We start from the raw sequence: 111770 nt of genomic DNA, 5'->3' as shown, positions 1-111770 counted from the left end.
CCGCGCCGCGGCCGACGGCGTCACCCGCTTCCTGGAACTGGGCCCGGACACCACACTCACCGCGATGGCCGACGGCTGCCTCGACGAGCGGCCCGAAGGACTGGTGCTCGCTTCGTTGCTGCACAAGGAACAGGACGAGGCGGTGGCCGCGCTGACCGGCGTCGCGCAGCTGCACGTCAGCGGCGTCGACGTCGACTGGGCCGCGGTGTACGAGCCGACCGGCGCCCGTCCGGTCGGCCTGCCGACCTACCCGTTCCAGCGCAGCCGCTACTGGCTGGAGAGCACCGCGTCCGCGCCCGGCGAGGAGGACCACCCGCTGCTGGGCTCGGTCCTGGACCTGGCCGACGCCGACGGGCTGCTGTTCACCGGGCGGCTTTCGGTGGGCACGCACCCGTGGCTGGCCGACCACGTCGTCGGCGGCCAGATCCTGTTCCCCGGCACCGGGTTCGTCGAGATGGCGATCCGCGCCGGCGACGAGGCCGGCTGCCCGCGCCTGGAGGAGCTGACCCTGGAGTACCCGCTGGTCCTGCCCGAGCGCTCCGGCGTGCGGGTGCAGTTCGCGGTCAGTGCGCCCACCGCGGGCGGCGATCGGACGTTCAGCGTGCACTCACGTCCGGAAGGCGCGGCCGAGGGCGTCCCGTGGACACGGCACGCCACCGGACGGCTGGCGAAGGCCGGCAAGGCCGAGAAGTTCGACCTCACGGCCTGGCCGCCGGAGGGCGCGACGCCGGTCCAGCTCGAGGGCACGTACGAGGAGCTGGCCGCCGACGGTCTGGCGTACGGGGAAGCGTTCCGCGGTCTGGTCGCGGCCTGGAAGCGCGATGGTGAGGCCTTCGCCGAGATCCAGCTCCCGGGTTCGGTGTCCGATGTGGACCGTTACGGCATCCACCCGGCGGTGCTCGACGCGGCGCTGCACACCATCGGCGTCTCCGGCGCGGCCGGGGACGAGCCGGCGCTGCCGTTCGCCTGGGAGGGCGTCCGGCTGCACGCGGTGGGGGCGACGACCCTGCGGGTGCACGTCCGGCCGGTCGGCACCGGGGCGGTGTCCCTCGACATCGCGGACGGGGCCGGCGCGCCGGTCGCTTCGGTCGGCTCGTTGCTGCTGCGGCCGATGTCCGCGGTCCCACAGCCGGTCGCGGCGGGCGGCGGCGACTCGCTGTTCCGCGTGGCCTGGGAGCAGACCGACCTCGACGCCGTCGCGGAGGTCACCGACTGGACCGTTGTGGGTGCCGACCCGTTCGGCCTCACCGACGCGCTGGGCGCGAAGGCTTCGGCGGACTTCGCCGGGGCCACTGGCTTGCTCGTGCTGCCTTCGAGCGGCGACGGCGTGCACGCCGAGCTGCACCGGGTTTTGGGACTGCTGCAGGAATTCCTCGGCCGTGCCGACGGCTCGCTGCTCGTCGTGACCCGCGGTGCGGTGGCCGCGGAGGCGGGGGAGAACCCCGACCCGGTCGGTGCCGCGGTGGCCGGCCTGGTGCGCTCGGCGCAGGCCGAGCACCCGGGCCGCATCGCGCTCGTCGACCTCGGCGCGGGCACCCCGACCGGCCGCACGCTGGCCGCGGTGTCGGCGTCGGACGAGCCGCAGGTGGCCTTGCGCTCGGGCGCGGTCCTGGTGCCGCGCCTGGTGCGGGCGGCCGACGCGGCCGGTGCGCCGGTCTGGGACGCCGAGGGCACGGTGCTCATCACCGGGGCCACCGGTGCACTGGGCGGCGCCGTCGCCCGGCACCTGGTCACCGAGCACGGCGTGCGGCACCTGCTGCTCGCCAGCCGGCGCGGGGCCGAGGCCCCGGGTGCGGCGGAACTGCGCGACGAGCTGACCGGGCTGGGCGCGGAAGTCACCCTCGCCGCCTGCGACGTGGCCGACCGTGACGCGGCAACGGCTTTGCTGTCCCGGGTTTCGCCGGACGCGCCACTGCGCGGTGTCGTCCACGCCGCCGGTGTGCTCGACGACGGCGTGCTCGCGTCACTGACCCCCGATCGGCTGGACACCGTGCTCCGGCCCAAGGTCGACGCGGCGCTGACCCTGCACGAGCTGACCCGCGAAGCCGATCTCACGGCGTTTGTGCTGTTCTCCTCGGCCGCCGGGGTGCTCGGCGCGCCGGGCCAGGGCAGTTACGCCGCGGCGAATGCCTTCCTCGACGCGCTGGCGGCCCGCCGCCGGGCCGAAGGACTGACGGGCACCTCACTCGCCTGGGGCCTGTGGGCCGACGGCATGGGCAAGGCGCTGGAGGACACCGACACGCACCGGATCAACGAGACCGGCATCGCCGCATTGTCCACTGAGGACGGACTGCGGCTGCTGGACTCCGCGACGGGCTCGGCCGAGGCGCTCCTGGTCCCGATCGCGCTCGACACCCGGGTACTGGCGAGCACGGGCGACGACGACCTCCCGGCCGTCCTGCGCGGCCTGGCGGGCACCCCGGGCCGTCGCGCGGCCCAGGACGCGGTGGAGGAAACCGAGTCGCTCGCGCAGAAGCTAAGCGGGCTGCCGGTGAACAAGCGCGTCCCGACCGTGCTCACCCTGGTGCGGACGCATGCCGCCGCGCTGCTCGGGCACACCGGGCCGGAGGCGGTGGAGCCGGACCGCTCGTTCAACGAGGTCGGGTTCGACTCCCTGTCGGCGACCGGGTTCCGGAACAAGCTCAGCCTCGTCACCGGGCTGAAGCTCCCGGTCAGCCTGATCTTCGATTACCCGACCCCGCGGATCCTGGCCGGGCACCTGGTCGGCGAGCTGGCCCCGGAGGAGGTCGCCGAGCCGGCCGGAACCGTTACCGAGCAAGGAGTTCGCGACGCACTGGCGGGCCTCAGCCTGGAACAGCTGCGTTCGGCCGGGCTGCTGGACGGCTTGCTGGAGCTGGCCGGAGTGCGGCTGCCGGAGGAAGCCGAGACCACCGCGGTCGAGGCGGGCACCATCGACGGCTTGGACACCGACGCGTTGATCAGCCTGGCCATCGGCGGCGGTGACGATGACTAGTCGACCCCTAAACCCGTTCCACCCGGCCATTATTGCCGCGCCCGCGCGCGATGCGGTCCACTGGCACGGACAGTTTCCGGGCTCCTTGCCGGTTTCCCGACGCGAGAAGTTCGTTTTCGATCTTGACCCGAACGAGGAGAGGTAAACCGATGGTCACCGGCTATGCGATCGAAGCACGGGGACTGCGCAAGTCCTACGGGGACGTCCACGTCCTGGAGGGCGTCGACCTGAGCGTGGAGCGCGGCACGATGTTCGCGCTGCTCGGCCCCAACGGCGCCGGCAAGACCACGACGGTGCGGATTCTCAGCACCCTCCTGGACGCCGACGGCGGCACCGTGACCGTCAACGGCCACGACGTCGCCGGGCGCAAGCGCAAGGTGCGCGAGCAGATCGGGCTGACCGGCCAGGACACGGCCGTCGACGAGCTGCTCACCGCCCGCGAGAACCTGGAGATGATGGCGCGGCTGTTCCACCTGTCCGCGGCCGCGGCGAAGAGCAGGGCCGTCGAGCTGCTCGCGCAGTTCGATCTGGTGGACGCGGCGGACCGCCCGGTCAAGACCTACTCCGGCGGGATGCGCCGCCGGCTCGACCTGGCGATCAGCCTGATCACCTCGCCGCCGGTGCTGTTCCTGGACGAGCCCACCACGGGCCTCGACCCGCGCAGCCGCTCGGCGATGTGGGACGCGATCCGCGAGTTGCTCAGCAACGGCACCACGATCCTGCTCACCACGCAGTACCTCGACGAGGCCGACCAGCTGGCCGACCGGATCGCGGTGATCGACAAGGGCCGCGTGGTCGCCGAGGGCACGGCGGCGGAACTCAAGCGCAAGGTCGGCACCGAGCGGCTGAAGCTGGAGTTCGCGACGGCCGCCGAGGCCGCCAGGGCGCACCAGATCGTCGGCGGCGTGGTGCTCGACACCGCGGTCAGCGTCGGCATCGACCAGCCCGCCGAGGTCCGGCGGGTGCTCAACCAGGTCGCCGACGCCGGCCTGGAGACCACCGGGATCGAGCTGTCCGAGCCGACCCTGGACGACGTCTTCACCACCCTTACCGGAACCGCGGGAGAGAAGCGATGACCCAGACCCTGTCGAGGGAGACCGAGGGGAAGCAGATCCCCGACACCTCCACCCGATCCCCGATCGCACTGGCGCTGTCCGACTGCCGGGTGCTGATCGGCCGCAACGTCAAGCACATCAGCCGCAACCCGGAGATGCTGATCCAGGCGGTCTCGCTGCCGATCGTGCTGCTCCTGCTGTTCCGCTTCATGTTCGGCGGCGCGATCAACCTGCCCGGCATGGCCTATGTGGACTACCTGGTGCCGGGACTGGTCGTGGTCAGCATCGGCTTCAACTCCACCACCACCGTGGTCGGCGTCGCCTCCGACCTCACCAACGGCCTGGTGGAACGGTTCCGCTCGATGCCCATGGCGGGCCCGGCCGTGCTCGTCGGCCACGTCGTCGCCGGGGTGCTGCGCAGCCTGGTCTCGCTCGTGGTGATGGTCGTGATCGGCCTCGCGATCGGCTTCCGCCCCGGCGGCGGCGTGCTCGGCTGGCTCGGCGCGGTCGGCCTGCTGGCCCTGTTCGCCTCGGGCATCTTCTGGCTCGCCACGCTGCTGGGCTCGATCGCCAAGACGGTCGAGGGCGCGAGCGGCCTCGGCATGATCCTGGTCTTCGTCCCCTACGCCACCAGCGCGCTGGTGCCGACGGCGTCGATGCCGGGCGTGCTCCGGGTCATCGTCGACAACCAGCCGGTGACGGTCCTGATCGACGCGGTCCGCGCGCTGATGAACGGCACGGCGCTCGGCTCCACGGGCTGGCTCGCGCTGGCCTGGTGGGTGGCCATCACGGCGCTCGCCGCGTTCCTCGCGGTGCGCAAGTTCCACCAGCGTTCCCAGGGCTGAGCGCCGTAGTACTCGTCGCCGCGGAAGGGCGGCCCGCCACGAGCGGGCCGCCCTTTCCCGTGCGTGATCACTAGGTCCGCTTTAGGTCGCTGGAGCACGCTGGGTGACCAAGGGACTTCGTGAAGAGAAGACCAGTTCCGTGAAGTGAGGTGGCGTGATGCCGACCCGCATCGACGAGAAGCCGGCCGACGTGCTCGACGCGTGGCTGGCGCCGCTGGCCGACGACCCCGCGGGCACCGTGGCGTTCCTCGCCGAGCTGACCGACCGCGTGGCCCGCCACGGCCGGGTACTGGCGCTGGGCGGCGGCTCGGTCGCCGACGCGATGGCCGGTGAGGGCTACGCGGTCACCGCCGCCGACGTCGAGAGCTGCCTGCCGGTATCCCCCGCGGGCCGCGGGTCGCGGGCCGCGGCCCAGCTCGATCGCGGCGTGCGCTACGACGTCGTGTACCTCCCCGCTGACGCGCTCACGCGGTTTTCCGTGCAGCGCGAGCAACTTCGCCTCGTACGGCGCCTGAGCCGGCTGCTGCGGCCCGGCGGCGCGCTGGTGGTGCAGGGACTGCAGCCGGACCCCGAGCGCTGGGCCGCGGACGTGTGGGTGGCCGGCGTCGACAGCATCCGCCAGACGGTGCTGCTCACCGGCGCGAAGCTGCCCGCCCGCTACGTCTGGCCCGCCGAGCTGGACCTGATGGCGGAGCTGGCCGAGCTGGCGCTCGACAGCCGTTGGGGCGGCTGGTACGGCGAGCCGGTCCAGAGCGGCGGTCCGGTGGTTTCGGTATTCCGCAGCTGAGCACGACCCGCGCCGGATCCCTTGGTGTGCCGCGATAAGCCGCTGCGGGATCCGGCGCAGTGAACCCCTTCGGCCGCACAGCAGGAAACGGCCCGGCCTCCGCATGCTGCGGGAGGGCCGGGCCGTGGTGTGGCCGAGGGGTTCGGCTCAGACGGCGTCGGACAGTTCGCCGACGAGGATGCTGTGGTGGAGCTTCCGCAGGGAGCTGCCGGGCTCGATGCCCAGCTGCTGCACCAGGTTCTGCCGGGCGGAGGCGAACGTCTCCAGCGCTTCGGCCCGCCGGTTCGACCGCAGGAGCGCGGTCATCAGGTACTCGTAGAACGTCTCGCGCAGCGTGTGCTCCTTCGCGAGGGCGGAGAGCTGGCCGACCACCTCCCGGTGCCGCCCGATGAGCAGCTCGGTCTCCATCAGCAGTTCCAGGCACTCCAGCCGGCTCTCTTCGAGCAGCGAGGCGTAGGCCTGGAGGTCGGGCGAGTCGGTGAAGCCGCCGAAGGCGTCGCCCCGCCAGAGGTCCGCGGCCTGGCGCAGCACCGTGGCCGCCTGGCCGTAGCTGCGGTCCCAGTGCAGGGCGCGGCCTTCCTGGTACAGGCGGGTGAAGCGGTCGGCGTCGAGTTCGTCGATGCCGACGTGCAGCGAGTACCCGCGAGGGCTCGTGACCACCGGGCTCTCGTCGGCCTCTCCGGTGCCGCGCAACAGCTTCCGCAGCTGCGAGACGTAGACGTACAGCGCCGCGCTGGCCCGCGCCGGCGGGTGCTCGCCCCAGATCTCGCCGATCAGGTACTCGGTGGTCACCACCTGGTTGTTCTTGGCCAGCAGCACCGCCAGCAGCGTTTCGATCTTGCGGGCCCGTGGCGCGCTGACACCGGGACGGCCGCTGACTCTGATCTGCCCGAGTATTTCGTAGTTCATCATGAGTGACCTCCGGTGTCCGCGTCGGCGGGGACCTGGCCGGCGGCGCCCCCAGCGCCCCCGTCGGCCGGCCGTGTGACCGGTCCCACCGACGCAGCGTACCAAACCGACCTCCCGGTTTTCAATACAAAACCGGGAGGTCGGTCTGTTTACCTGCAGTTCGCCTCTAGTGAATGCCGGTTGTGGCCGGTTTTTCACAGTTGACCGCTTGTAAACCGGGCGGTTGGTATGTAATCATGGTAGGGCTGAGCCGGCCAGGGGCGTGCCCCGGACCGGCCCGAGGAGATGGGAACGACGGTGACCAAGCAGGCGCGCGCGGAGCAGACCCGGCTTCTCTTGCTGGACGCCGCGGCCGTGCTGCTGCACCGCGACGGCTACGCGGCCACCAGCATGGTGGACATCGCCCGCGAGGCCGGCGTCACCAAGGGTGGCCTGTACTTCCACTTCTCCGCGAAGGACGAGGTCTGCGACGAGGTGCAGCAGGCGGCCGTGACCGTCCTGCGCGAGCACGTCGAGCACCAGGTGCGCGCGGCCCAGCCCGCCCTGCGCCGGCTGGAGGCCCTCGGCCGCGCGCTGATGGGCTGGCTCGGGACCGACCCGAAGGTCGGCGCGAGTTTCCGCCTGGCCAGGGAGATGGGCTCGAAGGACGCGCGGTTCGTGGTGTTCTCACGGGCCTGGTTCGGCCAGGTCCGCCAGTGCGTGGCCGACGCGAACGCGGCGGGCGAGCTGGCCGGCGACCTCCCGCTCGACACCGTCGCCCTGCTGCTGGTCGTCACGTGCGTGGGCCTGGAGTCGGTGGTCGCCAGCGGGGCGATCGGCCCGGACGTCGACCTGGCCCGCACCCTGACCGAGCTGTGGCAGCTGATCGAACGGGCCCAGCCCCGGTCCGCCGGTCCGGCCGCTCGGAGTGCCCGCCGCTGACGGGCTGGGTTTTCCGGGCGTTCACGCGGTTGCCGGATGTCAGGCGCGCAACCGACCTCTTGATCCTTTATGGACACTCAGGCGGGGGCGGCCGTCTCGGCCGGGGCGCCCGCCGGGTCGAACTTGTGCAGCCGCCGCGGCGGCACGATCGCGGGCAGGAGCACGCTCCACATGAACGCGACCCGCTCCTGCAGGTCGGTCCGCCCGGTCAGCACCTGGGAACTCAGCTGGATGCCGGTGAACGACGAGACCACGAGCTGGGCCAGGTCGTGGGCGTTGACTTCCTTGCGGACGTCGCCGGCGGCCTTGGCGGCGAGCAGGCAGCCGTGGATCATGTCGATCCACTGCTTGTAGGCGTTGCTGGCCGGCGTGACGAACGAGCCCTGCTCGATGACGAGCCGGATGCTGGCGCGCACGCGGACGTCGGACTGCAGGCCCTGGGCCATGTCCTGGGACCAGTCGATCACGGTCCGCAGGCCGGGGGTGTCCAGCGCGGGCAGCGCCTCCAGCACGGAGAACTGCTCCTGGACCAGCGCGTCGGCCAGATCCTCTTTGGACTTGAAGTGGAAGTACAGCGCGCCCTTCGTGACGCCGGCCTCGGACAGGATGTCCGACAGGCTCGCGCCGAGGAAGCCGACCGCGTCGAACCGGGAGGCGGCCGCCTCGAGGATGGTCTTCCGCGTCTGCTCCGCGCGTTCCTGGCGAGCCACGCCAAGCTCCTCTCGTCGCCGGGTGGAGGGTCCGGACCGGACCGATGGACGGACGTCATGGACGCCAAGCCAGCAGCTTACCCCGCGCCGTGGCGTGAAGCCAGAGAAAAAAACCGGTAGGTAGGTATGGTTTTGTGGCCGCGATTCCGCTAGAAATTGAGAGGCGTACTGGGGAAACTGGGGAATACTTTCTGGGAGGACCGACATGGTCGGCACACTGCTTCAGAAGTCTGCGCAAGTTGCTTTCGAAAACACCGTCGAGGAGGCGCCGCCGGGAAGAGTGGTCGACTTCCAGCAGACGATCCCGCGCAGCCTCGTGCACCGCGCGGCCGTCTCGGAGGTTTTCGTGACGGATCTGAACATTCTGGGGTCGGACCGCTTCGAGGTCGGCGCGCAGTGGCCGCGCCGGCACAGCTTCTTCGGCCCCTGCACGCCGTCTTCGCACGATCCGATGCTGTACGCCGAGACCTGCCGTCAGGCCGGGCTGCTGATCGCGCACCGCGCCTACGGCGTTCCGCAGGGTCACAGCTTCCTTTCCGACAGCAAGACCTACGCGGTCGACGAGGCCGGGCTGGCCACGACGGGCCGGCCGATCGACGTGGTCCTGCAGGTCACGACGCACGACGTGAAGTACCGGGGCCGTAACGGGGGGATGCGGCTCGAGTTCGAGTGCTACCGGGACGGGCAGCTGGTCGGCACCGGCACGGACGACGCGCGCTGGGTCTGCTCGGCCGTCTACCGGCGGCTGCGGGGCCGTCACTTCGCGGCGACGCCGTTCCAGGCCATCGTGCTGCCCACCGTCGCGCCGGCGCTGGTCGGCCGCGACCGGGCGGAGGACGTGCTGGTGGCCGAGACGGCGGAGCCCGGCGTCTGGTCGCTGCAGTTCGACCCGGACCACGCGGTGCTCTTCGACCACGCGGTGGACCACGTGCCGGGGATGATGCTGGTCGAGGCCGCGCGGCAGGTGGCCCTGCTGAAGGTCGGCGACCCGCGCGCGCTGCCCGTGCGCGCGAGCTTCGAGTTCAAGTCGTACGTGGAGTTCGACGCCGACTGCCTGATGGTGGCCGAAGACGTCGAGACGGCCGGGGACGGGACCCGCGTGGTGCGGGTGGTGTTCGAGCAGGACGGTGTCGCCGCCGCCGTCGGCACCCTGGCGATGCGCTTGTCATGACTGCCGGCCTGGGGGCGGACAGTACGACGGACATCCTGGTCACGGGGGCGAACGGCTTCGTCGGTTCGGCGGTGGTGCGCGAGCTGGTCGCGCGCGGGGCGGGCGCGCGGGTGCGCGTGCTCGTCCGGCGCGCGATCCCGGAGTGGATGGCCGGCGCGGGTGTGGCCGAGTGGCGCGGTGACCTCACCGATGCCGCCGGCCTCGACGGCGTCTGCACCGGGGTGGGCACCCTGGTGCACCTGGCTTCCCACATCGGCGGGGACGCGCAGGTGTGCACGGCCGTCAACGAGGACGGCACGCGGAACCTGCTGGCCGAAGCCCGTCGTGCCGGCGTGCGGCGGCCGGTCTACCTGAGCACCTGCGCGGTCTACCGCGACGGCGACCACCGCGGCGCCGCGGAATCGGTGCGGCTGCCCGGCGACGGCCCGGTGGCCGGGAGCGGATCGGACCTGGTCCCCGGTCGCCCCGGCCCCGGGCCGGGATCACCGGGTGCCGGCTGCGCGCCGGCGGGGGCGTCACCGCTGGTCACGGACCCGGCGTCGGCCACCAGCCGGAGCAGGTTGGCGGCCGAGCGGCTGGTCCGGGGAGCGGGCGGGGTCGTCCTGCGGCCGCACCTGGTCTACGGCGCGGGGGACCGGCACGTGGTCCCAGCGCTGGCGCGCTGGCTGCGGGCGGTCCCGGCGTGGGCCGACGGGGGTTCGGCACGCACGTCGGTCGTCGCGGTGGGCGACCTGGCCCGGGTCGTCGCGGCGTTCGCGCTGGACCCGGGGCTGGGCCGGGCGGGCGAGGTGTTCCACGTGGCCGACCCGCGCCCGGTGCGGATGCGCAGCCTGGCCACCTCGGTCTGCGCGGCGCTCGACCTGCCGCTTCCCGTCGCTGACCTGCGGTTCGACGAGCACCACGCCCGCACGCGCGCCGCGCTGCCGTGGCTGAGCGACCACCAGTACTCCCTGCTCACGCGGGATCACTGGTACGAGAGCAGCCGCGTCTGGGCCCGTACCGGCGAGCCGGCGGGGCCGGGCCTGGCCGCGCGGCTGGCCGAAGCCGCGCAGTGGTATCGGGAACTACTGGGTATTAAGGAATCCGTAGCGCGAATTTAACGATAATTGCGCGGGCGGTCGCTTTTCGTATCCGTTCGTATTCGCACCGCTATTTCGATCATGACGGCCGCCCGGAATACAACCGGGCGGCCGTTTGCCTTCCCGGGGGAAATCGGAAGATCAATTCCGTGGCCGGCCGGGGCGCGCCCGGGGGAAGATGTCGGGATGTCACGGCGCGAGCTCGTGGTGCTCGGTTCGGCCAGCCAGACGCCGACGCGGCACCGCAACCACAACGGCTACCTCCTGCGGTTCGACGGCGAGGGGGTGCTGTTCGACCCCGGCGAGGGCACGCAGCGGCAGATGATCCACGCGGGCGTCGCCGCGAACGCGCTGACCAGGGTGTGCGTGACCCACTTCCACGGTGACCACAGCCTCGGCCTGGCCGGGGTCATCCAGCGCTTCTCGATGGACGCCGTCGCCCACCCGGTGCGCTGCCACTACCCGGCGTCCGGCCAGGTGTACTTCGACCGGCTGCGGCACTCGACGTCGTTCCACGAGCGCGCGGAGCTGGTCGAGCTGCCGGTGACCGGCGACGGCCCGCTGGACGGCCCGCTGTCCGCGTACGCCCTCGACCACCGCATCGACTGCTACGGCTACCGCTTCGCCGAGCCCGGCGGCGTCCGCATGCTGCCCGCCGCGCTGGCCGCGGCCGGGGTGCGCGGCCCGGACGTCTCCCGGCTCCAGCGCGAGGGTTCGCTCTCCGTGGACGGGCGCACGATCGGGCTCGCCGACGTCAGCGTGCCGCGGCCGGGCCAGGTCTTCGCGTTCGTGATGGACACCCGGCTGTGCCCGGGCGCGTTCGCCTGCGCGCGGGACGCGGACCTGCTGGTCGCCGAGTCCACGTTCCGCGAGGCCGACGCCGACCTCGCCGAGCGCTACGGCCACCTCACCGCGGGCGACGCCGGCCGCCTCGCCGCCGAGTCCGGCGCGCGCACGCTGGTGCTGAGCCACTTCTCGCAGCGCTACCCGTACGAGGAGGCCGACCAGTTCCGCGACGAGGCCGCCAAGGCGTTCGACGGTGAGATCCACGTGGCCCGCGACCTCGACGTGATCCCGCTGCCGCCACGCCGCTGAGCTTTGGCGGCGTTGCGGCGTGTCGGCATCCTGGTGGTCCGGGCCGGTCGGTGGCCGTGTCAGACTTCGCGGCGATGTACACGCCGTCCGATCTCGCCGACCTGCTCGAATGCGAGCACCGGAGTGTGCTCACCCAGGCGCTGGCGGCCGGCCTGCCCGGCGCGCCGCGGCCCGGCTCGGGGCCGGACCAGCTGGCCGTCAAGCACGGCCGCGCGCACGAGGCGGCCACGCTCGGGCGGCTGCGGAGCGAGAAGACCCAGGTCGTCGAGATCGAAGAGCGCGACCCCGTCGTGGCGGCGAAGGCCACCGCGGAGGCGTTGCGGGCCGGGGCGCCCGTCGTCTACCAGGCGGTGTTCCACGACGACGAGTTCACCGGCCGCGCCGACTTCCTGCTGCGCGACGACGACGGCCGTTACGAGGTCTACGACACCAAGCTCGCCCGGCACGCCAAGCCGGCCGCGGTGGTGCAGCTGACCGCGTACGCCGACGCCCTGCGGCGCGCGGGCTGGCCGTCCGGCCCGGACATGCACCTGCTGCTCGGTGACGGCACCACGCGCACCCTCCGTGTCGACGACTTCCTGCCGTTGCTCGACCGCCTTCGCTCGCGTCTGCGCTCACGGCCGCCGCGGCTGCCACTGAAGCTGTGGGCCGACGAGCGGCCCGCGTGCGGCGCCTGCGGTTACGCACAGCACTGTGCTTCGGCGCGCGAAGCCGATCGCGATCTCTCGCTGGTGGCCGGGATACGCAGCGAGCAGCGGCGCAAGCTGGCGACGGCCGGGCTCGGCACGATCGACTCGCTCGCGGTCGCCGAGCCGGCGGACCGGCCGCGTGACATGTCCGTCACCACGTTCGCCACGCTGCGTGCGCAGGCCGCGATCCAGGTGCGCCAGGACGAAACCGGCGAACTCGCGTACGAGGTGATCGGCCCGGACACGCTCGCCGAGCTGCCGGCGCCGAGCCCGGGCGACGTCTTCTTCGACATGGAGGGTGACCCGTACGCGCTCGCGGGCACCGGCCTGGAGTACCTCTTCGGCGCCGTCACCTCCGACGCCGACGGCCAGCGGTTCACGCCGTTCTGGGCGCACTCGCGCGCGCAGGAGAAGCGGGCCTTCGAAGACTTCGTGGACTTCGCGACGGCGCGGCTGGCGGAGTACCCCGACGCGCACGTCTACCACTACGCGCCGTACGAGGTGACGGCCGTGAAGCGGCTCGCCGCGGTGCACGGCACGCGCGAGGAGGCCGTGGACGAGCTGTTGCGCAGTGGCGCGATGGTGGATCTGTACGCGGTGGTGCGTAAGGCTTTGCGCGTCGGGCAGCGGTCGTACTCCATCAAGTACCTGGAGCCGCTGTACATGCCCGCCGCGCGCGAAGGCGACGTGAAGACGGCCGTGTCCAGCATCGAGGCGTACGAGGAGTACCTCACGCTCTCGCACGCCGGCGAGACCGAGCGTGCCGAAGAGGTGCTGCACGGCATCGGCGACTACAACGAGTACGACTGCGTTTCGACGTTGCGGCTGCTGGAGTTCCTGCACCAGGTACGGGAAGAAGCGGGCATCGAGCCGGTCCCGCCCGTCGTCGAGTCCGAAGAGGACGCTCTACTGAGGACGTCCGAAGAGGACGTCGCCGCCCAGCGTCGCGCGGAGCGGGCGGCCGCGATGGCGGCACTCGTGGACCCGCTGATCGAAGGGCTGCCCGAAGACCCGGCCGAGTTCACCCCGGACGACCACGCCCGCGCGCTGCTCGCCGCGTCCGTCGGCTACCACCGGCGGGAGACGAACCCGGCGTGGTGGGAGTTCTTCCGCCAGCTCGCGGCGCCGCTGGGTGACCTCGAGGTGGACACGACGTGCGCGGTGCCGGTGTCGATGAGCGTCGGGGAGTGGGTGCCGCCGTCCGGCCGGCTGCGCACGGCGAAGCGGACTCTGGTGCTCGCGTGCGACCCGGACCGGCCGCACCCGTTCGCGCCGGGCGACGACGTGCGGCTGCGGTACGGCGCGAATTCCCGTGATGCCAAGGTGATCGGCTCGTCGGCCGTCGAGCTGACGCTGGAGGAGAGCAGCGCGCCGGACGCGACGTCGCCGGACCGGCCCGCGGCGGTGCTGCCCGGCAGCCCCGTGCGGCCGTCGCCGAAGGACGAGGCGGTGGCCGAGCTGGCGCAGCTCGTCGTGGACGCGTTGCCGGTGCTGCCCGCGCACCCGGGCGTCGACCTGCTGCGACGCTCGTCGCCCCGGCTGCGCGGTGGCGCACCGCTGCCCGAGCCGGGTGAAGACCTGGTCGCGACCGTGATCAAGGCCGTCGACGCGCTCGACGCCTCGGTGCTCGCGGTGCAAGGCCCGCCGGGCGCGGGAAAGACGTACCTGGCGGGCAAGCTGATCGCGCACCTGGTGCGGTCCGGCCGGACCGTGGGCGTGACGTCGACCAGTCACAAGGCCGTGGAGAACGTGCTCGCGGCCGCGCTCGGCAACGCCGACCTGCCCGCCGCGAAACGCGCGAAGCGCACGCCGGACCCGGAGCTGCCGTGGGAGCAGCCGAAGTCCAACCCGGCGCTGGTCAAGTGGCGCGAAGAGCACGACGCCGGCCACCTCGTGGGCGGTACGGCGTGGACGTTCGCGAACGCGGCGGTGCGCGAAGAGCCGTTCGACGTGCTGGTGATCGACGAAGCGGGCCAGTTCGCGCTCGCGGACGCGCTGGCGGTGTCGACGTGCGCGAAGAACGTGGTGCTGCTGGGTGATCCGCAGCAGCTGCCGCAGGTGGTGCAGGGCACGCACCCGGCCGGCGCCGAGGCTTCGGCGCTCGGGCACCTCATCGGCGAGGCGGACATCATGCCGCCGCACCTCGGCTATTTCCTCGACCAGACGCGGCGCATGCACCCGGCCGTGTGCGAGCCGGTCTCGCGGCTTTCGTACGCGGGGCTGCTGCACGCGCACCCGTCGGCGTCGCGGTCGGTGGAAGGTTTCGCCTCGGGTCTGTACCTGGCGTCGGTCGACCATCACGGCAACACCACCCGTTCGGTGGAGGAGGCCGCGGAGGTCGTGGCGATCGTTGCCTCGCTGCACGGCCGCAACTGGCAGGGCCGTCCCTTGGCGGACGCGGATTTCCTGGTGGTGGCCCCGTACAACCTGCAGGCCCGGGTCGTCTCGCGGCACCTTTCGGACGCGGGCCACGGCGACGTGCGCGTGGGCACCGTGGACCGGTTCCAGGGCCAGGAGGCCCCGGTGGTGATCACGACCATGACGTCCTCGTCGGCCGTGGATCTCCCGCGGGGGCTGGACTTCCTGCTCTCGCGCAACCGGTTGAACGTGGCGCTCTCGCGCGCGCAGTCGGTCGCCGTCCTGGTCTGCTCCCCGCGCCTGCTGGAGGCGGACATCCGCACCGTCGACCAGATGCGGCTGGTGTCGGGCATGCTGGGCCTGCTCCAGACCGCGGCTCCGTGGCCCGGCTGAGCCGGCGAGCGGGTACGTGAGTGTGCTCCCGCCCCGTCGCTGCGAGGGGGGTCGCGCGGGCCGGGTGCGGGAGCACGGGCCCGCGCCCGCCACGCCGGTGGGGGGAACCGGCGGGTGGACGCGGGGGCTTGAGCGCCGATACGGGGGTCGCCTCTCGGCGGGTGGCGCGACCCGGCTCCGGCGGTGAGGCCGGTGGTCCGGGAGGGCAGTGGGTGAGGCCCGGGGGCCCGCCGTACCGACACTCTGTACAACGTCGGCGGGCCGCGGGTGTTCCCGCGCCGAGCTGTGACGCCCGTCGCCGCGGTCCGCGCATAGTCCACAGTGGACGGGAGGCTCCCGCTCCCGCCGCGGCAGTGGGTCCGGCGGCAGGAGCAGGAGCGGGAGCCCGCCCCGCGCGGCCGTCTGGGGGAGTTGGCGCGCTGGGGCGGGTGGTCGGTGGGTTGGGGTGCCGGTACGGGGGTCGCCTCTCGGCGGGTGGCGCGACCCGGCTCCGGCGGTGGGGCCGGTGGTCCGGGAGGGCAGTGGGTGAGGCCCGGGGGCCCGCCGTACCGACACTCTCTACAACGCCCCGGCGGCCCGTTTGTTCCCGCGCCGCGGCGGAGCGTCCTTTGTGGACGGGGGTGCTCCCACTCCCGTGGCTGCCGGCTGGGGGTCCGGCGGCCGGGAGCAGGAGCACTGGCGCCCGTCCTCGCGCGGCTGGGGGGAGTGCCGCTGCGGGGGCGGGTGGTCTGGCATCGGTACGGGGGTCGCCTCTCGGCGAGTGGCGCGACCCGGTCCGGGAAAACCCGGCGGTCCGGGAAGGCGGAAGGTGAAGCCCGGGGGCCCGCCGTACCGACACCCCTTACAACGCACCAAGCCCCGTTATGTTCCGCGACGCCGGGGTGACGTGCGTCGCCACTTGTGACCCAAGAGATCTTCAGGTAAAACTGGACAGTTTTACCTGAACAGTCTACTCTGAAGATATGGACGAGGGCACCGCATCGGATTCGGCCGTGTACGCAGCGCGAGAGATACGCGTGGTCTTCAGCCGTATCCGCCGGCGGCTGAAGGACGCTTCCGACAACCGTGAACTGACGCCGTCGCAGACTTCGGTGCTGAGCCGCCTGAGCAAGGAAGGCCCGGCGTCGATGAGCGCCCTGGCCGCGGCCGAGCGCGTGCGCCCGCAGTCCATGGCGGCCACTCTCGCCAACCTCGACGAGCGCGGCTTCACGCACCGCCGCCCCGACCCGGACGACGGCCGCCGCCAGCTCATCTCCCTCAGCGAAACCGGCCGTGAGTTCGTCGAGGGCAAGCGCCGAGCCGGGGAGGAATGGCTCGTGCGCGCCCTCGACGAACGGCTGTCCGAGCGGGAACGCCGGACGGTCATCGAAGCCATGGCCCTGATCGAAAGGCTCGACGCGCCATGAAGGCCCAACCCCGACCTCCCGATGTCGCCGCGCGATTCCGCTTGCGGCGTAAGCAAAAGAACCCCGAGGCGTTCGACCGGCGCCTGATCGCGCCGATGGTCATGGGCTCGATCCTGAACCCGGTCAACTCGTCGATCATCGCCGTGTCGCTGGTGCCGATCGGGGTGGCGCTCGGCGCGCCGCCGGCCCAGACGGCCTGGCTGGTTTCCGCGCTCTACCTCGCCACGGCGATCGGCCAGCCGGTGGTCGGACGGCTGGTGGACCTGTACGGGCCGCGGTCGCTGTTCCTCGTCGGCAGCGGGCTGGTCGGCGTCGCGGGGGTGCTGGGCCTGCTCGCGCCGAACCTGCCGGTGCTGATCGTCGCGCGGGTTCTGCTCGGGTTCGGCACCTGCGCCGGCTACCCGGCCGCGATGTCCTTGATCCACAGTGAATCCGAGCGCACCGGCCACGACCGGCCGGGCGGCGTGCTCACCCTGCTGTCCATCACCACGCAGACGATCGCCGTGATCGGCCCCACGCTCGGCGGCCTGCTGATCGGCCTGGGCGGCTGGCGCGCCACGATCGCGGTCAACATCCCGCTGGCCGTGGCCTGCCTCATGCTCGGCGCGCTGTATCTGCCGCGCCACCACCAGCGCCCGGACGGCCGCGTGCGCCTGGACTTCCCCGGCATCGGGTTGTTCGCCGCGACACTGGTGTCGCTCTTGCTGTTCCTGATGACCCCGAACGGCGCGCACTGGTACCTGCTCGTGATCGCCCTCGGCGCGGGCGCCGGCTTCGCCGTCCGCGAACTTCGCACCACGGCGCCGTTCCTCGACCTGCGGGTGCTCGGCGGGAACTTCCCGCTGCTGCTCACGTATGCCCGCAGCCTGCTCGCGTACGTCGTCTCGTACGCCTTCCTGTACGGCTACACGCAATGGCTCGAGGAGGGCCGCGGCTTGTCCGCCTCCCGTGCCGGGCTCCTGCTGCTGCCGGTGTTCCTGGTCGGGATCGGCCTCGCCGCGCTGACCGGGCGGCACAAGGAGCTGCGCGGCAAGCTGCTCGTCGGCGCGATCGGGCAGATCGCGGCGTGCGCGCTGCTGCTCACCCTCGGCGGGACCAGCCCGATCTGGCTGCTCGTGGTGGTCGCCGTGGTGCTCGGCGTGCCACAGGGGCTCAACGGCCTCGCGTTGCAGAACTCCGTGTACTACCAGGCGGATCCCGAGCGGATCGGCGCCTCGGCCGGGCTGCTGCGCACGTTCATGTACCTCGGCGCGATGGTCGCGTCGGCGGCCACCGGTGGCTTCTTCGGCCCGCGCGCCGACACCGGCGGCCTGCACCACCTCGCCTGGTTCGTGCTCGCCGTCGGCGGGCTGTTCCTGGTGGTCACCCTGTTCGACCGGACGCTGCGGCACGCCGCGGCGAAGTGAAAGGAAAACGCATGCCCGTCTCCACCATCGACGAGCGCGCCGCGCTGGTGCTCATCGACCTGCAGAACGGCATCGCCGCGGCGCCGACCCAGCCCCACGGCGGGCCGGAGGTCGTCGCGCGGGCCGTCGAGCTGGCGGACGCCTTCCGCGCCGCCGGGCAGGCTGTTGTCCACGTGCGTGTGACGATGGCCGCCGACGGCTCGGACTGGCCGTCCGGCCGCACCGAAGCCCCGCCGCGCGGCGGCACGCGCCCCGAAGGCTGGGACCGGATCGTCGACGAGCTGTCCGGGCATCCCGAGGACCTCGTGGTGACCAAGCGCAATGTCGGCGCCTTCCACGGCACGGACCTCGACGTGCAGCTGCGCCGCCGCGGCATCACGCAGATCGTGCTGGGCGGCATCGCCACCAGCATGGGTGTCGAGTCCACGGCCCGCGCGGCGCACGACCACGGCTACCACGTCACCCTCGTCACCGACGCGATGGCCGACATGGACGCGGACGTGCACCGCAACAGCGTCGAGCGGATCTTCCCGCGCCTCGGCGAAACGGGGACCACGGCGGAGATCCTGACCCTGCTGAAGTCCTGATCCGGTGCCACGCCTCGGGGTTTCGGGCCCGGGGCGTGGCGGCGGTTGAGGCGGCCCCCTGGGCGCGGAAGGGGTTACTACCAGGGGGCCTGGCCCGCCGCCTGGTCGGGGGAATGTCACGAGGCTGAGCGGGTTGGGGCAACACTAGCGGTAGAAGTCGATCGAGGATCAGTCCACGAACAGGTGAACCGAGGCCTTTCGATCTGACCTTCCGTAATCGGATCAGGTGGGCGCGGTGGCCGGATCGGCTGTCGCGCTCCGGTCATGTTCGCGACGAACTTGTTCCTAACGAACATGTTTGTTAACCTGTCGTCATGACCGCGTTGCGCAGCGGTCGGGCACACCCGGCCAAACCGACCCTGACCAGGGCGGGCGCCGTCGCGGACCTCATCTCGGGCGATCCGGGGGAGCGCGTGGCATGGTCGTGGCGAGCCTCGCTGTCCGGTATGGCCGCCACATCCGCACACCTCAGGGAGAAGCCATGACCATCACCATCGTCGGCGCCGGGCTCGGCGGCCTGACCCTCGCCCGCGTCCTGCACGCGAACGGCATCGAAGCCGCCGTCTACGACCTCGACGCCTCCCCGTCCGCCCGCGCGCAGGGCGGCATGCTCGACATCCACGAAGAGTCCGGCCAGACCGCGCTGCGCACCGCCGGGCTGTACGACGAATTCCGCGCGCTCGTCCATCCCGGCGGCGAGGCCGTGCGGGTCCTCGACCGGCACGGTGTCGTCCGTCTGTCCGAAGAGGATGATGGCGACGGCGGCCGGCCCGAGGTCGACCGCGGGCAGCTGCGCGACCTGCTGCTCGGCAGCCTGCCCGAGGGCACCGTCCGCTGGGGCGCGAAGGTCACCGGCGCGCGGCCGCTCGGCGACGGCAGGCACGAGGTGACGCTGGCCGACGGCACCGTCTTCACCACCGACGTGCTGGTCGGCGCGGACGGCGTGTGGTCCCGCGTCCGACCGCTGCTTTCGTCGGCCAAACCGGCCTACACCGGCGTGTCGTTCGTGGAGCTGGACCTGCTGGACGCCGACGCCCGGCATCCCGCCGAGGCGGCCGTCATCGGCGGGGGCATGTTCTTCGCGCTGGCCGGGGGCCGGGGCTTCCTCGCGCACCGCGAGACGGACGGCAGCCTGCACGTCTACGTCGCCATCGTGACGGCCGAGGGCTGGGGCTCCGACATCGACTTCACCGATCGGGAAGCCGCGAAAAAGGCGGTGCTGAGCCATTTCGAGGACTGGGACGAGAGCCTGCGCGCGCTCGTCGAGAACGCGGACAGCGAGCTGGTCCCGCGGCCCATCCACGCGCTGCCGGTCGGCCACCGCTGGGCGCGCGTCCCCGGCGTCACGCTCCTCGGCGACGCGGCGCACGTGATGTCGCCGTTCGCCGGAGAGGGCGCGAACCTGGCGATGCTGGACGGCGCCGAGCTGGGCCTGGCGCTGGCCGCGCACCCCGGCGACGTCGAGGCCGCGCTCCAGGAATACGAGCGGGCGCTGTTCCCCCGCAGCGAGGAATCCGCCCAGGAGTCGGCGGACGGCCTGATCATGTGCTTCGAGGAGAGCGCCCCGCAGCGCCTGCTGGAGATGTTCACCGCGCCCCGCCCCTGAAGTCCTAAGTGGACTTCAGGAATCCGGTCGACTCGCCCTCGGCCCGCCGGTAAGCTCCCGCCCTCCGGCGGACGCGAGGATGTTCCTGCCGCTTTCGCTGCTCTTCTTCGCCCGGCTCACCGACGTGCCAACTGTCGTTGATCGGCCTGGCCAGTGTGCTCGCGCTGCCGCTGGTAGTCGGCGCACAGCCGGCGCAGGGCATCGGACTCCTGCCGGCCGGACTGGGCGCGGTCGGCGTGCGGTTCTTCTGGCTGTCGGCGGGCTCGTCACCGCGGTGGCGGTGACGAGCGACGGCCACCGCGCCGTCGCGTACGGCTCGGCCGCGTGCCTCCTGCTGGCGGGCGCCGCGATCGCGTTCGGGGTGCGCGCGCCCCGAAGGTCTCCCGATCCCGACGTGGACGTCGGCTACCGCACGATGCGGCGGGACCGGCCGTTCCTTTCCCTCGCCGGGCTCATGACGCTGGCGCTCGGACCGGCCGCCCGGCCTGGGTGATCCCGGTGCTGCTGGCCGGAACGGCGCTGACCACCGCCGAGCGGCCCCACACGCCGGTCTCGATGGCATTCGCCACGGCACTTTCGCCGCCCGCCGCGCGCGGCCGTTACCTGGCTTCGTTCCAGTACTCGTTCACCGTGGCGGGCCTACGACTTTCGGCTTAGCCGGTACGAGCCATCGAGCCGATCCGCGCCGGGCCACGGTCAGCCACACTGGGCTCATCGCGACACCCGTTGTCCGATGTGGACCCGACACCCAGGAGACAGAATGACGACCATGCCGCTCGCTTTGGCTTCCTCCCCCGACATCGCGCACCTCGCGGGCGGCATCGCACTCGTGGCCGTGATCCTGCTGCCGGTGATTTTCTTCATCACCGCACTGGTCGGCATCCTCGGCAGCGGCCTCACGGGGGGCATGAAGCTGGTCTGGGTGGTGTTCGCCTTCTGCGCCCCGTTCCTCGGGCCGCTGCTGTGGTTCTTGGTGGGACGCAAGCAGAACACCTTCATCCGGACGTGAGCCGGTGCGCGGACTCCCGGTCCGCGCACCGGCCGCCGGTCAGCTCACCTGCAGGTCGATGCAGGAGTAGAACGCGTTGGCGGTGTCGGCGATGTTCCAGACGGCCAGCACGGTCTGCCGCCCGGTGTGGTTGCCCAGGTTCACCGAGTGCGAGACGGCGGCGGGCGGCTGCTGGTTGTTGCCGCTGAAGCTGGCGATCTGGGTGTTGCCGATGTAGTACACGTAGTCGGTGGTCTTGTGCCGGGCGGTGAACGTCCAGTTGAACGTCACCGTGCGGCCCACCGGGGCGGCGTGCCAGCCCTTGTTGTTGTCGTTCAGCTCGGCGAAGCGGGCGACGCCGCCGTTGCAGCTTCTCAGGCCTTTCGGGCCTTCGACGCTCTGCGGCTCGTACTTGATTTCGCCGCAGGAAACGACGTTCTGCGCGCATTGGGCCTGCCGGCTGGCGGGCGCGTTGACGTAACCGTGCGCGCTCGCGGTGCCGACCGGGCCGACCAGGACGATCACCGGGGCGATCGCCGCGCCGGCCAGTGCGGCGACGAGCTTGCGGTGGGTTTTCATGCCGGGCTCCTTCATACAGGCGGGCCCGCTCCCGTGACGGCCGGTCGCGGCAGGCGCGATCGACCGGCCGCGGCGAGTGAAGCGCGGGCGGAGGGGGAGGGAAAGTGTGGTCTAGACCATACGGCAGATTCGGGCTTTTCGGTCAAGACGTCGCCTGAATGGACGCCGACAGTAGTCGTTGGCGATCCCATATTGTATGCAGTAGACTGTGTGGGTCCAGTCGCACGTGCTCTTGAAGCCACGGAGGACCCACGCCGCCATGTACACAGTCACCAACCCGGCGACGGGTGAACGGATCGAGGAAATCGGGAACGCGACCGACGAGGAGGTCCGCGCGGCGATCGAGCGCGTCCACCGGGGTTACGGCTCGTGGCGGCTCCGGCCGGTCACCGAACGCGCGGCGATCGTGGCGCGCGCGGCGGAGCTGTTCGCGGAACGGTCCGACGAACTCGCCGAGATCATGACGCTGGAGATGGGCAAGCGGATCAACGAGGGCCGCGGCGAGGTCGGCATCGTGGTGGACATCTTCCGCTACTACGCCGAGCACGGCCCGGAGCTGGTGGCCGACGAGCCGCTGGTGCTCCGCAACGGCGCCGCGGTGATCCGCAAGGAGCCGATCGGCGCGCTGCTCGGCGTGATGCCGTGGAACTTCCCGTGTTACCAGGTGGCGCGGTTCGTGGCCCCGAACCTGGTGCTGGGCAACACGATCCTGCTCAAGCACGCGTCGATCTGCCCGCGCTCGGCCGCGGCGATCGAGCGGATCCTGCACGACGCGGGCGTGCCGGAAGACGCGTACGTGAACGTCTTCGCGTCCAGCCGCCAGGTGCCGTGGATGCTCGAGGACCCGCGTATCCAAGGCGTTTCGCTGACCGGCAGCGAGCAGGCGGGCATCTCCGTCGCGGCGGAGGCGGGGCGGAACCTCAAGCGCTGCGTGCTGGAGCTGGGCGGGTCCGATCCGCTGATCGTGCTGGACACCGAAGACCTCGAGACGACCGTGAACACCGTTGCCACCGCGCGGATGCGCAACTGCGGCCAGTCGTGCAACGCGCCGAAGCGGATGATCGTGCTGTCGGAGCTGTACGACGAGTTCGTGGACCGGCTGGCCAAGCGCGTCGCGGACTTCTACCAGCCCGGCGACCCGGCCGACCCGGCGACGAAGCTGCCGCCGCTCGCGTCCGTGGCCGCCGCGGACGAGGTCGCCGCCCAGATCGAGACCGCCATCCGCCAGGGCGCCACCCTCCGCGCCGGCGGCCACCGCGTCGACGGCCCGGGCGCGTACCTGGAGGCCACCGTCCTCACCGACGTCACCCCGGAGATGAACGCCTACCGCGAGGAGATCTTCGGCCCCGTCGTGCTGGTTTTCCGTGCCACCACGGAGGAAGAGGCCATCGCCATCGCCAACGACTCCCCCTTCGGCCTCGGCGCCAGCGTCTTCGGCACCGACCCGGCCCGCCTCCGCCGCGTAGCCGACCGAATCGAAGCGGGAATGGTCTACTTCAACAAATCCGGCGGCTCAGAGGCGGACCTGCCCTTCGGCGGCATCAAGCGGTCGGGCATGGGACGCGAGCTGGGGGCGTTGGGGATCGAGGAGTTCATGAACAAGAAATCCATCCGCCTCTGAACTGGCGTGATCGCGCCCCGGCTACGCATCGTGGCGGCGGGTGTTGAGGACGGCTTGGAGTTGCCGCCAGGCCGGGCTGGTCGTGGTCGCGGTGAACGGGGTTGCCAGGTCGTTTGGTGCCCACTCGCGGGTTCCGTCGGTCATGACGAGCTGGTCCCACAGAGCGTCATCGTCGGGAACCTCGGACACGGCGTCCACAAAAGCTGTGACGGCGTCTCGCATCGCACCACGGTCCGGCGTCGCGCTCGCAGCGTCAGTGCGCACTGAGACGAGGGCCAGCTCCCCAGCCCCGCCGGCGACGACGAGGTCACCACTGCTGAGCGCGCACAGCCCGGTCACCGGGGAGTCTCCCAGCACGTCATGCTCCACGACCCGCTGATCGTCCACGCCGATTTCCAGGACGGTCCCGGACGGGGTGCCAAGCCACAGCACACCCGGTTCGGCTCCGAATGCCGCATTTTGACGCGACCAGGCGCGATATTGTTCGAGCCACTCGGATGAGTAGGGATATCCCGGGTTGGGATCACCGAGCGTCGTTCTGAGAACGCGCCGAAGCGTCGGAAATTCGAACACCTCGAGCAAGTTTTCGTAGGCGTTACCGCGGATCGCCAGGTGACGTCCGTCAACGCTGAAGACCGGCGCCTGGTAGCCGTCCCCCTCCAGGATCAGGGCCCGACGCAACAGGCGCATCGGAGTGGGCGTGATCTCCCGGTCGATGCGGGCGAACAGCCCGAGCGTCGCACCTTGATCGCTCTGCAGCGTGACCACCAGCCCGCCGGCCGGATGCGCCGCCACTCCGGTGTCCCACTGCCATCCGGCGCTGACGCTTCCGGTGGCCAGGTCCACGACATCAGAGGAACGCCACCCATCGTCCCCGCCACGTGATGACGGGTGCGCCCACACTGTCTGCCCGTCCGGGCTGAACGCGATACTGCGGTAGCAAGCCGTTGAGGGCAGCGCGTCGTCGTCGGCAAGGCCATCAGCACTCCAGCGCACCACCCCGGTCTCACCCGCGATCAAGAGGAACGGCTGCTCTGGATGCCATGCGAGAGCGGGCGTCCGGTCCATCCGCTCGTGAAAAAGCGCCTTCCCACCGGCCCGTGATTCAGGCCCGACGACCCCGAGTTCCCGCAGGGTCCCGCCTCCGCAGTGCCAGATGTGGACCGCAGGGCGCTCGGAGTCCACCACGGCGACCATCGGCAGCTGCGAGTGACACACCAACCCCTCAGCAGAGATCCGATCACGGAGCAATGCCTTCGCCACGGTCTCAACAGCAGTCACACCGATACCGTACTTCCCGAACAATCATCTTCGCGCCCAAATGGACAAAAGGCGAGACACCCAAGCGGTTCCATCCGGACGCGACCGAAGCAGCCTCTGACCCGGTTCACCAAGGCACAACCTCGCCATAAAGGTCCAGGAATTGAAGCCCAGGCGCGCCCGCCTGCTTCTCCAAGACATCGACGACCGCGGGGAGGCTTTCCTCGGCCGTGAGGGGCGCGTCCGGGCCACCCAGGGCGGTTTTGTTGTGGCCGGGGTCGATGAGCAGCTTGGTGTGGCCGTCGTTGGCGTGGCGGGTGGTGTAGCTGCGCATCAGTTGGTTGAGGGCGGCCTTGCTGGCCTTGTACAGCTCGTAGCCGGGCTCGGTGTTGCGTGAGATGCTGCCCTGGTCCGATGACATGATCGCGACGGTTCCGCCGGGTACGACCAGGTCGCGCAGGGTTTCCAGGGTGCGCAGCGGGCTGAGGGCGTTGGTGATCATCACTTCGGTGAACATGTCGGCCGGGACCTCGCCGATGGGCAGGTTGCCCCGGTTGATCGCGGCGTTGACGAAAAGCAGGTCGAAACGGTGGCCGGACAGGCGCTCGCGCAGGGCGGACAACTGCTCGGGGCTGGTCATCTCCAGGGATTCGACCTGCAGGCTCGCGGAGGGGCGCAGGTCGCCGCCGCTGTTGCGCGTCGTGGCGGTGACTTGCCAGCCGCGGCGGGTGAGCTCGTTGGCGAGGGCGAGTCCCAGGCCGCGCGAGGCTCCGATGACGAGGGCATGGGATGTGTCGGACACGGTGACTCCTTGGCTGGGGTGGAAAACTCAGCATAGACGAGACGTTGCGTCTCGACAATGCTGGTAGTGTTCCCCGCATGCCCACTGCCAGTTCCCAGCCCCGCCGGACGCGGTCCGGCAACCGGCGTGACGAGGCCGCGCGCCTGGCCGTGCTGCACGCCGCCGACGATCTCCTGGTCGAGCACGGGTTCGGCGCGTTGACCGTGGAGGCGATCGCGCGCCGGGCCGGGGTCGGGAAGCAGACGATCTACCGGTGGTGGCCGTCGAAGGTCGAAGTCCTCCTCGACACGCTCATCGAGGACAGCGACAAGCGTTCCGCCGTCCCGACGGAGCAGCCCACCGCGGAAAGCATCCAGGCCTACCTGCGCGGCTTCGCGCGGTTCCTCACCCGCGACCCGGCCGGCAAGGTCCTGCTCGCGCTCATGGCCGAGGCGCAGCATGATCCCGCGACGGCTCAGAGCTTTCACCAGCGTTACCTCGGCCCACGCCGTGAGCAGGAACGCGAGATGCTCGCGCGCGCGATCGACGCCGGCGAGATCTCGCCCCGCCTCGGCCCCGACGCCACCCTCGACGCACTCGTCGGGCCGATCGTCTACTGCGCGCTGACCGGGGCGAGCGTGCCCCGCGGGCTGGTGAGCACCCTGGTCGAGGACCTGCTCCGGCCCCGCCCGAAGTGAGTGCTCAGGGCCGGACGACGATCTTGCCCACGTGGTTGTGGCGCAGGAACTGTTGCTGTGCCTCGGAAAGTGACGTCAACGGGTGAGTGGCCGCGACCGGCGGACGGACCGTGCCGGCCAGCGCGGCGCGGACGAGTTCGGCGAAGTGCGGGCGGGTGTGCATCGACGAGCCGATCAGCCGGATGTTGTGCAGGTACAGCCGGCGCAGGTCCAGCTGCACCAGCGCGCCCGCGACGGCACCGGCGATCACCCAGCGGCCGTCGTCGCGGAGCAAGGGGAGGAGGTCGGCCAGCAGAGGGCCGCCGGCGACGTCCGCGACCGCGTCCAAGGGGCCCAGCTCACGGGCTTGCGCGGCGACAGCGGCACCGGCATCACGCAGGATCACGCCCGAAGCACCCAGTTCCATGACTGCTGAAGCCTTCGCAGCGCTCGTCACGGCGTACGCCCGAGCCCCGCGGGCGGCGGCGAGCTGCACCAGCGCCGCTCCGACACCGCCGGAAGCGCCAGTGACCAGCACGGTCTCGCCGGCTTTGAGACCGGCTCGTTCCAGCATGCCCATCGCCGTCCCGTAAGCGACGGGCAGACAAGCCAGTTCCTCGTCGCTCAGCGGCGAAGCGGTGACGTCGTGGACCTGGTCCGCGGGTGCCACGACGTACTCGGCGAAACCACCGTCCGCCTCGCTGCCCAGCAGGCCGATCGGCGGCGCGTCCCGGCTGCCGTCCTGGTAGATCGCCGGGTCGACGAGCACGCGGCGGCCGCTCTCGACGGCCACGCCGGCGATGTCGCCGCCCTGGATCCGCGGGAAGGCGATGGGGCCGCGCCACCCGCTGAGCGCGTGCGGGTCCGCGGCCGTGCCGTACGCGCCCTCGCGCGTCCACACATCGGTGTTGTTCAGCGCCGCGGCGGTCACGCGCACGAGCACCTGGCCGGGCCCGGGCCGGGGCACCGGCCAGTCCCGGTGGAGTTCGAGCGCCTCGATACCTCCGTGCCGCGCCAGGACCACGGCGGTCATCACCTCGTCCACCACCCCACCGTGCCACAGGGCGATCGGCAGTTCAGCCCGCGGGACGCAGCAGGCTCCCGAGCCAGCCGGCGAACACCTGCTCGGCCTCGGCGCGGACGCGGGCCGGGTCGTCGGCCGCGGCGATCATGCGCGCGGCCTCCATCACCGCGCTGAGCACCAGCTGCGCCAGTGTCCGCAGCGGCAAGTCGACGAGCAGGCCTTCGGAGTGGGCGCCGGCCAGTGCGTCGACCAGCAGCTTCAGGCCGTACTCGGCCTCCAGCTCCCGCCAGGCTTCCCAGCCCAGCACGGCGGGTGCGTCGGTCAGCGAAATGCGCCGGACGTCTTCGCGCAGGCAGATGTCGAGGAACACGCTGAGCGCGGACGCCATGCCGGTGAGCGTGTCCGGCGCCTGCTCCAGCGCGGACTCGACTTCGGCGGTGATCTCGCGCTCCACCTCTTCGACGACCGCGCGGAACAGGCCCTGCTTGTCACCGAAGTGGTGGTAGAGCGCGCCCCGGGTGACGCCCGCGGTGCGGGTGATCTCCTCGGCGGGCACGGCCTGGTAGCCGCGGGTGGTGAACAGCTCGCGCGCGGCCGTGGTCAGGGCGGTCCTGGTGCCGGCGGAGCGGTCCTGCTGGGTACGTCGCACCCGCTTAATCTGCCATGGCGCCCGCGAACTCGACGACGTGACGGGCCAGCTCCGCCGGCTGGTCCTCGGAGACGAACGTGTAGGAGTCGGCCACCTCGACCAGTTCGGCGTCCGGCAGCAGCTCGGCCAGCCGGTGCGCGAGACGGATCGGGAACAGCTTGTCCTCGCTCGCCCACACCAGCAGCACCGGCCGCTCGAAGTGCCGCAGCTTCTCCGCCGCGGCCAGCGTGTGTCGCGAATGGACGGTGCGCAGCAGCTTGCGCAGGTCCCGGCGCAGACCGGCGGACTTGTGCAGCCGGGTGAGGTAGTCGTCGGCGATCTCGGGCGCCAGGGGGTGCTTGGTCACCCAGCCGAACAGCAGGGGCAGCCCGTACAGCGCCCGGATCCGCAGCAGCTGCCCGAGCACCGCCATCGACCCCGGGACCCGCGCGATCGCCGGCAGGATCCGGAAGATCGGCGGGAAGAAGTACTCGAAGCTGTCCGACGGCGTCAGCACGACCCGGCCGACGCGCTCGGGGTACCGCGCGAGCAGCACCTGCGTCAGCGCGCCACCGGTGTCGTTCGCGACCAGCATGACGTCCCGCAGGTCCAGCGCTTCGAGAAAGTCGCCGATCAGCGTCGCGACACCCGGCACGCTCAGGTCCGCGTCCGCCCGCATCGGCGCGGCGTGCGCGCCCAGCGGCAGATCCGGCGCCAGGCAGCGGAACCCGGCCGCCGCGACGGTGGGCACGACCTTCCGCCACAACAGCGCGTTGGTCAGCACCCCGTGCAGGAACACCACCGGCCGGCCCTCGCCGCGTTCGAAGTAGCGCAGTTCGCCCTGCGGCAGCCGGACGATGCGCTCCTGTCCCAGTTCTTCGCCTCGTGTCATGGCTGTCAAAGTACATACATACAGTCTGTATGTAAATTACCCGGGAGGTAATGAGGCTGCGGCGTTGCCGGGAAAAGCCGAGGCAGCGCAACGTCCAGTCGCTCGCCGACGTGCACTGGGGGGCGCGGTCAGGGACTTCTTCCTCGGGATGCCGGCTCGGCCGTCGCGACCAAAGTCGCCGGGCTGCTGTCCGACAGGATGGCGAAATTACATAGGCTCGTGATATAAATAAGTCATGAAGCGCAGCACGGGGGACGACCTCGCGGGGGCGTTCGACGAGGTTTTCCGCCTGGTGATCCGGCATCTGACCGAGCACGGGGGCCTGACGTTCACCGCGGTCATGTGCCTGGGCCGGCTCGAACGGGAGGGGCCGGTCCGGCTGACCGCGCTGGGCGCGGCGGAGGGCGTCAGCCAGCCTTCGATGAGCCAGCTGGTGCAGCGCCTGGAGCGGCAGGGATTGGTGGCCCGGATCAGGGATCCCGAAGACGGGCGGGCGTCGCTGATCGAGATCAGCGACGCCGGTCGCGCGCTGGTGGCGAGCCGTCTGCGCGATCGTCATGACCGTCTGGCCGAGCTGCTGGCCACGCTCGCGCCGGAAGACGAGGCGTCGCTGCGGTCGGCGATGCGGGTTGCCGGGCCGATTGTCCGGCGGCTGATCGAGACCGCCCGTGCGGCCGGTGCGGGAGAGTCTGTTTAGGACGGAGATGTCATGGCCAGATCACGAGCCGCCTTCGATTACGACGTGGTGGTCGCCGGGGGTGGGCCCGCGGGGCTGATGCTGGCCGGCGAGCTGCGGACCGGCGGGGTCTCGGTGGTCGTCCTCGAACGGCTGACCGGGATCGCCCCGATTCTCAAGGCGGGGACCGTGAACCGGCCCAGCGTCGAGGCGCTCTACCGGCGCGGCCTGCTGTCTCGCCTGCGGCAGGCCCAGCAGGAGGACGAGTGGTCCGTCTCGTTCATGTCCGCCCGGCGCCCGGACGGCACGGGTGCGCTGCCGAGGTTCGCGGGGCACTTCGCGGCGATCATGCTCGGCGACGGGATGCTGGACGAGTCCGACCCCGAGCTGTCCGGGCTCCACCCGCCGGACCTGGTCGACCTGGTCCACCAGAAGCAGGTCGAGGCGCTGCTCGCCGACCACGCCGCCGGGCTCGGCGTGGAAGTACGCCGCGGGATCGCGTTGACCGGCTTCGAGGAGGACGCCGACGGGGTGACGGTCGCGACCGGCCGGGAGCCGATCCGGTGCCGGTGGCTCGTCGGCTGCGACGGCGGCCGGAGCGCGGTGCGCAAACTCGCCGGATTCGACTTTCCCGGCACCGACCCGGAGATCACCGCCTACCACGCCGTCGCCGACCTGGAAGGCTTACAGGACTTGGAAGTCGGCTGGCACACGACCGCCACCGGCGTCTACGTCAACGACCCGCCGCGCCGTCGGATCACCACCATCGCGTTCGGCGGCGCGCCGGCCGACCGCGACACTCCCGCGACGGCCGAGGAACTGGCGGCGTCGATCCGCCAGGTGACCGGCGCCGACGTGACGGTCACCGGGGTGACGAGCCTGACCCGGTTCACCGACAATGCCCGTCAGGCCACCACTTACCGGCGGGGCCGGGTGCTGCTGGCGGGCGACGCGGCCCACGTGCACTCGCCGTTCGGCGGGCAGGGACTCAACCTGAGCCTGGGCGACGCGATGAACCTGGGCTGGAAACTGGCGGCGACTGTCCGCGGGACGGCCCCGGACGGACTGCTCGACACCTACACCGCCGAGCGGCATCCCCTCGGCGCCTGGGTGCTGGACTGGACGCGGGCCCAGATCGCGCTGATGCGCCCGGACCCGTACGCGCGGGCGCTGCGCGAGGTGGTGGTCGACCTCGCGCGGACCGTCGACGGGGCAACGTACTTCGCGAAGAAGATCTCCGGTGTTGGGCAGCGCTACGAAATCCCCGGCGATCATCCGCTGATCGGGGCCAGCGCGCCCGACTACGAGCTGACCGACGGATCCCGGCTCGCCGAACACCTGCACGACGGCCGGGCACTCCTGCTGGCCCCGTCCGGCCCCTCGGGAGACGCCGGGTATCGCGACCGCCTGCGGACGATCACCGCTGCGCCATTGGACGACAGCGCTCCAACCGTCCTTTTCGTACGGCCCGACGGTTACGTCGCCTGGGCGGGAGAACCGGGCGACGACGCGCTGGCACAGGCGCTGAAAACCTGGCTCGGCACACCCTCGGACTCGGCCGGCTAGTGCTCTGACCGGGGCCGCATGGTTCGCGGGAATCCGTTTCCAGCGCTGCCTTGATGCCTTTACTGTGGCGCGGTGGAGACTCAGGTGATCGTTTTCAACGGTGGTTCCAGCTCGGGGAAATCCGGGATCATTCGGTGCCTGCAGGCTGTTCTGCCGGTCCCGTGGCTGGCCCTCGGGACGGACACGATGGTCGAGGCGATGCCCGCGTCCATGTCGGCCTCGGCTGGCGGGATCGAGTTCGCCCCCGACGGGGAGGTGATCGTCGGGCCGGAGTTCCGAACGCTGGAGGCGGCCTGGATCGAGGGGGTTGCCGCGATGGCCCGTGCGGGTGCCCGGGTCATCGTCGACGAGGTCTTCCTCGGTGGAGCGGACTCACAGCAGCGATGGCAGAGGGCCCTGGGCGAACTGCGTGTGCTGTGGGTCGGCGTCCGGTGTGATGGCGCGGTTGCCGCAGGTCGTGAGGTCGCACGAGGCGATCGGACCATCGGGATGGCCGCCTCCCAGGCCGAGGCGGTCCACCATGGCGTGACTTATGACCTGGAGGTGGACACCGCGCATGCCGAGTCCATGGAGTGCGCACGGACCATCGCAACACACGTCAGGTGATCGACGGCTTGGGTGGAACGCGGAGGTGCCCAGCGGGCTGCCCCAGGTCGGCCGTGCGGGTGGCCGGACAGCTTGAGCACGTTCGACTTGTGCACCACCAACATGGCCGCAGCTCGCGAACAGCTCGAACCGCGTGCGCAGCACGTCCGACGGCAGCGGTTCCGCGGTGGTCAGGCGAGCTGCTGCCACATTTCGTAGTTCCCGCATTCCGCCGTGATCTCGGCTGTCGCCTGGGCTGCGGTGAAGAAGTCGTCGACCGTTGGTGAGGTGCGTGCTGTCGGCGCCGCGAGGCATACCTGGTCGGGTGTCAGGTCCGGGATGGGCACGTAGGTGACTTCCGGATGCGAGTAGAACACGGTTGCCGAGCGGGCCAGGAACGAGATGCCCCGGCCGGCCGCGACGTGCTCGAGCGTCTCGTCCACTCCGCGCGCCAGGTATCCGGCGTTGGGGTGCGGGCGCAGGGTGGGCTGCGTGTCCCCATTCCAGACCAGTGGCTCGCCGGCCAGGTCCGCCTCGGTGATCTGGTCCTTGCCCGCCAAACGGTGGCCGGCGGGCAGCACCGCCACGCGCGGCTCGGCGTACAGCGGGGCGACGCGCAGACCGGCCTCGTTGATGGGCAGCCGCACGAACGCGACGTCGATGCGGCCGTCGAGCAGCATCGTGGCCTGGTCGTCCCCTTCGATCCGCTGCACGTCGACCACGACGTCCGGGTGCCGGGTGGCGAACTGCCGTACCGCCGCGGTGACCGCGATGCCCGCCCGGAAGCCGACCATCAGCCGCCGGCCGCCGCGTGCGGCCACGGTCACGCGGCGGCGGACGGCGTGGGCGGAGGCCAGCAGCGGACCGGCGTCGTCCAGCAGTTGCCGGCCCGCGTCGGTCAGCGCGACGCCGTGGCTGTCCCGGGTCAGCAGCGGGGTGCCGAGATCCTGTTCCAGCGCGCGGATCTGCCGGCTGAGCGCCGGCTGCGCGATGTGCAGCTCCTCGGCGGCGCGGCCGAAGTGCAGCTTTTCGGCGACGGCGGCGAAGTAGCGCAACTTGCGCAGGTCCAGATCCATGGTGCCTCCCGGTCCGGCGATGCCTTCAGGGTATCGCAACGGCCGAAAGAAGTCTTGGACGCTCATCCGGGCCGGTGGCATCGTTCATGGGGCCCGAATGAATTCGACATCGGGAATTCGGAATCGGGAATTGCGTCCTCTTCGGGAAAGCAGGAATTCCATGATCAGCATCATCGGCCTCGGCACCATGGCCGGCGCCCTCGCCGGCCGGGCGCTCGCGAGTGGCCACGCCGTCGAGATCATCGGCCGGGACCCGGCCAAAGCCAAGGAATTGGCCGCCACGCTGGGCGGCGCCACCGTGGGGACGGCGCCGGCCGGGGACATCGTGATCCTCGCCGTGCCGTACGCCAGTGCGGCGGCGGTGGTCAGCGAGTACGGGGACGCCCTGCGCGGCAAGGTGATCATCGACATCACCAACCCCGTCAACGCCGATCTCACCGGTTTCGTCACCCCCGAGGGCAGTTCCGGCGCGCAGGAGATCGCCAAGGCCGCCCCCGCCGGCGCGCAGGTCGTCAAGGCGTTCAACACGCTGTACTCCCAGGTCCTCGCCGCCGGCCGCCCACTGGACGTGTTCATCGCCGGCGACGACGAGCAGGCGAAAGCAAGCGTGTCGGCATTCATCGAGAGCCTCGGACTACGGCCGATGGACACCGGGTCGCTGCCTATGGCGCGGACACTGGAGAACGCCGCCCTGTTGATGCTGGGCCTCGTCGCCCATTCCGTCAAGCACACCGATTTCTTCCTCGGCGTCACCATTCTCGGCTGAGCGCACTCGCCGAAGAACAGCCCTTTCGCCCATTCTCCCAAGGACAGTCGCATGCGCGTTTTCGTCACTGGCGGGACCGGCCATTCCGGTTCATACCTCATTCCCGAGCTCATCGCCGCCGGGCACGACGTCACCGGTCTGGCCCGGTCGGACGCTTCTGCGGCGGCGCTGTCCGCGCAGGGCGCGAAGGTGCGTCGCGGCGACCTTCAGGACCTCGACGGCCTCAAGGAGGCGGCCGCGGACTCCGACGGCGTCATCCACCTCGCGCACCGGCAAGACCTGCTGCCCTCCGGCGGGATCGACGCCGTGGCCGCCGCGGAGCTTCCGGCCGTGCTCGCGCTCGGCGAGGCACTCGCGGGAACCGGAAAGCCGCTGGTCGCGGCGGGGAGCATCGGCTCGCCCGGGTGGGAGGGCCTGGGCCGGCCGGCCACCGAGGAGGACCGGGCCCTTCCCGGCGGCGATGCGTACCGGGGCACCCTGCGGGTTCGCAACGTCGTGGAGACCACCGTCGCCGGCCTCGCCGAGCGGGGAGTGCGGTCTTCGATCGTGCGGATTCCGCCCATCGCGCACGGCACGACCGACCGCGCTGGATTCCTACCCCTGCTGATCGCGCTCGCGAAGGAGAAGGGTGTCGCCGGCTATCCCGGAGACGGCGCGAACCGGTGGCCCGCCGTGCACGTCCGCGATGTCGCGTCCTTGTTCCGCCTGGCGCTGGAGAAGAGCCCGGCCGGCCGATCGTGGCACGCGATCGAGGACGGGGGCCGCCCGGTGCGCGAGATCGCCGAGGCCATCGGCCGCCGGCTGGGCCTGCCCGCGGTGAGCATTCCCGCGGACGTGCTGATGCTGCCGGGCTACTTCGGGTTCCTCGCGAACCTGGTCACGCTGGACCTCCCGGCGGCCAACCTCGTCACCCGCCGGACCCTCGGCTGGGAACCCGCCCAGCCCGGCGTGCTCGCCGATCTGGACAACGGCCACTACTTCCCCGCCGGCTGACGGAGCCCTAAGCGCCGGCGAGGGTGATCGTGCGGTCGGCGTGCTGGGTGAGGAGCGGGTCGTGGCTGGCGACGAGGACCGTCGTGCCGGCGTCGGCCGCCGCTCGCAGCCGGATGAGGACCAGCTCGGCGTGGGCGCGGTCCTGGTGCGAGGTCGGCTCGTCGGCGAGCACCAGCGTGGGGTTGGTGACGAGCGCGCGGGCGACGGCGGCGCGCTGCTGCTCACCCCGCGAGATCTGCGCCGGACGGCGGTGCGCGAACTTGGCCAGGTCCAAGGTTTCCAGCAGTTTCTCCCGGTCGGCGGTGTCTTCGCGGGCACGGGCGGGGAAGGCGAGATTGTCCGTAATGGACAGTTCGTCGAACAGGCCGATCGACTGCGGCACGAACCCGACGTGGTCCCACTGCAGCTCCGCCATGGGGAGATCCGGTAACGGCGGATGCGGCGTCACCGTGCCCGTGTCGGGGGTTTCCCAGCCGCCGGTGATCATCAGCAGGGTGCTCTTGCCGGAGCCGGACGGGCCGGCGAGCGCGACGAGTTCCCCCGGTTCCAGTTCGAGGCTCACCGGCCGCAGGGCGAGAGTGCGCCGGTAGCTCTTGCTGACGTCGGTCAGCGTCACCAGGCTCACGCGATCCTCCCGTCGACGAGTTCGTGCACGTCATCGGCGACGGCGGTGAGCTCGGGATCGTGGGTGGCGACGACCACGGCGTGCCCGAGCGAAGCGAGACGGTGCAGCGCCTCGCCGACGAGGTGAGCCGACGCCCGGTCGAGCTGGGCAGTGGGCTCGTCGGCGAGCAGCGCGGCCGGATCACCGGCGGCGGCGAAGGCGAGGGCGACGCGCTGCTGTTCGCCGCCGGAAAGCTGCCGGGGGTAATGGGCGCGACGGCCGGCGAGACCGAGCGCGTCGAGGAGTTCGCCACCGGCGGGGCCGGTGCGGCGCAGACGGGCAGCGAGGCCGAGATGCTCCTCGACGGTGAGATAGCCCAGCAGGTTGTCGATGGGATTCTGGAAGACGTAGCCCAGTTGGTGGCGGCGCAGCTGACGGCGGCGGCGGGCGGACAACGCGGTGGCGTCGACACCGTTGACCTCGACGGTGCCGTGGGTGGGCCGGTCCAGGCAGGCCAGGATCCGCAGCAGGGTCGACTTCCCGGATCCGGACGGGCCGACGAGCGCGGTCACGCGGCCACGGGCGGCGGACAGCGCGACGTCGTGCAGCGCGGGGACGTCGTGGTCCGAAGCCGGGTAGTGGTGGGTGAGCCCCGCGCAGCGCAGGGCCGGTGAACTGCCTGGCGCCGGTGGGCTATTCGGTGTCACGCAGCACCTCCGCGGGGCGGGCGCGGGAGACCGCGCGCTGCGCGGCGAGGGTGGCCAGCACCGCCGCGAGCAGGGTCGCGGCCGCCAGGCGCAGGGCCAGCGACCACGGCGCCGAGATCAGGGTGCCCGGCGCGATGCCGGGATCGAGGTCGTAACCGGGGCTGGTCACCGCGACGGCGACCGCGGCGAACACCAGGCCGAAGGCGAACCCCGCGATCAGCAGCCCGCCCACCTCGTACAGCAGGGCCCGCCAGTGCGCCGGCGGCCCGATCCCCATCCGCCGCAACAGCACGTACGCGCTGCGTCGCGCCCGGGCCCGCGCGTTCAGGTACAACAGCAAGCCCACCAGCACGATCGCGCCCGCGAGCACCGAAACCGCGGTCAGGAAGACAAAGGTGTAAGTGATGGCCGCGTAGACGCCGTTGGCGGTCACCTCCTGGGCCTGGCTGATCGTCCCGATCTGCGTGCCGGTGCCGCTCAGCGCCGCGAGGTTCCGCGCCGGGTCGCCGCGCATCCACAGCTGGCTGTGCGCGTTCTCCCCGGCCAGCCGGTCGAGCAGGTCCTTGCGCACCAGCAGTTGCGGGAAGCCGGAGTTCTTCCCGGGCAGCTGGGCGACGGTGGTGATGGACAGCCTCGTGGTCTGCCCGTTGATGCGCACGTCCGCCGAGGCCGGGGTGGCGGGCAGCCCGGCCAAGATCCCGGCCGGCGCACCGGGCGCGGCGAGCTTGCCCATCAGCTCGGCGAGCGTCGGGCCGGGCAGGGCGTCGTCCCAGAACGCCGTGGTGGCAAAGGTTTCCGGGTCGACGCCGAGCACGTTGACGGTGGTGCTGCCGACGTGACCGGAGTCGTACCGGTCCACGAGACTGGTCCGGCCGGCGAGGTCCGGCGGCACGTGCGCGGGGCCCGTCAGACCGAGGACCACGTCGGAGCCGACGATCAGCTGCGATTCCGCGTGCAGGGTGCGGTCCACCGAACCGGTCACTGTGGTCGCGTACACCGACAGTGCCACCGGGATCGCCGTCGCCGCGATCAGCACCGCGGCCGCGGCTGGACCGGACGCGATCCGTTGCCAGGAAAGGAAAGAGACCGGCCTGGTCACCTTCACCGGGTTGGCGCGCACCACCGACCAGCGCACGATCCGCGCCGCGAACAGCGCCAGCCCGATCACCAGCAGCAGCGGCACCACGACCAGCCGCGGCGGGATCCCCGCCACCGAGCCCGCCGTGCCGAGGCCCGAGACGGTGCCGTCGCCGAGCACGAAGTAGCAGACGACCGCCGCGACCAGGGGAATCAGCTCCCACGGCCACAGCCGCGCCCGCGTCGCGCGGGTGTCGAAGTGCGCGGTGATCCGGCGCCCGCTCGCCACCGCGATGGCGCCCAGCGTCACCAGCAAGGCGCCGGCTCCGGCGAGTACCGAACCGGTCACCGCGCCCGGCGTCACCAGCGGGCTCGGGCCGACGGCCGCCACCAGGTACCGCGCCGCGAACCAGCCCGCGACGGAACCGAGGGCCACCACCGCGCCGGTTTCCAGCACGGCCTTGCCCACCAGCGCCCACGGCCCGACGCCGCGCGCCGACAGCACCGCCAGCTCGGCCCGCCGCCGGTCCACCCAGAACGACCCGGCCGCGGCCGCGATCACCAGTCCCGCCAGCGCGCCCACGGCACCCATCGGCACGACGGTGGTCACCAGCGCCGAGGTCACCTCGTCGGCCCGTTCGGACATCCCGCGCAGCGAGGTCGTGTACTGCGCGTGGCTGAACGCGAGGCCCAGCGGGTCCTGCGGATCGGCGGTGCGCGCCCGGAGCCGTTCCAGGCCGTCGATCACCGGGGCGGCGCTCGCCGTGGTCAGGCCCGTGGTGCCGACCGAGCTTTCGACGAGGGAACCCGCACCGGAATCCGGGTCGGTGGCCTTGAACAGGTCGTCGCTCGAGAGCAGGGCCATGGGGTAGACGCCGGCGTTGCTCAGCGGGCTGCCGCGGTAGAGGTTCTTGAGGCTGCACCAGTACTGCTCGTCCGGCAGGGAGCGCAGGTCACGGTAAACGGCCGCGACCCGCAGGGTGACCAGCGGGGTGTCCCCGCCGGCCGCTCCCAAGCCGGTGGTCGAGCCCCTGGTCAGCGAAACGCGGTCGCCCACCTTCAGCTGCTGGAGGTTCGCGAACTGGTCCGGCAGCCAGATGCCCGGGCCGGTGCCGCCGGACAGCACCTGGACGTGATCGGCGAAACCGTCGCGGGCCACCAGGTTCATCAGCCGTTGCTCGGGGTGCACCGGGGTCCCGGTCGCGGCCGTCACGTTCGCGCCGGAGATCAGCGTGCTCACGGGCGGCGAAAGATCCGGGATGCCCACTTCGGCCTGCCGGACCGCCGTGAGCCGCGCGTCCAGCAGCGGTTTGCCCACCTTTTCGGGCACCTGCGGGTTTCTCGGCACCACCGGCAGCTGTCCCCGCCATTGCGCGCCGACGGCCCATTCGCACGCGGCGTCCGCCTGCTTCTGCAGCGTCGCGGTGCCCGCGGAGGAAAGAAAAAGGGAGATCGACGCGGCCGGCAGCGCCACCAGCACCGCGGCGGCCAGCACGGCCAGCACCACCGTCGGCTGCCGCCAGATCATCAACGGCGCACGCGCCCATGGTGCGGGCAGCCCCCTCTTCGGCATGCAGCCGAGTTTTGCACACCGGACCGGGGCCTGGCGGCGAAAGCGAGATAACGATTTCCCGGCCGTGACGGACGGTGCGGGAATGACCGCATCGCGTGTGCTACAAGGGTTTCAGAGCCGGACCGCGGCCTCGTGGAAAGCGCGGCGGAGCGTTTCGATGCCCGGCGTGGTGCGAGAGGGATGGACCCGGTTGGTGAGCAGCACGTAGTAACGGCCGCGGTCCGGCTCCACCCACAGGCTGGTGCCGGTGAACCCGGTGTGCCCGTACGCCCGCGGGGAAAGATCCGTGCCGACCGGCGAGCCGGGCACGTCCAAGCACTGCCACGCCAGGCCACGGCGAAGGCCTTCGGTCTGGCACCGGATCATCTCGGCGTGAGTGGCGGGTTTCAGCAGCGGTGCGGCGCCGCCGGCCAGGACCCGGCCGAGGTGTTCGACGTCCGGCAGCGGGGCGAACAGGCCGGCGTGACCGCAGATTCCGCCCAGTACCACGGCGTTCTCGTCGTGCACCTGGCCGCGCACCACATGCCCGCGCCACGGGCAGTCCTCCGTGGCGACCGCGCGCGCCGCGTCCGCCGGGCCGAACCCGGTGCCGGTCAGCCCGGCCGGGGTGCTGACGAACTGCGCGACCAGCTCGTCCAGCGGATGGCCGCCGGCGGCCTCGGCGATGAGGCCCAGCAGGATGAATCCCTGCGAGGAGTACTCGACCCGGTCGCCCGGCGCCGCGCGCAGCGGGCCGGTGCGGATGGCTTCGAGCAGCGCCTCGCGTGTCGGGTGCTCGCGATAGAGCGGCGTGCCGCCGGGTAGCCCGGACGTGTGCGTGAGCAGCTGCCGCACGGTGATGTCGGCCTTGTCGCCGCCCGCGTACGCCGGCAGGTGGCGGGCGAGCGGGTCTTCGAAGGTGAGCAGACCGCGATCGGCCAGCGCCGCGATCACCAGTCCCACCAACGGCTTTGTCACCGACGCGAGGTCCCACCGGCTGTCCTCGGCCGCGTCCGGCCCGCCGTGCCAACGGGTGCCGAGCACGCCGCGGTCGAGGGCCCCGTCGGCGGTGCCGACCGACCAGGCGGCAGCGGAGAACACCCGGTTTTCTCGCCCGGCGTCGAGGATCTTCCCGAGTTCAGTCCGCATCGGACACCACCCGCATCCCCTGGCCGAGCGTGGCCGAAAGCCGGTTCGCGGCCTCGGCGACCAGCGGGCCGAGGGTGGGCACGCTGTCGGGCGGCAGGGTGAACGTCAGCCCGGAGACGCTGAGCGCGCCGACCACGTGCCCCAGCCCGTCCACCACCGGCGCGGCGACACACCGGACGTGCGGCTCGTTCTGCTCGTCGTCGACCACGTAGCCCAGAGTGTCCACAGTGGCCAGTTCGCGGCGGATCGCGGCCGGGTCGGTCAGCGTTTTGGGGGTGCGCGCTTCGAGCGGTGCCGCGTCGAGCACCGCGGCCACCTCGGCCGCGGAAAGCCGGGACAGGATCGCGCGGCCCACCCCCGTGCAGTACAGCGGCACCTCGCCGCCGACCTGCGAGTTCATCCGGTACGCCTGGTCCGGCTCCACCTTCTCGACGTACACCGCGCGGTCGGCGTGATGCACCGCGTAGTGCACGGTGTGCCCGGTTCGGCGGCGCAGCTCCGTCAGCACTGGCCGGGTGAAGCGCGTGGCCCGGCTGCCGGCGAGCACGGCCGCCGAAAGGCCGAGCAGCCGCGGCCCCACGTCGTACTGGCCGCCGCCGGCGCCGGCCGCGAAACCGGCTTCGGCGAACGTCTGCAGCATCCGGTGCGCGGTGGGTTTCGGCAGGTCGCAGACCTTGGCCAGGTCGGCGAGCCGGTGCGGGCCGCCCGGCCGCGCCAACGCCGTGAGCACCTCCAGCGCCTTCCCCACCGCGCCCCGGGGCTCACCGCGCGCCCCGGACTTGTCGTTGACAGCCCTCTCCATGCGGCCTACCTTAGCGCAATCGCGTTCCATGTGACGGAACGAGATATCACTCAATGGAATTCTGGCGAAAGGCGACCCGTGGCTCCTCCGCGTTCCCGTCTGACCCGCCGTGACGCGCTCCGGCTCGGCGGCCTCGCCCTGCCCGCACTGGCCCTGCCCGGCCTGCTCGCCGGCTGCGGCACCGCGGACGGCAGTGTCGGCAACGTGCTGCGCGTCGCCCAGACCTCGGACCCGAAAACCCTGGATCCGCAGAAACAGGGCGATCTGACCTCGATGAACGTCCTGATCAACCTGTTCGACACCCTCACCACGCGCGGTCCGGACAACCAGCTCGCGCCCGGGCTCGCCTTGTCCTGGACCTCGCCGGACCCGCTGACCTGGCGGTTCCGGCTGCGGCCCGGCGTGCGGTTCCACAACGGCGAGCCGTGTGACGCCAAGGCGGTCGCCTTCAGCATCAACCGGCTGCTCGACCCGGCCACCAAGTCGCCGATCGTCGAGCTGCGCTACGTGAAACAGGCCGTGGTCGTCGACGAGCTGACGGTGGACCTGCGGTGCAGCCAGCCGGACCCGATCATCCCGGCGAAGGTGTCGCTGTTCGGCGGGGTCGCGGTGCCGCCGGGGTACCTCAAGCAGGTCGGCTCGGCCGGGTTCGCCAAGCACCCGGTCGGCACCGGGCCGTTCACCTTCGTCGAGTTCCAGCGCGACCACCAGCTGCGGATGCGCGCCAACCCGGGCTACTGGGGCGGCCGGCCGTCGTTCGACGAGCTGGTGTTCCTGCCGATGCCGGACCCGTCCTCGGCGCTGGCCTCGCTGCAGAGCGACGAGGTCGACATCGTCGCGAGCCTGACCCCCGACGCGGCGCTGCAGATCCAGGGCTACACCGGGGTCGCGATCCGCAACTACCCGGGCATCCGCACCTCGTACCTGTCGCTGGACACCACGGCCGGGCCGCTGCGCGACGTACGCGTGCGGCAGGCGCTCAACCACGCTGTCGACGTGCCGCTGCTGATCAAGGCGGTGCTCGACGGCAAGGCGCGCGAGGTGCCGACGATGTTCCCGCGCGAATCGTTCGGCTTCGACCCCTCGATCACGCCGTACTCGCGTGACCTCGGGCTGGCCAAGCGGCTGCTCGCCGATGCCGGGTTCCCCAACGGCTTCGACACCTCCCTGACCGCGCAGACCGGTGACTCCAACATCGCCGAGGCGATTTCCGGGCTGCTGGCCAAGGCCGGGGTCCGCGCGCGGGTCGACCTGGTCGACACCGGCACGTACACCAGCCGGCTGACATCGAACAACCGCAGCGCGCTCGGCCCGATCTACCTGGCCGCGAGCACCGGCTGGACGCTCGACGCGGAAAGCCTGGTGCAGTCCAACGTCCGCCACGACCGGCGGCAGAGCCGGTGGTCCAGCCCGGAGGCCGATCGCCTGATCGACGCGGAGGAGCTGACCGTCGACCCGCCCGGCCGGCAGCGGGCCTTCACCGCGCTCCAGTCCCTTCTCAAGCAGGAGGCGCCGTTCGTGTTCCTCTACCAGATCGACAACATCTACGCGGTCAACACCCGGCCGCGCTGGCAGCCCGGCGTCGTCGGCGTGCTCGGCATGGCCAAGGCGCAGGTGACCTCGTGACGGCGCCGGCGGTCTCGGTCGCGAAGCCGCCCGCGGCCGGTGCCGGGGTGCTGCGGGTGGTCGTCACCAAGGTGCTGACCGCGATCGTCGTCCTGTTTTTCGTTGCCACCGCGGCGTTCTTCCTGGTCCGCCTGTCCGGCGACCCGGTGAAGCTGATCCTGCCGCCCGACGCGAGCGCGGCCCAGGAGGCGACGCTGCGCGCCAGCCTCGGCCTGGACCGGCCGCTGCTCACGCAGTACCTCGACTACCTCGGCGGCCTGCCGCGGCTGCACTTCGGCAACTCGCTCGTCTACGACCAGCCGGTGTCGGAGGTGCTGCTCGCGCGGGTGCCCGCGACACTGGAGCTGGCCGCCGCCGCGTTGGTCATCGCGCTGGTGCTGGCGATCCCCGCGGGCGCCTTCGCGGCGTTGCGCCGCGGCCGGGCCGGCGACTCCGGCGTGATGGCGGGTGTCCTGATCGGACAGTCCACTCCGGCGTTCTGGGTGGGCATCGTGCTGATCCTGATCTTCGCCGTGCAGCTGCAAGTGCTGCCCGCGTCCGGATACGGCGGCTTCACCCACCTCATCCTGCCCGCGGTGACGCTCGCGGTGTACTCGGTCGCGGTGATCGCGCGGCTGCTGCGCTCGTCGATGATCGACGTGCTCGGCTCGGACTACATCCGCACGGCGCGGGCGAAGGGGCTGAGCACCGGCGGAATCGTGGTGTCCCATGGGATGCGCAACGCCGCCCTGCCGGTGGTCACGGTGATCGGCCTGGAGGTGGGCACGCTGCTCGGCGGCGCGATCCTGACCGAGCAGGTGTTCTCCTGGCCGGGCATCGGCCGGCTGACCGTCGAGGCCATCCAGAACCGCGACTTCCCGCTGGTGCAGGCGTCGGTGCTGTTCTTCGCCGCCACCTTCGTGGTGGTCAACCTGCTGGTGGACCTGTCCTACACGGTGCTCGATCCGAGGGTGCGGGTGACCTCATGACTGCTGTAACCGCAACAGTCCCGACGGCCCGGGCCCGGCGCGGCGCGGTGCGCGCGGTGCTGCGCAACCGGCTCGGCCTCGTCGCCGTGATCGTGCTGGCGGTGATGGTGCTGGTCGCGGTGTTCGCGCCGCTGATCGCGCCGTACGACCCGGGGGCGCAGGACCTGCTGGTCCGGCTCCGTCCACCCGCGTGGACGGCGGCCGGCGACTCGAGCCACCTGCTCGGCACGGACCAGCTCGGCCGCGACATCCTGTCGAGACTGTTCTACGGCGCTCGGATCTCGCTGCTGGTCGGGGCCTGCGCGGCGTTGCTGGCCGGGATCGTCGGCTCGGTGATCGGTCTGGTCGCCGGGTTCCTCGGCGGCTGGTTCGACCGGATCCTGATGCGTCTGGCCGACATCCAGCTCGCGTTCCCGTCGATCCTGCTGGCGCTCGCGATCGTCGGCTTCCTCGGCTCCGGGCTCTGGTACGTGGTGCTGGTGCTCGGCTTCACCGGCTGGGTCTCCTACGCCCGGGTGATCCGGTCCGAGGTGCTTTCCCTGCGCACCAGGGATTACGTCACCGAGGCGCGGGCCATCGGCGTCGGTGACCTGACCATCATGCGCCGCCACCTGCTGCCCAACGTGATGGCGCCGCTGGCCACCATCGGCACCCTGCACGTCGCCGCGGCGATCGTCGCCGAGGCCTCGCTGAGCTACCTCGGGCTCGGCGTGCCGAAGCAGACCGTCACCTGGGGCGGCATGCTCAGCGACGGCCAGCTGTACCTCGGCACCTCGTGGTGGGTGGCGGTGTTCCCCGGGCTGGCGCTGATGATCACCGCGCTGGCCGTCAACATCACCGGCGACGTGCTGCGCGACGTCGCGGACCCGAAGGCGTACCGCTCATGACGTCGTTGCTGGAGATCAAGGACCTGCACGTCGAGTTCCGGCTGGGCACCGGGACCGTGCACGCGGTCGAGGGGGTGGGCTTCGCCGTCGAGGCCGGTGAGACGCTGGCGGTGGTCGGCGAGTCGGGCAGCGGCAAGACCGCCACCGCGCTTTCGGCGCTGCGGCTCAACCCGGAGCCGCCGTGCGTCTACCCCGCCGGCGAGGTGCTGCTGAACGGGCGCGACCTGCTTCGGCTGTCCGAAAAGGACTTGCGAAGGATCCGCGGCAACGAGGTCGCGATGGTCTTCCAGGACCCGATGACCAGCCTGAACCCGCTCAAGCGCGTCGGCGCGCAGGTCGCGGAAGTGCTGCGACGGCACCAGAACGCGTCTCGTGGGCAGGCGCGTGAAGGAGCGGTGGCCGCGTTGCGCGAGGCCGGCATCCCGGACCCGGAGCGGCGCGCGGACCAATACCCGCATCAGCTTTCCGGTGGCCTGCGCCAGCGCGTGATGATCGCGATGGCGCTGGTCGGCCGGCCGCGGGTGCTGATCGCCGACGAGCCGACCACCGCGCTGGACGTGACGGTGCAGGCCCAGATCCTCGAGCTGCTGGTGGACCTGCAACGCCGGCACGGGATGGCGATCGTGCTCATCACCCACGACCTCGGGGTGGTGGCGGAGGTCGCCGACCGGGTGGTGGTGATGCGCCGCGGCCGGGTGGTCGAGACCGGCGATGTGACGGCGGTTTTCGAGGCGCCACAAGAGGATTACACCCGCGAGCTGCTGCGGGCGACGCCGAAACTGGAGCGCGCATGACAAACCTGGTCGAGATCCGCGGCCTGCGCAAGGACTACGGCTCGCTGGCCGCGGTCGACGGCGTGGACCTGGACGTGACGGCGGGGGAGACGCTCGCCGTGGTCGGCGAGTCCGGCTCCGGCAAGACCACGCTCACCCGGCTGCTGCTGCGGCTGGCCGAGCCCACCGCGGGCACCGTGCGCTTCGACGGCGCGGACCTGTTCGCCCTGCCCGCCGCGCGGCTGCGGAAGGTGCGCCGCGAGATGCAGGTGGTGCTGCAGGACCCGTACTCCAGCATGAACCCGCGGATGCGCGTGACGGACATCGTCGCCGAACCGCTGGTGACGCACGACCGCTCGGCGCGCGGCCGTCGAGGACGCGCGAAGGTGCGCGCCCGCGTCGGCGAGCTGCTGGAAGCGGTGGGGCTGCCGCCGGACGTCCAGGATCGTTACCCGCACGAGTTCTCCGGCGGCCAGCGCCAGCGCGTCTCGATCGCCCGGGCGCTCGCGCTGCGCCCGCGGCTGGTGGTGCTGGACGAGCCGACCAGCGCGCTCGACGTCTCGGTCCAGGCCCAGGTACTCGACCTGCTGACCGAGCTCCAGGCCCGGCTGGGGCTGACGTACGTGTTCGTCTCGCACAACCTCGCGGTGGTGCAGCAGATCGCCGACCGGGTGGCGGTGATGCGCGCCGGGCAGATCGTGGAACTGGCCGACGCCGCGACGCTGTTTTCCGCGCCTGGCCACGAATACACGCGCAACCTGCTGGACGCGGTGCCGAACCCGGACCCGCGCCTGGCGCGTCGCCGTCGGGCGGTGTCATGAGGTCAGTTGTGGGAGAGCACCAGCCCGGCGCCGCCGAGCAACGCGATGTCGTCGGCCGCGCCGGTGTTGACCAGCACCCGCGGCGGCTCCGCGCCGGTGGCCCACGAGGAGTCCTCGCGCAGCCGCCGTTCGATGGCCGCGCGGAAGCGTTCGCCGCCTTCGGCCGCCTCGCCGTGCAGCACGAACAGTCCCGGGGCGAACAGCTGCTGGATGTTCACCAGGCCCAGCGCGATATTGCCGGCGTAATCCTCCAGCAGCGGGTCGCCGGTTTCGGCCAGCTCGCGCACCGTTCGCGCGCCGAGGCCGCGCCGCTCGGCTTCGGCGCGCAGCCACGGCGTGGTCGCGACCGTCTTCCAGCAGCCGCGCGCCCCGCAGGTGCACGGCTGTCCACTGGCGGCCACCGTCATATGCGCGCCGCTGCGGCCGCCGGGCGGGGCGAGCACCTCGCCGTCGTAGAGGATGCCGACGCCCAGCACCTCCCCGGTCGAGACGGAGGCGAACGTGCTGCGCCCGCGGCCGGGCCCGAACCAGCGGTCGCCGAGCACCTGCAGCCGCGCGCGGTGCTCGACGTGCACCGGCGCGCCGGCCAGCCCCGTCAGCACCGCGGCGATCGGGTACCCGTGCAAGGCGGGCACCTCGTTGACCTCGATGATGACCCCCGCCGCGGCGTCGACCAGCCCAGCGGCCGCGACGCCGACCCCCATCGGCTGCACCGGGAACCGGACCACCTCGGCCAGCGCCGCGTCGATTTCGCCCCGGTCGGCCGCGCCCCGCGGATAGGCGGCCTCGGCGCGCCACAGGAGTTCGCCGGCCAGGTCGACCAACGCGGCTCGCACCCGCCCCGGCAGCAACTCGACCGCGCCCAGCACCGGCGCGGCCGGCTCGACAGCCGGCGCCGGAACCAGCCGCAGGGCCGGGCGTTCGCCGGTGCTCATGCGGCCACGATGCCACGACCGGACCTTCGAGGGGAGCCCGCATGCCCGAACTGACCCGGATGACCTGGCGCGAAGTACGCGCCGCGGCTGGTGGTTCGGCAGTTGCCGGCACTGCGCCGCAGCTCGCCGCCGACCGGTCGACGGGTGCTAGCGATTCGGCGGTTGCTGGTTCTGGGCCGCAGCTCGCCGCCGACCGGCCTATGGGCGGCAGCGGCGCGGTGCCCGCCGGTTCGCAAGGGAAGTCTGCTGCCGACCGGCCGATGGGCGGCAGCGGTTCGGTGCCCACCAGTCCGCAATCGCAGCCCGCCACCCACCCGTCCACCGGCGCTATCGCCCTGCTCCCGATCGGCTCGCAAGAACAGCATGCCGCGCATCTGCCCATGGGTACCGACACGATGCTGGCCGAGGCTGTCGTCGACGGGGCGCTGGCGCGGCTGGGCGGCGAGCCCGCCGTGGTGCGGCTGCCGAGCCTGCCGTTCGGGCACAGCCCGCACCACCTGTTCGCCGCCGCGGTCTCGCTTTCCGCGGCGACGCTCTCGGCCGTGCTCGCCGACGTGCTCGATTCGCTGGTGGTGAGCGGTTTCCGGCGCGTACTGGTGGTGAACGGCCACGGCGGCAACGACGAGATCATGCGGCTCGCGGTGAAGCAGCACGCGCTGCGCGCCGACGTCGCGCTGGCCGCTTGCTCGTACTGGTCGCTCGGCGAGGGCGGCTCGCCCGGGCACGCCGGCGCCTTCGAAACGTCGCTGATGCTCGCGGCCCGGCCGGAGCTGGTGCGCGAACGCGTGCCGCACCCGGCCGTCACGCCGCCACCGCTGTTCGACCAGCCGCCGTATCCCGGCCTGACCGTCGAGCGGCACGGCGAGTGGGCCCGCGTCGGCGGCTCGACCGACGACGCGACGGCGGCCACCGCCGAGCGCGGACAAGACCTGCTGGCGGCACGCGTGACGGCACTCGCCGAAGCCGTGCGCGCGTTCGACGCCGCCACCCGGGAAAGCCACGGACACCGAACCCACGGGGAGCCATGAAGATCACCGACGTCGACGTGCAAGTGGTGAACCTGCCGTTGACCAATCCGTTCACCAGCTCGTTCGAGACCAAGACGGGCGAGACCCGCACAGTGGTGCGGCTGCGCACCGACACCGGCATCGAGGGCTGGGGCGAGACGATGTGGGGCCGCCCGGTCGCGGAGCTGGCGCGGAAGCTGGCCACGGAGCTGGTCGGCACCAGCCCGTTCGCGCTGGAGGCCTTCCACCGGCGCCACCACATGGTGCCGTTTTTCCACGGCTACCTCGGTTACGCGGCGCTCGCGGCGCTGGACGTCGCCTGCTGGGACGTGATGGGCAAGGCCACCGGCCAGTCCGTCACCGATCTGCTGGGCGGCCCGGTGCGGGACGAGGTGCCGATCACCGCGCTGATCACGCGGGCCGACGCGCCCGGCGCGCGGGGCCGTGAGCTGGCGCAGGGCCTGGCCGAGTACGCCGCGAAGGTGGTCGGCGAGGGCGGGTTCTCCGCGGTGAAGCTCAAGGGCACCAACGATGTGCGCGGAGACGTCGAGATCATGCGCGAGTTGCGGCGCGCGCTGCCGGACGTCGAACTGCGCGTGGACCCCAACGCCGCCTGGTCGGTGCCGGACTCGATCCGCGCCGGGCTGGCGCTGGAGGAGCTGGACCTGGAGTACCTGGAAGACCCGTGCACCGGCATCGAGGGCATGAGCCAGGTCCGTGCGAAGATCCGGATTCCGTTGTGCACCAACATGTGCGTGGTCCGGTTCGAGGAGTTCGCGCCGGCTGTGCGGCTCGGCGCGGTGGACGTGATCCACGGTGACGTCTACAAGTGGGGCGGCATCTCGGCGACCAAGGCGCTGGCCGCGCACTGCGAGACGTTCGGCCTCGGCATGAACCTGCACAGCGGCGGCGAACTCGGCATCGCGACGGCGGCGCACCTCGCCGTCGTCGCCAGCACGCCGGTGCTGTCCCGCGCGATCGACAGCATGTACTACCTGCACGCCGACGACATCGTGCAACCGCTGACCCTCGAAGGCGGCCGCCTGCGCGTGCCGACCGGGCCGGGGCTCGGCGTGCAGGTGGACGAGGAGAAGCTCGCCTTCTACGCGGCCGCCAACGAGCGGGACGGCGACCTCACCGGCTGAGGCGCGACGGGCGTCAACCCGCTTGACGCCCGTGGCCCGGCGCGGTGGTGAGCATCCAGTGGCTGAAGGCGGCGTAGCGCTCCGCGAATTCGGCCGGCCCGGTGGCGTGTTCGACGTCCGCGGAGAACTGCCGCACCCGTTCGAACCGTTCGATGCGCGGGCGCTCGTAGGCCTTCAGCGCCTCGGTCAGGTTCGGCGCGGTTTCCAAGGCCGCGCGGAGCACTCCGGCGTCCTCGATCCCGAGGGTTCCGCCCGCGGCGATGTGCGGCGAAAGCCCGTGGGCGGCGTCGCCGATGAGCGCGACGCGGCGGCCGGTCCACCGCGGCAACGGCGGCACGAGCATGATCCGGTTCTCCAGGATCGCGTCCTCGGGGGTGTCGGCGATCATGCGCAGGAGCTCGCCGTGCCAGCCCGCGTCGGCGAGGCGGCGGGCGCGCGCGAGCGCCCGGTCGCGTTTGCTGCCGGTGCGGGGGCCGGCCTCGAACTGGTTGACCATCCACATCGTCCGCCCTTCGGCGACGCGGGTGTAACCGCCGCGCGTGCGCTCGGGACCGATGGTCACCACGGTTCCCTCGGGCCGCTCGTCGGCGCTCGGGACGATCGCGCGCCAGGCGTAGTGGTCGGCGTGCGGTTCGGCTTCGCTTCCCGGCAGCAGTTGCGCGCGGACCTGGGAGTACACGCCGTCGGAGCCGATCAGAAGGTCGGCGTGCAGGCTCTCGCCGTCGCCGAAGTGGACGACGACCTCGTTCTCGCGCTCCTCGTACCCGGCCAGCCGGGCGGAGAGCCGGATCCGGTCCCGGCCGATGAAGCCGGCCAGCAGGGTGTTCAGGGCGGGGCGGGGGACCAGCAGGAAGTGGTAGTCGCTGTCGCCGTACCCGTTGGCGCGCAACGACATCCCGGCCGGGTCGAAGAACCACGTGTCGATCTGCTGCCCCAGCCCGCGCACCTCGGCGCCGATCCCGGCGTCGTCGAACACGCGCAACGCGTTCTCCCACAGGCCGATCCCAGCCCCGGCCGCGCGGATCTCCGGCGCCTGCTCCAGGACGGTGACCTCGTGCCCGATCCGCCGCAGCGACGCCGCTGTGGTGAGTCCGACCAGGCCGCCGCCCGCGATCACGATGTGCATTTCCCGCTCCTTCCGCTGTGTCTCCAGTGAAGAAGCCCGCCGTTATGATTGCAAATGCATACTCCTGATCCATAGCATTACCGTCATGCATCTGGATCTGAACCTGCTGGTCGCGCTCGACGCCTTGCTCGACGAGCGCAGCGTCGGCGCCGCCGCGGACCGGCTCCACCTGTCCCAGCCCGCGATGAGCCGGACGCTCGGGCGCATCCGGCGCGCGACCGGAGACGCGATCCTCGTCCGCTCCGGCCGCGTGATGCTGACGACGCCGTACGCCGAGCAGATCCGCGACGAGGTGCACCAGCTGGTCGTGCGCGCACAGACGATCTTCACCGCGGACCGGGACCTCGATCCGGCCACTGTGGACCGCACGTTCACCTTGCTGTGCAACGACGTCCTGGCCGGCGCCCTGGTTCCCCGGCTCACCGCGTACCTCGCGGCGGCCGCGCCGGGAGTGAACCTGCGCGTGCTCGGCGAAACCGCCACGAGCGTCGACGAGCTGCGCCGCGGCAACGCCGACATCCGGCTGAGCGACGAGACCGTGCACCCCGCCGACGTCCGCTCGACCACCGTGATGACCGACCACCTGGTCGCCGTCTCCCGCCGGGTCCTGGCGGTGGACGGGACTCTGGCCGGGTTCACCGCGCTGCCACACGTGGTCGTCTCCCGGCGGGGCCGGCGGCGCGATCGCGTCGACGACCTGCTGGAAGCGCGGGGTGCCGGCCGGCGCGTCGTGCTCACCGTGCCCACCCTGGCCATGGCGCTGCAAGCTGTCACCGCGGCCGGTTTGATCACCGTCGTCCCGGCGAAACTGGCCGGGGACCAGCTCGGCCCGGCCCTGCGGACGCACCCGCTGCCGGTGCCCACCCCGGAGATCCCCGCGGTGCTGGCCTGGCACACCCGCCACGATCGGGACGGCGCCCACCGCTGGCTGCGGGCGGCCATCGGCGAAATCCTCACGTCGGCGGAGTGACCGGAGAACCGACTTTCGGGGGTATGGCCGGTTTGTCCCGGGCGGCCACACTGTGCGCGGCAGTGCGTCACCACGCGAACGCGGTCCGTGCTGCTCTTCGCCCGCGGCCACGAGGAGTACCGATGACGTCCAGGCGCCTGTTCCGGATCGCGCTCGCCGCCGGTCTGCTGCTGAGCGGAGTGCTCGCCGGCGCCGCCTCCGCTTCCGCCGGCACCCCGGTGTACTGGCGGGTGCCCGCCACCGGCGCGCGGGCGGCGGAACTGGCCAAGGCGGGTTTCGACGTCGGGGAGTCCGATTCCGGTGCCGCCTACGTGATCGGTGACGAGGGCGTCGCCGGGAAGCTGCGGGCGCTCGGCTACCGGCCGGAGTTCTTCGACACCGTCTACAAGGATCTGCCCGCCGCGTCCCCTTCCCTTGCCGCGGACACCTTTTACGGCGGCTATCGCACGGTCGCCGCGCACGAAGCGCACCTCGCGCAAGTCGCCGCCGCGCACCCTGATCTCGCCACGGAGTACACCATCGGCCAGTCGTGGAAGAAGGCCCAGGGCCAGGGCGGGCACGACGTGCAGGCCATCTGCCTGACCAAGAAGCAGGCCGGCGACTGCACGCTGAGCACCACCTCACCGAAGCCGAAGTTCGTGCTGATGGCGCAGATCCACGCCCGTGAGCTGTCCACCGGCGAGCTGGCCTGGCGCTGGATCGACTACCTCGCCGACGGTTACGCCACCGACGCCACCGCCAAGTCCATCTTGGACACCACCGAGGTGTGGGTGGTCCCGATGGCCAACCCGGACGGCGTGGACATCGTGGCCTCGGGCGGCAACTCGCCGAAGCTCCAGCGCAAGAACGCCGACAACTCGCGCGGCGGCTGCTCCGGCACGGACATCGGCATCGACGTGAACCGCAATTCCACCTTCCGCTGGGGCGGCGACTCCGACTCGCCGTGCGACGAGACCTACCAGGGCGCGAGCGCGGGCTCCGAACCCGAGGCGAAGGCGCTCGAAGGCCTGTTCCGCAAGATCTACCCGGTACAGCGCGGCACCGGCGACAACGACCCCGCGCCGGCCACCGCGCGAGGCACGATGATCACCCTGCACAGCTACGGCAACGACATCATCATCCCGTGGGGCTTCACGCAGTCGAAGTCGCCGAACGACGCGCAGTACCGCAAGCTGGGCGCGAAGTACGCGGCGTCCAACGGATACCTGGTCGGCACCAACGCGGAAACCGTCGGCTACGACACCAGCGGCACCACCGACGACTTCACCTACGGCGCGCTGGGCGTCGCCAGCGTGACCTTCGAGGTCGGCCCGTCGAGCGGTACCTGCGGCGGCTTCCTGCCGAAGTACACCTGCGTCGACAGCACCTTCTGGCCGGAGACCAAGGACTCCTTCATCGCCGCGGCCAAGGCGGCCGCGGCGCCGTATCAGCAGTAACGTATGTCCACTATGGACTTTTCCGGGCGGGGCTAGGATGGGCGGATGACCATTCCGGCCAGTACGACCGTCGGCCTGCTGCATCCCGGCGACATGGGCGCGGCCGTCGGCGCGCTGCTCGCCGCGCGGGGAGTGCGGACGCTGTGGGTGTCCGAGGGCCGCGGCCCCGCAACCCGGCGCCGCGGGCAGGAGGCCGGGCTGGTCGAAGTGCCGCGCCTGGCGGACCTCGCCGAGTGCGGGGTGATGCTGAGCGTCTGCCCGCCCGCCTTCGCCGCCGAGGTCGCCGCGGCCGTCGCGAAGACCCCGTTCCAGGGCGTTTACCTGGACGCGAACGCGATCAGCCCGCGCCACACCCAGCAGACCGAGGAGCTGTTCCGGCACCGCGGCGGGGTGACGGTCGTCGACGGCGGCATCGTCGGCCCGCCACCACACCGTGCCGGCACGACCCGGCTGTACCTGTCGGGCGCCGAAGCCCCGCGGCTGGAAGCGTTGTTCTCGGAGACGTTCCTGCAACCGATCGTGCTCGACGGCCCGGTCGGCCGGGCCTCCGCGCTGAAGCTGGCGTTCGCCTCGTACAACAAGCTCACTTTCGCGCTCGCCGCCCAGTCCTACGCACTGGCCGCGCACCACGGTGTGGCCGACGACCTGCGCGAACTGGCGGCCGCGAAGCTCGCGAACACCCCGCTCGGGCAGCCCGCCGGAATCGTCTCCGCGGGCCGGCGGGCCTGGCGCTGGGAGGGCGAGATGGCGGAAATCGCCGCCGCCTGCACCGACAGCGCTCTACCCCCCGACCTCCTCACCGCGGCGGAGACGCTGTTCGCCCGCTGGCAGCAGTACCGCGACGATCCGGAGGTTACGGTCGAGCAGCTGCTCGCTTCGCTGACGGACTCCTAAGCAACCGCCCCGGCTGCACCCACCGGAGACGGCTGGGTCTGTCCGGTTCGGACGTGGTTGGGCTGGTGCCCGCTGGGCATGGCTGTGCTGGTGCGGGTCCGGGTGTGGTTGGTGCCGGGGTTCATCGGAGGTGGCGCACGTTGGTCCGGTTCGGACTTGGTTGCTGGGGGACTCACCGGGTGTGGGTGTGCTGGTGTGGTTGGGCTGGGGTTCATCGGAGGTGGCGCACGTTGGTCCGGTTCGGACCTGGTTGCTGGGCGACTCACCGGGTGTGGGTGTGCTGGCGTGGTTCGGGCGCGGTTGCTCCGGGACTCACCGGATGTAGCTCCGTTGGTGCTGCTCGGATGTGGTTGGGCTGCTGCTCGCCGGGCATGTCGGGCGTGGCCCGTACCTGGTTGCGGTTGTGCTCAGCGGAAATGGCTGTATTGGTCCGGTTCGGACCTTCACAAACCCTTCGCCACCGGTACCTCCGCCCACACCGTCTTCCGCCCATCTCTGGTCGCCGCTCCCCATCCGGCGCTGAGGGCGTCGACCAGCAGCAGACCGCGGCCCCGGTACGAGTCCGGCGAGGCGGTGGCCGTCGTGGGCAGGAGATTGGGGGCGCAGTCCTCGACCTCCAGCCGGATGACCGTGTGGTCGTCCGGCAGCTCGAGCCGTAACGCCATCGGCCCGCCTGCGTGCTCGAAGGCGTTGGTGACCAGCTCGGTGGCCAGCAGCTCGGCGTCCTGCACGGTCTCCCGCGGCAGCCCCGTGAGCCGCGCGCGAACCCACTTCCGCAACGGCGCCAGCGACGACAGCTCGCGGGTCCCGGCGAAATCGTAGATATATGGCGCACTGGTGATGCCCATGGTTCTCCTCAGCGGGTCTCCCAGCCGGATTTCAGAGCGTGGGCTTGCCAGGTTGGTACCCCGCGACCGCGCCATTCACACCCTGCCTCGGCACCCGGTCAGGGCGCGCGGAATTCCCGCGCATGCACGACAGCTCCTCGCCCGGTGCGTTCGCCGGCCACGTTGCTGCGCCCCCGGCTCCTCACTTTTCCAGCGGCCACCCGACCTTTACCGGCGACGACGCTGACCGCGACGCACCATTGCCGACGCCGAGCCGCCTGGCTGCAGCGGCAACGCGCTCGACGCTCCGAGACCAGCGAGCGGCACTGAATCGTCACGGCAACGGGGTCCGCGGCTCGAACCCTGGGCACGCTGGGCCCCGGTCGGGTGTCGGGCTGCGGCTCGAACGTCGGACTCTGGGCAGGCCGTGCCCCAGTCGAGTGTTGGGCTGCGGTTCGAGTGTTGGGTCGTGGGTGGGCGACCTCGGTCGGGTGCTGGGCCGGGGCGTGAGTGTCTTGCGGTGGGTAGGCGTCGGGCCTCGGTCGAGTGCTGGGCTGCGGCGCGAGTGTCGGGCCTTGCGTAGACCGGGCCCGGTCGGGTGCTGGGCCGCGGCATCGGTGTCAGGCCCCGGCTGGACGGCAGGCCTCAGCCGAATGGTGGGCTGTGGCTCGGGTGCCGAGGCCCCGGGCAAGGCGCCGGGCCGTGGCCGGATGCGGGCGCTGCGGCTCGCGTACCGGGTCCGGGCCCAGGTGTCAGCCAGGTGTGGCCAAGCTTCAGCTCGGCGCCGGGCCCTGGGCCGGGCGCTGGGCGCAGTGCTGGGCGCGGCCGATGGCCTCGGCGGCGGCCGTCGCGAGGCGGGCGATTTCTTCGCTCCACCGGCGGGCCTCGGCGAGAGCTCGGGCGCCCTCGCCGGCCTGTTCGAGCTCGCGCCAGCCGGTGACGGCGACTGAGCGGCGGCCGGCGAGGGCTTCGTCCAGGACGGCGCGCATGCGGCCGGTCAGTTCGCCAAGGGCGTCGTAAGCACGCCAGACCGCTGTTCGGTCCGCATCGGGCGTCGGGTCGGGCATGGTGACCTCCTCGGTAACCGGGCCGCTGCGGCAGGTCCCGGCGACGCGAAGGCCGCCGGACGATCCGGCACCGCCCGCCGTGAGCAAGGGGACGGAGGTCCGAGTCAGCCGCGGGCACCGTCGTGACGCCGATGCCCTGGAGCATACCGAGCACGCCCGCCTCGAACCAGGCGCCGCCCGCCGTCTCTACGGTTTGCCTGCTGCTGTTCACGAGGCGGCCGCGACACCGCCGGAGGAGAGCGCCGCACTGCCACCGAACGGGTCCAGCTCAGCCGGGGTCGCGTCGTCGTGATCGGTCGAGCGGCTGAAGCCGGCCAGGGCGGCGTCGCTGCGGGACTGCGCGTCCGCGGCGGCTTTGGCGATGGCCAGCGCGTCGGAGCCGAGCAGGACGCGCACCGGCGGTGAGTCCATCTCGACGAGCCGGCGGATCGCGTCCGCGACCTTCGCCGGATCGCTCGCCGCCCGCGTTCCACCCTGTCCGAGCAGCGCCGCCATCGCGCCGACGGTCGGCGCGTAAGCCTCGGAGACCGGCGGGACGCGCATCGAGCTGCCCGCCCAGTCCGTGCGGATCCCGCCGGGCTCGATGGCGGTGACCTTGATCCCGAGCGGGCCCACCTCCTGCGCGAGGACCTCGGTGAAGCCACTGACCGCCCACTTGGACAGCTGATACGGCGCGAGCCCCGCCGCCGCGGTGCGGCCGCCGAGCGACGACACGTTGACGATCCGGCCCGCACCCTGACGTCGCAGCACCGGCAGCACCGCCTTGGTCACGTTGACCACGCCGAACAGGTTCGTCTCGACCTGGGCGCGGAAGTCTTCGTCGGGCGTGTCTTCGAACGACGCGAGATTGGCGTACCCCGCGTTGTTCACGACGACGTCGATGCGCCCGAAGACGCGCACGGCCTCGTCGACCGCGTCGCGGGCAGCCGCCGCATCGGTGACGTCAAGGGTGATCGGGACGACGGCGTCCACGCCGTAGGCCCGCACCAGTTCGTCCAGGCGCCGGCGATCCCGGGCAGTCGCCGCCACGCGATCGCCGGCGGCCAGCGCCGCCTCCGTGAGGTCACGGCCGAGGCCGCGGGCGCTGCCGGTGATGAACCACACCTTGCTGGTCATGTCTGCCATCCCTGGTTAGAGAACGTCGGTCTGTTACGAGTTCGAAGCTAACAGACCGACGTTCTATTCGCAACAGACCACGGGTCTGTAGACTTCGGGAATGACGTCGTTCCAGCGCGCGCACAGTGAGGAGCAGCGAGAGGTCCGCCGCCGGGCGATCCTCGCCGCGGCCGCCGAGATGCTCGCGGAGATGCCGGTCGCACAGGTCACCTTGAGCGAGCTGAGCCGGCGGGCCGGGCTGGCGAAGTCGAACGTGCTGCGGTACTTCGAATCCCGCGAGGCCGTGCTGCTGGAGATGCTGAACGCCGAGTCACGCCACTGGCTCGACGGCCTGGACACGGAACTGGCGGCCGTCGACACCGACACTGACACCGCCGCCGCGATGGCAGGGCGCGAGGCTCGGCTCCCCGAGACCGACGCGGCGGTGACCGAGGAAAGGGATGGGTCGGTCCATTCCGACCCGGCGAGCGGGGGCAGGGACCGTTCCGCCCATGCCGAGGCGGCGGCGGTTGGGCACAGCGACCGGTCTGCTCATGCCGACCCTGCGGTGGCGGGCCGCGGGAAGGGGGCGACTGATACCGCTGCGGCAGGGGCCCGGTCTGCCCATGCCGACTCGGCGGCGGCGGGGCTTGGGGAGGGGTCGGTCCATGCCCGCGCGGCGAGCGTCGGAGGCAGGGACGGGTCGGTCCATGCCGACGCGGTGGTGCCGGGGCGTGGGAAGGGGTCGGCTGATGCGACTGGAGGCAGCGGCCGGTCTGCTGATGCCGACTCGGTGGTGGTTGTGCGTGGGAGGGGGGCGACTGATGCCGATGCGGCGGGGGCAGAGAGCAGGGACGGGGCGGTCCATGCCGACGCGGTGGTCCCGGGGCGTGGGAAGGGGTCGGCTGATGCCGACGCGGTGGTGCCTGGGCGCGGGAGGGGGGCAGCTGATGCCGACGCGGCGGTGGCCGTGGGCAGCGGCCGGTCTGCTGATGCCGGCGTGGCGGTGGCGGGACGCGAGAAGGGGGCGGCCGATGGTGATGTGGCGTTGGCGCTCAGGGGGGACCGGCTGGCCGATGCCCTTGCGAGGTCGCTCGCGGCGCGGCCTGTGTTGTGTGATCTGAGTAGTGCTCAGGCGGCGGTTTTGGAGCACAACGTCTCACCCGAGGCGGCTGCGCGGTACAAACATGCTGCGGTCTCGCAGGTTTCGGAGTTGGGTGGGCTGCTGCGCAAGCGTTTGCCTGAGCTGTCCGAGCACGCGGGCACCCGTCTCGCCGCCCTGACGATCATGGTGGCGGGCGCGGTGTGGACCCACTCGCACCCGGGCGCCGCCGTGCGGGCCGTCTATGAAACTGACCCTGTTCTGGCCCAGTGGCGGATGGACTTCACCTCGGGCCTGCGCGACGCACTCGAGGTGCTGATCGCGGGGGTGCTCAGCCGTCGGGATCGGACGCCGTCCTCCTCGTGAGGACGGCGTCCGACCGTCGGGTTCAGCGCTGCCGGGTCGGCCGGACGATCAGCTCGTTCACGTCGACCTCGGGTGGCTGGCCGAGTGCGAACGCGATGGCGTCGGCGATCGCGCTCGGCTGGATGGCCGAGGCACGATAGGTGCGCATGGCCTCCTTCGCGCCCGGGTCGGTGATCGTCGAGGCCAGCTCGGATTCGACGACGCCGGGGGAGACCGTGGTGACGCGGATGCTCGGGTCGGCTTCCAGGCGCAGGCCCTCGGTGATCGCCCATGCCGCGTACTTCGTGGCGCAGTAGACCGCGCCGGTGGGCACGACCTCGTGCGCGCCGGTGGACGCGATGGTCACGAAGTGCCCGCTGCCCTGCTCCCGGAAGATCGGGAGCGTGGCGGCGATGCCGTTCAGCAGCCCGCGGATGTTGACGTCGATCATCCGGTCCCACTCGTCGACGAGCAGGGATTCCAGGCGGGACAACGGCATCACGCCCGCGTTGTTGACGAGCACGTCCACGCGGCCGTGTTCGCGCCGGGCGCGGGCGGCGAACTCGGCGACGTCCGCGCGGTCGGTGACGTCAAGGCGGCGGACATCGATGCTGCCGCCGTCCGCGCGGATCTTCGCCGCCAGCTCTGTCAGGCGGTCTTCGCGCCGCGCGCCGGCGACGACGTGGTGGCCGTCGGCCGCGAGGCGCAGCGCGGCTGCCTCCCCGATGCCGCTGCTCGCCCCGGTCACCAGGATCACCTTGCGGGCGTCGGTGGTCATGCTTGCTCCTTCGGGTAGTCGGCGCTCAGCGTGAGTTCGCGCCAGGTGTCGAAAGTGGACTTGAGTGCGCCGAGCCGGGCCGACGCGATGTCGTAGGCGGCCTGGCCCAGCAGCAGCCGCAACGGTGGTTCGTCGGCCTCGATCGCGCTGATGACCGCCGCGGCCGCCCGGTCCGGGTCGCCCGGCTGGTGGCCGTAGGTGGACGTGGTGGCGGCGCGGCGTTTTCCGGCCGTCTCGGCGTAGTCGTCGATGCTGGTCGCGGACTGCCGCATGGACGGGCCCGACCAGTTGGTGCGGAACGCGGCGGGCTCCACGATCGTCACCTTGATCCCCAGCGGCGCGACCTCGGCCGCGAGCGATTCGGAAATCCCCTCCACGGCGAACTTCGTCGCGTGGTAGTAACCGGTGGCGCCGAACGCGGCGAGACCGCCCAGCGACGAGACGTTGACGACATGCCCGCTGCGCCGTGCGCGCATGCCCGGCAGCACGGCGCGAGTCAGCGCCATCAAGCCGAAGACGTTCGTTTCGAAAAGGGTGCGGATTTCGGCGTCCTCGCCTTCCTCGACGGCGGCGAGGTAGCCGTAACCCGCGTTGTTGACGAGGACGTCGACCCGTCCGAAGGTCGCTTCTGCCAGCTTGACGACTTCGGTGATGCGGGCGGGATCGGTGACGTCCAGCGCCACCGCGAGCGCTCGGTCACCGTGTGCTTCGACGAGATCGGCCACCTGCCGCGGATCGCGGGCGGTGACGACGGCGCGCCACCCCCGGCCGAGCACGGCGGTGGCCAGGGCCCGGCCGAGACCGGTGGAGCAGCCCGTGATGAGCCACACGGGAGAGGTGTTTTCAGGCATGGTTCTTCCCCGGTAGGAATAGGAATTGTCGGTATTACGCGGAAATCAGTTCTCGGTGGGAATGCGCTTCCCGGTTTCGCGAGGGTTCTCCACGGCGGTGAGGCTGCCGAGCAGCGCGAGCGCCTCCTCGGATGGACTGCCCGGGTCGGCCTGGTACACCACCAGCTGCTGGCCCGGTGCGCTGTTCACGGTCAGGGATTCGTAGTGCAGGGTCAGGCCGCCGACGAGGCGGTGGTGGAATCGTTTTGTCTCCTTGGTTTTCTGGCGGATGTCGTGGCGCGCCCAAAGCCGGCGGAACTCCGGGCTCTTCACCGACAGCTCGCCCACGGTCTCGATCAGCAGCGGGTCGTCGGGATCGAGGCCGGCCGTCGCGCGCAGGCCGCCGACCGTGTTGATCGCGACCCGCTCCCAGTCCGGGTAGAACTCGCGCGCCTCCGGGTCGAGGAACACCAGCCGGACGAGGTCGTCGCTGTGCTGGTGGCCGCCGAACAGCGCCTTGCCGAGGGCGTTGCCGGCCAGCACGGCCAGGCAGCGCCCCAGCACCAGCGCCGGGGTCTGCGGCCAGGCGTCCATCAGCTGCACCAGCTGACGGCTGACCCGCTCCCGCTGCGGGGCGCGCCTTCGCCGAGCCGGACCGGGCTGGGCGAGCTTGTGCAGGTGCGCGACCGCTTCTTCGTCCAGCTGGAGGGCCCGCGCCAGCGCGTCCACCACCTGGGCCGACGGGTTCCGCTCGCGCCCCTGCTCCAGCCGCACGTAATAGTCGGTGCTGACCCCGGCCAGCAGCGCGACCTCTTCACGCCGCAACCCCGAGACCCGTCGCCGCGGCCCGACCTCCAGGCCCAGCTCGCCGGGGTCCACGAGGGCGCGGCGGGCCCGGAGGAACTGCCCGATGAGGTTCTCGCTGTCCATGGCGTCCAGACTAAAACGGCGGGACGGGCCATGGGCTGCGCAAGGTGGCCGCCGCACTCCTACCCTTCCACTGCCGCCCCGCGGCCCGGACCCGCATCCGGTCGCGAGAACAAGGGCCGGGACGAGCGCCGCGGACGAGCGCTGCCGAAATGGCCGCGGCGACTATGCTGGGGGCAGACCTCCAGGACCCCGGGGCAGGCAGAAGACGATCTGCGGTCGGGGAGCGGCCATGGGAGAACACGACACGAAACCAGCGGTCGATCGTGAATTCACCGAGCGGGCCGCGAGCGCCTGGATCCGCGCGGCCGACGCGGGAGTCATCGACGCCGGTGAACTCGCCTGGCTGCTGGCCCATCTGGACGCCGGGCCGGTGGCCGAGATCGTCGGCATCCGCGGCTGACGGTCTTCGCCACTTGTCGGAGGCGAAGTCGCGGATCGCCAGAAAAGCGTTGCGCGCCAACGACCTGAGTCGAAGGATCACGCCACGACGAGCGCTGACGTCCAGCGATCGCCGGTCCGCTTGTGGTGTCGCGCCTGCGATCCGGACCGTGACCGAGAGGGCTCTGTTCTGTCGTCTGACCATGCGGAAGATCATGACAGCAACCACCGACAAAAACGGGCGGCTCCGCGTCAGGCTAGGACCGCCGCCGGGGTTTCCCGCGCTTGGCGGAGCCCGTTCCGCGCGGCCCGCCGCGGCCGCCAGCCGGCTTCTTTCCGTTGGCCTCACTGCGTTTTCGAGCAGCGGGAGCCGGAGCCGCCGGCCGCCCGCGGGTGCTGTTCACGGTCCGTCCGCGGACGATCCCGATGAACAATTCCATCAGGTCGCTCGTCTCCTCGTCGGGCCACGACAGCGCGACGCGCGACTCCGGCGCGTCGATGAGCGTCCGGTAGGTCAGGTCCTTGCGGTGGTGCAGCCGTGCGAGCGACTGCGGCACGACGAGCAGCCCCACACCCGCGGCCACCAGCTCGATGGCGTCCGCGGTGGTGGCCGGACGTTCCAGCGCCGGGAGGCCGGGCGGCTGCGCCCAATCGAGCGTGTCGTCGAGAGGGTGCAGCACGATGTCTTCGGCCAGGTCCTCGGCGGACACTTCGTCGGCCGCGGCCAGGAAGTGATCCTTCGGGGCGACGACCACCGTCGTTTCGGTGTACAGCGGGATCGCGTGCAGACCGGTCCGGTCGACCGGCAGGCGCAGCAGGACCGCGTCGGCGTCGCCTTCGCGCACCAGGGCCGCGGCCTCGGCGGCGGGCGTCGCGACGAGGACCAGGGGGACCCCGGGCGAGCGCTCCTGCCAGGTCCGCACCCACTTCGCCGGCGTCACCCCGGGGACGTAGCCGAGCTTGAACGACGGGGGTTCCTCCGAGCCTGTCACGAGGCCAGATTACCGGGCGTGATCAGGGGCGGCGCACGCGCTCGTTACCCTGGACGCCATGACGTCGCCCAAGTCCCCCCAGACGATGAAGCCCGCGACCGCGGCGAAGAAGCTGGGCGTGTACCTCGAAGCCACCCCCGCCCGGTTCCAGGAGGGTGTCGTTTCGCGCGACGAGCTGAACGCCCTGCAGGCCGACCCGCCCGAATGGCTGCGCGAGCTGCGGCGCAACGGTCCGCACCCGCGCTCGGTCATCGCGGCCAAGCTGGGCGTTTCCATCGGCGGCCTGGCCCGCGGCGGGATCACCGAGGCCCTCACCACCGAGCAGATCGACGAGATCAAGTCGGCGGATCCGGACTGGCTGCGGCGCGAACGCGACACCCAGGCCGAGGTCCGCAAGGAAGCCGTGCGCGTCAAGGAGCAGGGCGGCCCGCGCCGTCCGCGTTCCTGAGCGGGTCCGGAATACGATTTCCCGGCGGAATCGGTGTCGGCCGAGACGCCGGCCCGCGGTTGATCATGATCACACTCTCGCTGACCAGGACATTGGAAATTTTTTCCAATTCCGGTCCTGTGCCCGGTGAGCTGAACCGTCCGATTTCCCGGTTCAGCTCACCGGGGCGGGAAGAAATCCCGGGCGCGCACGCCGGGCTTCAGGATTTCGCGCCGGCTTTCTTCGCGCGGCCACGCTTGCGCGGGGCGGCCGCTTCGCGTTCGCTCTCTTCAAAGGCGGCGATGACCTCGCTGGGAATGCGCCCCCGCTCGGAGACCGACCAGCCGTTTTCGATCGCCCAGGCGCGGATCTGGCGCGAGCGCTCGCGGTCGGCCGGCGTCACGGTCGGCGAGATCCCGGCCGCCACGCGGACCTTCCGGCCGCCGGTGCGCCGGGAAGCGGCGATGTAGCGGGCGAACTCGTCACGCAGGGAGACCGCGTTCTCGTCGGAGAGATCGATCTCGTACTGAATGCCGTCGAGGCCGAACGGCACGGTCTGGTGAGCCACGCCACCGTCGATGTCGTCCACCATCTGGACGAGGACCTTCTGAGCCATACCGGGTTTTTCCTCCTCGGTGGATCTCCAGAGGCGCGGATCCGCGCGACTTGCGCGAACAATAACAGAAATCCACTGTGGAGGGCCGCCTGGCGGTGTCCGCCCGGAAAGCCGATATGCGGGAAACCGCCGGATTCGGCCGGCGGTGAAGAAACGTGGTCGTAATACAGTCAGGCGTCGAGGAGCGGCCGGCCGACGAGTGCGCTCGCGAGTTGGGTCAGCTGAGCGCGCTGAGTGGCGGTGAGCGGTTCGGTCAGCTCGGTGATCTGGCGGCCGATCACGGCGGCGCACCGCTGCATGAGCTGACGGCCGAGCGGGGTCAGCGAGACCAGCACGGCGCGGCCGTCGTGGGGTGAGGGCGTGCGCTGGACCAGGCCGCGTTTCTCCGCGCGGCCGACCAGCCCGGTCATGGAGGACTTGTCCAGGCCGAGGTGGCTGCCCAGCTCGAGCATCCCGGGACGGCGGTCGCGCAGGACGCCGAGCAGCCGGATCTGGACGATCGACAGGTCGTGCTCGGCGCCGGTTTCGGACAGCACCCGCTGGATCAGGAAGGACAGCTGGACGAGGGCGTCCACGGTGGTCAGGGGCCGGTCCGGCTCGGTGCGCATGGGCTGACCCTAGTTGACTTAGTACGTGGCGCAAACTACCTTGGCGAAGTAGTACGTGCCACAAACTAAGTTCCGGCAGGGAGAACCCCATGCACGCCGCAGTCGTCCGCTCCTTCAGCGCGCCGCCCCGTTACGGCACCTTTCCGGCACCGGTCGCCTCGGGCGATCGGGAGGTGCTGGTGGACGTCCTGGCCGCGGGCCTGCACCCGCGGGTCCGCTCCGCCGCGAACGGCAGCCACTACACCTCCGACGGCACCCTGCCGATGGTCCCGGGCGTGGACGCGGTCGGCCGCACGCCGTCCGGGGAGCTGCTGTACTTCGTCGCCGACGACGGCGCGTCGGGCACCATGGCCGAGCAGGCCGTCGTCGACCGGCGCCGGGCCGTCACGCTGCCGCCCGGCACGGACCCGGCCGCGGTGGCGGCGGCGATGAACCCCGGCATGTCGTCGTGGATCGCGCTGCGCCGCCGCGTCGCGTTCCGGCCGGGCGGTTCCGTGCTGGTGCTGGGCGCCACCGGCAACGCGGGTCAGCTCGCGGTGCAGATCGCGAAGCACCTCGGGGCCGCCCGCGTGGTCGGCGCAGGCCGCGACCCGGACCGCCTCGACCTGCTGAAGACCCTCGGCGCCGACGACGTGGTGCGCCTCGGCACCGACGAGCCGGACGCCCTCGCCCGCGCGGCCGCGGACGTCGACGTGGTCATCGACTACCTGTGGGGACGGCCCGCCGAGCAGGCCATGCGCGCGCTGATGACCGCGCGCGCCGACCGGGCGAAGGCGCTGTCCTGGGTGCAGATCGGCGCCGTGGCCGGCGGGGACATCACGCTGCCCTCTGCACTGTTGCGCGCCGGGAACCTGACCGTCCTCGGCAGCGGCCAGGGCTCGGTGACGGCAGCCGGCATCGTCGCCGAGCTGCCGTCACTGGCCGCGGAGATCACGGCCGGCACGTTCGCCGTGGACGCCGTGCCGATGCCGCTGGCGCAGGTCGAGCGGGCGTGGTCCGTGCCGACCGCGCCGGGACAGCGCATCGTGCTGACTCCCTGACCGCGTCTGTGCACTGTGGACGAACGGCTCACTCGGGCGCGGCCGTCTCCCGCAAATGCCCGCCGTCGAGCCGGAGCCACCGGGCGACGCCGATCTCGGCCAGGAAACGCTCGTCGTGGCTGATCACGATGAACGCGCCCTGGTAAGCGTTCAGCGCGCTCTCCAGCTGCCCGGCGCTGACCAGGTCGAGGTTGTTCGTCGGCTCGTCCAGCAGGAGGAGTTGCGGCGCCGGCTCGGCGAACAGGATGCAGGCCAGCGTCGCCCGCAGGCGCTCGCCGCCGGAGAGGACGCCGACCGGCAGGTGCACCCGGGAGCCGCGGAACAGGAAGCGCGCCAACAGGTTCATCCGTTCGGCGGGCGGCATCGCGGGCGCGGCGGCGGCCAGGTTCTCCGCGATGGTGCGGTTTTCGTCCAGCAGGTCGAGGCGCTGGGACAGGTAGGCGATCCGTCCCTCCGCCCGTTTCAGGTCCCCGCTGTCCGGGGCCAGGTCGCCGTGGACCAGGCGCAACAGGGTGGACTTCCCGGCGCCGTTGGGGCCGGTCAGCGCGATCCGCTCGGGGCCGCGGACGGCCAGGTCCGCGCCGTCGCCGGTGAACAGCTCGCGGTCGCCGTAATTCACCCGGAGGCGCTCGCCGAGGAACAGCGTCCGGCCGGCCGGGACCGCGGTCTGCGGCAGTTCCAGTGCGATCTTCTGGTCGTCGCGCAGCGTTCGCTCGGCCTGGTCGAGCCGGGCCTTGGCCGCGGTGACCCTGGCCGAGTGCGTCCCGTCCGCCTTCGCCGCCGACTCCTGCGCGTTGCGCTTCATGGTGCCCGCGAAGATCTTGGGCAGACCGGCGTTGGCGACATTGCGCTGAGCGTTGCTCGCCCGGCGGGCCGCGCGCTCGCGAGCCTGCTGCATCTCGCGCTTCTCGCGTTTGACGTCCTGCTCGGCGTTGCGGATGTTCTTCTCCGCGACTTCGCGCGCGGCCTCGACCGCCTGCTCGTACTGGGTGAAATTCCCGCCGTGGAAACGGATTCCGCCGCCGTCCAGCTCGGCGATGCGGTCCATCCGGTCGAGCAGGGCCCGGTCGTGGCTGACCAGGAGCAGGCAGCCGTGCCAGTCGTCGAGCGCGCCGTAAAGCCGGTGGCGCGCTTCGAGGTCCAGGTTGTTGGTGGGCTCGTCGAGCAGCAGCACGTCCGGGTTCTTGAGGAGCTGGGCCGCGAGTCCCAAGGAGACGATCCGGCCGCCGCTGAGTGTGTTCAGGCGGCGGTCGAGGGCGACCTCGCCGAGGCCCAGCCGGTCCAGCTGGGCGCGGGTGCGCTCCTCGATGTCCCAGTCGGTGCCGATGACGGTGAAGTGCTCCTCGGCGACGTCACCGGATTCGACGGCCGCCAGCGCGCGCAGGATCGGGGCGGCCCCCATCACCTCGGCGACGGTCAGCCCACCGCTCAGCGGCAGGCTCTGCGGGAGGTAGCCGAGCACGCCTTCGGTGGTGACGCTGCCATCGGCGGGCCGCAGCTCGCCCGCGATGAGTTTGAGCAGGGTGGACTTGCCGGCGCCGTTCGGGGCGACGAGCCCGGTGCGGCCGCCGGGGACGGTGCAGGACAGCCGGTCGAAGACCGGGGTGTCGTCGGGCCAGGAAAAGGACAGGCCGGACACGACGATGCAGGCTTCGGACATGGAAGAGACCTCGGGTTCGTGATGCGCTGCGGAACCTCGGCCCCGCAGCGAAAGGAGTGGACGACTGCCTGGCCACGGCGGATGTCCGCCGGTGGCCCGCTACCTCCGGGGCTCACCCGGAGATGTCGTCTTCACCTGCCACGTCGAATCCCCTCTGCACGGCTCTTCCCTTTCACGGTAGCAGAGAGTGTGCGCCGGCTCAGGTGGATAAATCGTCGCGGAATCCCTGCCGGCAACCAGAACCCGCGCGCGACCGGTGATCTTGTCGGTGGTGCGTGGCAGGCTGGGGACCAGGCGCGCAGGACTGCGGGCCGAGGAGAGGAGGACTCCGGTGGCGGAGCAGCTGGCGGTCGGGGCGTGGCTGAGCCCCGGGTGGTCGACCGAGGACGTGCTCGCGGTGGCGGGTGAGGTCGAGCAGGCGGGGTACGACAGCGTCTGGGCGGCGGACCACTTCATGATGAACTCCGGGACCGAAGCGGTCGCGGAGCCGGCGCTGAACGAGTGCTTCAGCGTGCTGGCCGCGCTGGCGGCGGCGGTGCCGAGGGTGCGGCTGGGCAGCCTGGTCGCCGGCATGACCTACCGGCACCCGGCCGTGCTGGCGAACATGGCGGCGACCATCGACAACGTCAGCGGCGGCCGCCTGGTGCTCGGGGTGGGCGCGGGCTGGCAGCTCAACGAGCACGCCGCGTACGGCATCCGGCTCGGCACGGTCCGCGAGCGCATCGACCGGTTCGAGGAAGGCCTGAAGGTGATCCGCGGCCTGCTGACCGAGCCGCGGACCACGGTCGAGGGCGAGTACTACCAGGTCACCGACGCGCCGCGCACGCCCGTCGTCCGCCCCCGCGTCCCGATCCTGATCGGCGCCTCCGGCGAGCGCCGCATGCTCGGCCTGGTCGCCGAGCACGCCGACGAGTGGAACTGCTGGTCCGATCCCGAGGTCTTCGCCCAGAAGTCCGCGATCCTCGACCAGCACTGCGAACGCCTCGGCCGCGACCCGCGGTCCATCCGCCGCACCACGCAGGCGGTGCTGACGTTCGGCGAGGTCGACTCCCAGGCGGGGCGCTTCACCTTCGGCGGGTCCGTGGCCCAGATCGTGGACACCATCGGCCGCTGGCGCGAGGCCGGGCTGGACGAGCTGATCATTCCGACGTTCGGCTCGCCGGCCGAGGCTCGGGAGACGTATTCGTTGCTGCAGAAGGAGGTTCTGCCTCAGGTGAGGTGAGCGCGGCGGCGGTGGGCACCGGACGGGGGCGGCGGTGAGCCGTCTCGTCGGCCGTAGGGATGGGGCTTTCGTCCGGGTCGGTCGCGCACGCTGAAAACTAACCCCTCGAAACGTGTTGACAGGTTAGAGGCAAGCCTGCTTTGCTCTAACCATCAACCTGCGTCGAAGGGGTTAGAAATGACTGCCGTTCACCATCGTTACGCGACCGTCCGGGGACAGGAGCTGTTCTACCGGGAGGCCGGGCCCGCCGGTGCGCCGGTGATCGTGCTCCTGCACGGGTTTCCGACCAGTTCGTTCATGTTCCGGAAGCTGATTCCGGAGCTGGCCGTCCGCTATCGCGTGATCGCGCCGGATCACTTGGGGTTCGGGTTGTCGGCGGCGCCGTCGGCCGAGGAGTTCGGCTACACCTTCGACGCGCTGACCGAGCTGACCGCTGGGCTGCTCCAGCAGCTGGGCGTGACGCGGTACGCCATTTACGTCCAGGACTACGGCGCCCCGATCGGCTGGCGGCTCGCGCTGGCCGACCCGGCGGCGGTCACGGCGATCGTCACGCAGAACGGCAATGGTTACGACGCCGGGTTCGTCGAGGGGTTCTGGAAGACCGTCTGGGATTACCAGCGCGAGCAGAACCCCGAGACCGAGGCGAACATCCGCGGCGCGCTGACCCTGGAGAGCACCCGGTGGCAGTACCTGGCCGGCGAGCCCGACGAGGGCCTGGTCAGCCCCGACACCTGGCATCACGACTTCGCGCTGCTTTCGCGACCCGGCAACGACGCCGTCCAGCTCGCGCTCTTCCGCGACTACGCGACCAATCCGCCGCTGTACCCGGCGTTGCACGAGTACCTGCGCACCACGCGCCCGCCGGTGCTGGCGGTCTGGGGAAAGGGCGACCCGATCTTCGGGCCCGAGGGTGCCCGCGCGTTCGCCGACGACGTCCCGGACGCCGAGATCCACCTGCTCGACGGCGGGCACTTCCTGCTGGAAAGCGCGGGTGACGAGGTCGCCGGGCTCATCCTCGGCTTCCTCGACCGCGTTTCGGCGGAACGCTAGAACGGGGCCACGACAATGGGGCTGGCTTGGCAACAGGGACCGCTGTCGACGCGGTCCGTGGGACGGTTCCTCACTCCGGAGCCGCTGCCGGAGCGGCTGCTCTTCGCGGAGCCGCTGCGCCGGCGGATGCGAGTCCGGTTCGGCGGCGAATGGATCGCCGACAGCGAGGACGTGGTGCTGCTGCACGAGCCGGGGCGCTACCCGGTCGCGTTCTTCCGGCGGGAGGACGTGCGGGACGGGGTTCTCGAAGCCACGGGCCGGGTCACCGCGCACCGGGAACTCGGCGAGACCACGTGGTTCGCCGTCGCGGGCGGCGGGAAGCGTGCGGAGCGGGCGGCGTGGCAGTACACCGGGCTTCCCGATTACGCCGCCGAGCTGCGGGGCCGGGTCGCGTTCGCGTGGCGGGCGATGGACGCGTTCTTCGAGGAGGACGAGTGGATCGTCGGCCACGCCGCGGATCCCTACCACCGCAACGACATCCGCGGCACCTCCCGGCACCTCGTGGTGCGGGACGGCGACCGCGTCGTCGCCGATACGAAGCGGCCGGTGGTGCTGTACGAGTCCGGGTTCGCGCCGCGGTGGTACGTGCCGCGCGAGGACGTGGACGAGACCGCGCTGGCCCCGGTCGACGGGCAGACCTTCTGCCCGTACAAGGGGCTCGCCAGCTATTACGACATCGGCTCACGCGCCAGGGCCGCTTGGTCCTACCTCGAGGCGTGGGCCGAGGTGGCGCGGGTGTCCGGGCTGGTTTCGTTCGAGCCGGACAAGGTCGAGGTCTTCCTCGACGGCGAGCGGCTGGTGCTCGAGCCCGGCCAGACGGTGGTGGCCCACGGCGTCGATCGCGGTCTGACCGCCGGCGAAGTTCTGTCCTAAGGAGACAAAAGCATGTCCGGATCCATTGAAGGAACCAAAGTCCTGATCGTCGGACGGGGCAGCGGCATCGCCAGGGCGACCGTGCTCGCGGTCCGCGCCGCCGGGGCCGAGGTGGTCGTCGCCGGTCGCGACGGCGAAAAGCTCGCGGCGGCGTACGACGATCCCGGCGTCTCCGCCGAGACCGTCGACCTGACCGACGAAGCGAGCGTGGCGGCATTGGGCGAACGGCTGGGCCGGATCGACCACGTCGTGTCCACGGCGTCCGCACGCGCTCGCGGCGCGATCGGGGACCTCGCGCCGGAGACCGTCCTGCTTTCCTTCAGCACCAAGGTCGTCGGCCCGATGCTGCTGGCGAAGCACCTGGCCCCGCGGATGCCCGTGGACGGCTCGTTCGTGCTCTTCTCCGGCTCCTCGGCCCAGAAGCCCTCGATCGGCATGCTTGCGGTCGCGGCGACCAACGGCGCGGTCGACGTCCTCACCCGCTCGCTCGCCGTGGAGCTGGCGCCGATCCGCGTCAACGCCGTCTCGCCGGGCACGATCGACACCGGCGCGTACGACGCCCTCGGCGAGGACAAGAAGGCCGCGCTCTTCGCGCAACGGTCCGCCACCAGCCCCGCCCGCCGCATCGGCACGCCCGACGACATCGCCGGCGCCGTGGTGTTCGCCCTGACCAGCCCCTTCCTGACCGGTGTGTCGCTGAGCGTCGACGGCGGCGAGCCGCTGGTGTGACCGGCCCGAGCTGTTACGGCCGGATGAGCGACGCGTCGCTGATGTGCAGCACCGCGTCGGCGCCGTTCAGGGTCGCCTCGGTGAGGGGGAAGTAGCCCTGTTCCACCTTGATGTCGGTGCGGGTGCGGGCATCCGGGACAGCGGTGGCGTTCGTCAGGGACCAGGCGGCGCCGGTCTGCAGAGCGCCCTCGTAGGTGTCCGCGGCGGGTGGCTCGAGGCCGAGGGCCGCGCTGCGGCCCAGGCTGCTCGCGATGAAGGTGTATCGATCGTCCACAAGGGACGCGAGGATGGCCCCGGCGCCGAACCAGTTGAGCTTCAGCTCGGACAGGCCCCAATAGCTCGGCCTCCGCTGCAGGTGGAGGTTGTGGGCGAAAACCAGCGTCGGGCCTCGCCGCGCCTCGATCTCGCGGATCTCGAGGAGGTTCTGGGCCATCAGCGCGTCCCGCACCGCGGCCAGGAGGGAGATCCGCTCGTTCAGCTCCAGCGGTTCGGCCGACTGCTTGTGGTAGCGCAGGAGGCCGAGCCCGCCGGTCAAGTGGGTCCGCGCCCGGAGCCATTCGGCGCGTGAGGTTGCCAGGACCAGCTCCGGTGCGCGGGCGTAAAGCCTGGTCATCAGGTCGTCGGCGATGGTGCGCAGCCGCTCGGCCTCGGGAGTGTCGCCGGGCGACATCGCCGGGTCCAGCACCGCCTCCGTGCGGCTCCACTGCTCGTCTTCGCCGGTCAGGCCTGCGATGTCGAGATCGAGGCCGAGGTAGTCGCGGGCGTGTTCGAGGTACGGCCGTGGGCTCGGGGCGCTCATTGTCTCGGTCGACGCGTCGAAGCCGTGGAACGCCAGCTTTTCTTCCGCTGGGCGGGTTTTGTTGTACTCGCGAATCCAGGCGACCAGCGCCCGATTGGTTTCGAGGGCGCCGAAATCGTGGGAGAAACCCTTGCTCAACACGGTTTCGAGGGTGTCGGCGCCGTCCTGGACGAAATCGTTCACGGCGAGCGCGGCCACCCGGTCGGTCTCCAGCGCGATCGAGCGGAAGCCGTCGCCGGCGAGCTGCTCGAACAGTTCGTTGCGGACCCAGCCGAATGCCGGCTCCGGGTGGGCCGGCTCGCCCAGGGCCAGCAGGTCGCAGGACGCGGGAATGAAGGCTCGAATGTCTTGACTCATGAGACTCAAGCGTATCTTTGAAAGCTCGGTTGATACTTTCACGGTGCGGACCACGCGACCGGTGAGTAAAGTCTCAAACCGGTGATAACCTTCAAGCCCGCCGCCCTCGCGCGTGAGCACGGCATCTCGGCCCAGGCGGTCCGCAACTACGAGCGTGACGGCTTCCTCCCGCCCGCCGAGCGCACTCCCAGCGGCTACCGGATCTACACCGAGGTGCACGCGGCGGCGTTGCGCGCCTATCTCGCGCTCATCCCGGCGTGCGGGCACGCGACCGCTGGCCGGATCATGGGTGCGCTCGCCGCGGGTGATCTCGACGGCGCCCTCACGACCGTCGACCGTGGTCACCAGCAGCTGCTCCGCGACCGGGAAACCCTCGACGCGGTGCGCCGGGCCGTGGACCACCTGACGGCGGAGCCCGGCGCCGTCCCGGAACGGGCGGCCCGGACCATCGGCGAGCTCGCGCGACGGCTCCGGGTCACCCCGGCGACCGTGCGCAACTGGGAAGGCGCCGGGATCCTCGTGCCCGCGCGGGATCCGGCCACCGGATACCGCGTCTACCGCGCCGCCGACGTCCGCGACGCCGAACTCGCGCACCTCCTGCGGCGCGGCGGCTACCCGCTGGAGCACATCGCCACCGTGGTCCGGCAGGTGCGCACGGCCGGCGGCACCGGCAGCCTGTCCCGCGCGCTGGACGACTGGCAGCGCAAGCTCACCGCGCAGGGCCGCGCCATGCTCGACGCGGCCGCCCGGCTCAGCGCCTACCTGGGCCTGCTCGACCACGGCGGAAATCCCTCCGCCATGTCCGGACCCCCGGACCGGCTCCGACCCGGCGGTGAAGTCAACCCCTGAACCCGAGGAGTCCCGATGCCGGAAACCACCGAGTCCGCCCGTGTCGTCGCCGTCGCCGCCGGAGTCGAGCAGACCGACCGCGCCGTGCCTGTCCGCGACGGCCGCCACCAGGCGCTCGAAGTCCTGATCGGCAAGTGGGTCAACGAGGGCCGCACGATCGGCACCGCCGAGGTCCCGTCCGTGGCGATCCTGACCAGCGACGTCTACGAGTGGGCGCCCGGCGGGTTTTTCGTCCTGCACTCGGCTTTCGGGCGGATCGGCGAAACGGCCGTCGGCGGCGTCGAGATGATCGGCGTGCACGGCGACGCCTACCGTTCGACGTTTCTACGACAGCTTCGGCAACGTCCACCACTCCCGCCTGGAGATCGACGGCGACGTGCTCAGGTGGACCGGCGAGCGGACCCGCTCGACCGTGACGCTGACCGACGGCGGGCGGACCCAGGTCGTACGCCACGAAGCCAGCCCGGACGGGGTGAGCTGGGCCCCTTCGATGGACGTGACCCTGCGCAAGGTGGCGTGAACGGCGCTCAGGCGCCAGTGAGGTAGGCCAGCCCGTGCGCGCCGGGCTCGCCGGCCCGCGCGACGTCGAGGGTGTCGACGACGGTGGGACGCGCCGGGTCGGCCAGATCGACCACGCCGACGGTCGAGGCCCCGACGGCGGCGAGGTAGGCCCGTCCGCCGTCGGGGGACGAAGTGAGCGTCAGCGGCATCGAGCCGACCTCCGCGGTGCCCACGCGCTCCACCTCCGCCGCCGACGGGCCCGCCCACACGACCAGCCGTCCGTGGGGCACCCGTGGCCCGAAGACGTCCCCGGTGCCGGCCGCGATCCGCACCTCACCGGCCAGCAGCACACCGTCGGCCGTCCAGTGCACGGGGACGACGGAGTGCTCGGTCGGCAGGGTCCGGACGATCGCACCGGTGCGGGTGTCGATCAGCACGAGGGACGGGTCGACGGCCGGGCGCGTGAAATCGGCCTTCTGCGCGGCCACCGCCACGGTCGAACCGTCCGGGCTGACCGCGATGCCCTCGCTCCCGGACACGGGGATCTTGCCGATCAGCTCGCCGGTGGCCAGCTCGACCACGGTCACGAACGGCGCCTCCTTGTTGGCCGCGTAGCCGAGCCGCCCGTCCGGGTCGATCACGAACCAGTGCGGGCCCGGGGCGAGAGTGTTGATGCGGCGCAAGACTTCGCGGGTGGTGGTGTCGAGCACGACCACGCCGCCGGGGCCCGCGGGACCGGCCTCGACGCTGACGTAGAGCAGTCGCCGGGCCGGGTCGAGGGCCATCCCGTGCGGGCCGTGCTCCGGGGACAGGTCGATCACCTCCACGATCCGGCCGTCGTCCGGGGCGATGACGGTGAGCAGGTGGTTTCGGCCGGCGTTGTGGCCGTAGTAGCCGCTGGTGTAGCTGCTGGTGCAGTAGAGCAGGCGGTGCTCGGCGTCGAAGCACAGCTCGTGCGGCTCGGCCGGCAGGGTCAGCACCGTCTCGGCGCGGTGGCCGACGGCGTCGAACAGGGTGACGGTCGGCCCGCTCTGGCTGACCACGGCGAGCCGGTCGCCGACGCGAGGATGGGACATCGGAGTGCCTCCTGGCAGTTGGGGGGTTGTTCGGACTCGCCCCCACCGTCGCCGGGGATTTGGTGTTGCCACAATGGGAATGTCGGCACGGGGTAGTTGCTCAGAACGGAAGAATGCTGGTGAACAGGCAGATCATCGACGCGAACCTGGTCGTCGCGCTGGACGCGTTGCTGGCCGAGCACAGCGTCACCCGCGCCGCCGAGCGGCTGCACACCTCCCCGGCGGCGATGAGCCGCACCCTCGGCCGGCTGCGGCGGCTGCTGGGCGACCCGCTGCTGGTGCGGGCCGGGCAGGCGATGGTGCCGACGCCGCGGGCGGAGGCGATGCGCGAGGAGGTGGCGGCGGTCGTGCGCCGGTGCGGGGCGCTGCTCGCCCCCGGCGCGGACGTCGATCCGGGCACGCTCAGCCGGACGTTCACCCTGCAGGCCGCCGACCTGGTCGCCGCCGCCGTGGCGCCGCGGCTGCTGGCGATCGCGGCGCAGGAGGCGCCCGGGGTGGCGCTGCGGTTCCGCGCCGAGGAGTTCGAAGGCGGGCCGGCGTTGCGGGAAGGACAGATCGACCTGGAGGTCGGCGCGCTCGACCACGTCGACCCGGAGATCCGCACGGAACAGCTGCTCACCCTGCGGATGGTGGCCGGGGTGCGCGCGGGCCACCCGCTGGCCGAGGGGCTGCTGACCGCTGCCCGGTTCGCGGCGGCCGAGCACGTGGTGGTGAGCCGCCGCGGCCGGTTCACCGGCCCGGCCGACACCGCGCTGGCCGAACTCGGCCTCGACCGGCGGGTGGTGGCCGTGCTGCCCAGCCACCTGGCCGCGATGACCCTGGCCGTCCGGACCGACGTCGTCTGCCTGGTCCCGGCGACCGACCCCGGTACCGCGCCGAACCCGATGACCGAGGTCGCCCGGGCACTGGGCCTGCGGCTGCTCGACATCCCGTTTCCGTTGCCGCCACTGGCCATCGGCATGGCCTGGCACCCGCGGCAGGCCGCCGACGGCGGTCACGGCTGGCTGCGTTCGGCGGTTCGGCGCGCGATGTCGGGCGCGCTCAGCCTTCCTGGTGCGGAACGGTGATGGTCAGCTCCTCCAGCGGCTCGCCCGGCTGGTAGCTGCCGCCGAACAGGTCGACGGACTCGGGGGCCAGCCGCACGTCGGTGGCGCTCCAGCGGTCCACGCCGTCCTCGGTCTCCGGGCCGGTGAGGGTGAAGGTGGCCAGCCGGATCCGCTTGGGCTCCTTGGATTCCGAGTCCACGACGGTCAGCTCGGCCTCGCCTTCGCGCACGTACACCCGCGGCTGCGCGATCTGCACGAACAGCAGCCCGTAATGCCCGCTGAACCGGACATCGCCGCCGAACGCGAACTTCAGGCCGTCCTCGGCGGCCGCCTCGGCGTCGAGCGGGAAGAGCAGCTCGTTGCGGTCGTTCACGGCGGCGCCGCTGCCCAGGTAGGCGCGGCCGTCCGGCATGCGCGCGACGTAGCCGAGGAAGCTGCTCTTGACCCCCCAGCGCAGGCAGTACGTCGGGAGAACGACTTCTTGGGGCTCGTCACCGGGTGCGTCGGTCATGAGGGAATCCTTCTGCAGCAAGGGTGTGCTGTCCAGTAGCGGTGATCACTTCGCCGGGACGGGTTGCTCGGCACTGCACCACCAGGTGGTGCGACCGCCGACTTTGCCACGCGACATGGGCGCGTGATCGCGGGGACAGCGGGCGCCGGGCCGGCGGAACGGGATCACCGTGAGCGTGTGCACGCCGCCGTGCGCCAAGGCCGCGGCCACGGACCTGCGGGTCGCGCGCAGCAGCCGGTCGATCTCGGACGGCGTGAGCTCGTCGACGGGGCGGGCCGGGTTGATCCGGGCGCGCCACAGGATCTCGTCGGCCAGCAGGTTCCCGATCCCGGCAATGGCGTGCTGGTCGAGCAGCCGCGCCTTGACCGCCACGGTCCCGGTGGCGACCGCCGCCCGGAACGCGGCGGGGGTGACCGTCGCGGCGTCCGGGCCGAGCCGGTCGATCTCCGGGTCCAGCCCGATGCGGCCGAGCCGGCGCGGGTCGACGAGCATCAGCCGGCTGCCGTCGTCGAAGGTGAGGGCGAACCGCGACCACCGGTAGTCGCCCTTGACCCGGCGGCCCTCCCAGTAGTCGCCGCCGTCGACCTCGGAGCCGTCGGCGCCGGCGATCACGATCTTGCCGGACATGCCGAGGTGCAGGCCGAGCACCGGCGCGTCCCCGGCGCCGTTGTCCCCAGTGTCGTTGTCCCCGGTGTCGCACCAGAGCGTCTTCCCCCGGCGGTGCGCCGCCACCAGCAGCCGGCCGGTCAGCGCGCTCCGGATCTCGCCGGGGCGGTGCGGACGGCACACATAGGTGTCGGAATCGTCCACTTCGACGATGCGCCGCCCGAGCGCGGCCCGTTCGATCACCGATCGGGCCGACTCGACCTCTGGCAATTCGGGCATGATCCCGAGTTTAGGGCGCGCGCGGATTGCCCCCGATGCACAGGCCCGCCGGGTCTTTGGGGCAGGGACCGGGCACGCGTGGGCATCACCGGACCGGCGTGGATAGCTTGGCAGGACAGGTCCCCGCCGAGGCGCAGGTCGTTGAGGGTGATTGTCCGTAATGAGTAATCCGTTGGTAGCGCCCACTCAAGACTCCACCAAGTCGTATTCCGGCGTGCCGCTGCTCGAAGACGCCATCGGCCTGAAGTCGGCGATCGAGAGCAAGGACTGGGCTTCGGTGGCGATGGGCGCGGTGGGCACCGCGCTGGACGCGCTGTCCATGGTGATGGACCCGTTCGGCTCGATCCTGGCCGCGGGCGTGGGCTGGCTGATGGAGCACGTCGGCCCGCTCAAAGAAGCCCTCAACGCCTTGACCGGCAACGCGGACGAGATCGCGGCCCAGTCGCAGACCTGGGCGAACATCGCCAAAGAGCTGGAAAGCGTCGGCCAGGACCTCGACGCCATGGTCAAGGCCGACCTCCAGTCCTGGACCGGGCCCGCGGGCGACGCCTACCGGCAGCGCACCCAGGACACCGTGGCGCTGCTGACCAGCGCGCAAAAAGGCTGCGAAGGCGCGTCTTCCGGGGTGAAGACCGCGGGCGAGGTCGTCGGCGCGGTGCGCTCGATGGTGCGCGACATCATCGCGCAGCTGGTCGGGCACATGATCAGCTGGGCGTTGCAGGTGCTGTTCACGCTCGGCATCGGCATGGTCTGGGTGGTCCCGGAGGTCGTCGGGGCGGTGGCGAAGACGGCGTCGCAGATCGCGAGCATCACCAAGAAGCTGGTCTCCGCGCTCAAGGAGCTCGTGCCGCTGCTGAAGAAGGCCGGCACGCTGTTCGAGGACGCGGCCAAGGGCCTGAAGGGCCTCAAGGGCGGGAAGGTCGACGCGCCGCCGAAACCGGGGAAGATCGACGGCACGCCGAAAGCGCCGGACCCCAAGGGCGGCGACGGCGGCGGCACGCCGAGGGGCGGTGACTCGACCACGACCTCGGGCGATCACTCGTCGGGTGGCGGTGACTCGACTACGACTTCGGGTGACCACTCGTCGGGTGGCGGCGATTCGACCACGACCTCGGGTGACCACTCTTCGTCGGGCGGCGGTGACTCGAAGGCCGGGGGCGGCGGGGACGCCACCACGTCCTCGGGCGACAAGGGGTCGGACGGGGCCGGGGGCGAGGGCTCGAAGAGCGGCGAAGGCAACGACCCGAAAGCGCCGGAGGACGATCCGGGCAAGGACTCCTCGGGCAAGGACAACTGGGTCTGCAAGACCGACCCGGTGGACGTCGCGCGCGGGAACGTGGTGGTGGACCAGATCGACCTGGAGCTGCCGTCACCGCTGCGGCTGGAGCGGCTGCACGTCTCCTCCTACCGCGACGGCCGCTGGTTCGGCCCGACCTGGATGTCCACTGTGGACCAACGGCTGGAGGCGGACGCCGAGCACCTCCGGTGTTTCTCCCCGGACGGCACGATCCTGTTCTACCCGCACCCGGCGCCGGGGGAATCGGTGCTGCCGCTGGAAGGCCCGCGCCGCCCGCTGACCCGTCTCGACGACGGCACCTACACACAGACGGATCCGTTGCTGGGCCGGGAACTGCGCTTCGGCGCGCTGCCGGGCCGGGGGTCGGCGGAGTTCGCCCTGCTGGCCATCACCGACGCCGACGGCGCGAGCGTCGAATTCGACTACGACCCGCTGGGCGCGCCGCGGACCCTGCGCCACTCCGCCGGGTACCGGGTGGAGCTGGAGACCGACGGCGGCCGGGTCACCGCCGTCCACGTGACCGACCCCGAACACGACCTCCGCGTCCTGGCCCGGCGTTTCGGCTACAGCCGGCAGGGCCATCTGACCAGCGTGGTCAACTCCTCGGGCCGGCCGGAGCACTACGACTACGACGCCGACGGCCGGATCACCGGCTGGGAAGACCGCAACGGCACCTGGTACCGCTACATCTACGACGCCGAAGGCCGCTGCGTGCGCACGGTCGGCGACCGCGGTTTCTACGACGGCGCGTTTGTCTACGACACCGCGCGGCGGGTCACCGTCTTCACCGATTCCTTGGGCCACCCCAGCGAATTCCACTTCAACGAGGCCAACCAGCTCTTGCGCGAGGTCGACCAGCTGGGCCACGCCACCACTTCCGAGTGGGACCGCTACGACCGGCTGCTCTCGCGCACCGACCCGCTCGGCCGCACCACCCGTTACGAATACACCGACGAAGGCGCGCTCACGGCTGTCATCCGCCCGGACGGCAGCCGTGCGCGAGTGGCCTCCGACCCGGACGGCTCGCTCACCGTCACCGTCGAGAGTGCCGGGCGGGAGTGGCAGCGGGTGTACCCGGCGGGCACCGCGCCGGACCCGCTCACCGCGCAGGCCGGGATCGCCACCCGGTTCCAGCAGGACCGCCAGTGGACCGCGGGTGAGCCCGTGGAGCCGGCCGCCGATCCGGTGGAACGCGACTTGTTCGGCCGCCGACGTGTGGTCACCGACGCGACCGGTGCGCGCACCCGGCTCGGCTGGACCGTCGAAGGGTTGCCTGCCACCAGGATCGGCCAGTCCGGACGGGCCGAGGAATGGCATCACGACGCCGAAGGCAACCTCGTCGAGCACGCCGGTGTGCGGTACGAGTACGGGCCGTTCGACCTTCCGACGGCGACGATAGACGCGGCGGGGGCCCGCACGTCCTATGTCTACGACACGGAGCTGCGGCTCACCCGCGTCACCAATCCGGCCGGGCTGACCTGGAGCTACACCTACGATTCGGCCGGCCGCCTGGTCGAGGAGACCGACTTCGACGGCCGGGTCGTGCGCTTCGCCTACGACGCCGCCGGGCAGCTCGTGCAGTCGGTCGACGGCCTCGGCGCGGTGACCGTGTACAGCTATGACGCGCTCGGCAACGTCATCGAACGACGGACCCCGAGCGCCACCACCACCTACGCCTACGACCCGGTCGGCTACCTGGTCCGCGCCACCGAGGCCGGCTGTGTGCTGGAGATCGACCGCGACGAGTCCGGCCGGGTCGTCCGGGAATCCGTCGACGGGCACGCGGTCACCTACGCCTACGACGGCAGCGGGGTCCAGCGGCGCACACCGTCCGGAGTGGACAGTGCGTGGAGCTTCGACGACGCGGGCAGCACGGCGGTGCTCAGCGTCGGCGAGCACGTGACGAGCTTCCGGTACGACGAAGCCGGCCGCGAGGTCGGACGGCGGATCGGCGCCGGGGCCGAGCTTTCGCAGACCTTCGACGCCGAAAACCAGCTGACCGGCCAGACGGTCACCGCCGGCCCGGGCCAGGTCGTGCAGCAACGGCAGTACACCTACCGGCTCGACGGCAGCCTGATCGGCATCGACGACGCGCTCTCGGGCCCGGCGCGGTTCCGGCTGGACCCGGCCGGCCGGGTGGTGGGCGTCGAAACCCCGGCCGGCGAGGAGTCCTACCACTACGATCCGGCAGGTTCCATCGTCGGCGCCGAAGGCCCCGTGGCCGTGCCCGACGCCGGTCCCCGCAGCTACTCCGGGAACCGGGTGACCGCGGCGGGCGCGGTCCGCTACGTCCACGACGGCCAGGGCCGGCTGGTCGCCCGGCACGAGACCGGGCCGGGCGGCCGTTCCTTCTTCTACGCCTGGGATCCGCTCGACCGGCTCGTCGGCGTGCGCACCCCCGACGGCGCGGAATGGCGGTACGGCTATGACCCGCTCGGCCGCCGGATCGCCAAGCAGCGGCTGGTGCCCGGCCCGGACGGTCCGGCGGTGGCCGAGGAGACCCGGTTCGCCTGGAGCGGGCAGCTGCTGGTCGAGCAGGTGCGCCGCGGGCCCGACGGGAACCCGCTGGTGCTCACCTGGGACCACCGTCCCGGCACGGCGCAGCCGGTCGCCCAGACCGAGCACCTCGGCCCGGGGGTCCGGTACTTCTCCTTCCTCACCGACCAGATCGGCACCCCGGTCGACCTGATCGACGAGCACGGCGCGGTGGCCTGGCACGGATCGGCCTCGTTGTGGGGCCGCGCGCGGCCGGCGCCCGCGTCGACCGGGTCCACCCCGCTGCGCTTCCCCGGCCAGTACGCCGACGATGAGACGGGCTTGCACTACAACGTCTTCCGCTACTACGACCCGGGCACCGGCCGCTACCTCAGCCAGGACCCGCTCGGCCTGGCCCCGGCGCCGAACCCCGTCGCCTACGTGGCCAACCCGTTGCGGGAGAGCGACCCGCTGGGCCTCGGCTGCATGCAGAGCAAGCCGGACCCCGGCGACGTCACCCCGAACCGGCCCGCCGGCAGCGGCGGCGGCGACGCCGGGCACGTGCAGGACGCCAACCCGCACGACCCGGCCTCCGACCACGGCGGTTCGGATCACGGCGGTTCGGATCACGGTGGCGACAACGCCAGCAGCGATCACGGTGGCGGCGGCAGTGAGCACGGCGGCAGTGAAAACGGCAGTGACAACGGCGGCGGCTGGGGCGACGAGGACGACCCGTTCGGCGGCTTCGGCATGGACGACGCGAGTTCGACCCACTCCGACGCCGGGCCCCACCACGCCGAGGACCCCAACCCGGACCTGCCCGACCGCCCGCAGGACCACGGCCAGCCGAACCCGGCGCTGAGCGACGCGGACAAACAAGCCCTCGACAACCGCTGGGACGGCCTCAAGGAGGACCCGCGGTTCAACGACCTGGCCAAGGACGAGGACCACGGCGGCCAGGTCACCGACACCTCGAGGGACGAGGCGCTGATCGGCCTCGACCTGAACAAGCAGGGCATCGGGCCGTTCAAGGACGGGGTCGGCCGGCCGGACTCCCTCGGCGGCGGTGACCTGATCGACGGCAACGGCAAGTCCTGGGACGTGAAGTCCATGCACTCCGACTGGCCGCCCGGCTCGAACCACGCGCCGGGCCAGCAGTTCACGCACGGGTACTCGGACCAGATGTTCTCCGACAAGGTCGACGGCCAGATCGGCCGGGGCCGTAACGTCATCATCGACACCCGCAACATGAGCGCGGCGGACGTCCAATCCATGACCAACATCCGAAACGGGAGGCCGGACTGGGATGGCAAGATCATCTTCTACCCGTAGGACGTGGGTCCCGAATACCTGGCCCGCCGACCCGGCGGCGGCCGGCGCGTTGCGTGCCTGGCTGGCCGACCCCGAGCGGGGCGGGTTCGTCGGCAACGGCCTGGACTTCTCCGGCGCGGACTTCACCGGCGGCGATTTCGTCGAGTGCTGGTTCGGCGAGGCGGTCCTGCGCAAGACGACGTTGCGGGGCGCCGAGCTGATGCACGCCCACGTCGACGGCGCCGACCTGGCCGAGGCCGACTTGACGGAGGCGAACCTCGCCGGGGCTTCGGGCAGCAGGACGAACCTCCACGGGGCCGTCCTGCACGCCGCGAACCTCCGTTCCGCCGAGTTCTTCGACGCCGACTTCTCCGGTGCCGACCTCTCGAACGCGGTGCTGGGCGACGCGTCGTTGCACCGGTGCACCCTGACCGGGGCGAACCTCGCCGGGGCGAGCGCGGACCAGCTGCTGCTGCGGGAGTGCCGGCTGGAGGAGACCGACCTGACCGGGTTCACCGGCACGGTGCTCGGCCCGATTTCGGTGGTGCTGCGCGGGCAGCGCACCCTGCTCGACGGGGACGACCTCGAACAGTGGTTCGCCGCCCGCGGCGCCCGGGTGTCCCGGTTCCGCCCGGAGCCGTGACGCCGGGCTTCAGGCAGTCGTGACGGCCGGCGCGGTCCGGTGGGCCGGGTCGAGGGTGATCTGGCCGGCGTCGGTGTCGTAGTCGAACAGCTCGCCGTAGCGGCCCCAGTCGATGGCGGTGTCGAGTTGCTGGCGGGCGTCGTCGGTGGAGAAGCCGCGGCGGAGCAGGTCGAGGAAGAACGCGGCCCGCAGGGTGCCGTCGGCGCTGGCGGCCAGTGCCTTGTAGATGGTCCGCACCAGCGGCGCGCGGTGGCGGGCCTGCTCGGCGAAGATCTTCTTGCTGTCCTGGATGTCGGCGGTGGTGAACGCGGTGCCCATCGGCGTGAGGTTGAGGTCGGCGCCGGCGACGAACAGGAAGTCGAGCATGGCGGCCGCGTCGACCAGGGGCAGCAGGTCGTCGATCTCGAAGCTCAGCTCGGCGGCGATGTCGGGCAGGTCGACGCGCCCGCCCTGGGCGTAGACGATCTCGACCAGCCCGGCCAGCCCGCCGACGGACGCGATCGGCAGCGGCCGCGCGGTGGGCGTGGCCTCGGTGGGCTCGGGCACGACGTGGTCGGGCTCGCGGCCGGTGAGCAGGTCGTAGAGCCGGTCGACCAGCGCCGCGAACGCCGGGGCGCGCCGGTCGCGCGGGCGCGCCAGGCCGACCTCGACCTCGGCGCTGATGTGGCCGGGGTTGGCGCCGAGCACGATCACCCGGTCGGCGAGCAGCACGGCCTCTTCGATGTTGTGCGTGACGATGCAGATTCCCTTGGTGGGGAAGCGTTCGCCGTCCCACAGGCGCATCAGCTCGGAGCGCAGGTTCTCCGCGGTGAGCACGTCGAGCGCGGAGAACGGCTCGTCCATCAGCAGCAGGTCCGGCTCCAGCACGAGCGCCCGCGCGAAGCCGACACGCTGGCGCATGCCGCCGGACAACTCCTTGGGGTAGGCGGATTCGAAGCCGTCCAGGCCGATCATGTCGATGGCCTTCAGCGCGCGTTCGCGCCGCTGGGCCGGGGGCACGCCCTGAGCGGCGAGGCCGAGTTCGACGTTGTCCTGCACGGTCAGCCACGGCATCAGCGCGAACGACTGGAACACCATGGCGGTGCCGGGGTTGGCGCCGTTCAGCTCGGTCCCGCGGTAGCGGACGCTGCCGCTGGTGGGCCCGATCAGCCCGGCGATGGTGCGCAGCAGGGTCGACTTGCCGGAGCCGGACCGGCCGAGCAGCGCGACGATCTCGCCGGCGCGCAGGTCGAGGGAGATGGCGTCGAGGACGCGCAGCTCGTCCCCGGCGGTGCCGGGGAAGCTCTTGGACACCTTCTCGACGCTGACGAGGACGTCGCCGGTGTGCGTGGTGGTGGACATCAGGATTCCTCCGGGGATCAGGTGAGGGAGAAGCGGCGCTCGGCCAGTGCGTAGAGACGGCGCCAGAACAGCCGGTTGAGGCCGACGACGTAGAGGCTCATCACCGCGACGCCGATCAGGATCTGCGCGGCGTTGCCCGAGCCGGTGGCGTCCTTGATGTACGCCCCGAGGCCGGTCGCGGTGAGCGTGGTGCCGTGGTAGGAAACGACTTCGGCGACGATCGAGGCGTTCCAGGCGCCGCCCGCCGCGGTGATGCCGCCGGTGACGTAGCCGGGGAAGATCGCGGGCAGGATCAGCTTGCGCCACCACAGCTTCCGCGGCAGCCGCAGGCTCGACGCGGCCTCGCGCAGGTCGTTCGGGATGGCGCTGGCGCCCGCGATGACGTTGAACAGGATGTACCACTGCGCGCCGAGCGCCATCAGCAGGATGCCGCCCCAGTCCAGGCTGATCCCGGTGGCCAGCAGGACCCCGGTGACCAACGGGAACAGGAAGTTCGCCGGGAAGCTCGCCAGCACCTGCACCACCGGTTGCGCCAGGCGGGAAACCCGGGGGTTCAGCCCGATCCAGACCCCGACCGGCACCCAGACCAGCGTCGCGGCCGCGACCAGCACGAGCACCCGGGCGAACGTGATCAGCCCCAGCCAGAGCGCGTGCCCGACCTCGCCGAACCCGGAGGTGCCCGCGATGAACGTGACCATCCGGACCAGCCCGTACGTGATCAGCGCGAGCACGGCGACGGCGAACACCACGTCCCCGGCGCGGCGCCGCACCGGCGAGGTCCGCAGCGGGTGCTCGGCCAGCCCGAACCAGGCCATGATCCGGTCGAGCGGGAACACCAGCCGGCCGAAGACCCGGCCGAGGAACGCCGGGATGCGGGAACGCCGCAGCAGCGTGAGCGTGACGCTTCGGGGCGCTTCGGCGGCCTCGGAGTCTTCGACGCGGAAGCGCTCGGCCCACGCCGTGAGCGGGCGCCAGAACAGCACGTTCACCCCGACCACCAGCACGATCATCACGACGATTGCCAGCAGCACCTTGCCGAGGTCGCCCTCGTCGGTGGCGGTCGCGACGTACGCGCCGATGCCGGGCAGCGCGTAATTGTGGTTGTCGACGCTGAGCGCTTCGGACGCGGTGAGGAAGAACCAGCCGCCGCCGAAGCTCATCATCCCGTTCCAGACCAGCCCGATCATCCCGCCGGGCGCGTCGACCCGCCAGAACCGCTGCCACCGCGAAAGCCGCAGCAGCCGGGACGCCTCGTCGAGGTCCCGCGGCTGCGACACCAGCGAGTGGTAGAACGCGAAGGTCATGTTCCAGGCCTGCGACGTGAAGATCGCGAAGATCGACGCGGCCTCCAGGCCGAGCTGCGAGCCCGGGAACAGCGCGATGAAACCGGTGATCGTCACCGAGAGGAACCCGAGGATCGGCACTGACTGCAGGATGTCCAGCAGCGGGATCAGCACCTTCTCCGCGCGCCGCAGCCGGGCCGCGGCGGTGGCGTAGACGAAGGTGAACAGCACCGAGAGCCCCAGCGCGACGAACATCCGCAACAGGGAACGTCCGGCGTAGTAGGGAAGTTCGGCCGGATCGGTGGACACTGTGGACGGTGCGGTGGCCTCGTTCCACGGCGCCGCCGTGCCGTGCGCGAGCCGGACGACCAGCCACAGCAGCACGGCCGCGCCGAGGAACACCAGCACGTCGGCGGCACCGCGCCCGGGCCGGGCCAGCGCCCCGCGGGTGGGGAAGGTGCGAAGCAGGGACATCGGGCTCAGCTCTCGTCGTCGCGGCCGGTGAACGTCTCGGTCTCCCAGCGCACACTGGTCACCGACGGCTCCATGGACAGCCGGCTGACCGCCGACTCCATCTGCTTGTCGTCACGCTGGTCGGCCGACATTTCGGCGCGGACCTCGACCCGGCCGCTGCCCGCGCCGCCGGCGTTGACGCTGGTCACCGAGCGCAGCGCGAAGTCGGTGCGGGTCAGCGCCTGCACCAGCAGGCTGCGCACGTGTGCCTCGGCCTCGTCGGTGGTCACGGCCAGGAAGGTGTAGGACGCCGGGGTTTCGGTGCCGGTGTCCGGGCGGCGGTCCACCACGCGGCCCAGCGGGCGCAGCGCGACGTTGACGGCGACCACGACCACCGTGCCCGCCACCGCGATCCAGTAGAGCCCGGCCCCGCACAACGAGCCCACCGCGGCCGAGCACCACAGTGTCGCGGCGGTGTTCAGGCCGCGCACGGTCAGGCCCTCACGCAGGATCACGCCGGCGCCGAGGAACCCGATCCCGGACACGATCTGCGCGGCCACGCGGGTCGGATCGGCGGCGGCGCCGGTGAAGCCGTGCGCCGAAAGCAACACGAACAAGGTGGCGCCGGCGGCCACCAGCGCGTTGGTCCGCAGCCCGGCCATCCGGGCGCGGTACTGCCGCTCGAATCCGATCACCGTGCCGAGCCCCACGCCGCTTCCCAGGCGCAGCAGCATCTCCGCAGTCGTCATCTGCGCTCTCACTTCTCTTCGGAGGTTTGTCTATTTCGGACGGTGCTGGGTCACCACAACGCGGGGGCGCGGCGGGCGTACCACCGTTTCGCCAGCAGCGCTGCCAGCCCGTAACCGGCCAGCACGAGCACCAGCCACACCAGGTAGCCGCCGGGCAGCGGGTGCATCATCAGCCCCTCGGCCAACGGCGAAAGCGGCAGCAGGAGCCCGGCCAGCCCGGCCGTGACGGCGGCGAGCACCAGCGGGCGGGACGGGCGGCCCCGGCCACGAAGGACGAGCACGACGACCAGCTGCGAGAGCAGGCCTTCGACGAACCAGCCGGTCTGGAACAGCAGCGGTTCCGAGCCCACGTCGAACACCCACCACAGCACCGCGAAGGTGGAGAGGTCGAAGATCGAGCTGAGCGGCCCGAACACGAGCATGAACCGGGTCAGCCCCCGCGCGTCCCAGCGCCGCGGCCGCCGCAGGTAGGCCTCGTCGACGCGGTCCCAGGCCAGTGCGATCTGGGCGGCGTCGTAGAGCAGGTTCGCCACCATCAGCTGAATCGGCAGGATCGGGAGGAAGGGCAGGAACGCGCTCGCCGCGAGCACGGTCAGCACGTTGCCGAAGTTCGAGCTGGCCGTGATGTTGACGTACTTCTGCGTGTTGCCCAGCGTCCGGCGGCCCTCGACCACCCCGCGCGCGAGCACGCCGAGGTCGCGGTCCAGCAGCACGAGGTCGGCCGCGTCCTTGGCCACGTCGGTCGCGGTGTCCGGGGCGATGCCGACGTCGGCGGTGCGCAGCGCGGTGACGTCGTTGACGCCGTCGCCGACGAACCCGACCGCGCGGCCGTTCGCGCGCAGGGTCGCGACGAGGCGCGCCTTGTGCGCCGGGGTGAGCTTCGCGAAGACGGTGGTGCGCTCGACGAGCACCCGCAGGTCGGCCTCGTCGGCGCGGTCGACCTGCCGGCCGAGCACGACCTCGCCGACGGGCACGCCGACCTGGGCCGCGACCTGCGTGGCGACGTGCGGGTTGTCGCCGGTGAGGATCTTGACCGTCACCCCGTGCTCGTCCAGCGCGCGCACCGCGGTGGCCGCGCGGTCCCGGACCGGGTCGACGAACCCGACGAATCCCACCAGCACCAGCTCGTTTTCGTCGCGGGCGTCGTAGCCGTCGAGCCGGGTCCGGAACTCGCGTGCCGCCACGGCGAGGATGCGCATGCCGTGCTGGGCGTAGGCGCGCACGAGGTCGGCCGCGGCCGCGCGGGCGTCCGCGGTCAGCTCGACGACCTCGCCGTCGCGGCGGGCGTGCGAGCAGCGCGGCAGGATCTCGTCCGGATCCCCTTTGCAGATCAGGATTTCCTGGTCGACGGGGCGGCTCACGACCACGGTGGCCCGGCGCCGGTCGTGGTCGAAGGCGATCTCGGCGACCTTGCTGAACATCGCCTCGGTGACCAGGTCCTCGTCCTCGTCGGCGAGCTGGGCGGCGATCGCCTCGTCGAGCCGGTCGTGCCGGTCGGCCTGGAAGTGCACGGCCAGGTAGGCGTACTCGGCCGCCTCGCCGTCCGGACGGCCGGACAGGTCGATGCTGTGCGCGTACGCGACCCGGTCTTCGGTGAGCGTGCCGGTCTTGTCCACGCACAGCACGTCCATCGCGGCGAGGTCCTGGATCGCGTTGAGCCGCTTGACGATCACCCGCCGCCGCGAAAGCCGGACCGCGCCGCGGGCCAGGTTCGTCGTGACGATCACCGGCAGCATCTCCGGCGTCAGCCCGACCGCGACGGCCGCGGCGAACATGCCCGCCTGCGCCCAGTTCCCGGTGACCACCCCGTTGACGACCAGCACGATCGGCACCATCACCAGCATGAACCGGATCAGCGTCCAGCCGACCCGCCGCACGCCGAGGTCGAAGCTCGATTCCCCGCGTGGCGCGGCGGTCTGCGCGGCCAGCGAGCCGAAGTAGGTGCCGGCGCCGGTCGCGATCACCACCGCGGTCGCGGCGCCGCCGACCACCGCCGTGCCGGCGAATCCCAGCGCCGGCGAGTCGATCAGCTCCGGCCGCGGGCCACGCCGGGGCCGTTCGGCCGGCGGCAGCCGCTTCGCGACCGGCAGCGCCTCCCCGGACAACGCCGACTGGTCCACGACCAGGTCGCCCGCCGCGACCACGCGCACGTCCGCGGGCATCACGTCGCCGGGCCCCAGCCGGACGACGTCGCCGGGCACCAGGTCGGCGGTCGGCACTTCCCGCTCCAGTGCGGGAAACCCGTCGCCGGCCCGTCGGCGCACCGTCACGGTGGTGCTCACCTGGGCCCGCAGCGCCCGCACAGCGCGCTCGGAACGGGTGTGCTGCCAGAAGCGCAGCCCCACGCTCAGCACCACCATCACGCTCACGGTGACCGCGCCGCGCAGGTCCCCGACCACGGCGAACACCACACCGAGCCCGGTCAGCAGCGCGACGAACGGGCTGCGCACCGCCGCCCAGGCCTGGCCGGGCAGCCCGAGCGGGGCCGCGCCTTCGACCTGGTTGTCGCCGTACCGCCGCAACCGGTCGGCCGCCTCGGACTCGGTCAGCCCTTTGGGCGTGCTGGCGAGCCGCTGGAAAACGGTGAGCACCGGGGCGTCGGCGAGCGCGGCCGGCGACACCTCGCCGGGGGCCGGGAGCGTGGAGAAACGGGTCATCAGGGGGTCCTGTCCGTGGAGGCCGAAGCTGTGACGACAGCGGCATCGACCACGCGGACCCGGCCTACCCCGGTGCGAGCCGGGAAGGCTGGTGATCCGCGCGATCGCGACTACTACTTCCTTCGCCGGTCACCCGGCTCACCTCCCTTCACACGACGACTCGCCGGTCCCCGCCGGGACCGCCGGGCTCCAGTAGAGCGCACCCGGTCCGTAACAGTCAAACACTTGTACAAGTATTGGTCGTACGTCACGCTACGGGGGAGACCCGAGAGGATGGACCCGTGCCCACCCCCACCCCGCCCGACCCGCTCCCACCCGAGCCGGTGCTGCCGGAGCAGCTGACGCCCGATCTGCTCCAGGACGCCGCCGGCACGTTCGCCCTGCTCTCGGCCACCGTCCGGCTGCACATCCTGTGGCTGCTGGCCACCGGTGAACGCGACGTCGGCACCCTCGCCGAGGACACCGGCCAGAGCGTGGCCACGGTCAGCCACCACCTGGCCAAGCTGAAGCTGGCCGGGCTGGTCAGCTCACGGCGGGCCGGCAAGCGGCAGATCTACCTCGCCGAAGACCCGCTGGTCGCGGACATCGTCCAGCTCGCGATCCGCCACCGCGTCGAGGCGCGTGAAGCCCCTCGTCGCCGCCGGGCCCGGGGAGCGTGAGCACGGCCGCAAGCGGTCAACGGGGACCCCTCCCCGGCGCGCTGTCCTAGGTTTGTTCGCCTGGCCGGGTGATCAGCGGGGAGAGCGGAGCGCGTGATGAAGTTGTCGCCGCGAGACGAGATCCGGCTGTGGCAGAAAGCGGTGAAGCTGACGCGCGAAGCCGAGGCGGTGTGGGCGGTCCGGGGCCCGCGCGGTTTCACCGGCCGGCGGGACAGCGCCCGGTTCATGCGCGTCGCGCTCCGGGCGGAGACCGCGTTGTTCCGCCTCGCCTGTGTTGATGTGGACGATCTCGGCCCGCGTTTCGCGTACGGCACGATCCTGAGCCGGCGCTCGGCGACCAGCCTGCAAGCCGAGGGATGGATGCTCGCCCGCAGCGCGCTCGCCGGTGCGCGGGGCGCGCTGTGGGCCTTCGACCGGTCCGGGATCAGCGTCGGCGAGCCCGATCGGATCCGGTCGCTGGCGGAGGCGCCGCCGGTCGAGTTCCCGCTCCTGACGAAGGACGGCGTGAACGGGATCGTCCACGGGGACGACCGGCTCGCCTCGGCCGCGAACGCCCGGCTCGAACTGGCCGACCGGCTGGTGCGGTTCGGGCCGAGCCCGGGCCGGGACGAGCTGACCCCGGAGGTGCTGGACGCGACTTTCCGCGTCCGCGACCCGATCGGCGCCGTCGAGCAGTCGCTGGCGGAGAAGTGCCGCGTCGCCTCGTGCCGCGGTCACGGCCCGGAGGCCGAGGCCCGGATCCTGGTGGCGGAGGCGGAACTCGTGTACCGGGTGCTCGCCGATCTGGGCGGCCGGTACGGGCCCGACGACCTGAAGACGGCCAGGGAACGGGGCGCGCTGGTGCTGAAGCAGCTTCCGCTCCGCTGAGCCGCGTCTCGCCTAGCCGGTGGCCCACGGCCGGAGCAGGGTCCGCTGGACTGTCCACAAACGACCGTCCGGGTAGGCTCCGCGCAGTCCGTCGAAGGTGCCGATCCCGCCCAGTGCGATCAGCTCGGGGTCGGCCAGCGGCGTGGTGGCGAACGTGCGGGCCGGCGACCACGCGGTCGACGTCACGAGCCTGCGGCCCATCGCCGCCCAGCCGGGCACCGTCGCGGCGACCAGCCACACGTCCGGCTCCGGCGCGGCGAACCGGCGTGCCGGGCGGAGCCACGAGGCGGCGGTCTCCGGCCAGCGGACCGTGGCCAGCACCGTGCCACCGTCCTCGGCCCAGGCCGCGGCGAGCAGCTCCCCGTTCGCCCGGGAAATCGCGTCCGACGCGGTGCCCACCACCGCGCTCACCGGCGCGGGCCGCACCGCGCGGGCCGCGCCGACGAGTGCCGCCAGTTCGTCGTCTCCGCACAGTCGCGCCGCGGGAGTACGGGCAGGCGGGCGTTGCGGGAGCGGGGAAAAGCCCGCCGGGACGACGCTGCGGCACGGCACCGTCAAGCCGCATCGTGGAAGACCAGGCCCAGCGTGTGCCGCATCCCGCTGTGTACCACGGAAACGCCGTGCCGGACCGGTCCCTTCGACCAGCCCCGCGCCGAGCGCACCGGCTTTTCGCGGGTGGTGAAGGCCAGCCCGTGCCCCTGCGGGATGAGCGTCGCGGTGCCCCGTGACTGTGCTCGCGGGCGCTGCTCGGTCAGCAGGAACTCGCCGCCGGTGTGGTCGGTGCCGGGTTCGTTCAGGTTCACCACCACCTGCAGCGGGAAGACCTTGTCCCCGTACAGATCGCGGTGCAGCGCGTTCCAGCCGCCCGGCTCGTACCGCAGCAGGATCGGGGTCGGCTTGGCCTGTCCCGCGCGGTGGCAGACCTCGAGCCACTCCTCGAGGGTCTCGGGCCACTCGGCCTCCCACCGGAGCTTCTCGGACCATTCCCGGGCGATCGGCAGGAGCCGCGGGTACAGGGCTTCGCGCAGCGCCCGTACCGGCTCGGGGAACGGCTCGCGGAAGTACTGGTAGTCACCATGATCGCCGAACCGGTGGCGGCGCAGGTTGACCGTCGCGCGGAACCGGTCCGGCTCGTCCCACAGGGCGACGATCTGCCGGCACTCCGCCGGCGTCAGCAGTCGTGGGAGCAGGGCGCAGCCGACGTCGTCCAGCCCGGTCTTGACCGCGCCCCAATCGGCCGTGCCCACGCGCTCGGCGTAATGGTTCCGCGTTGTTGCCGTAGTCATCCGGTGAAGCTCCTTCGTCGGGGTCTCACCAGGTAGACGGTGGCTGCCGCCGAAACGTGAGGATCAGGGGGCCACGTCGTAGACCTCGACCGTCCGGCTCTCCAGCAGGGGCACGATCCGCCCGAGGACCAGCTCCGTGAAATGGTCCGTTTCCCGATGCTGGGCAAGGGCTTCACGCGAGGCGTAGCGCTCCAGCAGGATCACCTCGCCGGCACCGCGGTAGACAGCGAAGGCGAGGTTGCCGGGCTCGGACCGCGTGGCCGTGATGAGCCGGGCGAGCAGCTCGTCGACCTGCTCTTCGTTGCCGGGGATCACCTGGTAACGGGCGATCAGCTGAATCTCGGGCACGGGAGCCGCGCGGTTGTACCCGGTCAGCTGTTCCTGCATCCGCTGGTAATCGAGGGCGGGCGGGACCGGAAGCCCGTCCCGTACGGCGCGAGCCGCCTCGACTGCGGCGTTCAGCGCGGCCCGGTAGGGCAGGGACCCGGTGCTCACTCGGCGGACGCCGAGCCGCCCCAGCGCGTGCACGCTGAGCCCGGGCACCGGCAGGGTGTTCACCGGCACGGACAGGGTTTCCGCGAGCTCCCGCAGCAGGGCGGGGTCGGTCGCGCCGGGGACGAAGACCCCGTCCGCGCCGGCCCGCGCGTACGCCGCCGCGCGTTCGAGGGTCGGCGCCGGCTCGGCGTCCTGACGCAGCCAGTAGGTGTCGACCCGCGCGTTCACGAACAGTCCCGGGCTCCGCCGCTTGACCTCCGCGACCTTGGCGGCCAGCAGCTCCGGGGCGACCAGCCGCTCCGCGGTGCTGTCCTCGATGTTGATCCCGGCCACGGCGAGCTGCTCGACGTACCCGGCCACTTCGGCCGGATCGTCGGAGTAGCCGTCCTCGACGTCGACGCTCACGTACACCGGCAGGTCACGCAGAGCCCGCGCCAGCGCCAGGTTCGCTTCCCGGCTCGCGCGGCCGCCGTCCGGGCTCCCCTGGCTCGAAGCGACCCCGAAGCTCGTGGTCCCGATGGCGGGGAAGCCCTCCGCGACCAGGGCCAGTGCGGAGGGCACGTCCCAGGCGTTGGGCAGCACCAGCGGTTCGGGGCCCTGGTGCAGTTCGGCGAAAGTCATGTGGCTCCTCGGTTTCCGGCCCGGCCGGGGCGATGGGGACGAGTGTGCCATCAAGCGTCAAGCACTTCGACCTCACATCCCGGCGGTCGCCGTCGTCTACGGGGTATGACGGGAAAGCCCACCGAGGACACCGAGTCGTGGGCTTCGACGCCCGCGGTGCGGCGGTCCATGCAAGGAAACCGTTCCCGCGACACGAATCCCGAACTCGCCCTCCGGCGGCTGGTGCACGCGGCCGGGCTCCGTTACCGCGTCGACGCCCGGCCGGTGGCCGCGCTCCGGCGGCGGGCGGACCTCGTGTTCACCCGGGCGAAGGTCGCGGTGTTCGTCGACGGCTGCTTCTGGCACGGCTGCGAGCAGCACTACACCGAGCCGGTCACCCATCGGCCTTACTGGGCCGAGAAGATCGGGACGAATCGCGCCCGCGACGAAGACACGACCGAACGGCTGCGAGAAGCGGGCTGGGCGGTCCTGCGCGTCTGGGAGCACGAGGCCCCGGACGCCGCCGCGGCCCGCGTGGTCGCCGCCGTGCGAACGGGCGGCAACCCACCACCGAAGGAAGGCATCACATGACGCTCGTCGATCGAGGATCCCCAGTACCGTCCGATGTGGACGACGAAGTGCTGGATTCCCTGCACACCAAGCTGACCGGGCAGGCACAGGCCGAGGGCGTCCTCGACCTCGCCTACCGCACCGTCGACTCGCCGGTCGGACGGCTGCTGCTGGCGGCCACCGCCGAAGGGCTCGTGCGGGTGGCGTTCGAGGGCGAGGACCACGACGCCGTGCTGGAGTCGCTGGCCGCCGCGGTCAGCCCGCGGGTGCTCGCGGCCCCGGGCCGGCTCGACCCGGTCGCCCGGGAGCTGGACGAGTACTTCGCGGGCGACCGGCGCCGGTTCGGGGTCCCGGTCGACCTCCGGCTGGCGAAGGGCTTCCGGCGTTCGGTCCTCGACCGGCTGAACGACATTCCGTTCGGCCGCACGCGAAGTTACGCGGAGGTGGCGGCGGCCGCGGGCAGCCCTCGCGCGGTGCGGGCGGCGGGCACCGCGTGCGCCACCAACCCGGTGCCGCTGGTCGTCCCCTGCCACCGGGTCGTCCGGTCGGACGGGGCCGCCGGGCGTTATCGGGGCGGTGAAGCGGCGAAGCTGACGTTGCTCGCGATGGAGGGCGCGCGCTGACCGGCCGGCCGGCAAGCCTTCAGGACGAGACCAGGTCGGAGCTCAGCGACGGCCAGTGTCGGTCATGGGGGCGTGCCGGTCGGCGAGCGGGCCGCCGGGGCGCAGCAGTGCTTCGAGTCGGCCGAGGGATTCGGGGATGAGGCTGTACCAGCTCCAGGTGCCGCGGCGCTCGCGGGCGAGGATGCCGGCGGTGACGAGCACCCGCAGGTGGTGGCTGAGCGAGGGCTGAGGCATGTCGAAGTCCTCGGCGAGGTCGCAGAAGCAGGCCTCCCCGCCGGGTGAGTGGCGGATCAGCGACACGAGCCGGATCCGGACCGGGTCGGACAGGGCCTTGAACAGCTTCGCCGCCGACTCCGCCTCGTCCCCGCCGATGACCGCGGCGGGTTCGGCGAGCAGCAGCGTCACCGCGGCCGGCTCCCGCCGGGTGTGGCCGTGCGCGGTCGCCATCGGTCCTCCTCCATCTATCCCAGGTGTCCGATGATAGTAGCTGCTGGATTGACAAACATCGATTCAATGGGTTCACTTGAATCGACAGAGTTCGATCCAGCCGGTGTCGTCCGTTCCCGGGCTTTCCTTCTGCTGAAAGGACCGCTGCCGTGATCCGCATCCCGGAGGTGCTGTTCGTGTGCGTGCACAACGCCGGCCGGTCCCAGATGGCCGCCGCGTTGCTGCAGCACCACGCCCTCGGCCGCGTCGCCGTGCGCTCCGCGGGCTCCGAGCCCGCGGACCGGGTCAACCCGGCCGCCGCGCAGGCGCTGGCCGAGTGGGGCCTGGACATCACCGCGGAGATCCCCAGCGCGCTCTCCACTGGCGACGTCGAGGCCGCGGACGTCGTGATCACCATGGGCTGTGGCGACACCTGCCCGGTCTTCCCGGGGAAGCGGTACCTGGACTGGCCGCTGGAGGACCCGGCCGGGCAGGGCGTCGAGGCGGTGCGCCCGATCCGCGACGAGATCGACCGCCTGGTCCGGGGTCTGCTCGCCGGACTGCTCGACGCCCCCGGGCCCCGATGAACCCGGAGTCGACGCCCGTGGCCTCGGCCGATGGCGACGTGCTGCGCAAACTGCCGTTCCTGGACCGGTTCCTGCCGGTGTGGACCCTCGTGGCGATGGCGGCCGGGCTGCTGCTGGGCAGCGCCGTGCCCGGGCTGCAGACCGTGCTGGACGCGGTCAGGATCGGGCCGGTGTCGCTGCCCATCGCGCTGGGGCTGCTGCTGATGATGTACCCGGTGCTGGCGAAGGTCCGCTACGACCGGCTCGGCACCGTCACCCGCGACCGGCGCACGATGGTGCTGTCGCTGGTGCTGAACTGGGTGCTGGGCCCGGCGCTGATGTTCGCGCTGGCGTGGCTGCTGCTGCCGGACCTGCCCGGGTACCGCACCGGGCTGATCATCGTCGGGCTGGCCCGGTGCATCGCGATGGTGATCATCTGGAACGACCTGGCCTGCGGTGACCGTGAAGCCGCCGCGGTGCTGGTCGCGCTGAACTCGGTGTTCCAGGTGGTCATGTTCGGCGTGCTGGGCTGGTTCTACCTCGACCTGCTGCCGTCCTGGCTCGGCCTGCAGGGCCAGGACATCAGCTTCTCCCCGTGGGAGATCGCGCGGTCGGTGGTGATCTTCCTCGGGATCCCGCTCGTGGCCGGGTACCTGTCACGCCGGATCGGGGAACGCGTCAAGGGACGGCAGTGGTACGAGGGGAAGTTCCTGCCCAGGATCGGGCCGGTCGCGTTGTACGGCCTGCTGTTCACCATCGTCATGCTGTTCGCGTTGCAGGGCGGCACCATCACCTCCCGGCCGTTGGACGTCGCCCGGATCGCGCTGCCGCTGCTGGCGTATTTCGCGATCATGTGGGGTGGCGGGTATCTGCTGGGCAAGGCCTCGGGGCTGTCGTATCCACGGACGACGACGCTGGCGTTCACCGCGGCGGGCAACAACTTCGAGCTGGCGATCGCCGTCGCGATCGGCGTGTTCGGCGTGACCTCCGGCCAGGCGCTGGCCGGAGTGGTCGGCCCGCTGATCGAGGTGCCGGTGCTCGTCGGGCTCGTCTACGTGAGCCTCTGGTTGCGCACCCGCTGGGTCGAGAAGGCCCCGCCGCCGGCTTGAGGCCATTCACGGCGCGGCGGGCGGCGCCGACAGCGTCAGCACTTCCGGCTCGGGGCGGCAGCACCCACCGGTCACGGGGCCCGGTTCGTCGAACAGGCCGGCGCCGCCGCACACGCCGGTTTCGGCCATGACCAGCTCGACGCGGGCGGCGGCCTCGTGGTCCCCGGCCAGCTCGGCGGCGATGCTGCGGACCTGCTCGTAGCCGGTCTGCGCGAGGAATGTCGGTGCCCGGCCGTAGCTCTTCATCCCGGCCAGGAAGAAGTTCCGCTCCGGGTGGGCGAGTTCCTTCGCGCCGTGCGGGTAAACGGTGCCGCAGGAGTGGACGTTCGGGTCGACCAGCGGCGCCAGCCGCACCGGCGCCTGAAGCGTCGGGTCCAGCTCGAGCCGGATCTCCGAGAGCCATCCCAGTTCGGGCCGGAACCCGGTCAGCGTGACGACTTCGTCGACGCCGTCCAGCCGCTGCCCGGCCGAGGAGAGCAGCCTCAGCCGCCCGTCGCCGTCGCGCTCCACGGCCTCGGTGCGGAACCCGGTCACCACGGTGATCAGCCCGGCGTCCACCGCCGCCTTCGCGCGCAACCCCAGCGCGCCACGAGCGGGCAGCTGGTCGGCGTCACCGCCCCCGAAGGTGTTCCCGACGCCACCGCGGCGCAGCACCCAGCTGATCCGTGTCGCGGCGTCCGCCTCGGCCAGTGCGGACAACGCGACCAGTGCGGTCAGCGCCGAATGCCCGCTCCCGGCGACGACGACGTGCTTGCCCGCGTACCGGGCCCCGGCGTCGGCAAGATCCGGCACACGGTAGGAGATCCGATCCGGGGCGGCACCTTCGCCGACGGCGGGCAGGCCCTCTCCGCCGAGTGGGTTCGGCGTGGTCCAGGTACCGGAGGCGTCGATCACCGCCCGCGCGAGGACCCGCTCCTCAGACCCGGCGGTCCGGATGTGCACCGAGAACGGCTCATCCTCGCGGCCGCTGTCGACCACCCGGTCCCGGCCCCGCCGCGCGACACCGACCACCTCGGCGCCGAACCGGACCCGCGCGCCCAGCACGGCCGCCAGCGGCCGCAGGTAGGACTCGGCCCACTCCCGCCCGGTCGGATAACCGGCACCGTCGGGCCGGGTCCAGCCCGTCGGGTCGAGCAGGCGCCCGCCGGCCGGGTCGACCAGTTCCGACCACGAGGAGAACAGCCGCACGTGATTCCACTGCGCCACCGCGGCCCCCGCCTGGTCACCGCGTTCGAGCACCAGCGGCTCCAGGCCGCGCTCCAGCAGATGCGCGGCCGCGGCGAGACCCACCGGGCCCGCACCGACCACCACAACAGGCAGCTCGCTCATCCCGGCCGTCCTTCCATCGATCCATGTCGATCCAACGAAGGCGACAATATCGACCAGTATCGATGAATACAACCATCGATTCGGATCGATACACTCGGCGGTATGCCGATCGCGCTGCCTCAGGCCCAGGTCCTGCCCACCTCGGACGCGGCCACCTACGCGGACTGGTTCGCCTGCCTGGCCGAGCCGGTCCGGGTCCGGCTCCTGCACGCCGTCGCGACCAGCCCCGGCGGCATCACCGTCGGCGCGCTGACCGAGGTCCTCGGCACCAGCCAGTCCACCACCTCCCATCACGTGCGCAAACTCGCCGACGTCGGGTTCGTGCGCCTGCAGAAGGCCGGCACCGCCACCATCGTCACCGTCAACGAAGCCTGCTGCGCCGGGCTCCCGCACGCCGCCGACGCCGTGATGGGACTGCTTGCCCCGCGCCCCTGCTGCCCGGACGACGTGCCCGGCGACGTCACCGTCCGGGAGCTGGAACCGGGCGACTGGGCCGCGGTGCGGCGCATCTACGGCGAGGGCATCGCCACCGGCATCGCGACGTTCGAGACCACCGTCCCGACTCGGGCGAGCCTGGACGCGAAGTGGCTGCCCGGGCACCGCTGGGTCGCCGAACGCGACGGCGAAGTGGTGGGCTGGACCGCGTCCAGTCCGGTGTCCACACGCGACTGCTATGCCGGTGTCGCCGAAACCTCCGTCTGCGTCGCCGAGGACCAGCGTGGCCGCGGTGTCGGGAATGTCTTGCTGCGCAAGCAGGTCACGGCCGCCGACGACGCCGGGCTCTGGACCCTGCAAACCTCGGTCTTCGCCGGAAACCGCGCCGGCCTCGCCCTGCACCGCGCCGCCGGCTACCGCACCGTCGGCATCCGCGAACGCATCGCCCAGCGCGACGGCACCTGGCACGACACCGTCTTCCTCGAACGCCGCAGCCCCGTGAACTGAACAAGAGCTCAGCTCAGGGCGTCGACCGTTCCGAAGGCGATCGACGCGAAGGCGATGCCCCACGCCACCACGGCGGTGATCTGCCAGGTGAGCACCTTGCGGCGGTCGAGCCCGGCGCTGAGCATGATGAACGTCGACAGGGCGAGGACCTTCTCCGCTCGCGGGCTCGGGCCGGACGTGCGGCGGGCCGCGACGCGGCGGGCGACGGCGCCGCCGGCCCGGGTGGCGACGGCCAGGGCGAGCAGGCTGCCCCCGATGGCGGCGAGCGCGGCGAGCACGACCGGGACCCCGGTGAGGGTGCCCACGAACGCGCCCAGGTGCGATTCCAGGAATGGCACGATGCCGATGACGAAAACGGCGAGGAATTGCACCACCGGGTTCAGGCCGCCGACGAAACCGGAGAGCGAGGAGATGACAGAATCCATGATCAGCCGGACGGTCAGTTCTTTTCGGGTTCCTGACCCAATAACGCGATGCGGCGCATGACGTCGATCTGGGCCGGGTTGTAGAGGTCCTGGATGGCCTGGACGACGGTCTGCGCGGCGAACCGCGGCCCGCCCGGCGCGTCCTGGTCGACCTCGTCCAGCTCGGGGTGCTCGGCGATCAGGTCGTGGACGTAGGGGAACAGCTGCCGCGCCAGTTCGGCGCGGGTCTGCTCGTCGGCGTCGGCGGGCAGGCCGTCGAACGCGGACACCTCGGGTTTCGCCTGGTACTTCTGGAGAATCTCGGCGTAGGCCTGGAGCCCTCGCGGGCCGAGCACCCGGGTCAGCACGACGATGAACGAGCGGTCGTTGGCCGAGAGCCCGGCCTCGGTGGAGATCGGGCCGAAGTCCAGCGGCAGGTCGGTCGGCGCGGCTTCCCGCAGGATCAGGGCCAGCTCGACCCGGATCCGCTGCAACCGCTCGATCGTCGTGGCGAGATCCGTGTCCAGCGTGCGCAACGCTTCTTCGGGGTGCTCGTCGGCGTCGCCCATGGCGGAGATCTGGGCCAGCGAGAACCCGAGGTCGATCAGGCGCTTGATGCGCAGGATCCGCACGAGGTGGGCGACGCCGTACTGCTTGTAGCCGTTGGCCCGCCGCTCGGGCTCGTCGAGGAGGCCGATCGCGTGGTAATGCCGCACCGCCCGCAAGGTCGTGCCGGCGAGTTCGGCGATCTCGCGGGTGCTCCAGGCCACGACTACCCACCTCTTTCGCTCTGCGGTCCGCCGGCGCGATCACGTCGACGGATTCCAGTCAAGACCGTGACGCAGCGGCACGGTCAAGCCCAGCCGGGGCCACACGGCAGGGAGTGGCGTAGTTCACACGACGGGGGGCGGTTCAAAGCGCGGCAGCGGCATCCCTCGATCGTCTGGCCGGGGCGGGCGTTTCCCGGGGAAACGGGCCGTTCGCGACGGAAAAGCCTCGCCGCGGGCCCGCATTCGAGCGGGCCGGCGGCGAGGCTTTCCGAGGTAACCCAGGCGCTGGTTGTTTCGCGTCTTACTTGGGCTGCTCTTCCGCGGCCGGCGGAATCGCCTTCATCATGTCGACAACGATCTTCCCGCCCATGCCCTGGGCGCCGTACGTGGGGTCGCTCATGATCTTCACGATCTTTTCGATCGTCTCCAGGGCCTTCTTGGAATTCCCGCTGGTGAGGGTGATCGGCGCGCCGCACCATTTGTCGAAATTCTTGAGGGCGTCGTCCATCTCCACCTGGTCCTTCTGCGTTTTCACCTCGCTACGCAGTTCTTTCTCCAGCTTGTCGCGCACCACTCGGGTGACCATGTCGCCGAGCTTCTCCGGCTTCTTCGGGTCCGGCTTGACCGGGTCCTTGTCGCCCGGCTTGGGCTCGGGGGGCTCGCCGTTCTCCTTGATCATCGGCTTGTCGGGCGGCGGCTTGGGGGTGTGCGGCCCGGGCTTGGGCACCTTGACCTTGCCGATGCTGCCGCCGACCGCGGACTTCACGACTTCGTCGGCCGCGCCGCGCGTCTTGGCCAGCAGCTTGATCATCTCGGCGAGCTTCTTGGCCAGGTCGGCGATCTTCGTGCCGATCTTGCCGATCGCGACGCCGACTTCGACGATCGTGCTGGTGATCGCCGCGACGATCGAGCCGCCGAACGTCACCGGCGCCAGCGCCACCGCGATGATCGCGGCCTTGACGATGCCGGCCAGCGTCATCGCGATGATGTCGCGGACGATGCCGCGGACCGTGCCGATCAGGCCGCCCGCGATCGCCATCTGCTTGCCGGCGAAGTTGACGTAGTCGGACAGCGCGTCGATCTGGGCGGCGACACCGTCCATGTCGGTCTTGAACTGGTCGGCCGCCTGGCCGGTCCAGCCCTTCATGACCTCGCCGGTGGCCGTCTTGTGCTGCTCGGAGAGCGCCTTGACCGTCTTGCCCTCGTCCCAGATCGCGTTCTTGGCCGCCTCGATGCCCTTCGGGTCGCCCATCAGGACGTCCAGCGGCCAGCGGAAGATGACCAGGTGCTCGATCAGCCAGCCGATCCCGGCGGTGAGCAGCGAGCCGAGCGGGTCGAGGACCATGCCGAGGATGTCGACCGCCATGCCGACCGAGGCCATCCCGATGCTGAGGCTGTCACCCGAGGCAACCGCCTTCTTCAGCCCGAACGCCGTGTCGAAGAAACCCGCGCCGGCGCTGTCGCCGCCGCCCGGGTTTTCCGGGTCCTTGAAGTCGTCGGCGCTGACACCGGCGTTGTTCCCCACATCGCCGCGGTGGTACTCGTCGCTCACTTGACTTTCACCTCTCCCAGCCCCTTGGCGGCGCTCATGATCGAGTCCTCCGCGTCCTTGTCGCCTTCCTGGTACTTCTGCGCGGAATCGCGCACCTTCTCGGAGAAGTCCTTGACCTTCGCCGAGTAGTCGTGCAGGTGGTCCCGCGCCTTCGCGCAGTGCATGCTGGCGCCGGCCCCGTAGAGCTGGCCGCCGGTGATGCCGAAGATGCCCGGGTCGCCGACGCAGCTGCCCACCATGTCCCCGCTCTTCTGCAGGGCCTCTTCGACCGTGTCGAGGTGGGTGGCGAACGTGCGCAGCGCGTCGTACTGGGTCTTGATGCCGTCGCTCACCATGGGCTCATTTCATCGTCGTCCGGGTCGGAGTGCGGTCGCCGTGGCGGGGGCGAAGGCGGGTTCGGCGGCCGCACGGGACGTCCTGGCGGCGGCGGCGTCGGCCCGCCTTGCGGCGGCATCGGCCGGCCCGGCTGTGGTGGCATGGCTCCCCCCGGCGGCGGCACGGGGCGGCCCGGCTGCGGCGGCATCGGGCGGCCGGGCGGCGGCATCCGCCGGCCGGGCGGTGGGTGCTCCTCCTCGTGCGCCTCCGGGGCCCACTTGTCCTGCTCGGGGTTGTCCGGGGCGCCGTCCCCGGTGTCCTCGACCTTCGGGAGGAAGGTGCGGACGAGCTCCGCGGCCTGGTCGTCGCCGTTGATCTCGGTGTAGGACTCCGCGACCTTCCCGGCCGTCTTGAGCTGGGCCTCACGCACGGTCTTCATGACCAGGGTGGAGAGGTTGGCCGGTCCCATCGCGCAGGCCCGGTTGCCGAACTCGATGGAGCTCAGCGAGCCGTTGGCTTCCACTTTCACGGTCACCGAGCCGTCCGAGGAGCGCACGGTGGAGCCGGACGCGGCGAACGCCGCGGCCAGGGCCTCGCCTTTTTCCTGGAGTTTCCTGGCTTCTCGCTCCAGCAGAAGGGCGAAGTCCTCGCCGGGTTGAAGGTTGGGTTGCATGCGCCGCCTCGCGTAGGTCCGTACAGGGTCACCACTAGGGTTGCCAGAAGGATGGGTGGACGTGGTGAAACGGCCGGTGGCCGTTCACTCCCCCGTCACCTAAAGGGGCTATCGAACACTGTGCCGTAACGGCATACTCAACCCCTGACGCCCGTGATGTGCGTCATAAATTTTAGTGGATCACCGGGCGACCGGCCACTCCAAGTGAGATCCGGTCACCCTGCGGCGGCCCCCGGCGAGCGGCGACGGACTCCCCGGAGCGCCTTGCGCACCCCGGGGAGGGTGGGCAGCACCTGGCGCTTGCCGACGGTGATCGTCCGGTTCGCGGCCAGCTGCTGCTTCAGGAACGGGTCTTCGGGCGCCGGGCGGCCGGGTGGCGGGCGTTCGAATCGGCCGGTGTCGCGCCGGCGGCCATTCGAAACCGTGCCGTCGCGGCACGGTCAAGTTTCGCTCCTCTCGGAGGTCACTTGACCGGATTCGTTGACGCGGGGGGAAACGACGTGCACCCGGATGCCGTTGCTGCATCGGGTGCCACACCAAGGCGTTGCCGGGCAACGGATGGGGCCCGCCGGGGCAACTGCGCCGCTCGCCGGGCTTTGTTACGAAATCCGGACTTGAGTGTGCCGTAGCGGCACGGTGTTCACTGGTGGTGCAGACCTCCTGGCGCGAACCGGCCGGGGGAGAGAAGTACCACGACGGCACCGAAAACCGGGGGATGGCGGCAACCGCCGGCCGGTACAGGCGTCTCCTCTCTTGAGGGTCTGCCCGGAGGCTTACCACCAGCTTGGCTTCGCGCTGCCCGCCGGCAACCGGCGGGCGCGGCGCGAGGCCCCGTCCGGACGCGACCGCTGTCCGGTGGAGAGTTTTGAGGAGGATCGGAGTGGAGGACGTTCTGGTGGCGGTGCATGCCCTCGATCCCCTTACCGGGGCCGGGTTGGTCGCCTGTCTGAGCGGACGTCAGGGCATGGTCGTCGGCCGGGGGGAGACCCGGAAGCGGGCCGATGTCATCGTCGCCGCCTTCGACGAGCTGGACCCGGCGGCGGTCGCCGAGCTGGAGGCCGCGCTCGGCAACGCGACCAAACCCGTTGTCCTGCTGATGGATCCGGCCGAGGAGGTGGAGCTGCCGTCCACTCTCGAACCGTCGGTGGTCGCGGTGCTGCCCCGCGCCGCCGTCGTCGACGACCGGCTGCCGCGGTGCGTCCGCGCGGCCGCGGTGGACACGGCCGGGCTCCGATTGCTGGCGCAGGAACGGAAAACCCGCCACGACGGGGCGGTCAAGACCCGCAAGCACGTGCTGTCCCAGCGGGAGGTCGCGGTGATCCGGCTGATGGCGGAAGGCTGTGACACCAACGAAATCGCCCGCCGCATGCGTTACGCGGACCACACCGTCAAGAACATCATCTACTCGCTCACCCACCGGTTGGGCCTGCGCAACCGGTCGCACGCGGTCGCGTACGCCCTGCGTGCCGGGATCATCTGAGGGCAGGGGAAGCGCTTTCCCCTCCGGTCCTGATGGGGAAAGCGCCTAAGCGTCGGTGCGCAGGCGCGCCCAGAGTTCGCCGTCCTGCCGCCCGGCGTTCGAGCCGAAGCTGAAACCACTGCCGGGCAGGACTTCGCGAAGGTGGGCCTCGCACTGGAAGCCGACGGCTTTCGCCAAGTGCCGGCTGCGGACGTCGTCCGGCCGGATGACCAGCTCGACCCGGTGAATGCCCCGGGAGAAGCAGAGTTCGCTCGACGCGCGCGCCACGCGAGTGCCGACACCCCGGTCGCGTACGTCCTCGCAAACCCAGAAAACGAGCTCGGCGACGTCGCGGCGCCGCGTCACGTGGATGACGACGCCGGCCAGCAGCTCGTCGGTCGCCGGGTCGGCCACCGCGTAGCTGAGCCGGTCCGGGTCGGGCGAGGGCCGGGAGCCGGCCTCCCGCACCCACTCCAGCATGCCCTTGGTGGTCGGCTCGGCCGGCGGGCCCGCCATGAAGGCCCGGGTCTCCGCGTCCCGGCCGTTGGCCACCAGGCTGGGCACGTCCGCCACGCGGTACCGGCGCAGCAGCAGTCCGTCCGCGGAAGCGTCGTAACCGACGGGGAAGTCCATTGTGGTTCCAATCCGTGACGGAGCCGTCCCGGACCGGCGGCCACGGGCCAGGCTGCCGCCGTCACTCTCCGTCGCTTCTGGCCGGACCCCGGCGGATGTCCTGTATGGTGCTTTCGATTGACGTTTTTCCAGTCTGCCAGGCCGCGTTCCACGTGGGGTCAACGTTCGATCAGCACCCTCGTTGACCAGGTGCCGGACTGGCCGCAGGGCCGTGGGGGCGTCCCAGAACGCAGCCGCGGGGGGTGGCAAGTGGGAGAGCCGGAAGCCGGCGGGCCGGAGCAGGACACCGGTGGCCGCTCCGAGCCGTTGCGGTTCGCCGTGCTGGGGGCGATGCTCGTCCACCGGGACGGGCGCGAGGTCGGTGCGGGACCGCCGCAGCAGCAGGCCATGCTCGCGTACCTGCTCCTGCACTCGGGCCGCACCGTGTCGGCCCGGCAGATCGTCGACGCCGTCTGGGAGTTCCCGCCGGCCGGCGGCGGCATCCGCACCCTCCGCACGTACGCCTGGCGCCTGCGGCGGCTGCTCGAGCCCGATCCGTCCCGGCCCCGGGTGCTGGTTTCCCACGGCGACGGCTACCGCTTCCTCGTCCCGCCGGACGCGCTGGACGTGCCGCAGGCCGAGTCCCTGATCCGCCGCGCCGCGACGGCTCGTGGCCAGGGGCATCTCAAGGAGGCCTGCGAACTGCTCGCCGAGGCCCTCGACCGGTGGCGGGGGGAGCCGCTGGCCGGCGTGCCGGGGCCGTTCGCCGAGATGCAGCGGGACCGGCTCGGCGAGCTGCGCCTGGTGGCGCTGGAGGAGCAGCTCGACCTCCGGCTCCGCCTCGACGGGGAGCTGTTCGCGACCTCGGCGCTCACCGAGCTGACCGCCGCGCACCCGCTGCGCGAGCGTCCGCACGGCCTGCTGATGCGCGCGCTGCAACTGGCCGGCCGCCAGGCCGACGCACTCGCGGTGTACACCCGTTTCCGCCGCCGGATCGTCGACGAACTCGGGGTGGAGCCGGGTCCGGAGCTGGCCGCCGTGCACGCCGCCGTCCTGGCCGGGGAGACCGGCCTCGACCGGGGCGAACCGGCGGAAACCGTTGGTGCGAGCGAGAATCCGCCCGCCGGCGCGAAGCCGGTCCCCGCGCCCCTGCCCGTGCCCCGCCAGCTGCCGCCCACCCTGCCGGACTTCGTCGGCCGCACCGCGGGCCTCGACCGGCTGATCGCGCTGCTGACCGAGGCCGGGCGCACCACCCCGGCCGTCGTGGCGGTGGCCGGGATGGGCGGCATCGGCAAGACCTCGCTCGCCCTGCGCGCGGCGCATCGCGTCCGGTCCGCCTACCCCGACGGGCAGCTGCACGCCGACCTCGGCGGGGAGGGAGAGCACCCGGCCGGGCCGAGCACAGTGCTGGCCGGTTTCCTGACCTCGCTGGGCATCGCGCCCGAGGCGGTGCCCGAGCGGCTGGAGGACCGGCGCGCGTTGCTGCGCTCGCTGCTCGACGGCCGGCGGGTGCTGCTGGTGCTGGACAACGTCCGTGACGCGGCCCAGGTCCGGGACATGATGCCCAGCTCGGCGGAGTGCGGGGTCATCCTCACGACCCGGGCCGTCCCGGCCGGGCTGCCGCTCACCGCCCACCTCGCGCTGGACGCGTTCACCCCCGAAGAAGCCCTCGGCCTGCTGGGCGCGGTGATCGGCGCCGAGCGGGCCGCGGCCGAACCGGACCAGGCCCGGCGCCTGGTCGAGGCGTGCGGGCTGCTGCCGCTGGCCGTGCGCATCGTGGCGAACCGCCTGTCGGCCCGCCCCGGCTGGACCATCGGGGCGCTGGCGGACCGGGTGGACAACGAGCGCCGCCGGCTCAGCGAACTGCGGGTGGGTGACCTCGCCATCGGGGCGGTCTTCGAGCTGAGCTACCAGCAGCTGACCCTCGCGCAGGCGCTGGCGTTCCGGCTGCTGTCCGTCCCGGGTGCCGCGACCGTCTCGCTCGACTCGGCCGCGGCCCTGCTCGGCGCGCCGGAGGCCACCGCGGAACTCCTGCTGGAATCGCTGGTGGACGCGGCCCTGCTGGAGTCACCGGAGCCCGGCCGGTACCACTACCACTCGCTGGTCCGGGTCTACGCCGCCCAGCGCGCCGCGGAGCGGCCGGAGGAAGAGACCGACGTGGCGCTGCGCGCGCTGCTCGAACACCTGCTGGCCACCTCGTGCGCGGCGCTGGCCCACGTCGTCCCGGGGGATCCGGTCGCCAACCTGGTCGGGCCCCTGCCCGTGCCGGGCCTGACGTTCGCCGACATCCGCGGCGCCCGGACCTGGGCGAACGAAGAGTTCGAAATCGTCACGGCGGTCGCTCGCCGGGCCGCGGCGTTGCCGGTCACCCGGGATCCCGGACGGCTGCGTGTCGCCGCGGACCTGCTGCTGTGCACCAGCCCGCTCAGCCACGACACGCGTTATCCCCGTCTCGCCGACACCGCGGCCCTGGTGCGAGCGGCCGCGCAACGCTCGGGCGACGAGCCCAGCGAAGCCCGGGCGCTGCTGATCCTCGCCATCGGGGCGTTGCGCGCCTCCCGCCCGGCCGAGGCCGCCCGGCACGCGCGCGCGGCCGTCGACATCTCCCGCCGCATCGGCGAACGCGACATCCTGCGGCAGGCGCTCAACGACCTCGGCGTGGCCTGCCAGTACCTGCGCCGTTTCGAGGAGGCACTGGCCTGCTACGACGAATCCGTCGCGCTGGCCCGCGCGCTCGGCCACCGTTCCGCCGAGGCGGCGACCACGCTGAACGCCGGACTGGCCAGGGTCCGCAGCGGGCGCGCCGCCGAGGCCGTGCCCTCGTGCGAATCCGCGCTGGCCCTGACCGACAGCCTCGGCGACCGGCCCGGCAAGGCGTCGGGCCACTACGTCCTCGGGCTCGCCCTGCACGAACTCGGGCGGCACGAAGAGGCGGTTTCGCACTTCACCGCCTGTTTGGTCACCTCCCGGGCTTCGGGGCTGCCGGACCGCGCGTCGCAGTCGCTGTACCGGCTCGCGGAAACCCTGCGGGTGATGGGGCGCTACGACGAGGCGGAGAAGTACGCCGCCGAAGCCGTTGCCGGCTGCGAAGAACTCGGCATCGAACGGGACCTTGCCCACGCACTCACCGTGCTCGGGCGAATACTCCGCACCCGCGGGGACACCGACACCGGGCTGGCCCACCTGCGCCGGGCCCACACCCTCTTCGTCCGCCTCGGCCTGCCCGACGCCGAAGACGTGCTGGCCCTGCTCACCGAGCACGACCGGCTCGTCGGCTGAGTGATCACCGTTTACCCGCGCAATTCCGTTCACCTGGTGGCAACGGGCAGTCCTGGCTGCCCCTTTGTCCTGCCGCAGTGGAGCCGGCGGGCGTCTGTGGGCATTATCGGGGGTGCGAACCAGGGGATTGCGGAAAAGGGTGGGAACAGTGGCGGACACCAAAAGCAGTGCGTGGCGGTATCGGATCTCGGCCGGGGCGGCGGCGCTCGCCCTGATGGGGCTGGCCGGTGGGACCGCGTACGCCGCTGTCGGCCAGGACACGCATCAGCAGCAGCGCGCGGACGGGGCAACGGGCGACCGGCAGGACACCTACGTCGGCTCCGACACCGGCGGCCCCAAGTCCTGATTGGGAAGGTTTTCCGCGGCGCCGTACAAGAATTGTATGAACGGCCGTCAGGTCGTCAACGACCCGAGCAGGTCGGCCGTTTCGGTGTTCGCGGGCGCGGCGCCGGCGTGGTTTGCCGGTACCGGCCCTCCGGCTCCGCGATGAGTTTCCGGGCGCCCGGTTGTCTCTATCAGTGCGCATCAACCGGCGGATGGAGAACCAGATGAACCTCGGCACCAGTGCCGGCCGGGCGGCCCGGCGATGACGGCCGCCGCGGAATTCGCGGAACTCGCGGACCGCTACCGCCCGGAGCTGCTCGCGCACTGCTACCGCATGCTCGGCTCCCTGCACGAGTCGGAAGACCTCGTGCAGGAGACCTACCTGCGGGCCTGGCGGTACTACGACCGGTTCGAGGGCCGCTCCTCGGTGCGGCTGTGGCTGTACAAGATCGCGACCACCACCTGCCTGAACGCGTTGAAGACCCGCGCGCGGCGGCCGTTGCCGTCCGGTCTCGGCGCGCCGTCGGACGACGCGGGGGTGGCGCTCGCCGGGCCGGAACCGGACATCCCCTGGCTGCAACCGGCGCCCGACAGCCTGCTGCACGCCTCCACCGCCGACCCCGCGGCGATCGTGTCCGGCCGCAGCGGGGTGCGGCTGGCGTTCGTCGCCGCCCTCCAGCAGCTTTCCGCCCGGCAGCGCGCCGTGCTGATCCTGCGCGACGTCCTCGGCTGGCACGCGAAGGAGGTCGCCGAAATGCTCGACACCTCCGTCGCCGCGGTCAACAGCGCGCTGCAACGCGCCCGCGGCCAGCTGGCGCAGGCCGGCCCGGTCTCCGACGAGCTCGCCGAGCCCGCGGAACCCGAGCTGCGGAGCCTGCTCGACCGTTACGCGTCGGCTTTCGAGCACTCGGACGTCGCCGCGCTGGCCACGCTGCTGCGGGCCGACGTCGAGCTGGAGATGCCCCCGATTCCCACCTGGTTCACCGGCCGCGACGTGGTGTGCGCGTTCCTCGACCGGGTGGTGCTGCCGGTCCCGGACCACTGGCGCATGACGCCGACGCGAGCCAACGGCGCACCCGCGGTCGCGGTGTACCAGCGCGCCGCCGACGGGCTCTTCCGCGCGTACGGCGTGCAGGTCTTCTCCCTGATCGGTGGCCAGATCGCGCGGATCAACGCCTTCCTCGACCCCGGCCTGGTCACCGCCTTCGGCCTGCCCGAGGTGTTCACGGCCCCGAGCGCGGCCCGGCGGTGAGCAGGCCGTGCTCAGTGGTGCCGCCCGGTATCTGGGACGGAGCGTCCGGCTGGTGCGCGACGCCGACCTGTCGGCGCCCACCCCGTGCCCGGACTGGGACCTCGGGCACCTGCTCGGCCACGTCCGGTCCTCTTTGGACGATCTCACCGAGGTGCTGACGGGCGGCCCGGGCCCGGATCCCGGCCAGGTCGCCGATCCCGCGGCGGCGATCCGGGCCCGCATCGTCGGCCTGCTGGTCGCGTGGACCGTCACGCCCGGCCGTCGGTGCGAGGTGGGGGATCGGTGGATCTCGCCGGAGATCGTCGGGTACACCGCCGCCGCGGAAATGGTCCTGCACGCGTGGGACATTTCGCGTGCCTGCGGGGCGGATCACCCCATCCCCGCCGCATTGGCGACGCGCTTGCTCGAGGTGTCGCCACTGCTGGCCGCCGACCGGTTTTTCGCGACCCCGCTGGATGTTGCGGCCACGGCGGAGCCGGGAGAACGACTGCTCGCGCTTTTCCGCCGTCAGCCGCGATGAGTTCCCGCCGGCCCGGTTGTCTTTATTCGGGCGGCTCGATCCGCCGCCCGGACCTGAGGAGAGCATCAGCATGACGAGCATCGCGGACCACACGGTCCTGATCACCGGAAGCAGTCGCGGAATCGGACGGGCGCTCGTCGAGGAAGCGTTGCGGAGAGGCGCGAAACGGGTATACGCCGGCATGCGGCGGCCCCTGCCCCACGCGGACGCACGGGTTACGCCGCTGGCACTGGACATCACCGACGCGGCGCAGATCCAGCAGGCCGCCGCCGGCATCGACACCCTCGACATCCTCGTCAACAACGCTGGCATCGCGGCCTACGACGACCTCACCGATCGTTCGGTCCTGCAGCAGCACCTCGCCGTCAACCTCTTCGGCACCCACAGCGTGACGCAGGCCTTCCTGCCGGCGCTGACGCGTTCCGGGGGAGCGGTCGTCAACAACCTGTCGGTCAACGCCTTCGCGCCGCTGCCGCTCATTCCGGCCTATTCGATCTCCAAGGCCGCCGCGTTTTCCATGACGCAATCGCTGCGCGCGCTCGTCGCCGGGCACGGCATCAGCGTGCACGCCGTCCTGACCGGCATCGTGGACACCGACATGTCACGGGGCGTCGACCTGCCGAAGGCCTCCCCGGAGTCCGTCGCGCGCAACATCTTCGACGGCGTGGAAAGCGGCGAGGAGGACATCTTCCCCGACGCCATGGCGGAGTCGCAGGCCGAGAGCTGGCGCACCGGCGCGGCGAAGGAACTGGAACGTCAGTACGCGATGGTCGCCGCATCGGGCGCAGGGGAGTAGAACATGTTGCTGGAAAACAAGAACGCGGTCATCTACGGAGCCGCGGGCGCGGCCGGCGGTGCGGTGGCCCGGGCGTTCGCCCGTGAAGGCGCCCGGGTCTTCCTGACCGGCCGGGACCCCGGCGCGCTCGACGCGCTGGCCAAGGAGATCACCGCCGCCGGCGGGACAGCCGACACGGCGGTGGTCGACGCGCTGGACGAGGAAGCCGTCGAGGCCCACTTCGACGCGGCCGGGCGGATCGACATTTCGTTCAACGCCATCGGAATCCCGCAGCAGGGCCTGCAGGGAATCCCGCTCGCCGAACTGCCTGTGGCGAGCTTCCTCCGCCCGGTGACCACTTATGCCCAGGCGCATTTCGTGACCGCCAGGGCCGCCGCGCGCCGGATGGCGGCCCAGGGGTCCGGGGTGATCCTGATGCACACGGCGGAACCGGGCCGCGTGGGCATCCCGATGCTCGGCGGGATGGGGCCGGCCTGGGCTGCGCTGGAGGCCCTGAACCGGGAGCTCTCGGTGGAGTACGCGCGGCACGGCGTGCGGTCGGTTTGCCTGCGTACCACCGGAATGGTGGAGACCTCGACGATCGATGTCGTCTTCGGCCTGCACGCCGACGCGCTGGGCATCACGAAAGAGCAGTTCACGACCGTCGTCGCCGAAACGACCCACCGCAAACGCGCGACCACCCTGGCGGAGTTCGCCGAGACGGCGGCGTTTGTCGCCTCCGACCGGGCGGCCGCGATGACGGGCACGGTCGCGAACCTGACCGGCGGCGTCATCGTCGACTGAGTGCTTGGCCCGAACCTATGATGTGGAGGATTGCATGGCTGTCGAGTTGAAGGCGCACGCGGACCGGCTCCGCGCGCTGCACAGTGAAGAACTGCTGGTGCTGCCCAATGTCTGGGACGCGGCCAGCGCGTCGGTCGTGGCCGAAGCCGGCTTTCCCGCGGTGGCCACCGCGAGCGCCGCCGTCTCGGCGATGCTCGGCTACCCCGACGGCGAGGGCGCGCCGTGGCAGGAGATGTTCGCCGCCGCCGGCCGGGTCGCCCGCGCGGTCGAGGTCCCGGTCACGGTGGACGCCGAGGCCGGATACGGTCTGCGGCCGCGTGAACTGGTGGACCGCCTGCTGGAAATCGGCGCGGTCGGCTGCAACCTGGAGGACACCGACCACCGGGCGGGCGGCCTCTCGGAGGCCGCCGCGCAGGCGGACTGGCTGGCCGCAGTCCGCTCCGCCGCGGACGACGCCGGAGTCCCGATCGTGATCAACGCCCGCATCGACGTTTTCCTGCCCCCTGCCGGAATCCCGGAACCGGACCGCGTGGCGGAGGCGATCCGCCGCGGCCGCCTCTACCGGGCCGCCGGCGCCGACTGCCTGTACCCGATCGGCGTGCGCGACCGGGAGGTTCTCGCCACCCTGGTCACCGAACTACCCGGCCCGGTCAACGGAAACAGCGGCGGTGCGCTGGACCTGCCCACCCTCCGGGAACTGGGCGTGGCCAGGGTTTCCTATGGGCCCACTTTCTACCGCGCGGCCTTGGCCGAACTGAAGGTGGCGGTGGAAAAGCTCCGCTCCTGACGGCGAACAGCGGACTGATCCCGGCTGTGGCCGGGCTCAGTTCTGCGGGCGGACGAACGGGAACAGCACCGTCTGCCGGATCGAGGTGCCGCTGAGCATCATCAGCAGCCGGTCGATGCCGATCCCGAGGCCGCCGGTGGGCGGCATGCCGTGTTCGAGTGCCTGCAGGAAGTCCTCGTCCAGTTCCATGGCCTCGACGTCGCCGCTCGCGGCCAGCAGTGACTGCGCCTCGAGACGGCGGCGCTGCTCGATCGGGTCGGTCAGCTCGGTGTAGGCGGTGCCGACCTCCGAGCCGAACGCGATCAGGTCCCAGCGCTCGGCCAGCAGTGGGTCGACGCGGTGCTGGCGGGTCAGCGGCGAAACCTCGGTCGGGTAGTCGGTGTAGAACGTCGGCAGGACCGTGCCGGGCTCGACGAAATGCTCGTGGGCCTTGAGGACGAGGTCCCCGGCCCCCGCCTCCTCCGAGACCTCGATGCCGGCCTTGGCGCACAGCCGCCGGAGCACGTCGGCCGGTGTCGAGGAGTCGACTTGTGCGCCCAGTGCGGTGGAAACGGCCTCGTGCACCGGGATCACCGGCCAGTCACCGGAGATGTCGATCTCGACGATCTTCCCGTCCGGGTCCGGCCTTCGCACGACCTGCGCGCCGTACGCGGCTTCGGCGGCATGCTGGATCAGCTCGCGGGTCAGCACGCGCATCGAGTTGTAGTCCGCGTACGCCTGGTACGCCTCGAGCATCGTGAATTCCGGATTGTGCGTGGCATCGACGCCTTCATTGCGGAAGTTCCGGTTCAGCTCGAAAACCCGCTCCACCCCGGCCACGCACAGCCGCTTCAGATACAGCTCCGGCGCGATCCGCAGATACATCCGCATGTCATACGCGTTGATGTGCGTGACGAACGGCCGCGCGTTCGCTCCACCATGGACAGTCTGCAACATCGGCGTCTCGACCTCGAGATAATCACCCTGGTGCAACCGCTCCCGCACCGCACGGACCACAGTGGACCGGAACCGCAGCATCTGCGCCGACTCCGGGTTCACCGCCAGATCCAGATACCGCTGCCGCACCCGCGTCTCCGGATCCGTCAGCCCCTTCCGCTTGTCCGGCAACGGATGCAGACACTTCGCCGTCACCGTCCACTCGTCCACCAGCACCGACAGCTCACCCCGCCGCGACGTCACCACCCGGCCACTCACACCCACATGGTCACCCAGGTCGACGCCGCCACGCCACCCCGTCAAATCAAGCTCACGAGCGTCCAGCATCAACTGCAACTCACCCGAGAAATCCTTGATCCGCGCGAAACACAACCCACCCAACGTCCGCAACGCCAGCACCCGGCCCGCCACCCGAACCCGATGCCCCGTCCGCGAATCCGGCCCCAGATCCG

The 111770-nt window shown here is 71.6% G+C and carries 108 protein-coding genes (1 of these 108 running past the window's edge); 62 read left to right on the top strand and 46 right to left on the bottom strand.

The window, feature by feature from the left end; translation table 11 throughout:
• The 4 genes from BMY97_RS00525 to BMY97_RS00510 all read left to right on the top strand — a co-directional run.
• Positions 1–2974, top strand: partial view of a type I polyketide synthase gene (locus BMY97_RS00525; RefSeq protein ID WP_218156646.1) — the end only. 7631 nt of this gene lie to the left of the window's left edge; 2974 of the gene's 10605 nt are visible here — the last part of the coding sequence; its start codon lies beyond the left edge, outside the window; the stop codon is at positions 2972–2974.
• A 149-nt stretch (positions 2975–3123) separates the two neighbouring features.
• The gene (locus BMY97_RS00520; RefSeq protein WP_091610876.1) at positions 3124–4050 is read left to right on the top strand and encodes an ATP-binding cassette domain-containing protein; all 927 of its coding nucleotides are present in this window, start codon (positions 3124–3126) and stop codon (positions 4048–4050) included.
• Entirely contained in the window at positions 4047–4874 is an 828-nt protein-coding gene (locus tag BMY97_RS00515; RefSeq protein ID WP_091610874.1) for an ABC transporter permease, read from the top strand. Before BMY97_RS00520 ends, BMY97_RS00515 begins: the two co-directional genes overlap by 4 nt.
• A 157-nt stretch (positions 4875–5031) precedes the next feature.
• Positions 5032–5661, top strand: a complete 630-nt coding sequence (locus BMY97_RS00510) for a hypothetical protein (RefSeq protein ID WP_091610872.1) — start codon at positions 5032–5034, stop codon at positions 5659–5661.
• 147 nt (positions 5662–5808) lie between these two features.
• Here the strand turns inward: BMY97_RS00510 and BMY97_RS00505 are convergent, their stop codons facing one another.
• Positions 5809–6573: an AfsR/SARP family transcriptional regulator gene (locus BMY97_RS00505; protein ID WP_091610869.1), complete on the bottom strand. Its 765-nt coding sequence runs from the start codon at positions 6571–6573 to the stop codon at positions 5809–5811.
• Positions 6574–6855: 282 nt separating this feature from the next.
• Between BMY97_RS00505 and BMY97_RS00500 the strand changes: the two genes are divergently transcribed.
• Positions 6856–7491: a ScbR family autoregulator-binding transcription factor gene (locus tag BMY97_RS00500; RefSeq protein WP_091610867.1), complete on the top strand. Its 636-nt coding sequence runs from the start codon at positions 6856–6858 to the stop codon at positions 7489–7491.
• Between the two features lie 77 nt (positions 7492–7568).
• Here the strand turns inward: BMY97_RS00500 and BMY97_RS00495 are convergent, their stop codons facing one another.
• The gene (locus BMY97_RS00495) at positions 7569–8201 is read right to left on the bottom strand and encodes a ScbR family autoregulator-binding transcription factor (protein WP_091610864.1); all 633 of its coding nucleotides are present in this window, start codon (positions 8199–8201) and stop codon (positions 7569–7571) included.
• 205 nt (positions 8202–8406) lie between these two features.
• Between BMY97_RS00495 and BMY97_RS00490 the strand changes: the two genes are divergently transcribed.
• The 12 genes from BMY97_RS00490 to BMY97_RS00445 all read left to right on the top strand — a co-directional run bounded on the left by BMY97_RS00490 (position 8407) and on the right by BMY97_RS00445 (position 21000).
• Positions 8407–9372: a ScbA/BarX family gamma-butyrolactone biosynthesis protein gene (locus BMY97_RS00490; RefSeq protein WP_091610861.1), complete on the top strand. Its 966-nt coding sequence runs from the start codon at positions 8407–8409 to the stop codon at positions 9370–9372.
• Positions 9369–10472 (top strand): NAD-dependent epimerase/dehydratase family protein, encoded by a 1104-nt coding sequence (locus BMY97_RS00485; protein WP_091610859.1) that lies wholly within the window; start codon positions 9369–9371, stop codon positions 10470–10472. Before BMY97_RS00490 ends, BMY97_RS00485 begins: the two co-directional genes overlap by 4 nt.
• 165 nt (positions 10473–10637) lie before the next feature.
• Positions 10638–11546: a ribonuclease Z gene (locus BMY97_RS00480; protein ID WP_091610856.1), complete on the top strand. Its 909-nt coding sequence runs from the start codon at positions 10638–10640 to the stop codon at positions 11544–11546.
• Positions 11547–11620: 74 nt separating this feature from the next.
• The gene (locus BMY97_RS00475; protein WP_091612720.1) at positions 11621–14986 is read left to right on the top strand and encodes a TM0106 family RecB-like putative nuclease; all 3366 of its coding nucleotides are present in this window, start codon (positions 11621–11623) and stop codon (positions 14984–14986) included.
• A gap of 962 nt (positions 14987–15948) precedes the next feature.
• Positions 15949–16392: a MarR family winged helix-turn-helix transcriptional regulator gene (locus tag BMY97_RS00470; RefSeq protein WP_091610853.1), complete on the top strand. Its 444-nt coding sequence runs from the start codon at positions 15949–15951 to the stop codon at positions 16390–16392.
• 41 nt (positions 16393–16433) lie between these two features.
• Positions 16434–17798: an MFS transporter gene (locus BMY97_RS00465; RefSeq protein WP_245787066.1), complete on the top strand. Its 1365-nt coding sequence runs from the start codon at positions 16434–16436 to the stop codon at positions 17796–17798.
• A gap of 11 nt (positions 17799–17809) precedes the next feature.
• Positions 17810–18385: an isochorismatase family protein gene (locus BMY97_RS00460; RefSeq protein WP_091610850.1), complete on the top strand. Its 576-nt coding sequence runs from the start codon at positions 17810–17812 to the stop codon at positions 18383–18385.
• A gap of 481 nt (positions 18386–18866) precedes the next feature.
• Positions 18867–19991, top strand: coding sequence for an FAD-dependent oxidoreductase (locus BMY97_RS00455; protein ID WP_091610845.1), 1125 nt, complete (start codon positions 18867–18869; stop codon positions 19989–19991).
• Positions 19992–20128: 137 nt separating this feature from the next.
• A complete protein-coding gene (locus tag BMY97_RS46775) occupies positions 20129–20275 on the top strand; it encodes a hypothetical protein (protein ID WP_177231115.1) in 147 nt (48 codons plus the stop codon).
• Complete coding sequence (locus BMY97_RS00450; protein WP_143086089.1) at positions 20272–20484, top strand: hypothetical protein; 213 nt, start codon at positions 20272–20274, stop codon at positions 20482–20484. Before BMY97_RS46775 ends, BMY97_RS00450 begins: the two co-directional genes overlap by 4 nt.
• A gap of 5 nt (positions 20485–20489) precedes the next feature.
• The gene (locus BMY97_RS46770) at positions 20490–20648 is read left to right on the top strand and encodes a hypothetical protein (protein WP_177231114.1); all 159 of its coding nucleotides are present in this window, start codon (positions 20490–20492) and stop codon (positions 20646–20648) included.
• Between the two features lie 103 nt (positions 20649–20751).
• A complete protein-coding gene (locus tag BMY97_RS00445) occupies positions 20752–21000 on the top strand; it encodes a PLDc N-terminal domain-containing protein (RefSeq protein WP_245787065.1) in 249 nt (82 codons plus the stop codon).
• Positions 21001–21039: 39 nt separating this feature from the next.
• Here the strand turns inward: BMY97_RS00445 and BMY97_RS00440 are convergent, their stop codons facing one another.
• The gene (locus BMY97_RS00440) at positions 21040–21558 is read right to left on the bottom strand and encodes a lytic polysaccharide monooxygenase auxiliary activity family 9 protein (protein ID WP_091610839.1); all 519 of its coding nucleotides are present in this window, start codon (positions 21556–21558) and stop codon (positions 21040–21042) included.
• A gap of 259 nt (positions 21559–21817) precedes the next feature.
• On the opposite strand from BMY97_RS00440, the gene BMY97_RS00435 reads away from it, so the two are divergent.
• A complete protein-coding gene (locus BMY97_RS00435; protein ID WP_091610836.1) occupies positions 21818–23179 on the top strand; it encodes an NAD-dependent succinate-semialdehyde dehydrogenase in 1362 nt (453 codons plus the stop codon).
• A gap of 21 nt (positions 23180–23200) precedes the next feature.
• Here the strand turns inward: BMY97_RS00435 and BMY97_RS00430 are convergent, their stop codons facing one another.
• Positions 23201–24460, bottom strand: coding sequence for a WD40 repeat domain-containing protein (locus BMY97_RS00430; protein WP_218156644.1), 1260 nt, complete (start codon positions 24458–24460; stop codon positions 23201–23203).
• Between the two features lie 106 nt (positions 24461–24566).
• Complete coding sequence (locus BMY97_RS00425) at positions 24567–25241, bottom strand: SDR family NAD(P)-dependent oxidoreductase (protein WP_091610833.1); 675 nt, start codon at positions 25239–25241, stop codon at positions 24567–24569.
• 77 nt (positions 25242–25318) lie between these two features.
• On the opposite strand from BMY97_RS00425, the gene BMY97_RS00420 reads away from it, so the two are divergent.
• Positions 25319–25918, top strand: coding sequence for a TetR/AcrR family transcriptional regulator (locus BMY97_RS00420; protein ID WP_091610830.1), 600 nt, complete (start codon positions 25319–25321; stop codon positions 25916–25918).
• Between the two features lie 4 nt (positions 25919–25922).
• Here the strand turns inward: BMY97_RS00420 and BMY97_RS00415 are convergent, their stop codons facing one another.
• From BMY97_RS00415 to BMY97_RS00405, 3 genes are read right to left on the bottom strand one after another with little or no spacing between them, the layout of a single operon-like run.
• Positions 25923–26942 carry a zinc-binding dehydrogenase gene (locus BMY97_RS00415; RefSeq protein WP_342743984.1) on the bottom strand — a complete coding sequence of 340 codons (1020 nt, stop codon included), beginning with the start codon at positions 26940–26942 and terminating at the stop codon, positions 25923–25925.
• A 31-nt stretch (positions 26943–26973) separates the two neighbouring features.
• Positions 26974–27570 carry a TetR/AcrR family transcriptional regulator gene (locus tag BMY97_RS00410; RefSeq protein WP_091610828.1) on the bottom strand — a complete coding sequence of 199 codons (597 nt, stop codon included), beginning with the start codon at positions 27568–27570 and terminating at the stop codon, positions 26974–26976.
• Between the two features lie 4 nt (positions 27571–27574).
• The gene (locus tag BMY97_RS00405) at positions 27575–28441 is read right to left on the bottom strand and encodes an alpha/beta fold hydrolase (RefSeq protein ID WP_091610825.1); all 867 of its coding nucleotides are present in this window, start codon (positions 28439–28441) and stop codon (positions 27575–27577) included.
• A 235-nt stretch (positions 28442–28676) separates the two neighbouring features.
• On the opposite strand from BMY97_RS00405, the gene BMY97_RS00400 reads away from it, so the two are divergent.
• The 3 genes from BMY97_RS00400 (at position 28677) to cpt (ending at position 31289) form a co-directional block, all read left to right on the top strand.
• On the top strand, positions 28677–29138 hold the full coding sequence (locus tag BMY97_RS00400) for a MarR family winged helix-turn-helix transcriptional regulator (RefSeq protein WP_091610822.1): 462 nt from the start codon (positions 28677–28679) through the stop codon (positions 29136–29138).
• Between the two features lie 12 nt (positions 29139–29150).
• Entirely contained in the window at positions 29151–30683 is a 1533-nt protein-coding gene (locus BMY97_RS00395) for an FAD-dependent monooxygenase (RefSeq protein WP_091610820.1), read from the top strand.
• A gap of 72 nt (positions 30684–30755) precedes the next feature.
• A complete protein-coding gene (cpt, locus tag BMY97_RS00390; protein WP_091610818.1) occupies positions 30756–31289 on the top strand; it encodes a chloramphenicol phosphotransferase CPT in 534 nt (177 codons plus the stop codon).
• Positions 31290–31459: 170 nt separating this feature from the next.
• Here the strand turns inward: cpt and BMY97_RS00385 are convergent, their stop codons facing one another.
• On the bottom strand, positions 31460–32344 hold the full coding sequence (locus tag BMY97_RS00385; RefSeq protein WP_091610816.1) for a LysR family transcriptional regulator: 885 nt from the start codon (positions 32342–32344) through the stop codon (positions 31460–31462).
• 160 nt (positions 32345–32504) lie between these two features.
• Here BMY97_RS00385 and BMY97_RS00380 point away from each other — a divergent pair, with 160 nt between their 5' ends.
• Positions 32505–33110 (top strand): NADPH-dependent F420 reductase, encoded by a 606-nt coding sequence (locus BMY97_RS00380; RefSeq protein WP_245787064.1) that lies wholly within the window; start codon positions 32505–32507, stop codon positions 33108–33110.
• Positions 33111–33161: 51 nt separating this feature from the next.
• Positions 33162–34103 (top strand): SDR family oxidoreductase, encoded by a 942-nt coding sequence (locus BMY97_RS00375; RefSeq protein WP_091610810.1) that lies wholly within the window; start codon positions 33162–33164, stop codon positions 34101–34103.
• Between the two features lie 7 nt (positions 34104–34110).
• On the opposite strand, the gene BMY97_RS00370 is transcribed toward BMY97_RS00375, so the two are convergent.
• From BMY97_RS00370 to BMY97_RS00350, 5 genes are all read right to left on the bottom strand, one after another.
• Positions 34111–34728: an ABC transporter ATP-binding protein gene (locus BMY97_RS00370; RefSeq protein WP_245787063.1), complete on the bottom strand. Its 618-nt coding sequence runs from the start codon at positions 34726–34728 to the stop codon at positions 34111–34113.
• Positions 34725–35414, bottom strand: a complete 690-nt coding sequence (locus tag BMY97_RS00365) for an ABC transporter ATP-binding protein (RefSeq protein WP_245787062.1) — start codon at positions 35412–35414, stop codon at positions 34725–34727. The genes BMY97_RS00370 and BMY97_RS00365 overlap by 4 nt, the downstream gene beginning before the upstream one ends.
• Positions 35401–38064, bottom strand: coding sequence for an FtsX-like permease family protein (locus BMY97_RS00360; protein WP_245787061.1), 2664 nt, complete (start codon positions 38062–38064; stop codon positions 35401–35403). Before BMY97_RS00360 ends, BMY97_RS00365 begins: the two co-directional genes overlap by 14 nt.
• A gap of 111 nt (positions 38065–38175) precedes the next feature.
• Positions 38176–39192 (bottom strand): serine hydrolase domain-containing protein, encoded by a 1017-nt coding sequence (locus BMY97_RS00355; RefSeq protein ID WP_091610808.1) that lies wholly within the window; start codon positions 39190–39192, stop codon positions 38176–38178.
• Positions 39182–39994 (bottom strand): IclR family transcriptional regulator, encoded by an 813-nt coding sequence (locus BMY97_RS00350; RefSeq protein WP_091610805.1) that lies wholly within the window; start codon positions 39992–39994, stop codon positions 39182–39184. Before BMY97_RS00350 ends, BMY97_RS00355 begins: the two co-directional genes overlap by 11 nt.
• Positions 39995–40072: 78 nt before the next feature.
• Between BMY97_RS00350 and BMY97_RS00345 the strand changes: the two genes are divergently transcribed.
• From BMY97_RS00345 to BMY97_RS00325, 5 genes are read left to right on the top strand one after another with little or no spacing between them, the layout of a single operon-like run.
• The gene (locus BMY97_RS00345; RefSeq protein WP_091610803.1) at positions 40073–41620 is read left to right on the top strand and encodes an ABC transporter substrate-binding protein; all 1548 of its coding nucleotides are present in this window, start codon (positions 40073–40075) and stop codon (positions 41618–41620) included.
• On the top strand, positions 41617–42588 hold the full coding sequence (locus tag BMY97_RS00340) for an ABC transporter permease (protein WP_091610800.1): 972 nt from the start codon (positions 41617–41619) through the stop codon (positions 42586–42588). The genes BMY97_RS00345 and BMY97_RS00340 overlap by 4 nt, the downstream gene beginning before the upstream one ends.
• Positions 42585–43475: an ABC transporter permease gene (locus BMY97_RS00335; RefSeq protein ID WP_091610797.1), complete on the top strand. Its 891-nt coding sequence runs from the start codon at positions 42585–42587 to the stop codon at positions 43473–43475. Before BMY97_RS00340 ends, BMY97_RS00335 begins: the two co-directional genes overlap by 4 nt.
• Positions 43472–44269 (top strand): ATP-binding cassette domain-containing protein, encoded by a 798-nt coding sequence (locus tag BMY97_RS00330; protein WP_091610794.1) that lies wholly within the window; start codon positions 43472–43474, stop codon positions 44267–44269. The genes BMY97_RS00335 and BMY97_RS00330 overlap by 4 nt, the downstream gene beginning before the upstream one ends.
• On the top strand, positions 44266–45069 hold the full coding sequence (locus BMY97_RS00325) for an ATP-binding cassette domain-containing protein (protein WP_091610791.1): 804 nt from the start codon (positions 44266–44268) through the stop codon (positions 45067–45069). Before BMY97_RS00330 ends, BMY97_RS00325 begins: the two co-directional genes overlap by 4 nt.
• Before the next feature lie 2 nt (positions 45070–45071).
• Here the strand turns inward: BMY97_RS00325 and BMY97_RS00320 are convergent, their stop codons facing one another.
• Entirely contained in the window at positions 45072–46004 is a 933-nt protein-coding gene (locus BMY97_RS00320; protein ID WP_091610788.1) for an ROK family protein, read from the bottom strand.
• Between the two features lie 41 nt (positions 46005–46045).
• Between BMY97_RS00320 and BMY97_RS00315 the strand changes: the two genes are divergently transcribed.
• Both BMY97_RS00315 and BMY97_RS00310 read left to right on the top strand, forming a co-directional pair.
• Positions 46046–47032, top strand: coding sequence for a creatininase family protein (locus BMY97_RS00315; RefSeq protein ID WP_245787060.1), 987 nt, complete (start codon positions 46046–46048; stop codon positions 47030–47032).
• Positions 47029–48156 (top strand): mandelate racemase/muconate lactonizing enzyme family protein, encoded by a 1128-nt coding sequence (locus BMY97_RS00310; protein WP_091610783.1) that lies wholly within the window; start codon positions 47029–47031, stop codon positions 48154–48156. The genes BMY97_RS00315 and BMY97_RS00310 overlap by 4 nt, the downstream gene beginning before the upstream one ends.
• A gap of 13 nt (positions 48157–48169) precedes the next feature.
• Here BMY97_RS00310 and BMY97_RS00305 read toward each other — a convergent pair whose 3' ends face one another.
• Positions 48170–49309: an FAD-dependent oxidoreductase gene (locus BMY97_RS00305; RefSeq protein ID WP_281246875.1), complete on the bottom strand. Its 1140-nt coding sequence runs from the start codon at positions 49307–49309 to the stop codon at positions 48170–48172.
• A gap of 58 nt (positions 49310–49367) precedes the next feature.
• Between BMY97_RS00305 and BMY97_RS00300 the strand changes: the two genes are divergently transcribed.
• From BMY97_RS00300 to BMY97_RS00290, 3 genes are all read left to right on the top strand, one after another.
• Positions 49368–50252, top strand: coding sequence for a LysR family transcriptional regulator (locus tag BMY97_RS00300; protein WP_177231113.1), 885 nt, complete (start codon positions 49368–49370; stop codon positions 50250–50252).
• A gap of 122 nt (positions 50253–50374) precedes the next feature.
• Positions 50375–51688, top strand: a complete 1314-nt coding sequence (locus BMY97_RS00295) for a M14 family zinc carboxypeptidase (protein WP_091610778.1) — start codon at positions 50375–50377, stop codon at positions 51686–51688.
• Positions 51689–51733: 45 nt separating this feature from the next.
• Positions 51734–52582 carry an NAD(P)-dependent oxidoreductase gene (locus BMY97_RS00290; protein WP_091610774.1) on the top strand — a complete coding sequence of 283 codons (849 nt, stop codon included), beginning with the start codon at positions 51734–51736 and terminating at the stop codon, positions 52580–52582.
• A gap of 443 nt (positions 52583–53025) precedes the next feature.
• Here BMY97_RS00290 and BMY97_RS00285 read toward each other — a convergent pair whose 3' ends face one another.
• From BMY97_RS00285 to BMY97_RS00275, 3 genes are all read right to left on the bottom strand, one after another.
• Positions 53026–53430 (bottom strand): ATP-binding protein, encoded by a 405-nt coding sequence (locus BMY97_RS00285; protein WP_245787059.1) that lies wholly within the window; start codon positions 53428–53430, stop codon positions 53026–53028.
• 752 nt (positions 53431–54182) lie between these two features.
• Positions 54183–54476, bottom strand: coding sequence for a hypothetical protein (locus tag BMY97_RS00280; RefSeq protein ID WP_091610771.1), 294 nt, complete (start codon positions 54474–54476; stop codon positions 54183–54185).
• Between the two features lie 207 nt (positions 54477–54683).
• Positions 54684–55592, bottom strand: coding sequence for an SDR family NAD(P)-dependent oxidoreductase (locus BMY97_RS00275; RefSeq protein ID WP_091610768.1), 909 nt, complete (start codon positions 55590–55592; stop codon positions 54684–54686).
• A 100-nt stretch (positions 55593–55692) separates the two neighbouring features.
• Here BMY97_RS00275 and BMY97_RS47675 point away from each other — a divergent pair, with 100 nt between their 5' ends.
• A complete protein-coding gene (locus BMY97_RS47675) occupies positions 55693–57039 on the top strand; it encodes a TetR family transcriptional regulator (protein ID WP_218156643.1) in 1347 nt (448 codons plus the stop codon).
• Positions 57040–57061: 22 nt separating this feature from the next.
• Here BMY97_RS47675 and BMY97_RS00265 read toward each other — a convergent pair whose 3' ends face one another.
• The 3 genes from BMY97_RS00265 to BMY97_RS00255 are packed head-to-tail and all read right to left on the bottom strand — an operon-like array spanning position 57062 to position 59556.
• The gene (locus BMY97_RS00265; protein WP_177231112.1) at positions 57062–57796 is read right to left on the bottom strand and encodes an SDR family oxidoreductase; all 735 of its coding nucleotides are present in this window, start codon (positions 57794–57796) and stop codon (positions 57062–57064) included.
• Entirely contained in the window at positions 57793–58647 is an 855-nt protein-coding gene (locus tag BMY97_RS00260) for an oxidoreductase (protein WP_091610762.1), read from the bottom strand. The genes BMY97_RS00265 and BMY97_RS00260 overlap by 4 nt, the downstream gene beginning before the upstream one ends.
• 45 nt (positions 58648–58692) lie before the next feature.
• Positions 58693–59556 carry a helix-turn-helix transcriptional regulator gene (locus BMY97_RS00255; RefSeq protein WP_091610759.1) on the bottom strand — a complete coding sequence of 288 codons (864 nt, stop codon included), beginning with the start codon at positions 59554–59556 and terminating at the stop codon, positions 58693–58695.
• Positions 59557–59785: 229 nt separating this feature from the next.
• On the opposite strand from BMY97_RS00255, the gene BMY97_RS46760 reads away from it, so the two are divergent.
• Complete coding sequence (locus tag BMY97_RS46760; protein WP_177231111.1) at positions 59786–59956, top strand: hypothetical protein; 171 nt, start codon at positions 59786–59788, stop codon at positions 59954–59956.
• Between the two features lie 235 nt (positions 59957–60191).
• Here BMY97_RS46760 and BMY97_RS00250 read toward each other — a convergent pair whose 3' ends face one another.
• On the bottom strand, positions 60192–60926 hold the full coding sequence (locus BMY97_RS00250; protein WP_091610757.1) for a LysR family transcriptional regulator substrate-binding protein: 735 nt from the start codon (positions 60924–60926) through the stop codon (positions 60192–60194).
• A gap of 58 nt (positions 60927–60984) precedes the next feature.
• Between BMY97_RS00250 and BMY97_RS00245 the strand changes: the two genes are divergently transcribed.
• The gene (locus BMY97_RS00245; protein WP_091610754.1) at positions 60985–61374 is read left to right on the top strand and encodes a DUF5997 family protein; all 390 of its coding nucleotides are present in this window, start codon (positions 60985–60987) and stop codon (positions 61372–61374) included.
• Positions 61375–61573: 199 nt separating this feature from the next.
• Here the strand turns inward: BMY97_RS00245 and BMY97_RS00240 are convergent, their stop codons facing one another.
• A complete protein-coding gene (locus tag BMY97_RS00240) occupies positions 61574–61969 on the bottom strand; it encodes a histone-like nucleoid-structuring protein Lsr2 (RefSeq protein WP_091610753.1) in 396 nt (131 codons plus the stop codon).
• A 170-nt stretch (positions 61970–62139) separates the two neighbouring features.
• A complete protein-coding gene (locus tag BMY97_RS00235) occupies positions 62140–62577 on the bottom strand; it encodes a MarR family winged helix-turn-helix transcriptional regulator (protein WP_091610750.1) in 438 nt (145 codons plus the stop codon).
• Between the two features lie 89 nt (positions 62578–62666).
• Here BMY97_RS00235 and BMY97_RS00230 point away from each other — a divergent pair, with 89 nt between their 5' ends.
• A complete protein-coding gene (locus BMY97_RS00230) occupies positions 62667–63617 on the top strand; it encodes a quinone oxidoreductase family protein (protein WP_091610748.1) in 951 nt (316 codons plus the stop codon).
• A 28-nt stretch (positions 63618–63645) separates the two neighbouring features.
• Here the strand turns inward: BMY97_RS00230 and abc-f are convergent, their stop codons facing one another.
• Positions 63646–65277 (bottom strand): ribosomal protection-like ABC-F family protein, encoded by a 1632-nt coding sequence (gene abc-f / locus BMY97_RS00225; protein ID WP_091610745.1) that lies wholly within the window; start codon positions 65275–65277, stop codon positions 63646–63648.
• Positions 65278–65608: 331 nt separating this feature from the next.
• On the opposite strand from abc-f, the gene BMY97_RS00220 reads away from it, so the two are divergent.
• From BMY97_RS00220 to BMY97_RS00205, 4 genes are all read left to right on the top strand, one after another.
• Positions 65609–66499: a TIGR03560 family F420-dependent LLM class oxidoreductase gene (locus BMY97_RS00220; protein WP_091610743.1), complete on the top strand. Its 891-nt coding sequence runs from the start codon at positions 65609–65611 to the stop codon at positions 66497–66499.
• A gap of 177 nt (positions 66500–66676) precedes the next feature.
• Positions 66677–67549, top strand: coding sequence for an alpha/beta fold hydrolase (locus BMY97_RS00215; RefSeq protein ID WP_091610740.1), 873 nt, complete (start codon positions 66677–66679; stop codon positions 67547–67549).
• A 57-nt stretch (positions 67550–67606) separates the two neighbouring features.
• A complete protein-coding gene (locus tag BMY97_RS00210) occupies positions 67607–68422 on the top strand; it encodes a DUF427 domain-containing protein (protein WP_245787058.1) in 816 nt (271 codons plus the stop codon).
• Between the two features lie 12 nt (positions 68423–68434).
• Positions 68435–69151, top strand: coding sequence for an SDR family oxidoreductase (locus tag BMY97_RS00205; protein ID WP_091610735.1), 717 nt, complete (start codon positions 68435–68437; stop codon positions 69149–69151).
• A gap of 13 nt (positions 69152–69164) precedes the next feature.
• On the opposite strand, the gene BMY97_RS00200 is transcribed toward BMY97_RS00205, so the two are convergent.
• Positions 69165–70307 carry an erythromycin esterase family protein gene (locus BMY97_RS00200; RefSeq protein ID WP_091610732.1) on the bottom strand — a complete coding sequence of 381 codons (1143 nt, stop codon included), beginning with the start codon at positions 70305–70307 and terminating at the stop codon, positions 69165–69167.
• An 81-nt stretch (positions 70308–70388) separates the two neighbouring features.
• On the opposite strand from BMY97_RS00200, the gene BMY97_RS00195 reads away from it, so the two are divergent.
• Both BMY97_RS00195 and BMY97_RS00190 read left to right on the top strand, forming a co-directional pair.
• On the top strand, positions 70389–71156 hold the full coding sequence (locus BMY97_RS00195; RefSeq protein WP_091610729.1) for a TioE family transcriptional regulator: 768 nt from the start codon (positions 70389–70391) through the stop codon (positions 71154–71156).
• 15 nt (positions 71157–71171) lie between these two features.
• Positions 71172–71702 (top strand): hypothetical protein, encoded by a 531-nt coding sequence (locus BMY97_RS00190; protein ID WP_091610727.1) that lies wholly within the window; start codon positions 71172–71174, stop codon positions 71700–71702.
• Here BMY97_RS00190 and BMY97_RS00185 read toward each other — a convergent pair.
• Complete coding sequence (locus tag BMY97_RS00185; protein WP_091610724.1) at positions 71684–72733, bottom strand: YncE family protein; 1050 nt, start codon at positions 72731–72733, stop codon at positions 71684–71686. The genes BMY97_RS00190 and BMY97_RS00185 overlap by 19 nt on opposite strands.
• Positions 72734–72852: 119 nt before the next feature.
• Between BMY97_RS00185 and BMY97_RS00180 the strand changes: the two genes are divergently transcribed.
• Positions 72853–73800, top strand: a complete 948-nt coding sequence (locus BMY97_RS00180; RefSeq protein WP_425425209.1) for a LysR family transcriptional regulator — start codon at positions 72853–72855, stop codon at positions 73798–73800.
• Here BMY97_RS00180 and BMY97_RS00175 read toward each other — a convergent pair.
• Both BMY97_RS00175 and BMY97_RS00170 read right to left on the bottom strand, forming a co-directional pair.
• Positions 73775–74290 (bottom strand): HtaA domain-containing protein, encoded by a 516-nt coding sequence (locus BMY97_RS00175; protein WP_091610718.1) that lies wholly within the window; start codon positions 74288–74290, stop codon positions 73775–73777. The genes BMY97_RS00180 and BMY97_RS00175 overlap by 26 nt on opposite strands.
• Positions 74291–74335: 45 nt before the next feature.
• A complete protein-coding gene (locus tag BMY97_RS00170) occupies positions 74336–75175 on the bottom strand; it encodes an Fpg/Nei family DNA glycosylase (RefSeq protein ID WP_091610716.1) in 840 nt (279 codons plus the stop codon).
• A gap of 160 nt (positions 75176–75335) precedes the next feature.
• Here BMY97_RS00170 and BMY97_RS00165 point away from each other — a divergent pair, with 160 nt between their 5' ends.
• Both BMY97_RS00165 and BMY97_RS00160 read left to right on the top strand, forming a co-directional pair.
• Positions 75336–80279 carry an RHS repeat-associated core domain-containing protein gene (locus BMY97_RS00165; protein ID WP_091610713.1) on the top strand — a complete coding sequence of 1648 codons (4944 nt, stop codon included), beginning with the start codon at positions 75336–75338 and terminating at the stop codon, positions 80277–80279.
• Positions 80254–80901 carry a pentapeptide repeat-containing protein gene (locus BMY97_RS00160; protein ID WP_091610710.1) on the top strand — a complete coding sequence of 216 codons (648 nt, stop codon included), beginning with the start codon at positions 80254–80256 and terminating at the stop codon, positions 80899–80901. The genes BMY97_RS00165 and BMY97_RS00160 overlap by 26 nt, the downstream gene beginning before the upstream one ends.
• A 9-nt stretch (positions 80902–80910) precedes the next feature.
• Here BMY97_RS00160 and BMY97_RS00155 read toward each other — a convergent pair whose 3' ends face one another.
• From BMY97_RS00155 to mgtA, 4 genes are read right to left on the bottom strand one after another with little or no spacing between them, the layout of a single operon-like run.
• Positions 80911–82242, bottom strand: a complete 1332-nt coding sequence (locus tag BMY97_RS00155; RefSeq protein ID WP_091610708.1) for an ABC transporter ATP-binding protein — start codon at positions 82240–82242, stop codon at positions 80911–80913.
• 17 nt (positions 82243–82259) lie between these two features.
• A complete protein-coding gene (locus BMY97_RS00150; protein WP_091610705.1) occupies positions 82260–83999 on the bottom strand; it encodes an ABC transporter permease in 1740 nt (579 codons plus the stop codon).
• A gap of 5 nt (positions 84000–84004) precedes the next feature.
• Positions 84005–84727: an MgtC/SapB family protein gene (locus BMY97_RS00145; RefSeq protein ID WP_091610702.1), complete on the bottom strand. Its 723-nt coding sequence runs from the start codon at positions 84725–84727 to the stop codon at positions 84005–84007.
• Positions 84728–84777: 50 nt separating this feature from the next.
• Positions 84778–87384, bottom strand: a complete 2607-nt coding sequence (gene mgtA / locus BMY97_RS00140) for a magnesium-translocating P-type ATPase (protein ID WP_091610700.1) — start codon at positions 87382–87384, stop codon at positions 84778–84780.
• Positions 87385–87665: 281 nt separating this feature from the next.
• Between mgtA and BMY97_RS00135 the strand changes: the two genes are divergently transcribed.
• Both BMY97_RS00135 and BMY97_RS00130 read left to right on the top strand, forming a co-directional pair.
• Positions 87666–88043, top strand: a complete 378-nt coding sequence (locus tag BMY97_RS00135; protein WP_177231110.1) for an ArsR/SmtB family transcription factor — start codon at positions 87666–87668, stop codon at positions 88041–88043.
• 96 nt (positions 88044–88139) lie between these two features.
• Entirely contained in the window at positions 88140–88910 is a 771-nt protein-coding gene (locus BMY97_RS00130; RefSeq protein ID WP_091610697.1) for a hypothetical protein, read from the top strand.
• A gap of 12 nt (positions 88911–88922) precedes the next feature.
• Here the strand turns inward: BMY97_RS00130 and BMY97_RS46755 are convergent, their stop codons facing one another.
• The 3 genes from BMY97_RS46755 to BMY97_RS00115 form a co-directional block, all read right to left on the bottom strand.
• The gene (locus tag BMY97_RS46755) at positions 88923–89462 is read right to left on the bottom strand and encodes a hypothetical protein (protein WP_245787138.1); all 540 of its coding nucleotides are present in this window, start codon (positions 89460–89462) and stop codon (positions 88923–88925) included.
• Between the two features lie 2 nt (positions 89463–89464).
• Positions 89465–90196: a 2OG-Fe(II) oxygenase gene (locus BMY97_RS00120; protein WP_091610694.1), complete on the bottom strand. Its 732-nt coding sequence runs from the start codon at positions 90194–90196 to the stop codon at positions 89465–89467.
• Positions 90197–90259: 63 nt separating this feature from the next.
• A complete protein-coding gene (locus BMY97_RS00115) occupies positions 90260–91312 on the bottom strand; it encodes an isocitrate lyase/phosphoenolpyruvate mutase family protein (protein WP_177231108.1) in 1053 nt (350 codons plus the stop codon).
• A gap of 105 nt (positions 91313–91417) precedes the next feature.
• Between BMY97_RS00115 and BMY97_RS00110 the strand changes: the two genes are divergently transcribed.
• Both BMY97_RS00110 and BMY97_RS00105 read left to right on the top strand, forming a co-directional pair.
• Positions 91418–91882, top strand: a complete 465-nt coding sequence (locus BMY97_RS00110) for a very short patch repair endonuclease (protein ID WP_091610691.1) — start codon at positions 91418–91420, stop codon at positions 91880–91882.
• A complete protein-coding gene (locus BMY97_RS00105) occupies positions 91879–92484 on the top strand; it encodes a methylated-DNA--[protein]-cysteine S-methyltransferase (protein WP_091610689.1) in 606 nt (201 codons plus the stop codon). The genes BMY97_RS00110 and BMY97_RS00105 overlap by 4 nt, the downstream gene beginning before the upstream one ends.
• A 42-nt stretch (positions 92485–92526) precedes the next feature.
• Here the strand turns inward: BMY97_RS00105 and BMY97_RS00100 are convergent, their stop codons facing one another.
• Positions 92527–92931: an ArsR/SmtB family transcription factor gene (locus BMY97_RS00100; protein WP_091610686.1), complete on the bottom strand. Its 405-nt coding sequence runs from the start codon at positions 92929–92931 to the stop codon at positions 92527–92529.
• Between the two features lie 206 nt (positions 92932–93137).
• Between BMY97_RS00100 and BMY97_RS00095 the strand changes: the two genes are divergently transcribed.
• Together BMY97_RS00095 and arsB are read left to right on the top strand one after the other, a co-directional pair.
• Positions 93138–93497: an arsenate reductase/protein-tyrosine-phosphatase family protein gene (locus BMY97_RS00095; protein ID WP_425425221.1), complete on the top strand. Its 360-nt coding sequence runs from the start codon at positions 93138–93140 to the stop codon at positions 93495–93497.
• Positions 93494–94585: an ACR3 family arsenite efflux transporter gene (gene arsB, locus BMY97_RS00090; RefSeq protein ID WP_091610681.1), complete on the top strand. Its 1092-nt coding sequence runs from the start codon at positions 93494–93496 to the stop codon at positions 94583–94585. The genes BMY97_RS00095 and arsB overlap by 4 nt, the downstream gene beginning before the upstream one ends.
• A gap of 6 nt (positions 94586–94591) precedes the next feature.
• On the opposite strand, the gene BMY97_RS00085 is transcribed toward arsB, so the two are convergent.
• Positions 94592–95914, bottom strand: a complete 1323-nt coding sequence (locus BMY97_RS00085; protein ID WP_091610678.1) for an FAD-dependent oxidoreductase — start codon at positions 95912–95914, stop codon at positions 94592–94594.
• A gap of 102 nt (positions 95915–96016) precedes the next feature.
• Here BMY97_RS00085 and BMY97_RS00080 point away from each other — a divergent pair, with 102 nt between their 5' ends.
• Positions 96017–96856 (top strand): helix-turn-helix domain-containing GNAT family N-acetyltransferase, encoded by an 840-nt coding sequence (locus tag BMY97_RS00080; RefSeq protein ID WP_091610676.1) that lies wholly within the window; start codon positions 96017–96019, stop codon positions 96854–96856.
• 8 nt (positions 96857–96864) lie between these two features.
• Here the strand turns inward: BMY97_RS00080 and BMY97_RS00075 are convergent, their stop codons facing one another.
• The 5 genes from BMY97_RS00075 to BMY97_RS49000 form a co-directional block, all read right to left on the bottom strand.
• Positions 96865–97281 carry a hypothetical protein gene (locus BMY97_RS00075; protein ID WP_091610673.1) on the bottom strand — a complete coding sequence of 139 codons (417 nt, stop codon included), beginning with the start codon at positions 97279–97281 and terminating at the stop codon, positions 96865–96867.
• A 14-nt stretch (positions 97282–97295) separates the two neighbouring features.
• On the bottom strand, positions 97296–98030 hold the full coding sequence (locus tag BMY97_RS00070) for a helix-turn-helix domain-containing protein (RefSeq protein WP_091610670.1): 735 nt from the start codon (positions 98028–98030) through the stop codon (positions 97296–97298).
• Positions 98031–98331: 301 nt separating this feature from the next.
• Entirely contained in the window at positions 98332–99582 is a 1251-nt protein-coding gene (locus tag BMY97_RS00065; protein WP_091610665.1) for a methyl-accepting chemotaxis protein, read from the bottom strand.
• Positions 99579–99914 (bottom strand): type VII secretion target, encoded by a 336-nt coding sequence (locus BMY97_RS00060; protein ID WP_425425208.1) that lies wholly within the window; start codon positions 99912–99914, stop codon positions 99579–99581. The genes BMY97_RS00065 and BMY97_RS00060 overlap by 4 nt, the downstream gene beginning before the upstream one ends.
• Entirely contained in the window at positions 99911–100570 is a 660-nt protein-coding gene (locus tag BMY97_RS49000) for a YbaB/EbfC family nucleoid-associated protein (protein WP_091610658.1), read from the bottom strand. The genes BMY97_RS00060 and BMY97_RS49000 overlap by 4 nt, the downstream gene beginning before the upstream one ends.
• Before the next feature lie 880 nt (positions 100571–101450).
• On the opposite strand from BMY97_RS49000, the gene BMY97_RS00050 reads away from it, so the two are divergent.
• Positions 101451–102050 (top strand): response regulator transcription factor, encoded by a 600-nt coding sequence (locus tag BMY97_RS00050; protein WP_143086088.1) that lies wholly within the window; start codon positions 101451–101453, stop codon positions 102048–102050.
• Between the two features lie 45 nt (positions 102051–102095).
• Here BMY97_RS00050 and BMY97_RS00045 read toward each other — a convergent pair whose 3' ends face one another.
• Positions 102096–102662 (bottom strand): GNAT family N-acetyltransferase, encoded by a 567-nt coding sequence (locus tag BMY97_RS00045; RefSeq protein WP_091610653.1) that lies wholly within the window; start codon positions 102660–102662, stop codon positions 102096–102098.
• Positions 102663–102911: 249 nt separating this feature from the next.
• Here BMY97_RS00045 and BMY97_RS00040 point away from each other — a divergent pair, with 249 nt between their 5' ends.
• The 7 genes from BMY97_RS00040 to BMY97_RS00010 all read left to right on the top strand — a co-directional run bounded on the left by BMY97_RS00040 (position 102912) and on the right by BMY97_RS00010 (position 110382).
• Positions 102912–105920, top strand: a complete 3009-nt coding sequence (locus BMY97_RS00040) for an AfsR/SARP family transcriptional regulator (RefSeq protein WP_218156642.1) — start codon at positions 102912–102914, stop codon at positions 105918–105920.
• A gap of 148 nt (positions 105921–106068) precedes the next feature.
• Positions 106069–106266 carry a hypothetical protein gene (locus tag BMY97_RS00035; protein ID WP_091610650.1) on the top strand — a complete coding sequence of 66 codons (198 nt, stop codon included), beginning with the start codon at positions 106069–106071 and terminating at the stop codon, positions 106264–106266.
• A 240-nt stretch (positions 106267–106506) separates the two neighbouring features.
• A complete protein-coding gene (locus BMY97_RS00030) occupies positions 106507–107496 on the top strand; it encodes a sigma-70 family RNA polymerase sigma factor (protein WP_091610647.1) in 990 nt (329 codons plus the stop codon).
• The gene (locus BMY97_RS00025) at positions 107396–108016 is read left to right on the top strand and encodes a maleylpyruvate isomerase family mycothiol-dependent enzyme (RefSeq protein WP_091610644.1); all 621 of its coding nucleotides are present in this window, start codon (positions 107396–107398) and stop codon (positions 108014–108016) included. The genes BMY97_RS00030 and BMY97_RS00025 overlap by 101 nt, the downstream gene beginning before the upstream one ends.
• Positions 108017–108086: 70 nt before the next feature.
• Positions 108087–108812, top strand: a complete 726-nt coding sequence (locus BMY97_RS00020; protein ID WP_091610642.1) for an SDR family NAD(P)-dependent oxidoreductase — start codon at positions 108087–108089, stop codon at positions 108810–108812.
• 3 nt (positions 108813–108815) lie between these two features.
• Entirely contained in the window at positions 108816–109595 is a 780-nt protein-coding gene (locus BMY97_RS00015; protein ID WP_091610639.1) for an SDR family NAD(P)-dependent oxidoreductase, read from the top strand.
• 34 nt (positions 109596–109629) lie between these two features.
• Entirely contained in the window at positions 109630–110382 is a 753-nt protein-coding gene (locus BMY97_RS00010) for an isocitrate lyase/PEP mutase family protein (protein ID WP_091610637.1), read from the top strand.
• A gap of 36 nt (positions 110383–110418) precedes the next feature.
• Here BMY97_RS00010 and lysX read toward each other — a convergent pair.
• A partial coding sequence (gene lysX, locus BMY97_RS00005) for a bifunctional lysylphosphatidylglycerol synthetase/lysine--tRNA ligase LysX (protein ID WP_091612689.1) occupies positions 110419–111770 on the bottom strand: 1352 nt, incomplete at its 5' end.

Origin of the sequence: Amycolatopsis saalfeldensis, from assembly GCF_900110575.1 — a bacterium.
Classification (GTDB): Bacteria; Actinomycetota; Actinomycetes; order Mycobacteriales; family Pseudonocardiaceae; genus Amycolatopsis; species Amycolatopsis saalfeldensis.
The sequence above is the reverse complement of the archived record's forward strand: the minus strand, read 5'-3'. Positions and strand labels throughout refer to the sequence as shown.

Bases quoted from the DNA above. Each gene is read 5' to 3' on its own strand.
- BMY97_RS00310 (WP_091610783.1), top strand. From the start codon at position 47,029: ATGAAGATCACCGACGTCGACGTGCAAGTGGTGAACCTGCCGTTGACC.
- BMY97_RS00480 (WP_091610856.1), top strand. From the start codon at position 10,638: ATGTCACGGCGCGAGCTCGTGGTGCTCGGTTCGGCCAGCCAGACGCCG.
- BMY97_RS00395 (WP_091610820.1), top strand. From the start codon at position 29,151: ATGGCCAGATCACGAGCCGCCTTCGATTACGACGTGGTGGTCGCCGGG.
- BMY97_RS00460 (WP_091610850.1), top strand. From the start codon at position 17,810: ATGCCCGTCTCCACCATCGACGAGCGCGCCGCGCTGGTGCTCATCGAC.
- BMY97_RS00200 (WP_091610732.1), bottom strand. From the start codon at position 70,307: ATGAGTCAAGACATTCGAGCCTTCATTCCCGCGTCCTGCGACCTGCTG.
- BMY97_RS00130 (WP_091610697.1), top strand. From the start codon at position 88,140: ATGAAGTTGTCGCCGCGAGACGAGATCCGGCTGTGGCAGAAAGCGGTG.
- BMY97_RS00380 (WP_245787064.1), top strand. From the start codon at position 32,505: ATGATCAGCATCATCGGCCTCGGCACCATGGCCGGCGCCCTCGCCGGC.
- BMY97_RS49000 (WP_091610658.1), bottom strand. From the start codon at position 100,570: ATGCAACCCAACCTTCAACCCGGCGAGGACTTCGCCCTTCTGCTGGAG.
- BMY97_RS00145 (WP_091610702.1), bottom strand. From the start codon at position 84,727: ATGACGACTGCGGAGATGCTGCTGCGCCTGGGAAGCGGCGTGGGGCTC.
- BMY97_RS00120 (WP_091610694.1), bottom strand. From the start codon at position 90,196: ATGACTACGGCAACAACGCGGAACCATTACGCCGAGCGCGTGGGCACG.
- BMY97_RS00030 (WP_091610647.1), top strand. From the start codon at position 106,507: ATGACGGCCGCCGCGGAATTCGCGGAACTCGCGGACCGCTACCGCCCG.
- BMY97_RS00505 (WP_091610869.1), bottom strand. From the start codon at position 6,573: ATGATGAACTACGAAATACTCGGGCAGATCAGAGTCAGCGGCCGTCCC.
- BMY97_RS00015 (WP_091610639.1), top strand. From the start codon at position 108,816: ATGTTGCTGGAAAACAAGAACGCGGTCATCTACGGAGCCGCGGGCGCG.
- BMY97_RS00420 (WP_091610830.1), top strand. From the start codon at position 25,319: ATGCCCACTGCCAGTTCCCAGCCCCGCCGGACGCGGTCCGGCAACCGG.
- BMY97_RS00045 (WP_091610653.1), bottom strand. From the start codon at position 102,662: ATGGACTTCCCCGTCGGTTACGACGCTTCCGCGGACGGACTGCTGCTG.
- BMY97_RS00375 (WP_091610810.1), top strand. From the start codon at position 33,162: ATGCGCGTTTTCGTCACTGGCGGGACCGGCCATTCCGGTTCATACCTC.
- BMY97_RS00455 (WP_091610845.1), top strand. From the start codon at position 18,867: ATGACCATCACCATCGTCGGCGCCGGGCTCGGCGGCCTGACCCTCGCC.
- BMY97_RS00475 (WP_091612720.1), top strand. From the start codon at position 11,621: ATGTACACGCCGTCCGATCTCGCCGACCTGCTCGAATGCGAGCACCGG.
- BMY97_RS00385 (WP_091610816.1), bottom strand. From the start codon at position 32,344: ATGGATCTGGACCTGCGCAAGTTGCGCTACTTCGCCGCCGTCGCCGAA.
- BMY97_RS00510 (WP_091610872.1), top strand. From the start codon at position 5,032: ATGCCGACCCGCATCGACGAGAAGCCGGCCGACGTGCTCGACGCGTGG.
- BMY97_RS47675 (WP_218156643.1), top strand. From the start codon at position 55,693: ATGACGTCGTTCCAGCGCGCGCACAGTGAGGAGCAGCGAGAGGTCCGC.
- BMY97_RS00350 (WP_091610805.1), bottom strand. From the start codon at position 39,994: ATGGAGAGGGCTGTCAACGACAAGTCCGGGGCGCGCGGTGAGCCCCGG.
- BMY97_RS00500 (WP_091610867.1), top strand. From the start codon at position 6,856: ATGGGAACGACGGTGACCAAGCAGGCGCGCGCGGAGCAGACCCGGCTT.
- BMY97_RS00215 (WP_091610740.1), top strand. From the start codon at position 66,677: ATGACTGCCGTTCACCATCGTTACGCGACCGTCCGGGGACAGGAGCTG.
- BMY97_RS00405 (WP_091610825.1), bottom strand. From the start codon at position 28,441: ATGACACGAGGCGAAGAACTGGGACAGGAGCGCATCGTCCGGCTGCCG.
- mgtA (WP_091610700.1), bottom strand. From the start codon at position 87,384: ATGACCCGTTTCTCCACGCTCCCGGCCCCCGGCGAGGTGTCGCCGGCC.
- BMY97_RS00175 (WP_091610718.1), bottom strand. From the start codon at position 74,290: ATGACCGACGCACCCGGTGACGAGCCCCAAGAAGTCGTTCTCCCGACG.
- BMY97_RS00315 (WP_245787060.1), top strand. From the start codon at position 46,046: ATGCCCGAACTGACCCGGATGACCTGGCGCGAAGTACGCGCCGCGGCT.
- BMY97_RS00330 (WP_091610794.1), top strand. From the start codon at position 43,472: ATGACGTCGTTGCTGGAGATCAAGGACCTGCACGTCGAGTTCCGGCTG.
- BMY97_RS00170 (WP_091610716.1), bottom strand. From the start codon at position 75,175: ATGCCCGAATTGCCAGAGGTCGAGTCGGCCCGATCGGTGATCGAACGG.
- BMY97_RS00400 (WP_091610822.1), top strand. From the start codon at position 28,677: ATGAAGCGCAGCACGGGGGACGACCTCGCGGGGGCGTTCGACGAGGTT.
- BMY97_RS00255 (WP_091610759.1), bottom strand. From the start codon at position 59,556: ATGGACAGCGAGAACCTCATCGGGCAGTTCCTCCGGGCCCGCCGCGCC.
- BMY97_RS00290 (WP_091610774.1), top strand. From the start codon at position 51,734: ATGACCATTCCGGCCAGTACGACCGTCGGCCTGCTGCATCCCGGCGAC.
- BMY97_RS00160 (WP_091610710.1), top strand. From the start codon at position 80,254: ATGGCAAGATCATCTTCTACCCGTAGGACGTGGGTCCCGAATACCTGG.
- BMY97_RS00260 (WP_091610762.1), bottom strand. From the start codon at position 58,647: ATGCCTGAAAACACCTCTCCCGTGTGGCTCATCACGGGCTGCTCCACC.
- BMY97_RS00300 (WP_177231113.1), top strand. From the start codon at position 49,368: ATGCATCTGGATCTGAACCTGCTGGTCGCGCTCGACGCCTTGCTCGAC.
- arsB (WP_091610681.1), top strand. From the start codon at position 93,494: ATGAACCCGGAGTCGACGCCCGTGGCCTCGGCCGATGGCGACGTGCTG.
- BMY97_RS00285 (WP_245787059.1), bottom strand. From the start codon at position 53,430: ATGGGCATCACCAGTGCGCCATATATCTACGATTTCGCCGGGACCCGC.
- BMY97_RS00295 (WP_091610778.1), top strand. From the start codon at position 50,375: ATGACGTCCAGGCGCCTGTTCCGGATCGCGCTCGCCGCCGGTCTGCTG.
- BMY97_RS00150 (WP_091610705.1), bottom strand. From the start codon at position 83,999: ATGTCCCTGCTTCGCACCTTCCCCACCCGCGGGGCGCTGGCCCGGCCC.
- BMY97_RS00320 (WP_091610788.1), bottom strand. From the start codon at position 46,004: ATGAGCACCGGCGAACGCCCGGCCCTGCGGCTGGTTCCGGCGCCGGCT.
- BMY97_RS00240 (WP_091610753.1), bottom strand. From the start codon at position 61,969: ATGGCTCAGAAGGTCCTCGTCCAGATGGTGGACGACATCGACGGTGGC.
- BMY97_RS00105 (WP_091610689.1), top strand. From the start codon at position 91,879: ATGACGCTCGTCGATCGAGGATCCCCAGTACCGTCCGATGTGGACGAC.
- BMY97_RS00085 (WP_091610678.1), bottom strand. From the start codon at position 95,914: ATGAGCGAGCTGCCTGTTGTGGTGGTCGGTGCGGGCCCGGTGGGTCTC.
- BMY97_RS00245 (WP_091610754.1), top strand. From the start codon at position 60,985: ATGACGTCGCCCAAGTCCCCCCAGACGATGAAGCCCGCGACCGCGGCG.
- BMY97_RS00280 (WP_091610771.1), bottom strand. From the start codon at position 54,476: ATGCCCGACCCGACGCCCGATGCGGACCGAACAGCGGTCTGGCGTGCT.
- BMY97_RS00520 (WP_091610876.1), top strand. From the start codon at position 3,124: ATGGTCACCGGCTATGCGATCGAAGCACGGGGACTGCGCAAGTCCTAC.
- abc-f (WP_091610745.1), bottom strand. From the start codon at position 65,277: ATGTCCGAAGCCTGCATCGTCGTGTCCGGCCTGTCCTTTTCCTGGCCC.
- BMY97_RS00010 (WP_091610637.1), top strand. From the start codon at position 109,630: ATGGCTGTCGAGTTGAAGGCGCACGCGGACCGGCTCCGCGCGCTGCAC.
- BMY97_RS00335 (WP_091610797.1), top strand. From the start codon at position 42,585: ATGACTGCTGTAACCGCAACAGTCCCGACGGCCCGGGCCCGGCGCGGC.
- BMY97_RS00165 (WP_091610713.1), top strand. From the start codon at position 75,336: ATGAGTAATCCGTTGGTAGCGCCCACTCAAGACTCCACCAAGTCGTAT.
- BMY97_RS00020 (WP_091610642.1), top strand. From the start codon at position 108,087: ATGACGAGCATCGCGGACCACACGGTCCTGATCACCGGAAGCAGTCGC.
- BMY97_RS00275 (WP_091610768.1), bottom strand. From the start codon at position 55,592: ATGACCAGCAAGGTGTGGTTCATCACCGGCAGCGCCCGCGGCCTCGGC.
- BMY97_RS00360 (WP_245787061.1), bottom strand. From the start codon at position 38,064: ATGCCGAAGAGGGGGCTGCCCGCACCATGGGCGCGTGCGCCGTTGATG.
- BMY97_RS00100 (WP_091610686.1), bottom strand. From the start codon at position 92,931: ATGGCGACCGCGCACGGCCACACCCGGCGGGAGCCGGCCGCGGTGACG.
- BMY97_RS00205 (WP_091610735.1), top strand. From the start codon at position 68,435: ATGTCCGGATCCATTGAAGGAACCAAAGTCCTGATCGTCGGACGGGGC.
- BMY97_RS00080 (WP_091610676.1), top strand. From the start codon at position 96,017: ATGCCGATCGCGCTGCCTCAGGCCCAGGTCCTGCCCACCTCGGACGCG.
- BMY97_RS00115 (WP_177231108.1), bottom strand. From the start codon at position 91,312: ATGACTTTCGCCGAACTGCACCAGGGCCCCGAACCGCTGGTGCTGCCC.
- BMY97_RS00110 (WP_091610691.1), top strand. From the start codon at position 91,418: ATGACGGGAAAGCCCACCGAGGACACCGAGTCGTGGGCTTCGACGCCC.
- BMY97_RS00155 (WP_091610708.1), bottom strand. From the start codon at position 82,242: ATGTCCACCACCACGCACACCGGCGACGTCCTCGTCAGCGTCGAGAAG.
- BMY97_RS00485 (WP_091610859.1), top strand. From the start codon at position 9,369: ATGACTGCCGGCCTGGGGGCGGACAGTACGACGGACATCCTGGTCACG.
- BMY97_RS00230 (WP_091610748.1), top strand. From the start codon at position 62,667: ATGCACGCCGCAGTCGTCCGCTCCTTCAGCGCGCCGCCCCGTTACGGC.
- BMY97_RS00265 (WP_177231112.1), bottom strand. From the start codon at position 57,796: ATGACCACCGACGCCCGCAAGGTGATCCTGGTGACCGGGGCGAGCAGC.
- BMY97_RS00515 (WP_091610874.1), top strand. From the start codon at position 4,047: ATGACCCAGACCCTGTCGAGGGAGACCGAGGGGAAGCAGATCCCCGAC.
- BMY97_RS00470 (WP_091610853.1), top strand. From the start codon at position 15,949: ATGGACGAGGGCACCGCATCGGATTCGGCCGTGTACGCAGCGCGAGAG.
- BMY97_RS00095 (WP_425425221.1), top strand. From the start codon at position 93,138: ATGGCCGCCGCGTTGCTGCAGCACCACGCCCTCGGCCGCGTCGCCGTG.
- BMY97_RS00325 (WP_091610791.1), top strand. From the start codon at position 44,266: ATGACAAACCTGGTCGAGATCCGCGGCCTGCGCAAGGACTACGGCTCG.
- BMY97_RS00185 (WP_091610724.1), bottom strand. From the start codon at position 72,733: ATGTCCCATCCTCGCGTCGGCGACCGGCTCGCCGTGGTCAGCCAGAGC.
- BMY97_RS00355 (WP_091610808.1), bottom strand. From the start codon at position 39,192: ATGCGGACTGAACTCGGGAAGATCCTCGACGCCGGGCGAGAAAACCGG.
- BMY97_RS00440 (WP_091610839.1), bottom strand. From the start codon at position 21,558: ATGAAAACCCACCGCAAGCTCGTCGCCGCACTGGCCGGCGCGGCGATC.
- BMY97_RS00435 (WP_091610836.1), top strand. From the start codon at position 21,818: ATGTACACAGTCACCAACCCGGCGACGGGTGAACGGATCGAGGAAATC.
- BMY97_RS00490 (WP_091610861.1), top strand. From the start codon at position 8,407: ATGGTCGGCACACTGCTTCAGAAGTCTGCGCAAGTTGCTTTCGAAAAC.
- BMY97_RS00190 (WP_091610727.1), top strand. From the start codon at position 71,172: ATGCCGGAAACCACCGAGTCCGCCCGTGTCGTCGCCGTCGCCGCCGGA.
- BMY97_RS46760 (WP_177231111.1), top strand. From the start codon at position 59,786: ATGGGAGAACACGACACGAAACCAGCGGTCGATCGTGAATTCACCGAG.
- BMY97_RS00235 (WP_091610750.1), bottom strand. From the start codon at position 62,577: ATGCGCACCGAGCCGGACCGGCCCCTGACCACCGTGGACGCCCTCGTC.
- BMY97_RS00075 (WP_091610673.1), bottom strand. From the start codon at position 97,281: ATGGATTCTGTCATCTCCTCGCTCTCCGGTTTCGTCGGCGGCCTGAAC.
- BMY97_RS00445 (WP_245787065.1), top strand. From the start codon at position 20,752: ATGACGACCATGCCGCTCGCTTTGGCTTCCTCCCCCGACATCGCGCAC.